The 113,861-nt window shown below is 72.0% G+C and carries 99 protein-coding genes and 1 rRNA gene (1 of these 100 running past the window's edge); 40 read left to right on the top strand and 60 right to left on the bottom strand.

Annotation, left to right across the window (positions count from 1 at the left end):
• From ACFY6U_RS39170 to ACFY6U_RS39140, 7 genes are all read right to left on the bottom strand, one after another.
• Positions 1-697: the 5' portion of an MFS transporter gene (locus ACFY6U_RS39170; RefSeq protein ID WP_390046095.1), read on the bottom strand. 548 nt of this gene lie to the left of the window's left edge; the window shows 697 of its 1,245 coding nt (coding positions 1-697); the start codon lies at positions 695-697; its stop codon lies beyond the left edge, outside the window.
• Between the two features lie 68 nt (positions 698-765).
• The gene (locus tag ACFY6U_RS39165; RefSeq protein WP_390046093.1) at positions 766-2,154 is read right to left on the bottom strand and encodes a CitMHS family transporter; all 1,389 of its coding nucleotides are present in this window, start codon (positions 2,152-2,154) and stop codon (positions 766-768) included.
• 122 nt (positions 2,155-2,276) lie between these two features.
• A complete protein-coding gene (locus ACFY6U_RS39160) occupies positions 2,277-4,508 on the bottom strand; it encodes a molybdopterin oxidoreductase family protein (RefSeq protein WP_390046091.1) in 2,232 nt (743 codons plus the stop codon).
• Between the two features lie 139 nt (positions 4,509-4,647).
• Entirely contained in the window at positions 4,648-10,077 is a 5,430-nt protein-coding gene (locus ACFY6U_RS39155; RefSeq protein ID WP_390046090.1) for a caspase family protein, read from the bottom strand.
• A gap of 24 nt (positions 10,078-10,101) precedes the next feature.
• A complete protein-coding gene (locus ACFY6U_RS39150) occupies positions 10,102-10,977 on the bottom strand; it encodes a hypothetical protein (protein ID WP_390046088.1) in 876 nt (291 codons plus the stop codon).
• Between the two features lie 65 nt (positions 10,978-11,042).
• Positions 11,043-11,660, bottom strand: coding sequence for a TetR family transcriptional regulator (locus ACFY6U_RS39145; RefSeq protein ID WP_390046086.1), 618 nt, complete (start codon positions 11,658-11,660; stop codon positions 11,043-11,045).
• Positions 11,661-11,724: 64 nt separating this feature from the next.
• Positions 11,725-12,273, bottom strand: a complete 549-nt coding sequence (locus tag ACFY6U_RS39140; RefSeq protein ID WP_390046084.1) for a hypothetical protein — start codon at positions 12,271-12,273, stop codon at positions 11,725-11,727.
• Positions 12,274-12,430: 157 nt separating this feature from the next.
• Between ACFY6U_RS39140 and hmgA the strand changes: the two genes are divergently transcribed.
• The 3 genes from hmgA to ACFY6U_RS39125 are packed head-to-tail and all read left to right on the top strand — an operon-like array spanning position 12,431 to position 15,744.
• Positions 12,431-13,801: a homogentisate 1,2-dioxygenase gene (gene hmgA, locus ACFY6U_RS39135; RefSeq protein WP_390046082.1), complete on the top strand. Its 1,371-nt coding sequence runs from the start codon at positions 12,431-12,433 to the stop codon at positions 13,799-13,801.
• 26 nt (positions 13,802-13,827) lie between these two features.
• Complete coding sequence (locus tag ACFY6U_RS39130; protein WP_390046080.1) at positions 13,828-14,577, top strand: GntR family transcriptional regulator; 750 nt, start codon at positions 13,828-13,830, stop codon at positions 14,575-14,577.
• A 12-nt stretch (positions 14,578-14,589) separates the two neighbouring features.
• Complete coding sequence (locus ACFY6U_RS39125) at positions 14,590-15,744, top strand: type ISP restriction/modification enzyme (protein ID WP_390046078.1); 1,155 nt, start codon at positions 14,590-14,592, stop codon at positions 15,742-15,744.
• A gap of 78 nt (positions 15,745-15,822) precedes the next feature.
• Here ACFY6U_RS39125 and ACFY6U_RS39120 read toward each other — a convergent pair whose 3' ends face one another.
• The gene (locus ACFY6U_RS39120) at positions 15,823-16,542 is read right to left on the bottom strand and encodes a TetR/AcrR family transcriptional regulator (protein WP_390046076.1); all 720 of its coding nucleotides are present in this window, start codon (positions 16,540-16,542) and stop codon (positions 15,823-15,825) included.
• A gap of 63 nt (positions 16,543-16,605) precedes the next feature.
• Between ACFY6U_RS39120 and ACFY6U_RS39115 the strand changes: the two genes are divergently transcribed.
• From ACFY6U_RS39115 to ACFY6U_RS39105, 3 genes are read left to right on the top strand one after another with little or no spacing between them, the layout of a single operon-like run.
• Positions 16,606-17,541 carry an ATP-binding cassette domain-containing protein gene (locus ACFY6U_RS39115; protein WP_390046074.1) on the top strand — a complete coding sequence of 312 codons (936 nt, stop codon included), beginning with the start codon at positions 16,606-16,608 and terminating at the stop codon, positions 17,539-17,541.
• The gene (locus tag ACFY6U_RS39110; RefSeq protein WP_390046072.1) at positions 17,538-18,314 is read left to right on the top strand and encodes an ABC transporter permease; all 777 of its coding nucleotides are present in this window, start codon (positions 17,538-17,540) and stop codon (positions 18,312-18,314) included. Before ACFY6U_RS39115 ends, ACFY6U_RS39110 begins: the two co-directional genes overlap by 4 nt.
• A gap of 33 nt (positions 18,315-18,347) precedes the next feature.
• Positions 18,348-19,556, top strand: a complete 1,209-nt coding sequence (locus tag ACFY6U_RS39105) for a CaiB/BaiF CoA transferase family protein (protein ID WP_390046070.1) — start codon at positions 18,348-18,350, stop codon at positions 19,554-19,556.
• 11 nt (positions 19,557-19,567) lie between these two features.
• Here the strand turns inward: ACFY6U_RS39105 and ACFY6U_RS39100 are convergent, their stop codons facing one another.
• The 3 genes from ACFY6U_RS39100 to ACFY6U_RS39090 form a co-directional block, all read right to left on the bottom strand.
• Positions 19,568-19,837: a hypothetical protein gene (locus ACFY6U_RS39100; RefSeq protein ID WP_361293154.1), complete on the bottom strand. Its 270-nt coding sequence runs from the start codon at positions 19,835-19,837 to the stop codon at positions 19,568-19,570.
• Between the two features lie 137 nt (positions 19,838-19,974).
• A complete protein-coding gene (locus ACFY6U_RS39095; protein WP_390046068.1) occupies positions 19,975-20,778 on the bottom strand; it encodes an anti-sigma factor domain-containing protein in 804 nt (267 codons plus the stop codon).
• Positions 20,775-21,317: a sigma-70 family RNA polymerase sigma factor gene (locus ACFY6U_RS39090; RefSeq protein ID WP_351488432.1), complete on the bottom strand. Its 543-nt coding sequence runs from the start codon at positions 21,315-21,317 to the stop codon at positions 20,775-20,777. Before ACFY6U_RS39090 ends, ACFY6U_RS39095 begins: the two co-directional genes overlap by 4 nt.
• 206 nt (positions 21,318-21,523) lie before the next feature.
• Between ACFY6U_RS39090 and ACFY6U_RS39085 the strand changes: the two genes are divergently transcribed.
• The 4 genes from ACFY6U_RS39085 to ACFY6U_RS39070 are packed head-to-tail and all read left to right on the top strand — an operon-like array spanning position 21,524 to position 28,057.
• The gene (locus ACFY6U_RS39085) at positions 21,524-23,050 is read left to right on the top strand and encodes a DUF4331 domain-containing protein (protein WP_390046067.1); all 1,527 of its coding nucleotides are present in this window, start codon (positions 21,524-21,526) and stop codon (positions 23,048-23,050) included.
• A 46-nt stretch (positions 23,051-23,096) separates the two neighbouring features.
• Complete coding sequence (locus ACFY6U_RS39080; protein WP_390046360.1) at positions 23,097-24,668, top strand: tetratricopeptide repeat protein; 1,572 nt, start codon at positions 23,097-23,099, stop codon at positions 24,666-24,668.
• On the top strand, positions 24,665-26,416 hold the full coding sequence (locus tag ACFY6U_RS39075; protein WP_390046065.1) for a nickel transporter: 1,752 nt from the start codon (positions 24,665-24,667) through the stop codon (positions 26,414-26,416). Before ACFY6U_RS39080 ends, ACFY6U_RS39075 begins: the two co-directional genes overlap by 4 nt.
• Positions 26,417-26,428: 12 nt before the next feature.
• Positions 26,429-28,057, top strand: a complete 1,629-nt coding sequence (locus ACFY6U_RS39070) for a serine/threonine-protein kinase (RefSeq protein ID WP_390046063.1) — start codon at positions 26,429-26,431, stop codon at positions 28,055-28,057.
• Between the two features lie 3 nt (positions 28,058-28,060).
• Here ACFY6U_RS39070 and ACFY6U_RS39065 read toward each other — a convergent pair whose 3' ends face one another.
• Complete coding sequence (locus ACFY6U_RS39065) at positions 28,061-28,864, bottom strand: SGNH/GDSL hydrolase family protein (RefSeq protein ID WP_390046061.1); 804 nt, start codon at positions 28,862-28,864, stop codon at positions 28,061-28,063.
• Between the two features lie 448 nt (positions 28,865-29,312).
• Between ACFY6U_RS39065 and ACFY6U_RS39060 the strand changes: the two genes are divergently transcribed.
• From ACFY6U_RS39060 to ACFY6U_RS39040, 5 genes are all read left to right on the top strand, one after another.
• Positions 29,313-29,606: a hypothetical protein gene (locus ACFY6U_RS39060; protein WP_390046059.1), complete on the top strand. Its 294-nt coding sequence runs from the start codon at positions 29,313-29,315 to the stop codon at positions 29,604-29,606.
• 521 nt (positions 29,607-30,127) lie between these two features.
• Positions 30,128-30,853: a glycosyltransferase family 2 protein gene (locus ACFY6U_RS39055; protein WP_390046358.1), complete on the top strand. Its 726-nt coding sequence runs from the start codon at positions 30,128-30,130 to the stop codon at positions 30,851-30,853.
• Positions 30,850-31,869: a glycosyltransferase family 2 protein gene (locus ACFY6U_RS39050; protein WP_390046057.1), complete on the top strand. Its 1,020-nt coding sequence runs from the start codon at positions 30,850-30,852 to the stop codon at positions 31,867-31,869. Before ACFY6U_RS39055 ends, ACFY6U_RS39050 begins: the two co-directional genes overlap by 4 nt.
• Positions 31,866-32,666, top strand: coding sequence for a polysaccharide deacetylase family protein (locus ACFY6U_RS39045; RefSeq protein ID WP_390046056.1), 801 nt, complete (start codon positions 31,866-31,868; stop codon positions 32,664-32,666). The genes ACFY6U_RS39050 and ACFY6U_RS39045 overlap by 4 nt, the downstream gene beginning before the upstream one ends.
• Positions 32,659-36,465, top strand: a complete 3,807-nt coding sequence (locus ACFY6U_RS39040; RefSeq protein WP_390046054.1) for a lipopolysaccharide biosynthesis protein — start codon at positions 32,659-32,661, stop codon at positions 36,463-36,465. The genes ACFY6U_RS39045 and ACFY6U_RS39040 overlap by 8 nt, the downstream gene beginning before the upstream one ends.
• Positions 36,466-36,526: 61 nt before the next feature.
• On the opposite strand, the gene ACFY6U_RS39035 is transcribed toward ACFY6U_RS39040, so the two are convergent.
• A complete protein-coding gene (locus ACFY6U_RS39035; RefSeq protein WP_390046052.1) occupies positions 36,527-37,951 on the bottom strand; it encodes a xylan 1,4-beta-xylosidase in 1,425 nt (474 codons plus the stop codon).
• Between the two features lie 196 nt (positions 37,952-38,147).
• On the opposite strand from ACFY6U_RS39035, the gene ACFY6U_RS39030 reads away from it, so the two are divergent.
• Positions 38,148-39,242, top strand: coding sequence for a DUF5925 domain-containing protein (locus ACFY6U_RS39030; RefSeq protein ID WP_390046050.1), 1,095 nt, complete (start codon positions 38,148-38,150; stop codon positions 39,240-39,242).
• Positions 39,243-39,257: 15 nt separating this feature from the next.
• Positions 39,258-40,028, top strand: a complete 771-nt coding sequence (locus ACFY6U_RS39025; protein WP_390046048.1) for a DUF72 domain-containing protein — start codon at positions 39,258-39,260, stop codon at positions 40,026-40,028.
• 276 nt (positions 40,029-40,304) lie between these two features.
• On the opposite strand, the gene ACFY6U_RS39020 is transcribed toward ACFY6U_RS39025, so the two are convergent.
• Positions 40,305-40,676 carry a GntR family transcriptional regulator gene (locus ACFY6U_RS39020; RefSeq protein ID WP_390046046.1) on the bottom strand — a complete coding sequence of 124 codons (372 nt, stop codon included), beginning with the start codon at positions 40,674-40,676 and terminating at the stop codon, positions 40,305-40,307.
• A 69-nt stretch (positions 40,677-40,745) separates the two neighbouring features.
• Here ACFY6U_RS39020 and ACFY6U_RS39015 point away from each other — a divergent pair, with 69 nt between their 5' ends.
• Together ACFY6U_RS39015 and ACFY6U_RS39010 are read left to right on the top strand one after the other, a co-directional pair.
• Entirely contained in the window at positions 40,746-41,675 is a 930-nt protein-coding gene (locus tag ACFY6U_RS39015; RefSeq protein WP_390046044.1) for a GNAT family N-acetyltransferase, read from the top strand.
• Positions 41,656-42,156, top strand: coding sequence for a DUF402 domain-containing protein (locus ACFY6U_RS39010; RefSeq protein ID WP_390046042.1), 501 nt, complete (start codon positions 41,656-41,658; stop codon positions 42,154-42,156). The genes ACFY6U_RS39015 and ACFY6U_RS39010 overlap by 20 nt, the downstream gene beginning before the upstream one ends.
• Positions 42,157-42,171: 15 nt before the next feature.
• Here the strand turns inward: ACFY6U_RS39010 and ACFY6U_RS39005 are convergent, their stop codons facing one another.
• Positions 42,172-42,786 (bottom strand): class I SAM-dependent methyltransferase, encoded by a 615-nt coding sequence (locus tag ACFY6U_RS39005; RefSeq protein ID WP_390046040.1) that lies wholly within the window; start codon positions 42,784-42,786, stop codon positions 42,172-42,174.
• A gap of 140 nt (positions 42,787-42,926) precedes the next feature.
• Here ACFY6U_RS39005 and ACFY6U_RS39000 point away from each other — a divergent pair, with 140 nt between their 5' ends.
• The gene (locus ACFY6U_RS39000) at positions 42,927-43,061 is read left to right on the top strand and encodes a hypothetical protein (protein WP_089102986.1); all 135 of its coding nucleotides are present in this window, start codon (positions 42,927-42,929) and stop codon (positions 43,059-43,061) included.
• Between the two features lie 18 nt (positions 43,062-43,079).
• On the opposite strand, the gene ACFY6U_RS38995 is transcribed toward ACFY6U_RS39000, so the two are convergent.
• Positions 43,080-43,529 carry a GNAT family N-acetyltransferase gene (locus tag ACFY6U_RS38995; protein ID WP_390046038.1) on the bottom strand — a complete coding sequence of 150 codons (450 nt, stop codon included), beginning with the start codon at positions 43,527-43,529 and terminating at the stop codon, positions 43,080-43,082.
• A gap of 182 nt (positions 43,530-43,711) precedes the next feature.
• Between ACFY6U_RS38995 and ACFY6U_RS38990 the strand changes: the two genes are divergently transcribed.
• Positions 43,712-44,662, top strand: a complete 951-nt coding sequence (locus tag ACFY6U_RS38990; RefSeq protein ID WP_390046036.1) for a lytic polysaccharide monooxygenase — start codon at positions 43,712-43,714, stop codon at positions 44,660-44,662.
• Positions 44,663-44,735: 73 nt separating this feature from the next.
• On the opposite strand, the gene ACFY6U_RS38985 is transcribed toward ACFY6U_RS38990, so the two are convergent.
• Complete coding sequence (locus ACFY6U_RS38985) at positions 44,736-45,596, bottom strand: esterase/lipase family protein (protein WP_390046034.1); 861 nt, start codon at positions 45,594-45,596, stop codon at positions 44,736-44,738.
• A gap of 170 nt (positions 45,597-45,766) precedes the next feature.
• On the bottom strand, positions 45,767-46,213 hold the full coding sequence (locus tag ACFY6U_RS38980) for a MarR family winged helix-turn-helix transcriptional regulator (protein WP_390046032.1): 447 nt from the start codon (positions 46,211-46,213) through the stop codon (positions 45,767-45,769).
• Positions 46,214-46,298: 85 nt separating this feature from the next.
• Here ACFY6U_RS38980 and ACFY6U_RS38975 point away from each other — a divergent pair, with 85 nt between their 5' ends.
• The 5 genes from ACFY6U_RS38975 to ACFY6U_RS38955 all read left to right on the top strand — a co-directional run bounded on the left by ACFY6U_RS38975 (position 46,299) and on the right by ACFY6U_RS38955 (position 52,146).
• Positions 46,299-46,673 carry a cupin domain-containing protein gene (locus tag ACFY6U_RS38975; protein WP_390046031.1) on the top strand — a complete coding sequence of 125 codons (375 nt, stop codon included), beginning with the start codon at positions 46,299-46,301 and terminating at the stop codon, positions 46,671-46,673.
• A gap of 420 nt (positions 46,674-47,093) precedes the next feature.
• The gene (locus tag ACFY6U_RS38970) at positions 47,094-50,546 is read left to right on the top strand and encodes a DNA polymerase III subunit alpha (protein ID WP_390046029.1); all 3,453 of its coding nucleotides are present in this window, start codon (positions 47,094-47,096) and stop codon (positions 50,544-50,546) included.
• A 14-nt stretch (positions 50,547-50,560) separates the two neighbouring features.
• Positions 50,561-51,541 (top strand): ImpB/MucB/SamB family protein, encoded by a 981-nt coding sequence (locus tag ACFY6U_RS38965; RefSeq protein ID WP_390046028.1) that lies wholly within the window; start codon positions 50,561-50,563, stop codon positions 51,539-51,541.
• A 243-nt stretch (positions 51,542-51,784) separates the two neighbouring features.
• Positions 51,785-51,931 carry a hypothetical protein gene (locus ACFY6U_RS38960; RefSeq protein ID WP_390046027.1) on the top strand — a complete coding sequence of 49 codons (147 nt, stop codon included), beginning with the start codon at positions 51,785-51,787 and terminating at the stop codon, positions 51,929-51,931.
• Between the two features lie 14 nt (positions 51,932-51,945).
• Positions 51,946-52,146 (top strand): hypothetical protein, encoded by a 201-nt coding sequence (locus ACFY6U_RS38955; protein WP_390046025.1) that lies wholly within the window; start codon positions 51,946-51,948, stop codon positions 52,144-52,146.
• A 115-nt stretch (positions 52,147-52,261) separates the two neighbouring features.
• Here ACFY6U_RS38955 and ACFY6U_RS38950 read toward each other — a convergent pair whose 3' ends face one another.
• From ACFY6U_RS38950 to ACFY6U_RS38905, 10 genes are all read right to left on the bottom strand, one after another.
• Positions 52,262-53,341, bottom strand: coding sequence for a S1 family peptidase (locus ACFY6U_RS38950; protein WP_390046023.1), 1,080 nt, complete (start codon positions 53,339-53,341; stop codon positions 52,262-52,264).
• Positions 53,342-53,615: 274 nt separating this feature from the next.
• Positions 53,616-54,443, bottom strand: a complete 828-nt coding sequence (locus tag ACFY6U_RS38945) for a slipin family protein (RefSeq protein ID WP_390046021.1) — start codon at positions 54,441-54,443, stop codon at positions 53,616-53,618.
• 134 nt (positions 54,444-54,577) lie between these two features.
• The gene (locus ACFY6U_RS38940) at positions 54,578-55,477 is read right to left on the bottom strand and encodes a S1 family peptidase (RefSeq protein ID WP_351488354.1); all 900 of its coding nucleotides are present in this window, start codon (positions 55,475-55,477) and stop codon (positions 54,578-54,580) included.
• A gap of 251 nt (positions 55,478-55,728) precedes the next feature.
• Positions 55,729-56,544, bottom strand: coding sequence for a DUF1684 domain-containing protein (locus ACFY6U_RS38935; RefSeq protein WP_390046019.1), 816 nt, complete (start codon positions 56,542-56,544; stop codon positions 55,729-55,731).
• Between the two features lie 28 nt (positions 56,545-56,572).
• Positions 56,573-57,388 (bottom strand): LLM class flavin-dependent oxidoreductase, encoded by an 816-nt coding sequence (locus ACFY6U_RS38930; protein WP_390046018.1) that lies wholly within the window; start codon positions 57,386-57,388, stop codon positions 56,573-56,575.
• Between the two features lie 61 nt (positions 57,389-57,449).
• Positions 57,450-59,204 carry an FAD/NAD(P)-binding protein gene (locus ACFY6U_RS38925; protein ID WP_390046017.1) on the bottom strand — a complete coding sequence of 585 codons (1,755 nt, stop codon included), beginning with the start codon at positions 59,202-59,204 and terminating at the stop codon, positions 57,450-57,452.
• 560 nt (positions 59,205-59,764) lie between these two features.
• On the bottom strand, positions 59,765-60,367 hold the full coding sequence (locus ACFY6U_RS38920) for an ATP/GTP-binding protein (RefSeq protein WP_390046016.1): 603 nt from the start codon (positions 60,365-60,367) through the stop codon (positions 59,765-59,767).
• On the bottom strand, positions 60,351-60,701 hold the full coding sequence (locus ACFY6U_RS38915) for a DUF742 domain-containing protein (protein WP_390046014.1): 351 nt from the start codon (positions 60,699-60,701) through the stop codon (positions 60,351-60,353). Before ACFY6U_RS38915 ends, ACFY6U_RS38920 begins: the two co-directional genes overlap by 17 nt.
• Complete coding sequence (locus ACFY6U_RS38910) at positions 60,698-61,126, bottom strand: roadblock/LC7 domain-containing protein (RefSeq protein WP_390046012.1); 429 nt, start codon at positions 61,124-61,126, stop codon at positions 60,698-60,700. Before ACFY6U_RS38910 ends, ACFY6U_RS38915 begins: the two co-directional genes overlap by 4 nt.
• The gene (locus ACFY6U_RS38905; RefSeq protein ID WP_390046010.1) at positions 61,123-63,411 is read right to left on the bottom strand and encodes a nitrate- and nitrite sensing domain-containing protein; all 2,289 of its coding nucleotides are present in this window, start codon (positions 63,409-63,411) and stop codon (positions 61,123-61,125) included. The genes ACFY6U_RS38910 and ACFY6U_RS38905 overlap by 4 nt, the downstream gene beginning before the upstream one ends.
• A gap of 560 nt (positions 63,412-63,971) precedes the next feature.
• Between ACFY6U_RS38905 and ACFY6U_RS38900 the strand changes: the two genes are divergently transcribed.
• Positions 63,972-64,412, top strand: coding sequence for a cell division protein SepF (locus ACFY6U_RS38900; RefSeq protein WP_293991899.1), 441 nt, complete (start codon positions 63,972-63,974; stop codon positions 64,410-64,412).
• Between the two features lie 37 nt (positions 64,413-64,449).
• Here ACFY6U_RS38900 and ACFY6U_RS38895 read toward each other — a convergent pair whose 3' ends face one another.
• A complete protein-coding gene (locus ACFY6U_RS38895) occupies positions 64,450-65,643 on the bottom strand; it encodes an acyl-CoA dehydrogenase family protein (protein ID WP_293991902.1) in 1,194 nt (397 codons plus the stop codon).
• Positions 65,644-65,945: 302 nt separating this feature from the next.
• A complete protein-coding gene (locus ACFY6U_RS38890) occupies positions 65,946-67,562 on the bottom strand; it encodes an MFS transporter (RefSeq protein WP_390046008.1) in 1,617 nt (538 codons plus the stop codon).
• 260 nt (positions 67,563-67,822) lie between these two features.
• Here ACFY6U_RS38890 and ACFY6U_RS38885 point away from each other — a divergent pair, with 260 nt between their 5' ends.
• Positions 67,823-69,124, top strand: a complete 1,302-nt coding sequence (locus ACFY6U_RS38885) for a mannosyltransferase family protein (protein ID WP_390046006.1) — start codon at positions 67,823-67,825, stop codon at positions 69,122-69,124.
• A 238-nt stretch (positions 69,125-69,362) separates the two neighbouring features.
• Positions 69,363-70,352 carry a phosphatase PAP2 family protein gene (locus ACFY6U_RS38880; RefSeq protein WP_390046004.1) on the top strand — a complete coding sequence of 330 codons (990 nt, stop codon included), beginning with the start codon at positions 69,363-69,365 and terminating at the stop codon, positions 70,350-70,352.
• Positions 70,353-70,459: 107 nt separating this feature from the next.
• Here the strand turns inward: ACFY6U_RS38880 and ACFY6U_RS38875 are convergent, their stop codons facing one another.
• Both ACFY6U_RS38875 and ACFY6U_RS38870 read right to left on the bottom strand, forming a co-directional pair.
• Positions 70,460-70,675: an I78 family peptidase inhibitor gene (locus tag ACFY6U_RS38875; protein WP_293991910.1), complete on the bottom strand. Its 216-nt coding sequence runs from the start codon at positions 70,673-70,675 to the stop codon at positions 70,460-70,462.
• A 501-nt stretch (positions 70,676-71,176) separates the two neighbouring features.
• Complete coding sequence (locus ACFY6U_RS38870) at positions 71,177-71,863, bottom strand: transglycosylase family protein (RefSeq protein ID WP_390046002.1); 687 nt, start codon at positions 71,861-71,863, stop codon at positions 71,177-71,179.
• A gap of 541 nt (positions 71,864-72,404) precedes the next feature.
• Here ACFY6U_RS38870 and ACFY6U_RS38865 point away from each other — a divergent pair.
• Both ACFY6U_RS38865 and ACFY6U_RS38860 read left to right on the top strand, forming a co-directional pair.
• Positions 72,405-73,190 (top strand): hypothetical protein, encoded by a 786-nt coding sequence (locus tag ACFY6U_RS38865; RefSeq protein ID WP_390046000.1) that lies wholly within the window; start codon positions 72,405-72,407, stop codon positions 73,188-73,190.
• Positions 73,191-73,326: 136 nt separating this feature from the next.
• Positions 73,327-73,734 (top strand): hypothetical protein, encoded by a 408-nt coding sequence (locus tag ACFY6U_RS38860; protein ID WP_390045999.1) that lies wholly within the window; start codon positions 73,327-73,329, stop codon positions 73,732-73,734.
• Between the two features lie 199 nt (positions 73,735-73,933).
• Here ACFY6U_RS38860 and der read toward each other — a convergent pair whose 3' ends face one another.
• From der to ACFY6U_RS38830, 6 genes are all read right to left on the bottom strand, one after another.
• Positions 73,934-75,418, bottom strand: coding sequence for a ribosome biogenesis GTPase Der (gene der / locus ACFY6U_RS38855; RefSeq protein WP_390045997.1), 1,485 nt, complete (start codon positions 75,416-75,418; stop codon positions 73,934-73,936).
• Between the two features lie 77 nt (positions 75,419-75,495).
• The gene (locus tag ACFY6U_RS38850; RefSeq protein ID WP_390045995.1) at positions 75,496-76,179 is read right to left on the bottom strand and encodes a lysophospholipid acyltransferase family protein; all 684 of its coding nucleotides are present in this window, start codon (positions 76,177-76,179) and stop codon (positions 75,496-75,498) included.
• Positions 76,137-76,823 carry a (d)CMP kinase gene (gene cmk / locus ACFY6U_RS38845; protein ID WP_390045993.1) on the bottom strand — a complete coding sequence of 229 codons (687 nt, stop codon included), beginning with the start codon at positions 76,821-76,823 and terminating at the stop codon, positions 76,137-76,139. Before cmk ends, ACFY6U_RS38850 begins: the two co-directional genes overlap by 43 nt.
• A 97-nt stretch (positions 76,824-76,920) precedes the next feature.
• Positions 76,921-78,006 (bottom strand): prephenate dehydrogenase, encoded by a 1,086-nt coding sequence (locus tag ACFY6U_RS38840; protein ID WP_390045992.1) that lies wholly within the window; start codon positions 78,004-78,006, stop codon positions 76,921-76,923.
• Positions 78,003-78,365, bottom strand: a complete 363-nt coding sequence (gene aroH / locus ACFY6U_RS38835; protein WP_390045990.1) for a chorismate mutase — start codon at positions 78,363-78,365, stop codon at positions 78,003-78,005. Before aroH ends, ACFY6U_RS38840 begins: the two co-directional genes overlap by 4 nt.
• Positions 78,366-78,663: 298 nt before the next feature.
• Positions 78,664-78,837 (bottom strand): hypothetical protein, encoded by a 174-nt coding sequence (locus tag ACFY6U_RS38830; RefSeq protein WP_390045988.1) that lies wholly within the window; start codon positions 78,835-78,837, stop codon positions 78,664-78,666.
• A 125-nt stretch (positions 78,838-78,962) separates the two neighbouring features.
• Between ACFY6U_RS38830 and ACFY6U_RS38825 the strand changes: the two genes are divergently transcribed.
• The 4 genes from ACFY6U_RS38825 to ACFY6U_RS38810 are packed head-to-tail and all read left to right on the top strand — an operon-like array spanning position 78,963 to position 81,498.
• A complete protein-coding gene (locus ACFY6U_RS38825; RefSeq protein ID WP_390045986.1) occupies positions 78,963-79,634 on the top strand; it encodes a hypothetical protein in 672 nt (223 codons plus the stop codon).
• A 28-nt stretch (positions 79,635-79,662) separates the two neighbouring features.
• Positions 79,663-80,247 carry a DUF6529 family protein gene (locus ACFY6U_RS38820; protein WP_390045984.1) on the top strand — a complete coding sequence of 195 codons (585 nt, stop codon included), beginning with the start codon at positions 79,663-79,665 and terminating at the stop codon, positions 80,245-80,247.
• Complete coding sequence (locus ACFY6U_RS38815; protein WP_390045982.1) at positions 80,244-80,732, top strand: Rieske (2Fe-2S) protein; 489 nt, start codon at positions 80,244-80,246, stop codon at positions 80,730-80,732. Before ACFY6U_RS38820 ends, ACFY6U_RS38815 begins: the two co-directional genes overlap by 4 nt.
• 22 nt (positions 80,733-80,754) lie before the next feature.
• The gene (locus tag ACFY6U_RS38810) at positions 80,755-81,498 is read left to right on the top strand and encodes a DNA polymerase beta superfamily protein (RefSeq protein WP_390045980.1); all 744 of its coding nucleotides are present in this window, start codon (positions 80,755-80,757) and stop codon (positions 81,496-81,498) included.
• A 111-nt stretch (positions 81,499-81,609) separates the two neighbouring features.
• Here ACFY6U_RS38810 and ACFY6U_RS38805 read toward each other — a convergent pair whose 3' ends face one another.
• From ACFY6U_RS38805 to ACFY6U_RS38755, 11 genes are all read right to left on the bottom strand, one after another.
• Positions 81,610-82,632: an ADP-ribosylglycohydrolase family protein gene (locus tag ACFY6U_RS38805; protein ID WP_390045978.1), complete on the bottom strand. Its 1,023-nt coding sequence runs from the start codon at positions 82,630-82,632 to the stop codon at positions 81,610-81,612.
• Positions 82,629-83,348 carry an NUDIX domain-containing protein gene (locus ACFY6U_RS38800; RefSeq protein ID WP_390046356.1) on the bottom strand — a complete coding sequence of 240 codons (720 nt, stop codon included), beginning with the start codon at positions 83,346-83,348 and terminating at the stop codon, positions 82,629-82,631. The genes ACFY6U_RS38805 and ACFY6U_RS38800 overlap by 4 nt, the downstream gene beginning before the upstream one ends.
• A gap of 190 nt (positions 83,349-83,538) precedes the next feature.
• The gene (locus ACFY6U_RS38795) at positions 83,539-84,663 is read right to left on the bottom strand and encodes a pseudouridine synthase (RefSeq protein WP_351497841.1); all 1,125 of its coding nucleotides are present in this window, start codon (positions 84,661-84,663) and stop codon (positions 83,539-83,541) included.
• Positions 84,663-85,316 (bottom strand): SMC-Scp complex subunit ScpB, encoded by a 654-nt coding sequence (gene scpB / locus ACFY6U_RS38790; RefSeq protein WP_351497839.1) that lies wholly within the window; start codon positions 85,314-85,316, stop codon positions 84,663-84,665. The genes ACFY6U_RS38795 and scpB overlap by 1 nt, the downstream gene beginning before the upstream one ends.
• Entirely contained in the window at positions 85,313-86,275 is a 963-nt protein-coding gene (locus ACFY6U_RS38785; RefSeq protein WP_390045976.1) for a segregation and condensation protein A, read from the bottom strand. Before ACFY6U_RS38785 ends, scpB begins: the two co-directional genes overlap by 4 nt.
• A gap of 338 nt (positions 86,276-86,613) precedes the next feature.
• Complete coding sequence (locus ACFY6U_RS38780; protein ID WP_390045975.1) at positions 86,614-87,216, bottom strand: hypothetical protein; 603 nt, start codon at positions 87,214-87,216, stop codon at positions 86,614-86,616.
• A complete protein-coding gene (locus ACFY6U_RS38775) occupies positions 87,201-88,328 on the bottom strand; it encodes a ParA family protein (RefSeq protein ID WP_351497833.1) in 1,128 nt (375 codons plus the stop codon). The genes ACFY6U_RS38780 and ACFY6U_RS38775 overlap by 16 nt, the downstream gene beginning before the upstream one ends.
• A 405-nt stretch (positions 88,329-88,733) precedes the next feature.
• Positions 88,734-89,858, bottom strand: coding sequence for an alanine dehydrogenase (ald, locus tag ACFY6U_RS38770; protein ID WP_351497831.1), 1,125 nt, complete (start codon positions 89,856-89,858; stop codon positions 88,734-88,736).
• 135 nt (positions 89,859-89,993) lie between these two features.
• The gene (locus tag ACFY6U_RS38765; RefSeq protein ID WP_390045974.1) at positions 89,994-92,069 is read right to left on the bottom strand and encodes a tetratricopeptide repeat protein; all 2,076 of its coding nucleotides are present in this window, start codon (positions 92,067-92,069) and stop codon (positions 89,994-89,996) included.
• 195 nt (positions 92,070-92,264) lie between these two features.
• A complete protein-coding gene (locus ACFY6U_RS38760) occupies positions 92,265-92,891 on the bottom strand; it encodes an NUDIX hydrolase (RefSeq protein WP_351497828.1) in 627 nt (208 codons plus the stop codon).
• An 86-nt stretch (positions 92,892-92,977) separates the two neighbouring features.
• The gene (locus ACFY6U_RS38755; RefSeq protein WP_390045972.1) at positions 92,978-94,648 is read right to left on the bottom strand and encodes a CTP synthase; all 1,671 of its coding nucleotides are present in this window, start codon (positions 94,646-94,648) and stop codon (positions 92,978-92,980) included.
• A 517-nt stretch (positions 94,649-95,165) separates the two neighbouring features.
• On the opposite strand from ACFY6U_RS38755, the gene ACFY6U_RS38750 reads away from it, so the two are divergent.
• From ACFY6U_RS38750 to ACFY6U_RS38740, 3 genes are all read left to right on the top strand, one after another.
• Positions 95,166-96,968, top strand: coding sequence for a glycoside hydrolase family 15 protein (locus ACFY6U_RS38750; RefSeq protein ID WP_390046354.1), 1,803 nt, complete (start codon positions 95,166-95,168; stop codon positions 96,966-96,968).
• A gap of 120 nt (positions 96,969-97,088) precedes the next feature.
• Positions 97,089-98,438, top strand: coding sequence for an FAD-binding oxidoreductase (locus ACFY6U_RS38745; RefSeq protein WP_390045970.1), 1,350 nt, complete (start codon positions 97,089-97,091; stop codon positions 98,436-98,438).
• Positions 98,439-98,605: 167 nt separating this feature from the next.
• The gene (locus ACFY6U_RS38740; protein WP_390045968.1) at positions 98,606-100,246 is read left to right on the top strand and encodes a PucR family transcriptional regulator; all 1,641 of its coding nucleotides are present in this window, start codon (positions 98,606-98,608) and stop codon (positions 100,244-100,246) included.
• A 22-nt stretch (positions 100,247-100,268) separates the two neighbouring features.
• On the opposite strand, the gene ACFY6U_RS38735 is transcribed toward ACFY6U_RS38740, so the two are convergent.
• The 5 genes from ACFY6U_RS38735 to ACFY6U_RS38715 form a co-directional block, all read right to left on the bottom strand.
• Entirely contained in the window at positions 100,269-101,405 is a 1,137-nt protein-coding gene (locus ACFY6U_RS38735; RefSeq protein WP_390045966.1) for a glycosyltransferase family 4 protein, read from the bottom strand.
• 332 nt (positions 101,406-101,737) lie between these two features.
• Complete coding sequence (gene recN / locus ACFY6U_RS38730; RefSeq protein WP_390046352.1) at positions 101,738-103,456, bottom strand: DNA repair protein RecN; 1,719 nt, start codon at positions 103,454-103,456, stop codon at positions 101,738-101,740.
• A 279-nt stretch (positions 103,457-103,735) separates the two neighbouring features.
• On the bottom strand, positions 103,736-104,641 hold the full coding sequence (locus tag ACFY6U_RS38725; protein WP_293991976.1) for an NAD kinase: 906 nt from the start codon (positions 104,639-104,641) through the stop codon (positions 103,736-103,738).
• Positions 104,638-105,453, bottom strand: coding sequence for a TlyA family RNA methyltransferase (locus ACFY6U_RS38720; RefSeq protein ID WP_390045964.1), 816 nt, complete (start codon positions 105,451-105,453; stop codon positions 104,638-104,640). The genes ACFY6U_RS38725 and ACFY6U_RS38720 overlap by 4 nt, the downstream gene beginning before the upstream one ends.
• 7 nt (positions 105,454-105,460) lie before the next feature.
• The gene (locus tag ACFY6U_RS38715) at positions 105,461-105,802 is read right to left on the bottom strand and encodes a hypothetical protein (protein ID WP_390045962.1); all 342 of its coding nucleotides are present in this window, start codon (positions 105,800-105,802) and stop codon (positions 105,461-105,463) included.
• A 42-nt stretch (positions 105,803-105,844) separates the two neighbouring features.
• Here ACFY6U_RS38715 and ACFY6U_RS38710 point away from each other — a divergent pair, with 42 nt between their 5' ends.
• A complete protein-coding gene (locus ACFY6U_RS38710; protein WP_390045960.1) occupies positions 105,845-106,192 on the top strand; it encodes an SCP2 sterol-binding domain-containing protein in 348 nt (115 codons plus the stop codon).
• On the opposite strand, the gene ACFY6U_RS38705 is transcribed toward ACFY6U_RS38710, so the two are convergent.
• The 4 genes from ACFY6U_RS38705 to ACFY6U_RS38690 form a co-directional block, all read right to left on the bottom strand.
• The gene (locus tag ACFY6U_RS38705; RefSeq protein WP_390045958.1) at positions 106,176-107,042 is read right to left on the bottom strand and encodes an ABC transporter ATP-binding protein; all 867 of its coding nucleotides are present in this window, start codon (positions 107,040-107,042) and stop codon (positions 106,176-106,178) included. The two genes, ACFY6U_RS38710 and ACFY6U_RS38705, sit on opposite strands and share 17 nt — an antisense overlap.
• Positions 107,039-108,088, bottom strand: coding sequence for a FecCD family ABC transporter permease (locus ACFY6U_RS38700; RefSeq protein WP_390045956.1), 1,050 nt, complete (start codon positions 108,086-108,088; stop codon positions 107,039-107,041). The genes ACFY6U_RS38705 and ACFY6U_RS38700 overlap by 4 nt, the downstream gene beginning before the upstream one ends.
• Positions 108,085-109,128 (bottom strand): FecCD family ABC transporter permease, encoded by a 1,044-nt coding sequence (locus ACFY6U_RS38695; RefSeq protein WP_390045954.1) that lies wholly within the window; start codon positions 109,126-109,128, stop codon positions 108,085-108,087. The genes ACFY6U_RS38700 and ACFY6U_RS38695 overlap by 4 nt, the downstream gene beginning before the upstream one ends.
• A gap of 95 nt (positions 109,129-109,223) precedes the next feature.
• On the bottom strand, positions 109,224-110,252 hold the full coding sequence (locus ACFY6U_RS38690) for an HAD-IIA family hydrolase (protein WP_390045952.1): 1,029 nt from the start codon (positions 110,250-110,252) through the stop codon (positions 109,224-109,226).
• A gap of 94 nt (positions 110,253-110,346) precedes the next feature.
• Here ACFY6U_RS38690 and ACFY6U_RS38685 point away from each other — a divergent pair, with 94 nt between their 5' ends.
• Entirely contained in the window at positions 110,347-111,630 is a 1,284-nt protein-coding gene (locus tag ACFY6U_RS38685) for a DUF1015 family protein (protein ID WP_390045950.1), read from the top strand.
• Positions 111,631-111,705: 75 nt separating this feature from the next.
• On the opposite strand, the gene ACFY6U_RS38680 is transcribed toward ACFY6U_RS38685, so the two are convergent.
• The gene (locus ACFY6U_RS38680; protein ID WP_390046350.1) at positions 111,706-112,476 is read right to left on the bottom strand and encodes a tetratricopeptide repeat protein; all 771 of its coding nucleotides are present in this window, start codon (positions 112,474-112,476) and stop codon (positions 111,706-111,708) included.
• A gap of 1,298 nt (positions 112,477-113,774) precedes the next feature.
• Positions 113,775-113,861: ribosomal RNA gene (gene rrf, locus ACFY6U_RS38675) — 5S ribosomal RNA — on the bottom strand; the annotation flags it as partial.

Raw genomic sequence — 113,861 nt, 5'->3', positions numbered from 1 at the left:
ACGCGGTCAGGATGTCGGTCGCGGACAGCACCGAGAGGCTGATCAGCATGCCGGCGGGAACGCCCCGGGCGCGCAGGATGCGGCCCACCGGCACCCGGTCCCCCGCCGCCGGACGGGACGTGACCGCGGTGCGGTCCTCGATGCGCCACAGCGACGTGAACGCGACCGCCGCCCCCGCACCCGCCACCACCAGCGCGAGCGCACTCGTCCCCGCCATGTCCGGGCCGCCGATGACCGCACCCGCGGCGATCGGCCCGACCAGCTGGCCCAGCGACGCGCCGATGGTGAAGTGGCCGAAGTTGCGGTCCTGTTCGTGCGGTGCCGACTGGCGGGCCACCAGCGACTGCGCGCCGATCACGAAGCAGAGGTGGCCGAGGCCCATCACCCCGCTCCACAGGGCCATCGCCCAGAGGGAGCCGGCGACTCCGCTGAGCGCGCAGCCGCCGGATATCAGGACGACGCCGACGGGCAGCAGGGGTGCGCAGCGGCCGTGGTCGGTGCGGCGGCCGAGCGGTACGGCGGCGAAGAGCGGGAGCAGGGCGTAGACACCCGCGAGGACGCCGACGGCCCGTTCGTCCGCGCCGAGGGCGAGTGCCCGGTAGGAGACGGCGGGGCGGGCCATCGACACCGCACCCTGCGCGAAGCCGAAGGCGATGACGAGGCGGAGCAGCCAGCGGCGGTTCCTGCCGGGCGCCATGGTGAACCTCCCAGTGGTATGTCACGTACTTCCCCGCGGTACCGTGTCATACAGCTCCCAGTGCTATGTCACATGGTCCCGAACAGGATTCCTGCCCCGAGCACCACCACCGATGTCAGCGCGGCCCACTTCACGACGAACCGCGTGTGGTCGCCGAACTCGACCTTGGCCATGCCGACCAGGACGTAGACGGCGGGCACGAGCGGGCTGGACATGTGCAGCGGCTGGCCGACGATCGAGGCGCGGGCGATCTCCACCGCCGGGACGCCGTGGGCCTGGCCGGCCTCGGCGAGCACCGGGAGGATGCCGAAGTAGAAGCCGTCGTTCGACATGAAGTACGTGAGCGGGATGCTCAGCACGCCGGTGACGAGGGCCATGTGCGGGCCCATGCCGTCCGGGATGTTGCCGACGAGCCAGTCGGCCATGTGGTCGACCATGCCGGTGCCCTGGAGGACGCCGGTGAAGACGGCGGCGGCGAAGACCATCCCGGAGACGTTGAGGACGTTCTCGGCGTGCGCGGCGATCCGGGCCTTCTGGGCGGGCATCTGGGGGTAGTTGACGGTCAGGGCCAGGGCCGCGCCGAGCAGGAACAGCACCGGGATCGGCAGCCACTCCATGATCATGGCGGTGAGCAGGGCGACCGTGAGCAGCACGTTGAACCAGTAGAGCCTGGGCCGCAGGGTCTCGCGGTGCGGGTCGAGGCCCTGGAAGCCGTCGTCCGCTGGCTCGCCGGGAAGGTCCGCGCCGGTGCCCGAGCCCGGACCGCCGGTGCGGGAAGGGGCCTTGCCCACGCCCACGAGAACCGTCTCCGGCTCCTCGACCAGCACCTCGTCCAGCGTCAGCACGCCGAGCCGGGTGCGCTCGCGGCGGCCGAGGACGTAGGCGAGGGCGAAGACGAACAGCAGGCCCGTGGCCAGTGCCGGGATCATCGGCACGAAGATGTCGCTCGCGTCCAGCTTGAGCGCGGTGGCGGCACGCGCGGTGGGGCCGCCCCAGGGCAGCGTGTTCATCACGCCGTTGGCCATCGCGGCGACCCCGGTCATCACGACCAGGCTCATCTTCAGGCGCTTGTACAGCGGGTACATCGCCGAGACGGTGATCATGAAGGTGGTGGAACCGTCGCCGTCCAGCGAGACGATCGCGGCGAGTACGGCCGTGCCGACGACGATCCGCAGCGGGTCGGCCTTGCAGAACCTCAGGATCCCCTTGACGACCGGGTCGAAGAGGCCGACGTCGATCATCACGCCGAAGTAGACGATCGCGAACATCAGCATCGCCGCGGTGGGCGCGAGGCTGGTGACGCCGTCGATGACGTAGTCGCCGAGGTGGGCGCCCTTGCCGACGGCCGCGCAGAACAGCGCGGGGATCAGCACGAGCGCCGCGATCGGCGACATCTTCTTCAGCATGATCAGGACCAGGAAGGTCGCGATCATGGCGAAGCCGAGGATGGTCAGCATGAGTGGATCACCTAACGTTCGCCCTTGAACTCCCACCAGGGCCGGCGGTGCGACGACGTTAGGTCGCGTCAAACGTCCTTAACAAGACGTTGACACGCGAGCAATAAGCGCAAAACTCCAGGTCACAGGGTTGCGGTCACCTCGATGGGGATGCCGTTGAGCACGGCGTTGCCGGACAGCGGGTCGAGCAGGCTGCCGTCGAGGAGCTGGTTGACGTTGACGCCGGGGGCGGTGGCGGCGTGGCTGAGGCGGGTTCCGGGGCGGTCGTGGCCCCAGCCGTGCGGCAGGCTGACGACTCCCGGCCGGACGCCCTCGGTGACCTCGGCGGGGGTGACCACCTCGCCGCCAGCGCCCTTGACGCGGACGTCGGCCCCGTCGCGCACGCCGAGCCGTTCTGCGTCCTCGGGGTGGATGTGCAGGGTGCAGCGGTTGGAGCCGCCGGTGAGGGCGGGCACGTTGTGCATCCAGCTGTTGTTGGAGCGCAGGTGCCGGCGGCCGACGAGGACGAGCGCCGCGGGGCTGGTGCCGAGGGCCGCGCGCAGCCGGGGCAGGTCGTCGGCGATCGGCCGCGGCAGGAGTTCGACCTTGCCGCTCCTGGTCTTCAGCGGCTGCGGGAGGCGTGACGTGAGGGGGCCGAGGTCGATGCCGTGCGGGTGGGCGAGCAGGTGCTCCAGGGTGAGCCCGCCGGGCCGTACGCCGAAGCCGTCGCCGTAGGGGCCGAGGCGCAGCATCAGGTCGATCCGGCGCTCGGGCCCGCTCTCCCCGGTGAGCAGCCCGGCGAGCTCCTGCGGGTCCCGGCCGTGCACGGGCGAGTGGGGCTCCTTGACCGCTTTCCCCAGGGTCTGGCCGATGACCATCTCGTCCACGGCGGACGGTTCGGCGCCGTGCATGCCGCCGGCCGCGAGGACCAGCCGGGCCAGGATCTCGGTCTCCGCCATCCTGCCGGGCTCCAGCGGGACGGCGGGGCGGGAGTAGCGGACCTGGTTGCGCACGGCGAGGGTGTTGAAGGCGAAGTCGTGGTGCGGGCTCTGCGAGGGCGGCGGCGGGGGCAGCACGACGTCGGCGTGGCGGGCGGTCTCGTTGAGGTAGGGGTCGACGCTGACCATGAAGTCGAGGGAGTCCAGGGCCTTGTCGAGGCGGTCGCCGTCCGGGGCGGAGAGGACGGGGTTGGTGGCGACGGCGATCAGCGCCCGGATGGGCTCGCCCTCCGCCGTCGCGGTGTCGATCTCCTCGGCGAGCGCGGAGAGCGGCAACTCGCCCTTCGCCTCGGGGTGCCGGCTGACCCGGGAGTGCCAGCGCCCGAGCGCGAAGCCCCGGCCGGGACCGGCCGGTCGCGGGGTCCGGTCGGTGGCGGCCTGCGGGAAGAGCGCGCCGCCGGGCCGGTCGAGGTTGCCGGTGAGGATGTTGAGGACGTCGACGAGCCAGCTGGCGAGGGTGCCGTGCGGGACGGTGCAGCTGCCGATCCGGCCGTACACGGCGGCCGTCGGCGCGGCGGCGAGTTCGCGGGCGAGGACGCGGATGGTCCCGGCGTCGACGTCACAGGCGTCGGCGACCGCATCCGGGGTGAAGTCGTCGAGTTCGGCGCGGAGTTCGGCGAGTCCCTCGACGTGCGGGGCGAGGCGGCCGAGGTCCACCAGGCCCTCCTCGAAGAGCACTTGGGCCATCGCGGCGAGCAACAGGGCGTCGGCACCGGGCCGGATGGCGATGTGCCGGTCGGCGAGCTTGGCGGTGCGGGTGCGGCGCGGGTCGATGACGGTGAGGGTGCCGCCGCGGGCCCTGAGCGCCTTGAGTCTGCCGGGGAAGTCGGGGGCGGTGCACAGACTCCCGTTGGACTCCAGGGGGTTGGCGCCGATGAGGAGGAGGTGGTCGGTGCGGTCGAGGTCGGGCACCGGTATGGCGTTGGCGTCGCCGAAGAGCAGTCCGCTGGAGACGTGCTTGGGCATCTGGTCGACCGTGGACGCGGTGAAGACGCTGCGGGTGCCGAGGGCGCCGACCAGGACCTGCGGGTAGAGGCCGCCGGCCACGGTGTGGACGTTGGGGTTGCCGAGGACGACCCCGACGGAGTGCGGGCCGTACCGTTCGACGACGCCGCGGATCCCGGCGGCGACGGCGTCGAAGGCCTCCGTCCAGGTGGCCTCGCGCAGCTCGCCGTCCCTGCGGACGAGGGGGGTGCGCAACCGGTCGGGGTCGCCGTCGACGGCGCCGAAGGAGGCGCCCTTCGGGCAGATGAACCCCTTGCTGAAGACGTCCTCGCGGTCACCGCGGGCTCCGGTGACGCGGGTGCCCTCGATGGTGAGGGTCAGACCGCAGGTGGCCTCGCAGAGGGGGCAGATGCGGAGGGCGGTGCGCGGCATGGTTCCTCCCGGGGGCGGCGGTGCCTTGGACGGTGAGCATACCGGGCGGTATGTCGAGTGGGGAGTCCACGGTGGGGGTGAGGTGGGAAGCGTGCGCGCAGACGGCAGGGTCGCGGCGCCGGCACCCAGCGGGGGCACCTCAGTCGAAGAGGATGATTCCGTTGCGGGTGCCGACGACGAGTTCGCCCCGGGGGCCGGCGGCGAGGGCGGTGCAGGGGGAGGGGAGGTCCACTTCGCGGTGGACGACGCCGGTGCGGGTGCCCATGACGACCACCGCATCCCTGCTCGCCACGGCGTAGCACTCGCCGTCCGGCAGCAGGGCGGCGTAGTCGACGTCCACTCGTGTGACGTGCTCGTGGGCCACGGGCGGCGACGGCCGGCGGCGGTAGAGGCGGCGTCCGCCCGTGGCGGGACGATGCCGGGGCGGGCGCTCGCCCGGACCGGTGAAACGGGGCAGCAGGGACTCCCACGCGATGATACGGGTGTGGTGCCCGCCGGTCAGCAGGAGTTCGTCGCCGCCCGGCCCCGTCAGGGTGAACGCCTCGGTCATGTCCAGCCCGTGCAGGACCGCCCAGCGCCGGGTCGACGTGTCCAGCACCCGTACGCCCACCCCTGCGACGTGGACCAGGACCAGCAGCCGGCCCGCGCAGCGCACCGCGCGCACCGCGCCGACCTCGGTCTCCTCCGCCTCGGCCAGACACGGTTGGTCGTGCCGGGGTCCGTGGGCGATGTCGTGGACGGCGACATGGAGGTCGGGCTCGGTGCCATAGAGCAGCGGATTGGGCCGCGCGTCCCAGACCGCCAGCGAGAGCAGCGCCTGGGCATCCGGGCCGTCCGGGAGCACGGCCAGCCGCACCCGTTCCCGGCGCTGGTGCGGTACGGGCGTGACCAGGGGCCGTCCCGCGGAGGCGACGGCTCCGCGGGTCCCGAAGTCCCAGTACTCCAGCAGGCCGTCGGTACCCCGGGCGAACAGCAGCGGGCGGACCGGCCGGCGGGGCGACCGCCAGGCGACGGTGGCGAGTTGCTCCACCCCGCCGCCGCTGACCGGGCGCAGCCGCCGCAGCAACGCCCCGGTCTCGCCGTCCCGTACCTGGAGCGACCCGTCGGCGCTGCCCGCGACGACCGCCAGGCCCCCGTCCAGCGCCACCGCCGCCACCGCCGCCACGGGCCGTACGGCGTCCAGCAGTTCCACCACGCGCCGGCCCTCGGGGGTCTCCCGCACCTGCCAGACCTGTCCCTGCTCGTCACCGCACAGCAGGCCGTCGCGGGTGGCGTACAGGGAACCGACGGGCTGCGGCATCCGCCGCTCCCAGCCGTCGTCCAGGCACACCAGCCGGGAGTCCGTGCCGCAGCCGAAGAGCCGGCCGCCGGCGTGGGCGAGGGCGAGGACCGTGCCCCGGTGTGCGGCGCGGGCCGGTCCGAGCGGCCGGTACCCCGGCAGCGACCACTCCCGGACGGATCCGTCGGATGCGCCCGCCGCCAGCCGCCCTGTGCCGTCGGGGGCGAGGGCGAGCGCCGTGAGCCACACCGGCTCGGCCGGGGCCGGTCCCGACGCGTACATCCGCCCCGCACCCACGTCCCAGCAGAACATCCTGCCGGATCCGGTGCCGACGACCACCACGTCCCGGTCCCGGACCCGGCCCGCCGTGACGGCGGTGACGATCTCGGGAAGCGTGAACTCCTGCTCGGCCACCGGGAGTCCGTCCTGCAGCACGAGTACCGCGACCCGGCCACCATGCTCTCCGGTGACCACGTGGGACCGGCCGTCCGCCGTGCGTCCCACTGCGGCGCAGCCGATCAGCGGGACCTCCCAGGAGCCCGGGTCGAGGACCCTGCGGCGCCACAGCTCGTGCGGCCGGTCCAGGTCCCAGCAGCGGATCCGGGCGTCCACACCGACCGTGAGCAGCGCGGGCGCACCGCCCGGTCCGCGGATCTCGCCCGCCGCCAGCAACGAGCCTTCGTGCGCGGTGATCTGCACCGAGTCGGCGGCGTGGACGGAGGGCCAGAACCGTACGACACCGTCGGAACCCCCCGCGCAGACCGTGCCACCGGCCGCACAGACGGCCGCGGCGGCGTGTCTGCGGACCTGGCCGCCCACGCGCTCCCCCGAGACCAGGTCGTAGAGCTGGAGACCACTGTTGTTCCCCTGCACGGAGACACAGGCGGTGGGTCCGAGGTCGAAGGCGGCCACCCGGCTCGCGGTGCCGGCGTCGACCCGCAGGGGCAGACCGATCGGACGGCCGCTGTCCAGGTCGATCCGGTGCAACTGGCCGTCGGCGGTGACCACGGCGACGATCCACTGCCGACCGACCCGGTGCACCGCGAAGGAGGCGACGGCGAAGGTGCTCCTCAACAGGGTCCGCAGCGGCCCGCGGGTGGCGACGGCGGACAGCCGGACCGTGTGGTCGTCGCCCGCGGTGACGAAGAGGCTGCCCTGCGGGTGGCCGGCCACCCACTCGATCCGGGTGACCGGCCCCTCGTGCCCGGTGTTCACCTCGACGCCCGATGTGCCGCTCTCCGCATCGAACGGCACCACCCGCCCGTCCTCGTACCCCAGCAGCAGCGTCAGGTCCGGCAGGCCCTCGGGCGCCGCGCACACGGTGATCCGGGTGCCCGGTCCCTCGGGCGTGAGGGCGAGGAGGAACTCGGCCGACAGTTCCTCCGCACGCTCCTCCCAGTTGCTGATCTGGAAGTCCCACAGTGCCCGGCGTTGTGCGCGCGTCAGCGGGGGGTGGGCGCGGGCAGCGCCGAGCCGGTAGACGAGCAGCCCGCCGTCGAGCCGCAGCGCCGCCATGCCGGCCCGGCCGTCGGCCCCCGCGAGTACGGCCACTTCCGACGGCGGCTCCGGCAGGCGCCGCTCGGGTTCCGTGTCCGTCGGGCCGGGCGGAAGCAGCCAGGTCTGCCGCCCGGAGGTGCCCCACAGGTGGAGCAGGCGCGTGTAGTTCTTCGTGACGATCTTCTCGTCCTCGATCGCCAGGCGTGTGGTCCAGGTCAGGCCGGCCGCCGTGCCCTTCACCTGGGGTGTCGCCGTGATCGTCCACGCGTACGGGTCGCCCCGCTGCGGGTGCACCGCTTGCCAGGTGCCACTGTCAAGGTCGCACCACATCGCACCGTCCCAGGGCGACAGGTCCAGGAACCGGGCACCGTACCGCTCGGGCACCACCACCCCGTTCCCGACCCCGAACATCATCGCCGCGTACCGCCGGTTCCCTTCGTGCGGGTTCCACGCCGCCCAGCGTGCGCGCCAGGGCAGCTCGCCCTCCCCGGTGTCGCAGGAGTCCGCCAGGGGCTGCGCCCTGCGGCACACCGCCGCCAGCCGCAGTTCGGCCCTGATCTGCGGGTCCGCGGCCGCGCCCGCCCGGTCCCGCAGCCGCTCCTCCAGGTCGCGTATCGCCTGCCCGGCGCGGCGGCCCTCCCGGCTGCGGAGACCGGGCAGGGCGGCGAGCAGCGGGCCCGGCTCGGCGCCCAGCACGAAGGCCGCGTCCTGGACCAGGGGGTCGAGGACCCCGCCCGCGCCGGCGTGCAGGGCCAGGTACCGCCGGACGTAGGGGTGCTGGACGTCCCGCAGCACCTCGGTCACCGTACGCTGGATCGCCGCCGGGTCCCGCCCCTCGCGCAGGTACTCGATGAGCGCCCGGTGGTAGACGCGGTAGACCGACCCTCCGCTCTCGACGCTTTCCACCACGTACGACCCGGCCGCCTGCCGCAGCCAGACGATGTGCTCGTCGCTGTACTGCGTGCCGGTGAGCGCCGTGGCCAGCCGGGGCCAGATGCCGGCCCAGGGCAGGCCGGCGCCCTGGGCGTAGGCGAGCGGGAGGAGGAGGTCGCGGGCCCGGGCGGCCAACGGGCCGAGGCGCTGCACCAGATCGCGTTCCATCGCCTCGCCGGGCAGCCGGGGGAGGCCGTCACGCCAGCGCGGGTCGTGCGGGTCCGGCGGCCGGGGTTCGCGGGCGATGGTGCGGGCGGTGATCCGGGCGACCAGGAAGGACCGGCCGGCGGCCGCCGCGACCGCCTCCGCGATCTCGTCCACCAACCGGGGTACGGCGGCCTTGAGAACCGAGCCGTCGGCGCACAGCAGCTTGCGGGTGTAGGCGCGGACGGCATCCGGGTCGCCGTACCGCTCGGAGTCGAGGTCGATGCGCGGGCCGACGGCGGCCAGACGTGCGGCGACGTGCGGGCGGGCGCCGATCAACAGGCGCAGCTGGAGGCGGCGTTCGGGGTCGGTGAGCGGGAGGAACAACTCGTCGACGGCCTCGTGCGGGGTCAACGCCTCGTCCAGCGAGTCGACGAGGACGACGAGCGGGCGGGTCCTGGTCTGGAGGTGCGCGGTGAGCGCCCCCAACGAGTCGGCGGCGCACCCCGCGGCCGCCGACAGGGCGTCCAGGAGCTGGCGCGTGGAGAGATGGCTCGCGTTGATGCGGACGTCCACGTCGCCGGGACGGGGCAGCAGCGCGGGCAGCCCGGTGCGGGGTACGGACTCGTGGCGGTGGTCGTCGGTGAGGACGGCCACCATGCCCAGCAGCGAGGACTTCCCGGACCCTGGGTCCCCGGTGACCACGCACAGGCGTTCCCCGACCCGGCGCGGGTCGAGCCAGGTGGTGATGTCGCCCAGTGCCGCATGGCGGCCGGTGAAGTCCCAGACGTCCTCGGTGGGCACGTCGGTACCGCGGGCGCGGGGTACGAAGAACTCCCGCATGTCCTGGTCGCGGGCGCCACGTTCGCGGGCGCCGAGATCGACGATGCGGTCGATCTCCTCCAGCTTGAGCCCGGCGGAGCCGGGTACGTGCCGGGGGTTGGGGAGGAAGGCCGGGATGTCCCCGGTGGCGTGGGTGAGGGACCAGACGGGGCGCTGGGCGGCGGGAACCTCGGGGTCGCTGCGGATGGCCGCCATGACGTGTTCGAGACTGATGTGGGCGGGCGCGTGCCCGGCGGTGGCCGTACGGCGCACTGCCCGGTCGAAGGCCGCCGAAAGGGCCCCGGTGTACGTCTCCTCCTTGCGGCGCGAGGAGGAGACGAGGACCAGGCCGGTGGTCCCGTGCTCGGTGACCGGCTCCCGGAAGCGGCGGGCCTCCAGCGCACCGCGCAGCGCACGGTCGGCCCCCTCCTCGGAGTAGCAGGCGTCGATCAGCACCAGGAGCCGCTCGACGGGAGTGTCCTCCCAGAGCTGGGCGACCAGGTCCTCGGTGGGCAGGGCGGTGCCGCGCAGATCCCGTGCGTCGCTGTCGTGCAGCAGCAGATAATGGCGTCCGCTGTGCTCGGCGGTGACCCCGTGCGTGGCGAGGTAGAGGACCACGTAGTCCTCGGGACTGCGGTCCGGGGCGGTGGCGAACGCCCGTAGTGCGTCCTGGAGTTGGCGGCAGGTCGGGTCGAGGGCGAGATCCGTGCCCCGGCGGTAGCCGAGCGGTCCGAGGAAGAGTTCCTCGATCCGGTGCACGTCGTCGGCGAGTTCCGCTCGCTCCGCCTCGGGATGCGCGGCGACGGAGGTGACGGCGGCGGCGATGAGGAAGCGGCGCGAGGTGCCCGCCACCGGGCCGTCCGTCGCCTCAGCGGGGCGCGGTGCCGCGTCCATGGCCCACCCACCGGCGTCTGTCGCTCATACCCCGGCCTCCCCCGTCTCCCGGCACCCCTCCTCCACCGCGCGTCCCGCCTCCGCCGTGTTGAGATACCGCGTCGCGTCATGGGCCCGTGCCCCGTTGTGGACCACCTGACACCTGACCCGCTCGCCGAACAGCGGCCGCAGGTCCTTCACCAGGGCGACGACGTCACCGGCGTCCGCGAGATTGGTCCACTGCCGTACGGAACCCGGCCAGTCACCAGGCGATCCGGCGGGGCCGGTGCGCAACCGGTCGAAGACCAGGTTGCGCACACCCAGCGGCGAGCCCAGCGTCAGCAGGGCGCGCACCGGCCAGTCCGGACGGGCGCACAGCGCCTCGTAGGCGACGACGCTGCCGAGCGAGTGGCCCACCACGACCCGGGTGCGCTCGGTCACCGCGTCGGCGACCCGCTGCTGGACGGCGTCCCGCAGCGCCGGATCGCACAAGTACCCGCGCACCTGCCTGAGGTCGAGTACGAGACCGCGCAGGGCGACGCCGGCGAAGAAGCGGGAGCGGCTGAGGGCGTTCAGGGCTCGCTGCACGGCCTGGGGGGTGCGGGCCAGGGTACGGGCGTCGGGCGGCAGTACCGTGCCGTCCGTCCGGGCCGCCTCCGCCCACCATGCCAGCAGGAGTTCGGTCTCGAAGCCGTCCGCGACGTCGGAGGCGTCGAGGGGCGGATCGGTGAGTGCGAGTGTGCGTCCGGGCGGCCGGAACAGGTCGCCGTAGAAGACGCAGCGCACATCGTCCGCAGCGAGGTCGGTCACGGCTCCGGCACGGATCAGGCCGTCGCAGAGGGCGGGGTGCCATGCCCCGTGCAGCTCCCGCTCCCCCGTGTGCTGCCGGCCGATTCCATGGATGCAGACCACCCGAGCCATACGTCCCCCCGTGCGCGACCCCAGCGTGCACTCAGACTAGCAACGGGAGTTCCTCCGGGACCTGTTCAGTCCAGCACCCGCCCCAGATACGCCCGCAGCAGCTCCCGCATCTCCCTGATGATCTCCTCGTCGCCCTCCGGGTCCACCCGGAAGGACAGGTGGACCAGGGTGTCGGCGGTTTCCACGGCCACCAGGAAGGTGCGGCGCAGGGCCTCGTCGGGGGTGCGGCCGAGGTAGCCGGAGAGGAGGTCGGTCAGGCGGTCGGCGACTCTGCGGTTGGGTTCGGAGTGGCGGGCGCCGACCGGGATCTGGTTGCCGAAGTCGACGAGGGAGAAGCCCGGGGCGGTGCGCTTCATGGCCAGGTACTCGTCGAGCACCGCGTCCATCGCGGTCCGCCAGCCACCCTTCGGCGCCTCCTTCAGCCGCTCGGTGACACGCTCGGTGAAGCGCTCCAGGTTGCGCTGGGCGAGGGCGTCGGCCATCTGCCGCTTGTTGCCGAAGAAGCGGTAGACCGAGCCGATGGGCACCCCGGCGCGCACCGCGACGGCCCGGGTGCTCAGCTCGTCGTAGCCGACCTCGTCGAGGAGGTCGGCGCAGGCGTCGAGAATCCTGGTCAGTCGTTCGGCGCTGCGGCGCTGTACGGGCGCTTTGCGGAGCGAGGTCGCTGGGGGCACGGGCTTCATGATGCCTTTCCGTAGGGATCAGATGAACCTCGCCCCCCAGTACGTGGACGGATGGCCCATGCACTCATCCGGTGGCCGCCCCGGTCGTACCGGTAGCGGTCGGTTTCGCCGTCTCCGCACCGGAGGCCGTGACATCCGCCGTGCTCTCCACCGGCTTGCCGTGCACGGCCCAGACCGTGCCGTCGTCCGCGTAGAGCCGGGCGGTGATGTGGTGGGTGCCGTGCGGGACGAGGCCGGCGGACAGGTGGTAGACGGGGGTGCGCAGCCGCGTCACCAGGCCGCCGTCCACGAAGAGGTAGGCGAGCCCCCGGCCGGCGACCGCCTTCGCCGCGGTGCCCGCCCGGGAGAACCGGAAACGGTGCACGTCGAGCCGTACGTCCCAGCCACCGGACGCGTCCGGGGTGACCACCGTGCCCACCTCGGGCGCCTGCCTCTTGTCCACCTCGCGGTAGTGGCGTCCGCTCTCGTCGGTGTCGTCGAGGATCTTGCCCACCGGTGAGGGCGACCCCGTCCCCCGCTGCCCGTGCGCCGTCCCGGTCCCGCACCCCGCCGCGGCGACCAGCAGCAGCACGCAGACCGCGAGCGCACCCGGCAGTCCACGCGTCCACGACATGCCCGGGAGCGTAGAACAGCACGCCGCGGACCGGATCCCCCTGAAGTCGGGTTCTCGCCATACACCGCCGGGATGATCCCGGCCCTCTTGCACCCGCCTCCACGCAATCCTACGGTGATGCATAGGAATCGATGGCACGCAGGTTCAGGGAGCGATCATGGGCGATGGGGGCACCTCCCGCGCGAGCGCGTTCGAGCGGGAGCGCGGGGAAGCGCGGAAGACCGCCGAGGGGCTGGCGTACCTCTCCGGGTTCGGCAACGAGCACTCCTCGGAGGCGGTGCCCGGCGCCCTGCCCGAGGGCCGCAACTCCCCGCAGCGCGCCCCCCTCGGCCTGTACGCCGAGCAGCTCAGCGGTACGGCCTTCACCGAGCCGCGGGCCCACAACCGCCGCTCCTGGCTGTACCGGATCCGCCCCTCGGCCGCCCACCCGGCCTTCACCCGCGCCGCCGGCAACGGCGGGCTGCGCACCGCCCCCTTCACGGACACCACCCCGGACCCGAACCGGCTGCGCTGGAACCCCCTCCCGCAGCCCTCGCCCGGCACGGACTTCCTCGCCGGCCTGTGGACCCTGGGCGGCAACGGCGACGCCACCCAGCGCACCGGCATGGCCGTGCACCTCTACCACGCCGACGTCTCCATGGAGCGGGTCTTCTCCGACGCGGACGGCGAGCTGCTGATCGTCCCGGAGCACGGCGGACTGCTGCTGCGTACGGAGTTCGGCCTGCTGCATGTGGAGCCGGGACATGTGGCGCTGATCCCCCGCGGGGTCCGCTTCCGTGTGGAGCTGCTGGATGACACGGCCCGGGGTTATGTGTGCGAGAACTACGGCGCGCCCTTCCGCCTCCCCGACCTCGGCCCTATCGGCGCCAACGGCCTCGCCGCAGCGCGGGATTTCCTGGCCCCCGTTGCCGCCTACGAGGACGTCGAGGGCCCGGTGGAGGTGGTCAACAAGTTCTGCGGCAACCTGTGGACCGCCACATATGACCACTCCCCACTGGACGTGGTCGCCTGGCATGGCACACATGTGCCGTACGCCTATGATCTGCGCCGTTTCAATGTGATCGGCAGCATCTCCTACGACCACCCCGATCCGTCGATCTTCACGGTGCTGACGTCCCCGTCCGACACTCCGGGACTGGCGGGTGTCGACTTCGTGGTCTTCGCGCCGCGCTGGCTGGTGGGCGAGAACACCTTCCGGCCGCCGTACTTCCACCGGAACGTGATGACCGAGTACATGGGGCTCGTCGAGGGCGCCTACGACGCGAAGACCGCCGGAAAGGGGGGCTTCGTGCCGGGCGGCGGGTCGCTGCACAACATGATGTCGGCGCACGGTCCGGACCGGGAGACGTTCGACCGGGCGAGCGCGGCCGAGCTGAAGCCCCAGAGGGTGGACGACGGCCTGGCCTTCATGTTCGAGACCCGCTGGCCGGTGACGCTCACCCCGCAGGCGGCGACCGCCGGACACCTCCAGCAGCGGTACGACGACGTGTGGCAGGGCCTGGAACGGCACTTCCGCCCCTTGCACTGAAGATCCCTCACCGGTACGGATGGCCCGTGACCTCCTTCGCCCCGGACTCCATCGTCCTCAACCGCAAGCTGCCGCTCTGGTACCAGGTGTCGCAGTCGCTGCGCGCCTCGATACTCGGCCGCTCGCCCCGGGACCCGCTCCGGCTGCCCACCGAGGAACAGCTCGCGGAGCACTACGGAGTCAGCGTGCTGACCATGCGGCAGGCGCTGAAGGAGCTGGAGGACGAGGGCCTGATCAGCCGGCACCGCCGCCGGGGTACCTTCATCGAGCCGGACGCCCGGCGCGGCACCCCGGTACGGCTGCTGGGCTCGGTGGACGCGATCGTGGCCCAGCAGTCGGGGATGACGGCGGAGCTGCTGGAGCACGGCACGGTGCCCGTCACCGGCGAACTCATCGAGTACTTCCCGGATCTCGCCGAGGTGGCGACGTACCACCGCCTGCGCAGTGACGAACAGACGGGCGAGCCCACCAACCACGCCCGCAACCACGTCCGCCCGGAACTGGCCGACCGCATCGATCCGGAGGACCTGTCCCGCTGGCCGATGACCAAGGTGCTCCGGGACGTCGTCGGCGCGGACATCAGCCGCATCACGGACACGGTGGCGGCCCGGCTGGCCGACCCGGAGACCGCCCGGCTGCTCCAAGTCCCGCTCCTCAGCCCGATCCTGCACTACACGGGTGTCACCTACGACACCGCAGGCCGGGTCCTGGACCTGGCGGTCATCCACTACCGCGGCGACCGTTTCTCCTTCACGGTCACGCTCGACGCCACCTGAAGTCGTCGTACGATGCCGGGCGTGACGCACGACGACGCTCCGCTGCTGGCGGACCTCATGCCGTGGTCCGTCGCACCACTGCGGCTCGGCCGGGGGTGGCCGACGGCGCCCGACCCGGCGACCCTGAAGACCCGCTGGGACGCCCTCCTCAAGGCCGCGGGCCCCGACCGGGAGACGTTGTTCGAGCCGACGCGGGCCCGGACCGTCCACTCCGCGGTCGCCCAGCTCCCCGGCCAGCCCAGCGGCACCGGACCGCTCGCCGACGCGTCGGGACCCTGCCCGGCCCCGGTCCGCGTCCTGGCCGCCCCGTTCGACGAACAGTGGCTGATCCCGGACCACCGCCTGATCGACACCGCCCGCCCGGAGTTGTGGCGGGTGGCGGACGACCACCAGGTCTTCGCGGTGGAGTCGGCGGAGGACGTGCCCCTGCTCGCGACTTCCCTGCTCCCCACCCTGCGTGCGGGCCGTATCCGCCCGCTGTACCGCCGCCCGGGCGGCGCCGAGCCGAACCTGGCGCCGGGACTGCCGGAACACCTGGCCGACCGGCTGGGCCGGGGCGTCGCCCCGCTGGACGTACTCGCCTGGGCCCTGACCGCGATCCGCCCGGACCGCACCCTCCCGCTCACCGACGACACGGAACTCTGGGAACAGGGCGTGGAACTCGGCCACCGGGCACTGTGGCTGCTGCGCCGCGACGGCGACCGTCCCAAACTCCCGGGCGGCCGCCGCCCGTACGTCCGGGCCCCGCTTCCGGGCCGCCCCCTCACGATCCTCTACGACCCGGAGGAGGAAGCCCTCCACCTCGACGAGGGCCGCATCTCCCCGGTCCCGCCGGAGGCGTGGGACTTCAGGACGGGCGAGGTACGGGTCCTGGAGGCATGGTTCGCGGCACGAACGACGGAGCCGACGGAACCGGGAACCCTGGCGGCGATCACCCCGCCGGCCTGGTCCCAGTCATGGACCTCGGAACTGCTGGAACTGATCACGGTCCTGGCCCTGCTGGCCGACGTCCGCGCCCAGCAGGCCACCCTGGAGATCAAGACGCGGATCACGGCTGCAGACCTCATGACAGCGGGCGTACTCCCACCTCCGGGGACAGCCCGCAAACCAGCCTCGATCCTGGAACACACGGAAGAAGGCCCGGCGGGTCAACTAACGCTGCTGTGACGTACCCAGGGGCGCTGGGGTACCCCCGGCCGAAGGCTGGGGGAGGAACTGCGCGACAAGCCCCCACCGACCCGCAGGCTACGACGTCGCGAACCCGTCCAATACCCTCTCCACCGCCCGCCGGAAAACCCCCTCCATGTCAACCGGCCCCGCGTCCCCCGCATCCCCCGCAAACGCCGCCGCCATCCGCGGATACGCCCCCGAGGCGATCTGCCCTCCGAGATAGGCGAGCCGCGCCGCGTTCTCCCGCTCCTCGGACCAGGGCAGGTTCCGCACCCGTTCGGCCGTGTCGATCTCGTTCCGTACATAGGTCGTGACCACACCGTTCACCATGGCGATCAGCTCGAACTTGGTGCCGTACGACACGTCCAGCGGATCCAGGCAGGCCAGACAGTGCTCCAGATAGCGCAGGGCATGTGGGCTGAACCCGTAGACGGGTGACATCAGACGCGGCACCCAGGGATGCCGGCGCATCAGATCCCGCGTCTGCTCGGCGACCCGCATCATGTCGGCCCGCCAGTCCCCCGTCGGCTCCCACAGCTCGTGCTCCGAGCTGGCCGCGTCAAACATCAGCTCGTACAGGTCCTCCTTCCGGGGGACGTGGTTGTACAGGGACATCGTCCCGCACCCCACCCCGGCCGCCACATGTCGCATCGACACGGCGTCCAGCCCCTCCGCGTCGGCGATCCGCACCGCGACGGCAGCGATGTCGGCGCGCGTGAACGTCGGCTTCGGCCCTCGCCCCGTGCGCTCCGGGCGGGCCCAGATCACCCCGGGTTCGGCCCCTCGGACTGCCATCGATCATCACCTCGCCCACCATGCTAGTTACGTACACCGTACGTAGTGCGCTATGGTCGGCCCATGACTACTACGTACGCTGTACTTAGTGAAGGTCTGGAGAAGCGCTTCGGCACGGTGTCCGCGCTGCACGGTCTCGATCTGGCCGTCCGGCAGGGCACGGTCTGCGGACTGCTCGGACCGAACGGGGCCGGGAAGACCACGGTCGTACGACTGCTGGCCACCCTCCTCCGGCCCGACGCGGGCTCCGCCCGCGTCGCGGGGCACGACGTGGTCCGGGACCCGGCGGCCGTGCGCCGCAGCATCGGCGTCACCGGCCAGTACGCCTCGGTCGACGGCGATCTCACCGGCCGTGAGAACCTGCGCCTCTTCGCCCGGCTGCTCCGGGTACGGAGGCCGGACGACCGCGCGGCCGAACTCCTCGGCCGCTTCGGCCTCACCGAGGCGGCCGACCGCAAGGCAGCCACCTACTCCGGCGGTATGCGCCGCCGCCTCGACCTCGCCGCGAGCCTGGTCCGCCGTCCCGCCGTGCTCTTCCTCGACGAGCCCACCACCGGCCTCGACCCGGCCGGCCGCAACGGCATCTGGGAAGCGGTGCGCGACGTGACGGCCGAGGGCACGACGGTGCTGCTCACCACGCAGTACCTGGAGGAGGCCGACCGGCTCGCCGACGACATCGTGCTGATCGACCGGGGCGGGGTGGCCCACACCGGCTCTCCCGCCGAACTGAAGGCACTCATCGGCTGGTACGCGCAGGCCGTGGTCGCCGACCGGGACGCGCTGCCGCACGCGGCCGCGGTTCTCGACCGGCTCACCGGCAGGGAGCCGCAGTTCGACCACGACCGGCACACCGTCGGCGCCGTCACCACGGACCCCACCCTCACCCTCCCCCGCCTGGTGCGCGAACTCGACGCGGCGGGTGTCCCGTTGCTGGACGCGAGCCTCAGACCACCGACCCTCGACGACGTTTTCCTCCGACTGACGGGAAGTCCCGCATGAGTGCGCTCGTGTACGAAGGTGTTGCGATGACGGGCCGGCAGCTGCGCCGGGTCCGCAACAGCCCCGGCCTCGCGGTCCTCACCCAGCTGATGCCGGTCAACATGCTGCTGTTCTTCGGCTACGTCTTCGGCAGCGCACTGAAAATGCCGGGCCCGGAGTACCGCTCGTTCCTCGTCCCGGGGCTGTTGGTCGCGACCGCGGCCGGCGGGGTCATGACCGGGATGTTCCAGGCCGCTCAGGACACCCACCGAGGAGTGACGGACCGCTTCAGGACCATGCCGGTGAGCCGGGCCGCGGCACCGCTCGGGCAGGCGGTGGCCGACCTCGTCGTCACCACGGCGGGTACCGTGCCCCTGCTGCTGGTGGGGCTCGCCGTGGGCTGGCGCGTCGAGGGATCGGCGGCCGCGGCGGCCGGCGCGGTGGGCCTCCTGCTCCTGTTCCGGTTCGCCTGCACGACCGTCGGCATCCACCTCGGCCTGCTCACCCGCAGCGAGGAGGCCGCCGGTCAGCTCGGCGCGTCCACCTTCGTGCTGCCGCTGCTGTCCAACGCCTACATCCCCACCGGCAACCTCCCGGGCTGGCTGCGCACGCTCGCCGAGTGGAACCCGATCAGCGCGGTGACGACCGCCCTGCGCGACCTCTTCGGCAACGCTCCCGTACCCGCCGGCGCGGCCTGGCCGGTGGCGCACCCCGTCGCGGGGTCGCTCGCCTGGAGCCTGGTCCTCATCGCCGTCTTCCTGCCCCTCGCCGTCCGCCGGTACGGGCGCTACTGACAAACCCGCCGGTCACCGGACATGATCCAGCGCATGGACCGTCTCCCGCTGCCCCTTGAAGGCATCACCGTCGTCGCCGTCGAGCAGGCCGTCGCCGCCCCCTTCGCCACCCGGCAGCTCGCCGATCTCGGCGCCCGGGTCATCAAGGTCGAACGCACCGACGGCGGGGACTTCGCCCGCGGCTACGACACCGCCGCCCGCGGTCTCGCCTCGCACTTCGTGTGGTGCAACCGGGGCAAGGAGTCCATCGCGCTGGACCTGAAGGACCCGCGCGGCCTGGACGTCGTGCGGCGGCTGGTCGCGGACGCCGACGTCTTCGTGCAGAACCTGGCCCACGGTGCCGCGTCCCGGCTCGGGCTCGACGCGGCCACGCTGTGCGCCGCGCACCCCCGGCTGGTCGCCGTGGACATCTCCGGTTACGGGGCGTCCGGGCCGTACGCCGGCAAACGCGCGTACGACATGCTCGTGCAGTGCGAGGCGGGCCTGGTGTCGGTCACCGGGACGCCGGAGCAGCCCGTGAAGGCGGGGATCCCGGCGGCGGACATCGCGGCGGCCATGTACGCCTTCTCGGGCGTCCTCGCGGCGCTGGTGCGGCGCGGCACGACCGGGCGGGGCGGGCCGGTGGAGGTGTCGATGCTGGAGGCGCTGGCCGAGTGGCTGGGGCATCCGCTGCATCACACCGTCCACGGCGGGACACCGCCCGAGCGGACCGCTCTGGCGCACGCCGTGATCGCGCCGTACGACGCCTACCCGACCGCGGACGGGGGGCGGGTGTTGCTGTCGGTGCAGAACGACCGGGAGTGGCGGCGGCTTGCCGAACAGGTGATCGGACGGCCGGAGTTGGGCACGGATGCGGCGTTCGCGACGAACGCAGCACGGGTGGCGAACCGCGCGCGGACCGACGAACTGGTCGGGACGGCTCTCCGGGCACTCGGCGCCGACGAGGCGCTGGCACGGCTGGAGGCCGCGGGCATCGCGTGCGCGCGGCTGCGGGATCTGCACGAGCTGGCCGGGCATCCGCAGCTGGCGGCCCGGGAGCGGTGGCGGGAAGTGGGTTCGCCGGTCGGGCCGCTGCGTGCGTTGCTGCCGCCCATCACGCTGCCGGGCGGGGACGAGGCGCGGATGGGGGATGTGCCCGCGCTCGGACAGCACACCGAGGCGCTGCTGCGTGCCGTGGGGATGACGGACGCGGAGATCGCAGCGCTGCGCCGGGACGGTGTGGCGGCCTGGGCGCGGGCCTGACGGTCAGGCGGTCAGTGCTTGTTGCCGCCGAACAGCGAACGGCGCAGGCGGCGCAGTGGCGCGAACAGGGAGACGCGGCTGACCCGCGTGACCCGGTCGCTGCGCTGCGCGGGTTCACGCGCGGTCAGCTCACGCATCAGCGACGTCGCCTCGACCGCCTGCTGCTGCGGTATGGCGGGACCCGCCAGCACCGACAGATGGCGGTCGAGGCGCGAACTGGTCGCACCGCTCCCGCAGGTGATCGCAGGAACCCTCGCCCTGCTGCGTGTTATCTGATCCATGTCACTCCCCACCCGTACGAGTCCACCCGGCCCGGGCAGGGTAACCCTATCGCCCCGATGGGGCACTCGTGTATCGCGGTCACAGGATTCACCTTCCCCGCAAGGGTGTTGACGACCCCTCGTGAACTACACTTCGACTACTCTCCGAATCCAACCGATTTCAGGGCGAGTTGGACAACTGGCTGGCTGGTGGGCTGCGCTGACCCGCCGGCGGGCTCCACGGTCACCGCGAGTGACGTCGCCGACTTGCCCAGACCCGTGGCGACCAGGGGCGTGTCGCCCTCGAAGAGCCCGAGGGAGCGCGGTTGCACACGGGGGCGCATGAGCCAGAGCTGGTGCACGCGGCCGTTGGACGGGGTGCCGTATCCGCTGAGCGTGACGACGGCCTGCCCCTCCGATACGGAGGCGACCGCTCCGATACTTCGGCCCTGGGCGTCCTTGTAGCTGGTCGCGCGGGCGTCGGTCGCGGCCAGAACGTGGGCGATCTCACTCGACTGGGCCCGCTCGGCGTCGAGCTGGTTCTGCGTCCGGTCGGCCTGTACCGCGAACAGCGAGGCGACGACCAGCGCGGCGGCCGCGGTGGCGGTGGCGAACGGCACGAACAGGGGGCGCGGACGGCGGCGCGGCGGCGGGGGCTGTGCGCCCCACACGTGCGGCGGCAGGTTGGGCACGCGCTCCTGGCCGGGGGCCGGCTCCTGCGGGGTGGCGCGGACGGCGGCCAGCACCCGGCCGCGCATCGCGAGGGGCGGCGGGGCCGCCGCGGAGAAGGCGAGCCGTACCGCGTCCTCGGTCAGCGCCCGGACCTCCTCGGCACACCTGTCGCAGCCCTTCAGGTGCTTCTCGAAGCGGCGCCGCTCACCGGGCTCCAGGGCGTCCAGGGCGTAGGGCGCGGCCAGCGAGTGCAGGTCCTCGCGGTGCAGCAGGCGGCCGACCAGGCTCACGCCACACCTCCCAGGCAGTCGCGCAGCCGGGTGAGCCCGTCGCGCATCCGTGTCTTGACCGTGCCCAGCGGCAGCTTGAGCCGCTCGGCGACCTCACGGTACGTGTAGCCGTCGTAGTAGGCGAGGGTGACGGACTGGCGCTGCAGGGCGGTGAGCCGGTCCAGGCAGCGGCGTACCCACTCGCGCTCCAAACCGGCTTCCACCGTCTCGGCGACCTGGTCGAAGGCGGGTTCGCCGGCCCGCAGCGCCTCGCGCTGTTCGCGTTCGCCGGCCGCGCGGGCGCTGCGCACCCGGTCGACGGCGCGGCGGTGGGCGAGGGTGAGGATCCAGGAGAGGGCGCTGCCCCGGCCGGGGTCGAACCTGGCGGCGGAGCGCCAGAGTTCGAGGAGCACCTCCTGGGCCACCTCCTCGGACTGGGCGGGGTCGCGGACCACGCGGCGTACGAGACCGAACACCGGCCCGGACACCAGTCCGTAGAGGTCCTCGAACGCCTTCTGGTCGCCACCGGCGACGAGCACCAGCAGTTCGTCCGCGTCCACCCCGTTCCCCCTTCTGTGGCCGCACCCGGCCCGTCCTCCCACTCCGGACATTCGCAACTGACGCACCTCCGGCAGAAGTACGTATGCGGGAGGCAAAAACGCGGGTCGAGCAGGAAGAAAAGATTTTTTTCTTCCGACCAATCCAAACGGCCCTCCGGCTCCGTATACCCGTCCGTCAAGCAAGTTGGGACCGAGGGACGGACGGCATGACACCTCTAAACTCCAGGGGCGGCGCGGGGCGCAAGGGCCTTGTCACGCTCATCTGTGGGGCACTGGCCACCGGCGGGATCACAGCCGCCAGCGTCGCCGCGCTGGAACCGGGGGCGGCCTCCGCCTCCTCCCACCGGGAGGCCCCGCTCATCTCGGGCACCCCGCAGTACGACAACACCGACCTGTACGCGTTCGTCAGCCCGGACAAGCCCGACACCACGACGATCGTGTCGGACTACATCCCCTTCGAGGAGCCGGCCGGCGGCCCGAACTTCTACCAGTTCGCCGAGGACGCCCAGTACGACATCCACATCGACAACAACGGTGACGCGAAGGACGACCTGATCTTCCGTTACACCTTCAAGACCCAGATCAAGAACAAGAAGACGTTCCTTTACAACACGGGCGTGGTCGACAGCCTGAACGACCCCGACCTGAACGTGACGCAGTCGTACGACCTCGACCTCATCAAGCTCAAGAACGGCAGGCAGCAGTACAAGACGAGGATCGCCGACAACGTCCCGGCGGCTCCCTCGGACGTCGGCAAGGCGTCGATGCCCGACTACGCGAAGCTGCGCTCCCAGGCCATCTACAAGACCTCGAACGGCGGCGCGACCTTCGCCGGCCAGGCCGACGACCCGTTCTTCGCCGACCTGCGCGTCTTCGACCTGCTGTACGGCGGCAACCTGAGCGAGGTCGGCAACGACACCCTCAAGGGCTACAACGTCAACACGATCGCCCTCCAGGTGCCGAACTCCCTGATCCGGCAGTCGGCGTCGCGTCCGACCGTCGGCATCTACGCGACGACCCAGCGCAGGAACGCGCAGGGCTACTACACGCAGGTCTCACGCCTCGGCAACCCGCTGGTCAACGAGGTCGTCAACCCGCAGAAGGACAAGGACAAGTTCAACGCGTCCGAGCCCAAGGACGACGCGCAGTTCCTGAAGAACGTCACCAACCCGGAACTGCCGAAGCTCATCGAGGCGATCTACCACATCAAGGCGCCCTCGGAGCCCCGCAACGACCTCGTCAGCGTGTTCCTGACGGGCGTCAAGGGCCTCAACACGCTGCAGCCGCAGGCGAAGCCGTCGGAGATGCTCCGCCTCAACACGTCCATCAAGCCCACCGCCAAGCCCAAGCGGCTCGGTGTGCTGGACGGTGACAACCAGGGCTTCCCGAACGGACGCCGGCTCACCGACGACGTGATCGACGAGGCGCTCCAGGTCATGGAGGGCGAACTGGTCGGTTCGAAGAACGACCTGGGCGACGCGGTCGACAAGAACGACAAGAGCTTCGAGAAGTACTTCCCGTACGTGGCCGAGCCGACGGCGGGCTCGCGCGGCAAGATCGCCAAGGCGGCGGCCGGCAGCAGCACGAAGAGCGCGCTGGGTGACGCCCTGACCGGTTCCGGTGACAACAACATGACGCTGATCGCGGGCTCGGCGGCCGCGGGTGCGGCGGGCGTGCTGCTGATCGGCACCGGGTTCGGCTGGTGGCGGCGGCGGATGCGGCGGCCTTACTGATCGCCTTTCCTGCCGGGGCAATCGGGCGGCTGCGGGTCGGCGGTGGCTGACCGCGCAGTTCCTCCCCCAGCCTTCGGCCGGGGGTGCCCCCAGCGCCCCTCACGGGGCGCTCGATGCACGCCCCTCATGTACTGGCGCGGCCCGCACCCACCCAATCCCCCACGGCGCGGGCCGCGCCGCCCCGCGCGAACAGTTACTAGGAGAGGGCATGGCCCCGGGTACGAACGAGAAGCAGCCCGTCGAGACGAAGGACGACGAGCGCGTCACCGCCCTGCGCCGGTTCGCCGCCGCGGGGCGGAACTGGCGGCGGGCCCAACTCGCCGGTTCCGCCCTGCTGATGGCGATCGCGCTGACCGGCGGGGCGATCGCCTTCGGGTCCTCGCGGGACGGCGGGACGGCGCCGGTGGCCACGTCGAGCGCGGTGGACCCGGCGCTGCTGGCGAGCGGGGACCTCGACACGACGATCGCCTCCCTGCAGGCCCATCTCCGTTCCCAGCCGAAGGACTCCGACAGCTGGGCCACCCTCGGCCTCGCCTACGTCGAGCAGGCCCGCACCAAGGGCGACCCGTCGCGTTACCCGCAGGCCGAGAAGTCCCTCGAGCGCGCGCTCCAGATCACCCCGGACAACGACCAGGCGCTGGCCGGCGAGGCCGCGCTGGCCGCCGCCCGGCACGAGTTCGCGCGGGCGCTCACCTACGCGGACCAGGCCCTCAAGCAGAACCCGTACAGCGCGAACGCCTTGTCCTCCCGTATCGACGCCCTGGTCGAACTCGGCCGCTACGACGAGGCGAGCAAGGCGGCCGACCTCGCGGACCAGCGCAAGCCCGGCGTCCCGGTGTTCACCCGGTACGCGTACGTACGAGAGCTGCGCGGTGACGTGAAGGGCGCCCAGCGGGTGCTGGAGCAGGCCCTGTCCACGGCCACGTCCAAGGGCGACATCTCCTACGTGGCCGCCCAGCTCGGCCTGCTCGCCTGGAACCAGGGTGACTACAAGAGCGCGCTGGACTACTACGCGCGCGCCCTGACCGCCGACGAGAACTACCTCCCCGCGCTGGAGGGCCGGGCCCGCGCCCAGGCGGCGACCGGTGACCGGGCCGACGCCATCAAGGGCATGGAACTGGTCGTCTCCCGCTACCCGCTCCCCCAGCCGCTGGTCGAACTCGGCGAGCTGTACGAGGACCGGAACGCCAAGGGCGACAAGGAGAAGGCCCAGGACCAGTACGCGCTGGTCGAGGCGTGGATCGCGCTCGCCCGCGCCAACGGCGTCAACGCCGACCTCGACACCGCCCTCGCCGCCGCCGACCACGGCAACAAGGCCGAGGCCCTGAAGGCCGCCCGGGCCGAGTGGGCCCGCCGCCACACCGTGCACACGGCGGACGCGCTGGCCTGGGCGCTGCACGTCAACGGCAAGGACAAGGAAGCACTGCCGTACACCCGCCGGGCCACCGCCACCGGCTACCGCAACGCCTCCTTCCTCTACCACCAGGGCACGATCGAGCTGGCCAACGGCGAGAAGGCGGCCGGCCGGGCCGCCCTCACCAAGGCTCTCAAGCTCAACCCGGGCTTCTCCCCGCTGGGCGCCCGTGCGGCCCGCGAGGCGCTGGAGGCCACGAAGTGAACCTCCGCCGGATCGCCGCCCTCTTCACCACGGCCTGCGCCCTGGCCCTCCTCCCCGCCACGGCCGCGAGCGCCCACCCGCTCGGCAACTTCACCGTCAACAAGTACGACGGCCTCGTCGCCGCCCCCGGGCAGCTCCGCGTCGACCACGTCGAGGACCTCGCCGAGATCCCGGCGACCCAGGCCAAGCCCGACCTGAAGCGGCTGGGCACAACGAAGTGGGCCGAGCAGCGCTGCACGACCGCGGCCGACGGCAGCAAGCTCACCGTCGACGGCCGTACCACCCCGCTGACCGTGCGGACCAGCCACGCCGAACTCCGCCCCGGCCAGGCGGGCCTGAACACCCTCCGGGTGGAGTGCCGCTTCACCGCGCCCCTCACCGAGGGCACCACCGCCACCCTCACCTTCCACAGCGAGGGCGCCGACACCGGGCCCGGCTGGCGGGAGATCACGGCGCGCGGCGACCGGATGACCCTGACGAAGACGGACGTACCGAAGACGTCCGTCTCCCACGAACTCACCAGCTACCCCAAGGACCTGCTCTCCTCCCCGGCCGACATCACGACCGCCGCCGTCCACGTGCGGCCCGGCGGCCCTGCCCTCGCTCAGGAACGGCAGGACACCCCGGGCGCCGAGATCCTCCCCCGGGGCATCGACCGCTGGACCCAGGCCCTGACCGACCTGGTCGCCCGCAACCACCTCACCGTCGGCTTCGCGGTGCTCGCGCTCCTCATCTCGATCGGCCTCGGCGCGATGCACGCCCTCGCACCGGGCCACGGCAAGACCCTGATGGCGGCGACGGCAGCGGCCCGCGGCGGCCGCGCCCGCCTCCGCGACGTCCTCCCGCTGGCCGCGTCGGTCACGGTCACCCACACCCTGGGCGTGGTCGCCCTCGGCGTCCTGGTGACGGCGGGCTCGGCGGCCACACCCTCCGTGATCGCCTGGCTGGGCATCGCGAGCGGCCTCATGGTCCTGGCGGCGGGCGCGAACCTGACCCGCAGGGCATGGCGGAACCGGAGCCACGAGCAGGCACACGCGCACGGCCACCATCACCATCACGACCACGAGCACGAGCACGAGCACGAGCACGAGGCGACCGGGAACCAGGAGCTGGCCCTCGTGGGGGCACACGAGCACGCCCGTGCCCACACCCACGACCACGGCCACGGCCACGGCCACACGCACGACCACGGGCACGACCACTCTCACGGCAACGAACACCCTCATGACCACCACCACGCTCATGGCCATGACCACGGCGCCCAGCCACATTCTTCAGCCCGTCCGGCGTTTGAGGACGAGGCCGTTCAGGCCGAAGGGGGGTCCGGGGGCGCAGCCCCCGATCACGGCCGCACCGACATGCCGCACAGTCACGGCGGGTTCACCCACACCCACCCCACGGCCCCCACCCTCCGCGGCACCATCCTCCTCGGCTTCGCCGGCGGCCTCGTCCCCAGCCCCTCCGCCGTGGTCGTGCTCGTCGGCGCCGCCGCCCTCGGCCAGGCCTGGTTCGGGCTGCTTCTCGTGGTCGCCTACGGCGTCGGTCTCGCACTGACGCTGACCGCCGCCGGGTTCGCCGTCGTCAAGCTGGGTACGGGAATGACTCGGGTGATGGACAAACGCCCTAGCTGGACCACCCACCCCATGGCGGCGCTGGTCCGCAGGACCATTCCGCTCGTCTCGGCACTCGTGGTCGTGGCCCTGGGCGCCGGACTGGTGCTCAAGGGGGCCGCATCCGCACTTCTCTGAGTTACGTTTGTGATGAATTCGCGCGAGCTGCCGTGGGGGGCACCCGTGACCGAAGAGCCCGGCCGTGAGCGAGTGATCGCGGGCCGCTACCGACTGCTGTCCCCGCTGGGCGAGGGTGGCATGGGCACCGTGTGGCGGGCCCGCGACGAGGTGCTGGGCCGTGACGTCGCCGTCAAGGAGGTGCGGGCGCCCGCCGGGCTGCCCGGCTCCGACGTCGAGCGGATGTACGCCCGGCTGGAACGCGAGGCCTGGGCCGCGGCCCGGGTCGCGAACCGCAATGTGGTGACGGTGTACGACGTGGCGATGGAGGGCGGACGGCCCTGGATCGTCATGGAGTTGATCCCGGGCGTGTCCCTCGCCGACGTGCTGGAGGCGGAGGGGCCGATGTCCCCGCAGCGGGCGGCCGGCGTCGGCGCCGAGGTGCTGTCCGCACTGCGGGCCGCGCATGCCGCCGGGGTGCTGCACCGGGACGTGAAACCCGGCAACGTGCTGCTGTCGAACGACGGCCGGGTGGTGCTCACCGACTTCGGGATCGCCACCGTCGAGGGCAGCTCGGCGCTGACGATGACCGGCGAGGTGATCGGCTCACCGGAGTTCCTCGCCCCGGAGCGGGCGCTCGGGCGGGCGTTCGGCCCCGAGTCCGACCTGTGGTCGCTGGGCGTCCTGCTGTACGCGGCGGTCGAGGGCGCCTCGCCGTTCCGGCAGGACACCCCGCTGAGCACCCTGCGGGCCGTGGTCGACGAGGAGTTGCCGCCGCCGTACCGGGCCGGACCGCTCACCCCCGTCATCGAGGGGCTGCTCCGCAAGGACCCGGCCGCGCGGATCTCCGCCGAACAGGCCGAGCACGACCTGCGACTGGTCGCGGCCGGGGGCACCCCGGGCACGGCCGCCACCGTCCCGGTCCCGGCGCAGTACGAGGCCCCGACCCTCTACGCCCGGCAGACCCGGCCGTTCTCCCCCACGCCCCCGTTGCCCACCCCGACGGACTCCCCGCCGCCCGCCTCCGACCGCGACGGCAACCGCAGGGCGGGCACCGTGCTGCTCGTCGGCCTGGTGCTGGTCGCCCTGGCGCTCGGCGGACTGACGTACGCCCTCCTCAACCACGACAACGGCGACGGCGGCGGCGGCGGTGACAACGCCGGGGCGAGCCAGTCGGCCAGCAACCTCAGCTCCCCGGCGCCCAGCCAGAGCAGCCGGGCCGCCTCCAAGTCCCCGTCGGCGTCCGCGAGCAGCAGTGCGCCCGAGCAGAGTGTGAAGGTCAGTGTGACCGGGTCCCGGACGGACTATTCGGGGTCCTGTCCGCCGTCGACGGCGCAGGCGCCCACGTTCACGGCGACGATCACCGTCGGGAGCGTGCCCGAGGACGTGCAGTACCGGTGGGTGCTGAAGAACGGGAAGCTCGACGACCAGGGCTGGAAGACGCTGTCCTTCCCGGACGGCGGCGGGAAGAGCCGGCAGACGGGGGTGACCGTGACGACCTGGTCCGACAGCGGGACGCTGAGCGACGCGATCGCCGTCGAGGTGCGCAGCCCGGTGGAGACGACGTCCAACTCGGTGCCGTTCTCGGTCACCTGCACCAAGACGACGGAGACCCCGACCGACGGGGCCTCCGCTTCGCCTTCGCCCTCTGGTTCGTACTAGAACTCAGGACGCGTTGCTGGTCAGGACCGGCAGATAGCCGCCGGACTGGCCGGACGCGGTGGGGTGGTAGGACTCGGTGATGTCCAGCCAGTTGACGCTGTGCAGCCAGGAGCTGCTGGAGCAGATCTCGTGGCTCGAGAACGGCGTGCGGACGTCGCCGAAGGTGAACCCGTGGTCGGCGGCGCGCTTGGCGATCGCGGTGTCGATGTAGTCGGCGGCGTTGTTGATGGCGGTGCGCTTGGTCGAGGAGAGGCCGAGGCAGGTGGTACCCAGCAGGTAGAAGCGGGGGTAGCCGAGGACGACGACCTTGGCGTTGGGGGCCTTGGCGCTGATCGCGTCGTACACGTTGTCGAGCTTGCCGGGGAGGGTGGAGTCGACGTACGCCTCGGCGGTGCTGATGCGGGACAGGCAGGTGCTGTCCGAGCTGAGCACACAGGTCGTCATGACGTCGGCGAAGCCCGCGTCGTTGCCGCCGATGGTGATGGAGACCAGGGCGGTGGAGGAGCTGAGCGTGCCGAGCTGACCGGAGAGCACGTCGTCGGTGGTGGCGCCCGAGCAGGCGAGGAACGAGAACGAGGACGGGCTGTGGGCGGCGTTCCACAGGTAGGGGTAGGCGTTGGTGCTGCGGTCGCAGCTGCCGCTTGAGCTGATGTAGCTGCCTGCGCCGACGCCGGACGCGTACGAGTCGCCGAGCGCCACATAGCCCCCGGTCGCGGCCTGCGCGTCCGCCGCGGCCGCTCCGGTGAGAGCGAGGCCGGTGGCGAGGAGGAGTGAAGTCACGTATGCCGTAATTCGGGAACGTCTCATGGAACCTCCCTTTAGCAGGATCTCTGCCACAACCGTCGTAGCAACTACGCGTGTTGACGGGAAGTGTCCATGCCAAAACTGTTCAGGACCTCAACCTGACAGCCCTTCAGGAGAAACGAGCCCCCTGAAGCCCGGGTCGTAATCGATCACCGAAACGCACCGGAATCGAGCGACTTGTTCCCCGGAGGCATCAGGTGTCTCCGGGGAACGGTCATGTCCGGAGACCCGCTTGACGCCTCCAGTTCGGCTGCGCGACATTGAAGTCCGGCATCCGACGCCTTGGGGGGCAAAGTCGGCCATGCAGGCCATACGTCTCAAGACATCATCAACAGCGGACGAACGGGCACGGCCAGGACCAGGGAGGGACCTGAGGCCCCTGCTCGCAGGGGCCGCGACAGCCGTAGCCGGTACGGGTGCGCTGCTCGCACTCACCGACTCCGGCTCGTCGTTGCGCGGGCCGTTCGCGCTGTTCTTCCTGCTCGCCGCGCCGGCCGCGGCGATCGGCGCGGCACTGCGCGGATTCGATCCGTTCGCCCGCGCACTCACCGCACTGGCGGGCGCCGTCGCTCTGGACATGCTTGTCGCCCAGGGAATGCTCGCCTTTCACCGCTGGTCCTGGCGCGGCGGCATCGTCGCCGTGACCGCGATCAGCCTTCTGCTGCTTCTGCTGGTACTCCTGCGACCGGTGGAACGCATTCTCGAACGGATGCCCCGACGAACCGGGAAAATCCGTTCGAGTTGAAGAACGAGGTCGGCCAAAGTTTCGTAACGGCCAAACCAATAAAAACGTGAGAACCAGTTCCGGGACTTGCCATACTGGTTCAATCGTCAATACCGTCATACATCTCACCCGCATCGGATCGTCATCAAGCGGCTCCAGGGGAGGGCTCAAGGACCGCGATGTTCCGGGGCGGGGCGCGGTAGGGGGGTGCCGTGCTCGGTGACCGCAATGACCACTGTCGTTTCTCGTGTGACCACTGTCGTTTCCGAGTCGTGCCGCGCGACCGGCTGCCGTTTGCCGGCAGACCGGGCAGCTTTACCAGCTCACCTGCGAGTACGGAGATCCTTTCTCCGTGCCACGGGTGAGAAGAACCCCCCTTTCGAACCGGACACCAATGCGGGCTGCCCAAGGGGCGGGCGGTCCACCGGACGAGAGGGACAAGACTCGTGAGTTCTGTTCTGCGTCAGCCGACTTCGGGCCAAGATCCGTTCATGGCCGCCGAATACCGGCCGATCTCCTCCCACTTGGCGATCACACCGCCGGTGAGTGTGGTGATTCCCGCCATGAATGAGGCGGAGAATCTCCCCTACGTCTTCAAGACACTTCCCGGCTGGATACACGAAGTGGTCCTTGTGGACGGTAATTCCACCGACAACACCGTGGCAGTAGCGCGGGAGTTGTGGCCCGAAGTGAAAGTCGTCGAACAGAGTGGCAAGGGCAAGGGAGATGCCCTCATCACCGGGTTCGAGGCGTGCACCGGCGACATCATCGTCATGGTGGACGCGGACGGCTCGGCCGACGGCCACGAGATCGTGTCGTACGTCTCCGCCCTGGTCTCGGGCGCCGACTTCGCCAAGGGCTCGCGCTTCGCCAACGGCGGCGGCACGGACGACATGACCTTCATCCGCAAGCTCGGCAACTGGGCGCTGTGCACCGTCGTCAACCGCAAGTTCGGCGCCCGGTACACCGACCTCTGCTACGGATACAACGCGTTCTGGCGGCACTGCCTCGACAAGATCGACCTCGACTGCACCGGCTTCGAGATCGAGACCCTGATCAACATCCGGGTGGTCAAGGCGGGCCTGAAGGTGCAGGAGATCCCGAGCTACGAGTACCTCCGCATCCACGGCACCAGCAACCTGCGGGCCGTACGCGACGGGCTGCGGGTGCTCAAGGTGATCCTGAAGGAGCGCTCCAACCGGCGTGACCTGCGACGGCAGGTGCGGCACTCCCCGATGCTCACCACGGGCCAGGGAGAGTCGTCTTGAGCGATCCCGACATCTCCGTCGTGATCTGCGTGTACACGGAGGACCGCTGGGAGGACATCCTCGCGGCGGTCTCCTCGGTGCGCGCCCAGTCGTATCCGGCGCTGGAGACCCTGCTGGTCGTCGACCACAACGCGGCGCTCCTGGAACGGCTCACGAAGGAGTACAAGGAGGCCACGGGGGTGCGGGTGCTCGCCAACGCGGGTCCCCGCGGCCTGTCCGCGGGCCGCAACACGGGCATCGCCGCCTCCTACGGCGAGGTGATCGCCTTCCTGGACGACGACGCCGTGGCCGAGCGGGACTGGCTGCGCCGCTTCGCCGAGGGGTACGCCGACCCGAAGGTGATGGCCGTCGGCGGCCGGACCATGCCGATCTGGGCCTCGGGCCGCCGCCCGGACTGGTTCCCGGAGGAGTTCGACTGGGTCGTCGGCTGCACCTACCGGGGGCTGCCGGCGGGCCGCGTCCGGGTCCGGAACGTCCTCGGCGGAAACGCTTCTTTCCGGCGTACCGCCTTCGACGCGGCGGGCGGCTTCGCCACCGGCATCGGCCGCGACGGCGACAGACGCCCGCTGGGCTGCGAGGAGACGGAGCTGTGCATCCGGCTCACCCGGGCCCGCCCGGACGCCGTGCTGCTCATCGACGACCGCGCGGTGATCCACCACCGGGTCCCGGAAGTCCGTGAGCACTTCGGGTACTTCCGCACCCGGGCCTACGCCGAGGGCCTCTCCAAGGCCCTGGTCGCCCGCAGTGTGGGCGCCGGCAAGGGCCTGGAGTCCGAACGCCGGTACACCACGCGTGTGCTGCCCGCCGGGGTCGCTCGTGGCCTGCGGGACGCACTGCTGGCCCGGCCGGGCGGCGCGGGCCGGGCGGGCGCGATCGTCGCCGGGGTGCTGACGGCGGCGGGCGGCTACGTGGTGGGGAGCGTGCGGGCGCGGCGGGGCGGGGCGGCCTTCGCCGTCGCCGGGATCGAGGGCGGACCGGGCTGCACGTCCGCCCCTGCCGACGGGGGTGGCTCATGAGAGACGCCCCGGTCCCGATCCTCATGTACCACTCGGTCGCGACCGCGCCCAACGACGCCACCCGCGCGCTGTCGGTGGCGCCGGAGGCGTTCGCCGAGCAGATGGCGCTCGTCGGCGACCTGGGCCTCACGCCCGTCAGCACGGCCGACCTGGCCGCGGGTTGGCGTTCGGGCGGCTCGCTCCCCGACCGTCCGGTCCTGATCACCTTCGACGACGGCTACGAGGGCGTGCACCGGCACGCCCTGTCCGTGCTCGCCAAGCACGGCTTCGCCTCCACGCTGTTCGTCTCGACGGGCTGGATCAGGGGCGCGTACGACACCGGAGGCGGCCTGGACGCCATGCTCGACTGGGACCAGGTACGCGAACTCGCGGGCGCCGGCTGCGAGATCGGCGGGCACAGCCACACCCACCCGCAGCTCGACCAGCTGGACGACGACCGGCTGCGCACCGAACTGGTGCGCAGCCGGGAGATCGTCACCGACGAACTCGGCGCGCCGCCCGCCTCGTTCGCCTACCCGTACGGCTACTCCAGCCGCCGGGTCCGGCAGGCCGTGCGGGCGGCCGGGTACACCCAGGCGCTCGCCGTCGGCAACGATCTCGCCCGCCGTCGTCAGGGTCCGTTCGCGCTGCAGCGCGTCACCGTGCGCCGCAGTACGGACGCCGCGGAGTTCGCGCGGCTGCTCGAAGGCCGTTCGATCGCCCGCAACTTCGCCAGGGACCGTGCCCTCACCAAGGGGTACGCCGTTCTCCGCAGAGCACGCCAGGTCCGCCGGAAGGCCATCCGTTCCCGTGTCTGACACGACGACCACAACCGAGACCGCGACAACCGAGACGCCGGCGCCCGAGCAGTCGGGGCGCCGTCTTCGCCTGCCCGGACGGGGCGGCTCGTCCGGCGGCAGTCCGCTCTTCCGGAACGCCTATGCGCTGATGCTGAACACCGGCATCTCCGCCGTCCTGGGGCTCGGCTTCTGGCTGGCCGCCGCCCGTTACTACTCCGAATCGGCCGTCGGCCAGGGCTCCGCCGCCATCGCCGCCATGAAGCTCCTCGCGGGACTCACCGCCGTGACCCTGACCGGCGCGCTGGCCCGCTTCATCCCGGTCGCCGGACGCCAGACCGGCAAGCTCATCTTCCGGACCTACGCCGGCAGTTCGCTGGTCGTGGCGCTGGCGGCCGGGGTCTTCCTGATGACGCTCGGCGTGTGGGGGCCGTCGTACCGCTTCCTGCACGGGCCGCTGCCCGGGCTCGGGTTCGTCGTGGCGGTGATCGCCTGGAACCTGCTCACGCTCCAGGACGGGGTGCTGACCGGGCTGCGCAACGCGCCCTGGGTGCCGGTGGGCAACACCGTGTTCTCGGCCGTCAAGCTGGCGCTGCTCGTCGCCTTCGCGGCGGCGGTCCCGATGGCCGGTGTCTTCGTCTCCTGGGTCGCCGCGATCGCCACCTCCTTCGTCCCGCTGGGCTGGCTGGTGTTCCGGCGCCTGGTGCCGCGGCACGTCAAGGCGACCGCGGACCACGCCAAGCCGCCCACGCTGAAGGAGATCGGCAGGTTCCTGGCCGGCGACTACACCGGCTCGCTGTTCTCCCTCGCCGTGGTCTACCTGGTCCCGGTCATCATCGCCTCGCAGGTCAGCTCCGAGGACAACGCGTACTTCTACATCACCACCACCATCGGCGGCACCACCAACCTGCTCGCCATCAACATGGGCGCCTCGCTCACCGTCGAGGGCTCGCACGACCCGGCCCGGCTGGCCGGCAACGCCCGGGCCGCGCTGCGGCGGATGGCCCGGATCATGATCCCCATCTGCGCGCTGCTGTTCTTCGGGGCGCCCTGGATCCTCGGCGTGTTCGGCCCCGGCTACGCGGACGCGGCGACCCCGCTGCTGCGCTGGTTCGCGGTCGGCGCCCTGCTCCGGGTCGTGATGGAGACGTACTTCGCGGTGCTGCGCGCGCAGAGCCGTACCGGCGGCCTCGCCTGGCTGCAGGGCCTGTTGTGCGTGCTGGTGCTCGGGCTGACCCTGCTCCTGCTGCCCCGGATGGGGCTGACCGGCGCGGGCGTGGCCGAGATCTCCAGCCTCGCGGTGATCGTGACGATCGCGGCGCCCCGGCTCTGGCGGACCCTGCGGGCCGCCCCGGCCGAGGTCCCCGCGGACACCGCTCCGGACGGGGACCTCGCCGACCTGGGGACGCGCGAGGTCCCGCCCGCCACCGCCCCGCGCAGGCGGGGCCCGGCGTGGGCGCTGGACACCGACACCCTCGCCCTCGGCATCCATGTGGACTTCGACCATGTGGAGCGGCGGCCGGACGTCCGGCCCGGTCCGGGAACCCCGCCCACGGGTACGCCCGTTGTCCGACCGGGCGACCGGCCGACGCGGGCACTGCGGCCGCCGCGGAATCCGGGGCTGCCGGTGGAGGAGAGGGAGCCGCACTCGGAGGCCTCGCTCGGGCCTGCCGAGGCCTCGCTGCTGAGGGAGGCGGAGGTCGACGCACCGTTCGGGAAGGCGGTCGTACCCGAGGAGCCGGACGTACCGGCCGAGGCTCCGGAGGAGTCCGCGCCCGCGTCCGCGCGCTCGCTGCGGGAGCGGCTGACGCCGACCCGCCCGGGGGTCGTCCTCGGCTGCCTGCTGATCGCCGCTCTGCTGCTCTACTGGGTGCCGGCGGCCCGGCTCGACGACGCCGACCTGGACCGGATGGGCGGGCTCGGGCTGGTCTCGGTGCTGCCGCTGCCGACGCTGGTCGGGGCGGCGCTGCTGGTCACGGTGTTCGCCGCGCTGCTGTGGCTGCGCCGGGAGCACAAGGCGCTGCTCCTCGTCACCCTGCTGGCGACGGTCGTGTCGCTCCATGCCCTGCCCGCCGTGATCGAGACGGAGCCGCGTTTCCCGACCGCCTGGCAGCACCTCGGGTTCATCGACTACATCGACCGCACCGGCTCGGCCGTACCGGACCTGGACGCCCGCTGGAGCTGGCCGGGCTTCTTCGCGGCGGCCGCGTTCATCGGCCGGGCGTGCGGGGTCACGGACTTCACCGAGGTCATCCGCTGGTGGCCGACGTTCATCCAGCTCGCCTACCTGGCCCCGATGTTCCTGCTCGTGCGGTCGCTGCGGGCGAGCTGGCGGGCGAAGTGGACCGGCATCTGGTTCTTCGTGCTGTGCGGCTGGGTCGGCCAGGACTACTTCTCCCCGCAGGGCTTCACGTACCTGCTCTATCTGCTGTTCGTGGCGATCCTGCTCGTGTGGTTCCGCGCCCCGCACGTCGTCTGGGCGAAGTTCCGGCCGGGCGAGGCGGAGGTCGAGCCGGCCGACCGCCGTCAGCAGGCCGTGCTGCTCATGGTGCTGATCGGCCTCTACGCGGCGACGGTCCCGGCGCACCAGCTCACCCCGTTCGTGATGCTGGGCGTGCTGGCGGTCCTGGTACTGGTCGGCCGGTCCGAACTGCGGGGCCTGCCCATCCTGTTCGGGGTGGTCGCGGCCGTCTGGCTGGGCTTCATGGCCGAGCCGTACTGGTCGGGGCACTTCAACGACCTGTTCGGCGGGGTCGGCGGGGTCGGCAGCAATGTCACCACCTCGGTCTCCGGCCGTATCCAGGGCGGCAGTTCCACCCACAAGCTGGTGCTGTACGTCCGGGTCCTGCTGGCCGGGAGCATGATGGCGTTCGCCGTCTGGGGCTGGTGGCGTCGCCGCTTCCACAGGTACCGCGAGCGTTCCCTGCTGGTCCTGACCTTCGTCCCGTTCCTGGGCTTCGGCATGCAGTCGTACGGCGGCGAGATGGCGCTGCGCGTCTTCATGTTCGCGGTGCCGGGCGCGGCCCTGCTGGCCGGGCTGGCCCTGTTCCCGCGCACCGGGGTCACGGCGAAGGAGCGCGAGAAGGACCGGGCCGGCCTGGCGCCGGTGGCCGCGCTCATGGCCGGGTTGCTGCTCGTGGGCGGTTTCCTGGTGGCCCGTTGGGGCAACGAGTCCTTCGAGCGGGTCCGGCCCGGCGAGGTCGCCGCCATGGACTACGTCTACGCCCACGACAAGCCGACGGTACGGCTGCTGTGGCTGAGCAACGACACCGTCAACGACGTGACCCCGGCGATACCGTGGGGCGCGAAGGACATGGAGCGGGTCGACTACGTGCCGACGCTCGCCCCGGCCGACCCGGTACTGGTGTCGAGCCTGGTCAAGGCGCTGAAGGACGCGGGCCCGCACTCGTATCTGATGGTCAACAGCAGTCAGGTCACCTATCTTCGGCTGGACGCCGGCTACTCGGCGACCTGGGAGAGCCGGCTGATCCGGAACCTGGACAACCGGCAGGACCTGACGAAGGTCCTGGTCAACGACGACGTCACCATGTACGCGCTGCGCAGGCAGCCCGCGGGCGCGGTGGAGAAGCCGGATCCGGGGCCGATCGGGCCGCGCATCACCTGGACGCCGTGGTCGGTGATCGGCGGTCTCGCCGCCGTCGCGCTGGTCCTGCTGCTGACGGCGCGTGAGGTGGTCCGGGTCGCGGTCCGGCCCGGAGTGCGTCAACTGCGGTTGCTGCAGGGCAGCTTCTGGTTCTCGCTGCCGCTGCTGGCGGTGCTGCTGGCCTCGTTGGCGCAGCGGTTCCTGACCATCAAGTGACCTCAGGCGACGGGGTCGAAGTGGCTCACCCGGTTCAGCCGGTTCACCCGGCTCAACCGGTTCACCTGGTGAGCCACTTCACCTCGTAGGCCTTCATCCCGAACCGCTTCCCGTCCACCTGCGCGCTGATCGCCCGGTCGAGGGTGTTGACCACCAGGACCGTCCTGTCACTGGCGAGGACGCGGACGTTGGGCACGTCGTCCTGGGCGACGGAGACCGTCTCGTACCTGGTCCCCGGCGGGAACGCCTTCCCGAACCGTGCCACCAGGTCGTACAGGGGCAGTGCCCGCCCGCCGTTCGCGCTGTCGGTCGTCGTCCACAGGCAGCCGGCGCAGTCGCCGCCCTTCTCGTCCTCCGGGTTCCAGTAGAAGCCGGAGTCGGCGCCGCCCCTGACCAGGGCGATCATGCCGGCGGCCTGGACGGCGACCCGGTGGTCCTCGGTCCAGCCGTCGCGCCGGTCCTGGCCGTCGGCGGGCTCGACGTAGTACTCGGCCCACCACAGCGGCAGGTCGTGCGTCTGCTTGCGCACCCACTCGCTGACGTAGGTCAGTTTCTCCGTGGCGGCGAACTCGTCCGGCAGCATGTCGTCGTCGTTGGTGTAGCTGGACCCGTCGACGACCACGAAGTCGGCGCCCGCCTTGTGGGTGTTCCAGTAGTCGAAGGCGTCGACGACCCGCTGGTCCATGACGCCCCACGAGCCCTTGAGGGTGGCGGAGGCGTTCTCGGTCTGACGCGGGTCGAAGCTGTCCATGACGAGGTAGGGCCCGCCGACCATGATGTCCTTGTTCACCGCCTTCAACGCCTTGTAGACGAGGTTGTAGAGCTCGGTGTAGCCCTCGTAGTCCCAGCGGCCCTTCGCGTTGTTCCAGAAACCCTTGAACTCGTTCCAGACGATGAAGTGCCGTACGTCCGGATAGCGCCTCGCGACGGTCGCGGCGAGATCGGCGTAGTCCTGGTAGTGGTCGGGGGTGGGCGCGGTCTCCAGGGCGGCCTGGCTCCAGTCGGTGTTGTCCACCCCGGCCCTGCCGCCCTTCATCCAGTCCGGGGAGCAGCACAGGGTGATCACGGGGGTGCCGCCCGACCTGCGCATGAAGTCGACGCGCCGGTCCAGTGCGCCGAAGTCGTAACGCCCCTTCACCGGCTCGGGGTTGTCGGCGCCCCAGCCCATGATGGCCTGGTCCTGCGGCATGCCGGCGTCCTGGGAGAGCCGGTCCTCGACCCGCTCGGTGGCGGTCGTGCTGCCCTCGTCGGCGCTGTACTGGGTGTGGGTGAAGCCCCAGCCCACGGACGGCCCGGTGGTCTCCGGCGGGGTGGCGGGGGTGCCGTGCACCTTGTCGCCGTCGCGGGTCGTCCCCGCGGTGCCGGCGCCGCCCCCGGGAAGTGTGTTGACCAGTGTCACGATCAGGGCGAGCACGGCCACACCCACCCCGAGCAGGGCGGTGAGCCGCCACCGCCGAGCCCCCGAATTCCACCCATGACGTCCCATCAAGGACAACTTTAACGGCGGAAATCGCCCCGGGGGCAGGTATCGGGGATCGACAGCCGTGTAACAGGGCGCGAGCACCCGGGGGCTGCGTGCGTGACCATTTCGGAATACTCCGGAAGCTCGGTGCACACCCGACACTCCCCTCCCACTTCGGAAAACGGGTGCGCTGCGGGCCCCGGTGACGGATCATGGCGGCATGTCTGCCAAGCCGCACGAGACGCTGCCGATCCGGCTCAACGTCGACGACTCCGACTCCCCGTCCGATGTCGTCGACGCGCTGTTCCTCGGCCGCTTCGCGACGGGCGAGCAGCCGTACTCGCACGCGGCCAACATCGACCGGGTGCGTTCCGGGGCGACCCTGCTGCCGAAGGAGGCGCGGGTGCTGCGGGTGGCCCGCGACGACGACCGCAGCGCGACCCTCGCGGAGGGCGACGGCTGGACCCTCCTCGTCTCCCGCTGGAACCGGGGTGCCGACGTCACCGTCACCGCCACCACCGCCGAGCTGGCCGCCAAGGTGCTCAACGAGGCGACGGACGGCGCGGCCGACGAACCGGAACCGCAGCCGGAGAACGTGACCATGGGCTTCTGGTACGTCTCCCCGCGCCGTGGCCCGCACCGCACCACCCGGCAGATCTCCGCGGGCACCTGGGACGAGGTCCGCGCCAACTACACGGCGCCGGTCGCGGATGCGATGGACCACCTGATGAAGACGACGCCCGAGGACATCGCGGGCCGTCTGCTCCTCCTGCACGGACCGCCCGGCACCGGCAAGACCTCCGCGCTGCGCACCCTCGCCCGTTCCTGGCGGGACTGGTGCCAGGTGGACTGCGTCCTCGACCCGGAGCGGCTCTTCTCCGACGTCGGCTATCTGATGGACATCGCGATCGGCGAGGAGGACGGCGCCGGCAAGGGCCGCTGGCGGCTCCTGCTGCTCGAGGACTGCGACGAACTGATCCGCGGCGAGGCCAAGCACACGGCCGGGCAGGCGCTGTCCCGGCTGCTGAACCTCACCGACGGTCTGCTCGGCCAGGGCCGCAACGTCCTGGTCGGCGTCACCACCAACGAGGACCTGGAGCGGCTGCACCCCGCGGTGGTCCGCCCCGGCCGCTGCCTGGCCCGGATCGAGGTGGGCCCGCTGACCCACCGCGAGGCGGTGAACTGGCTGGGCGCGGAGGAGGGTGTGGGCCGGGACGGGGCGACCCTGGCGGAGCTGTACGCACTGCGCCGGGGCACGGCGCCGACGTCGGTGCCGGGGGCGCGGGAGGGCACGGACGCGGGGCTGTACCTGTAGTGCTTTGATGGGGGTATGCCCCTGTTCATCGGAACCTCGGGCTGGCAGTACAAGGACTGGCGGAACGTCCTGTACCCGGCCGACGTGCCCCTGCGCTCGTGGCTGGAGGAGTACGCACGGCACTTCACGACGGTCGAGCTGAACAACGCGTTCTACCGCCTCCCGAGCCGCGAGAACTTCGAGTCCTGGCGGGACCGGGTCCCGCCGGACTTCGTGATCGCGGTCAAGGCGAGCCGCTACCTCTCGCACATCAAACGGCTCAAGGACCCCGAGGAGCCGGTCGACCGCCTGATGACCCACGCGGCGGGCCTCGGCGACCGGCTGGGCCCGGTCCTGCTCCAGCTCCCGCCGACGCTCAGGGCGGACCCGCCCCTGCTGGACGCCTGTCTGTCGTGCTTCCCGCGCGGTACGAGGGTGGCGGTGGAACCCCGCCACGACTCCTGGTGGACGCGGGAGACCCGGGAGGTCCTGGAGTCCCGGGGCGCGGCCCTGTGCTGGGCCGACATCCAGGCCCGCCCCATGACCCCGCTCTGGCGCACCGCCGACTGGGCCTACGTCCGCTTCCACGAGGGCCGGGCCCAGCCCTGGCCCCGCTACGGCCGCCGCTCCCTGGAGACGTGGGTCGACCGCATCGCCACGGCGTACCCCAGGAAGGCCGACGTCTACACGTACTTCAACAACGACCCGGGCGGGGCGGCGGTGCGGGACGCGGTGGCGTTCGGGAGGGCGGCGGAACGGGCGGGGCTGACGGCGACCAGGACGCCGGAGCTGAGCACGAGCGGCTGACGCCGCGCTTGCCACTTCGGGGCCGAGCAAAGTACGGCACCGCCGGATCTCACCGCCGTGGCTGATCGCCGTTGCGGCGGAGAAAGAGAGCCGACGGAGGAGAAGGACCACAGGCAACCATCATCGGACTTCCCCACCACCTCAGGGTTTCCCGCCGCCTCGGTCCCTTCCGCCGACTCACCCCACCCCACCAACCCGGCCCCTCCCTCCGCTCTTTTTCTTCCGCCGCGGCGGTGATCAGCCGCGACGGCGGATTTCGGCGGTGCCGAGCCGGCCTCAGCTCGCCCCGTACGCCGCCCGCACCGCATCCCGCACCGCGGACAGCGCCTCCTCCTCGGCCAGCCCGAGTCGCCGGACCCGGTCGGCATAGGCCTGCGCGGCGACCGCCGCTTCCCGCTCCGCCGCCGACCCCGCCGCCGCGACGAACGTGCCGTTGCGCCCCCGCGTCTCGATCACCCCGTCGGTCTCCAGGGCCCGGTACGCCTTGGCCACGGTGTTCACCGCCAGGCCCAGCGACTCGGCCAGCCCCCGCACCGTCGGCAGCCGGTATCCCACCGGCAGCACCCCGCCCCGCGCCTGCTCGGAGATCTGCGCCCGCACCTGCTCGTACGGCGGCGCGCTGTCATCGATGTGGATCTTCAAGGTCACGGCCCGATTCTCCCGTACCCGCCGGAAAATGAGAGGCATCCCGCACACGTCCCGCATAGCGTGCGCCCCATGACAGTGATCGTGCGCGACCTGCGCCCGGACGTCCGGTCCGACGCCGAGGGCTTCGCCCGGGTCCGGCAGCTCGCCCTCCCCTTCATGCTGCACACCCCGGAGTCGCTGGTCCACGACCTCACGCACGCCCACCCCGACGCCCGCTTCCGCCAGCTGGTCGCGGAGGAGGACGGCGAGGTGATCGGCACCGCCCAGGTCGGCCTCGCTCACGAGAGCACGGAGCCGGGCCAGGGCTTCGCCAACGTGTACGTGCATCCGGAGCGCACCGGCCGGGGCGCCGGCGCCCTCCTGGTCCGTACGGCGGAGGCGCACCTGTCGGCGGTGGGCGCGAGCACGTCGTACGCCTGGGTGCTGGACGCCCCGGCCAACCGTGCCTTCGCCGAGCGCCGCGGCTACACCGCGAGCCGCTCGGCCCACTTCCTCCGTCTCGACCTCGCGCACGGCGAGCTGCCCCCGCTGCGGACTCCCCCGCCCGGTGTGGAGCTGCGCACCGCCGCCGACTTCGCCGACGACCCCCGTCCGCTCTTCGACCTCGACGCGGAGACGCTGCTGGACGAACCGAGCGACATCGGCTTCGAGTTCGCCGACTACGAGGCCTGGCTGGACGAGACCTGGCGGCACCCGCTGCTCAGCCATGAGCTGTCGTCGGTCGTCCTGGTCGACGGCCGCCCCGCGGCCTTCAGCGCGGCCCGCACCGACGGCGGCACCCGGTACGGCACCGTCATGACCGGCACCGCCCGCGCCTTCCGCGGCCGGGGGCTGGCCAAGCTCGCCAAGAACGACTCACTGCACCGTGCCCGCGCCGCCGGCTTCACCCAGGCGTTGACGGGCAACGACAGCGGCAACGGCCCGATGCTGGCGATCAACAAGTGGTTCGGGTACGAAATCTGCGCGACGGAGGTCAGGTATGTCCGTGAACTCGGCTGAGCCGACCGGCACGGTGGACGTCGAGCTGGTCAAGGCGGGCCGTACGAAGATCCGTTACCCCGCCGAGCTGCTGCACGACGACGGTACCCGGATCGCCGTGCGTGCCCCCTGGGCCGGCGACACGCCGCGCGACTTCGGCTTCGTCCGCTTCGAACAGGGCGACGTCTTCACCGAGTTCTACTGGCGGGACCGCTGGTACGCGGTGAAGGAGGTCCGCGCCGCCGACGGCACGCTGAAGGGCTGGTACTGCGACGTCACCCGTCCGGCGACGCTCAGCGGCGGCCGGCTGGTCGTCGAGGACCTCGACCTGGACCTGTGGCGTTCCGCCGACGGCACGGACGTACGCCGCCTGGACGAGGACGAGTTCGCCGAGAGCGGGCTGGCGGAGCGGGACCCGGAGGCCGCGGCGGCGGCCGAGGCCGCGCTGGACACGCTGGAGAACCTGGCCCGGAAGCCGGATTTCACCGCCCTGCTGTCCTGAAGCCCCCGACACCCCTCACACCGTCGCCACCACCGCGTACCGCTCGTCGTCCACCTCCTTGCCCCACAGCACCGCCTGCGCCGACAGCGGCTCCACGCGCACGTCCGCGGCGAGCGGCGCGAGGAGGGCGGCGAGCCGGTCGGCGGGTATGCCGACCGGGGTCACGGTCCCCCACACCCCCTCCACCAGCACGAACCGCCCTCCGGGCCGCAGCAGGGCCCGCCAGTGCCGCAGCACGCGCGCGGGGTCGGGCAGCGCCCACAGCACATGCCGTACGAGAAGGACGTCGAAGAGCCGCTCGCCCACCGGCGGCGCCGCCGCGTCGCCGGGCAGGAACACCGCGTCACGGCCGGCCAGCTTGGCGCGGGCCCGCTCCACCATCGCCGGGGAGCTGTCGACCCCGGTGACGCGATGGCCCTGCTCGGCGGCGAGGAGGGCCAGGCTGCCGGTGCCGCAGCCGAGGTCGAGGAGGTCGGCGGGGCGCTCGGGCAGCCACGCCCTCAGCCGCGCCGCCCAGGCCGCCCGGACCTCGGGGGCGCCGAGGCCGTGATCCGGCTCCTCGTCGAACCGGGCCGCCTCGGCATCCCAGTCGACACTCACCGCAACCGTCCGATCACTTTCATTCCTCATGCCCCCAGCGTGACACCCACCACTGACACTCGATCCGTGTGACAGCGACCACTGACAGACCGGCATCGATGAGGAACTCTCACCGAAAGCGTCTACCTCCGTGACAACGCGGAACTCGGTAGACACTGAAGGAGGCAGCCATGCGCCGCACAACTGTGCAGAAGCCCCTGAAGAGGACGGACAGCCGCCGGATCCGCGAGGAGGCCGACGAGCGCCCCGCCGGCCGCCCCGAGGTGCGCAAGGACATCGCACGCACCTGGTGGCCGGACGGCTGACATGCGCCCCCACGCCCTTCAGTCCAGCCGCTTGCGGTAGTGGATACGGTCGTAGGGCCCGTCCGCACGCCGCTCGCCGACTTCGTACCCGTACTTCGGGCAGATCTTCTGGTTCTCCCACATCGACGCGTTCGTGTAGAGCCTGACCTCGGGCAGGCCGAGCGCACGCGCGCGTGCGTCCACGAACTCCAGCAGCCGCCGTCCCACCCCCGTGCCGTGCGCGTCGGGGTGGACGGCGATGCTGTCGAGGAACAGGTGGTCGTCGTGGGCCTCGATGACGACGAGCCCGGTCACCGGCTCTCCGACGACGACCACCCGGCCCGCTGCCACGTTCGCCATGTGGTCCGCCTCCATGGGCTGCGGCACCACCCCGATCCGCGCGATGTAGTGGTGGTACGCCATGTCGGTCACGGCCTTCACGGCCGGTACGTCGGCGGGCCGGGCGGGCCGGATCTCGTCGTTCGTCATGGCGTGAACGCTGGCTACCTCAGCGCAGTCCGAACACTCCCTTAAGGCGACCATAAGGATCTCCGTCGCCCGCTCCCAGCAGGCGATTTCACGGTTTCTTGGGGCTAGCTTTCTGATCGCCCCCACGGGATCCGGCAGGCGGGACCGAGCCCGCCCCGAGGACCGTTCCGAGGAGTCTCCGCATGCTCGCAACACGCCGTCAGATCGCCGTCGCCGTCGCGCTCGGCGTGGGTGCGGTCACGCTCGCCGCCGCGCCGGCGTCCGCGCACGGCACGATGGGCGACCCGGTCAGCCGGGTCGCCCAGTGTTACGCGGAGAACCCGGAGAGCCCGACGTCGGACGCGTGCAAGGCGGCGGTCGCGGCCGGCGGCACGCAGGCCCTCTACGACTGGAACGGCATCCGCATCGGCGACGCGAACGGCCGGCACCAGGCGCTGATCCCGGACGGGAAGCTGTGCAGCGCGGGCAACGACGAGTTCAAGGGTCTCGACCTGGCCCGCGCCGACTGGCCGGCGACCAACGTGAGCAGCGGGTCGTACACCTTCAGGTACCGGGTGACCGCGCCGCACAAGGGCACCTTCAAGGTGTACCTCACCAAGGCCGGTTACGACCCGGCCAAGCCGCCGGCCTGGGCGGACCTGGACCTCGACCACCCGGTGGCGACGGCCACCGACCCGGTTGCCGCCGGCGGCTTCTACACGTTCTCCGGCACCCTCCCCGAGCGCACCGGCCGCCAGCTGCTGTACGCGATCTGGCAGCGCTCGGACAGCCCGGAGGCCTTCTACTCCTGCTCGGACGTCGACTTCGGGGGCGGTGACAAAGCCCACACAGGTACGGCCACGACCGCCTCCCCGGCCCCGACCGCCTCCACCCCCACCGACGAGCAGATCGCGGCCGGTGCCGGCAGGTCGACGATCGGGCACGGCGGTCACGGCGACGACGACGCGAGCACCTCGGCGGCACCGGCCACGGAGGCCAACGCGCCCGAGCCCGCCGGAAGTACGGAGACGACACTCGCCGCGACCGGCGGCGACGGCTCCGCGCCGTACCTCGCGATCGGCGGGGCGGCCGCTCTGGCGCTGGGCTCCAGCGCGCTCCTCCTGTCGGTTCGGCGGCGGGCGCCGCGGCGCTGATCCCTCATGGCTCCGGGGCCTGACCGGCGGCTCAGGCCGGACAGGCCCCGGCGGCGTTCAGTTGGGCGAAGGCTCAGCTGAACGCCGACGCACAGGTGGTGGCGGTGGCGTGGGCCGGGTCGAGCGCGTTGGCCACCTCGTGGAACGCGATCCGGTCGAAGAGCCCGATCGCCACGTGCTCGGAGAGGTCGAGCGAGCAGAGGTCCTGGAGCAGGACGTTGTGGACGTCGGAGCCGCTCAGGTACTGGCTCTGCCAGGGCGTGGCCACCTCGTCGTACTTGGTGGCGATGACCGTGTAGTGCACCCCGGGGACGGTGTCGCCGCCCGCGTTGAGCTTGGTGAGGAAGTCGGAGCCCGGGATCTGGTCGGCGAGGCCTGGGGTGGTGGCCTTGATCAGGTCCGAGGCGCCGGGGAAGTACGGCAGCAGGTTGGTGAGGCCGCTGAGGGTGGCGCCGTGGTTGTCGGGGGCGAGGCCGACGAGGGCGTTCACCTTGGCGGAGCCGCCGAGGAACTTCAGGTAGTAGCGGGGCATCATGCCGCCCTGGGAGTGGCCGACGAGGTCGGCCTTGGCGGCGCCGGTCGCGGCGAGCACTTTGTCTACGAAGGCGGAGAGTTGCTCTGCCGACTTGTCGATGGGGCCGAGTCCGTAGAACACGGGGACGCCGGACAGCTGGCCGTAGTCGAGGGAGAAGACGCAGTAGCCGCGGTCCTCCAAATACGGGGCGAGGGAGAGCCAGTTGTCGACGGAGTTGCCGAGGGTGCCGTGGACCAGGATCACCGGGCGGGGGTGGGCGGCGGAGGGGCGGCAGGAGTAGTCGTTCCAGCCGGTGGTGGGGGCGCTGGAGGCGTGGGCGGTGGCGGCGGGAACGGTGGCGACGGCGGCGGCGAGGAGCAGCGCGGTGAGGGGTCTGAGCACTCGTTTCCAGGGCAGCATCGGGTGATCTCCTTGCGGCTCAAGGGAGGTACGACGGCCTTACGCCCTGTGATCCGGATCACGAAGGATGCTGTTCACCCATCAAGTTACGGGCGAGTAGTGAAAGCGTGAAGTTACGCGTCGGTAAAACTTCCGAGTAACCGGTCGCGCGCAACTCACCTGACGGGGTGTCACCAGATGGGCCTGAGGGGACCATAGGGGGCGATACGGGCCAAAGAGTGCCACAACACGCGCACCCCCTCCTCCCCCAGCACATCACCCCAGCCCCGCACGACCTCCGCGGCCGCCTCCTCCGCGGCCCGCGTGCACGCCCACCCCCGCCCGGTGAGCACGATCAGCCGCGCCCGCGCGTCCCCGGGGTGCGGCCGGCGCTCGGCATACCCCTTGCGCACGATTTCATCGACGAGCTGGCTCGCCGCCTGCTTGGTCACCCCGAGATGCGCGGCGAGTTCGGTGACGGTGGCCCCGTCCGGGGCGAGCCGCGAGAAGGCGAAGCCGTGGGCGGGCCTCATCCCGTCGAAGCCGCGGGCGACGACCCCGTCGTTGATGCGCTGGGTCAGCTCACCGGCTGCGGCGAGCAGGGCTGCGGACAGGGCCATGGCCTCGGAGTTCTGCACGGAGGCATTGAAACACCCTTGACGGATCGGTCAAGCCGCTTGACCATATAGTCAAGCTACTTGACCACTTCGCCAGGAGGTACCCATGCCCGTCGTCCGCTCCGCCGAGGCCACCACCCACGAGATCCACGGCGCCCGCTTCGTCTCCTACGCCACTCCCCGCACCGGCAGCAAGGAACTCTGCGCCTGGCGAGGGGAGATACCGGCCGGGACCAGGGCGCCCGCCCACACCGTCAACCGGGAGGAGATCTTCCACCTGCTCGTCGGCGAGCTCCTGATCACCGTCGACGGCCGCACCGAGCGCGTCCGGGCCGGCGACACCGTCATCGTCAACCCCGGCGCCACCCTCACCGTCGAGAACCCGACCGACCACACCGCGCTCTCCTGGGTCACCACGTCCGTCGGCCTGGAGGCCGAGCTGGCCGACGGCAGCAGGATCGTGCCGCCGTGGGCCAACTGACGTACCGGGGCCGACGATCCCACCCGTGGGCCCGTCCTGCCGGGCCGGCGCGCAGTTCATGGCGGCGACACCCGCGGCACGAACCCCGCCGGAACGGCCGCCAGGCGGCCGGCACACCCCCTGAGAGCCACGATCCCCCCGAGCGCCGCGCTCACGCGTGGGCCCTGTCCACCCATCTCGAATCGCCGAATCCCTGCAGCGCGAGACACGCCGCGGAGGCGATTCCCTCCAACTGCATCGCCCGGTCAGGGAACTGACCGGGCGATGCCTGTTTCGGGCGTCACCCGCCCCTCGAGGAATCGTTCGCATGTTCGATTAAGAGTCGCTGACCGGGGTTGATGGGGTTAGAGTAATCGAACGAGAGTACGATGAACATATCGGGCGTATGGCTGAAAAGGGGTGGAGTGATGGAGGTGCGGCATGACGGGCTTCGCCCATCTGCACGTCGCGTCCGGTTACTCCGCCCGCTACGGCGCCTCCCACCCCGAGCAGCTCGTCCAGCGGGCGGCCGAGCGCGGCATGACGACCCTCGCACTCACCGACCGGGACACGGTCACCGGGACTGTTCGATTCGCGCAGGCCTGCCTGAAGGGCGGGGTCAAACCGGTCTTCGGTATCGACCTCGCGGTGGCGGCCCTGGCACCCCCGCCGCCGGTCCAGCGGCGCCGCACCCCGGCGCGCGGCGGCGCGCACGTGATCGAGCCGCCGTTGCGGTTCGCGCTGCTCGCCCAGGACCGGGAGGGCTGGGCCCGGCTGTGCCGGATCACGTCGGCCGCCCACGTCGGCGCCGTGTCCGGCACACCCCCGGTGGTGCCATGGGAGGCGCTGCGCGAGCACGGCGGCCCCGGCCTGACCGTGCTGCTCGGGCCGCTCTCGGAGCCGGTACGGGCGCTGTCGGTGGGCCGGGAGGACGTCGCGGTGAAGCTGCTCGCACCCTGGCAGGAGATCTTCGGAAGGGATGTTCGATTGGAAGCCGTCGCGCAGAAACGTTCCGGCACCGGCCCGGGATCCCTGCGCCTGGCCGCCCGCACCCTCGCCCTGGCCGACCGCACCGGCACCACCGCCGTGCTCTCCAACGCCGTCCGCTACGCCGACCCCGACCAGCACCGCCTCGCCGACGTCCTGGACGCCGCCCGGCTGCTGCGGCCGATCGACCGGCGCCGGCTGGACAGCGGGCAGCGTTGGCTCAGGGACGAAAGGGGGATGGCGGCCGTCGCCCGCATGATCACTGACTGCGCCGGAACAGGCCCCCACCGGGCCCACCGGCTGATGGCCGACACCGCGGGCACCGCGGCCGCCTGCACCGTGGATCCGGCGGCCGACCTCGGCCTCGGCACCCCGCACCTCCCCGAACCGGCACTCTTCGGCGCCGAGCCCGGGGCCGACGGCGCGGCCCGGCTGCTCCGCCTGCGCAGTGAGGCCGGCCTGGTCCGGCGCGGCCTCGACCGCGACCGCGAGGCGCTCGCCCGGCTGGACGAGGAACTCGCCGTCATCTCCCACTGGAACTACGACGCGTACTTCCTCGCCGTCGCGCAGGTCGTCGCCGACATCCGGGCCAAGGGCATCCGGGTCGCGGCCCGCGGCTCCGGCGCCGGCTCCCTGGTCTGCCACGCCCTGGACATCGCCACCGCCAACCCGCTCGACCACAGCCTGCTGTTCGAACGCTTCCTCAGCGTGCGCAGGGCCTCGCTGCCCGACATCGACATCGACGTGGAGTCCGCCCGCCGCCTGGAGTGCTACGACACGATCTTCGAACGCTTCGGGAAGGAGCGGGTGGCCGTCACCGCCATGCCCGAGACCTACCGCGCCCGCCGCGCCCTGCGCGACACCGGCCTCGCCCTCGGCATCCCGCCCGCCGACGTGGACCGGATCGCCAAGAGCTTCCCGCACCTGCGCGCCTGCGACATCACCGGTGCCCTCGCCGAACTGCCCGAGCTACGGCAGCTGGCCGCCGAGGCACACCGCTACGGCCCGCTGTGGGAGCTCGCCGAGGGCCTCGACTCCCTGGTCCACGGCATGGCCATGCACCCCTGCGGAGTGGTCATCAGCGACGCCACCCTCCTGGACCGGCTGCCGGTGCAGCCCACCCCGCAGGGCGACTACCCCATGGCCATGGCCGCGAAGGAGGAGATCGAGGCGCTGGGCAACATCAAACTCGACGTCCTGGGCGTCCGGATGCAGTCCGCGATGGCCCACGCCGTCACCGAAATCGAACGGACCACCGGCAACCACATCGATCTCGACAACCCCCGGCAGGTGCCGCTCGACGACGCCTTCGCCTTCAAGCTCATCCAGGCCAGCCAGACCCTGGGCCTGTTCCAGCTGGAGTCGCCCGGCCAGCAGGACCTCCTGTCCCGGCTCCAGCCGCGCGACGTCCAGGACGTCATCGCCGACATCAGCCTCTTCCGTCCCGGCCCGGTCGCCGGTGGCATGCCCGAGCGGTACATCGCCGCCCGCCACGGCGGCGCACCCGCCTACGCCCACCCGGACCTGGAGCCGGTGCTCGCCGACACCTACGGCGTGACCATCTGGCACGAGCAGATCATCGAGACGCTGCGGGTGCTGACCGGCTGCGACCGGGCCTTCGGGGAGATCACCCGGCGGGCGCTCGGCGACAAGGAACGACTGCCCAGGATCAGGAACTGGTTCCACGAGCGGGCCGGTGCGCGCGGCTACAGCGCGGCCGTACGGGACGAGGTGTGGAAGACCGTCGAGGCCTTCGGCGCGTACGGCTTCTGCCGCGCCCACGCGGTCGCCTTCGCCGTACCCGCCCTGCAGAGCGCCTGGCTCAAGGCGCACTACCCGGCGTTCCTGCTGGCCGGCCTGCTCGAACACGACCCCGGGATGTGGCCCAAGCGGGTCCTGGTCGCCGACGCCCGCCGGGGCGGGGTTCCCGTTCTGCCCGTCGACGTCAACAACTCCCGCGTGCGGCACACCGTGGAGAAGACCGACGGCGACCAGTGGGGCGTACGCCTCGCTCTCTCCGCGGTGCACGGCATCAGCGAGGCGGAGTGTGCGCGGATCGAGGAAGGGCAACCGTACGGATCGCTGTCGGACTTCTGGCAGCGGGCACACCCCAGCAGACCGATCGCCGAACACCTCGCCGAGATCGGTGCGCTGAGCTCTCTGCACGACGGCCGGCTCACCCGGCGTGATCTGCTGCTCCAGATCGCCGAGTTGCACCGGCAGTCCCGCACCCGGTCCGCGGGTGCGGGACAACTGCCCATCGAAGCGGGCGCCGTCGGCGGGACGGAGCCGAGCGGCCTGCCGGAGATGACCGGCCGCGAGGCCCTGAGCGCCGAGCTGAGCACCCTCGGCATCGACGTCTCCCGGCACCTGATGGAACACCACCACCGGTTGCTGCGCGAGATCGGCGCGACCGACGCGGCGCACCTGGCCGGACTGCGGGCGGGTCAGCAGGTCCTCGTGGCCGGGGTCCGGGCCTCGACCCAGACGCCGCCGATCGCGAGCGGCAAGCGGATCATCTTCGTCACGCTGGAGGACGGGGCGGGCCTGGTCGACCTGGCCTTCTTCGAGGACTCCCATCCGGCGTGCGCGTACACGGTCTTCCACAGCGGGCTGCTCTTGGTCCGGGGCACGGTCCAGGTGCGCGGTACCCGTCGTACCGTCGTCGGCTCCATGGCCTGGGACCTGGACGAGATCGCCGCGGCCCGCCGGGACAGCGGCCCCGAGGCCGCCCTCGCTCTGCTCGGCCGAAGCCGCGCGCACCCGACGCCCGCCCAGCCGCAGCGCACCCTGGTCGACGGCACCGCGGGCGCACGGCTGCATCCGTACGCCGACCTCCAGCCCGCCGGCACCCGCTCGGCCGACCTGAAGAAGTTCGGCCACCGAAGCCCCGGGAGCGCGGGATGAGCGGGATGAGCGGGATGAGTACACGGCAGCGGCACATCGCCCACCTGCACCTGCACGCGGCACTGACCGAGGCTCAGTACGCCGACATAATCGAACTGATGTCCGATATCACGCCTCATGTGCAGGCCATCCCGCCCAACGCCGTCCAACTGGATCTGACGTCGGCGCTTCGGTACTTCGACCTGTCCCCCTACGACGTGGTCCAGCTGGCGAAGCTCAAACTGAAGGCCCTCTACGGCGTCGACAGCAGCGCCGGGCTCGCGGGCAACCGCATGCTGGCGGCGATGGCCGCCGACGCCGCCGCGCCCGGCGCGACCACCTGGGTCCCCGCCGAGCGGGTCGCCGAATGGCTGTACCCCCGCCCGGTCACCGCGCTGCCGGGGATCGGACGTGCCATGGCAGACACACTTCGCCGATACGGTCTGCACACCATCGGCCAGATCGCCGACCTGCCCTCGGCGACCCTGCAACGGCTCCTCGGCGCAGGCCAGGCCCGGCTATTGACCGAACGCGCCCGCGGCCACGACCCCCGTCCGGTCGTCCCCACGGAACCCGCGGCGCACCAGATCGCCGACCTCGTCCTGGAACGGGACTGCCTCGACCCCGCCCAACACCACCGCGCGGTACTGGGACTTGCCGACCAGGTCGGTCAACGGCTGCGCGGCGAAGGTCAGATCGCGAGCCGGCTCACCCTCACGGTGCGGTACGCCGACCGCAGCTCGACCACCCGCACGCGCACACTGCCGGAACCCAGCAACCACTCACCCTCCCTCGCCGCGACCGCACTGGGTCTGCTGACCGGTCTCGGCCTGCAGCGAGCGAGGGTGCGCGCCTTCGTGATCCGCGCGGACGACCTGCTGCCAGCCGACCGGGCCTACCGCCAGCTTTCCCTGGACCCCGGCGACGCCCGCGCCCGCGCCGCCGAAGCCGCCGCGGACCGTGCCCGACGACGCTTCGGACCGGAAGCCGTACGTCCGGCCACCATGGCGAACTGACCGCCTGCGCCGACAGACCGGCGTAGTGTCCCAGGCCAGGAGGCGGCGCCTCTCCCCATGCCTCGGGGTGATGTGGACTGACGAGGCACGGGTGACGTTCTTCGTGACGACTTCGGCGCCGCCGTGCACCACTGCGCATTCGAGGAGGAGAGACCGATCAACGCTGTGACAGGTCGGGGCTCCCTCCTCTGCATGGTCCAGGGAGCGCCCGCACAGGGCACTTCCGAAAGCCTTGAAACGCCGATGCGGTTCACTTCCCAGGCGTCGTCGGACGGCGTCACCGAACAGTTCTTCACCCTCGACGAGATCACCGGCGTGCTGTGGACGCCGGAGGGAACCTGCGGTACTCGCCCCCTGATTCTGCTGGGCCACGGCGGCGGGCAGCACTAGACGCCCCCCACACCGTGTCCCGCGCACGCCACTACGCCGCCGAGGGTTCCGCGGTCGTCGCGATCGACGCGCCCCACCGCGGCGACCGGCCCAAGGACGTTACGTTCGGCCGCATCGCCGCCGAGATGCGGGCAGGCACGGCCGCCGGCACCGACCCGGGCGAGCTGGTCGCCGCGATGCACAGCTACCTCGCCTCTCAGGCCGTTGCCGGCTGACACCAGGTCACCCTGCGAGCCAGCGACGACGTGCACGACGAAGGGCCTGCCCTCTCGAAGGGGGCAGGCCCTCGCCGGGATACGGCGCAGGTCGCCGAACCGGATACCGGAACCGTCAGCCGATCTGCGCCCCCGTCGCCGACAACGCCTCCGTCACCGGCTGGAAGAACGTCTCCCCGCCGGAGGTGCAGTCGCCGCTGCCGCCGGAGGTCAGGCCGATCGCGTTGCTGCCGGAGAAGAGCGAGCCGCCGCTGTCGCCGGGCTCGGCGCACACGTCGGTCCGGATGAGTCCGCCGACCGTGCCCTCGGAGTAGTTCACGGTGGCGTTGAGGCCGGTGACCGTGCCGTCGTGGACCTGGGTGGTGGAGCCGCTGCGGGTCACCTTCATGCCGACGGTGGCCTCGGCCGCGCCGGTGATCTGCCGGGCGGAGCCGTTGTAGAGGTCGACCTCGCTCGGGTGGTCCACGTCCGAGGTGTACTTGACCAGGCCGAAGTCGTTGCCGGGGAAGCTGGACCGGGCGTTCTGGCCGATCACGTTCCCGGAGGAGTCCGACCAGGTGGAGATGGCCTGGGTGCAGTGCCCGGCGGTCAGGAAGTACGGCTCGCCGTCCTTGACCACGTTGAAGCCGAGCGAGCAGCGGCCGCCCGACCCGCTGATGGCGTCGCCGCCGGCGATGAAGGGTTTGTACTCCCCCTTCGAGTGCCGGAGTTCGGCCTTGCCGCCGAGTGCGTCGACGACCTTGGTGAGTTTGGCCAGTTCGGCCCCGGTGACCGTCCTGTCGGCGGTGACGACGACCTTGTTGCCGACCGGGTCGGTCGCCCACGAGGTGCCGGGGATGGTCGCGTCCTGCTTCAGGGTGGTGCGTGCGCCGTCGAGTTCGGCGAGGGAGTTGGCGACGAGTCTCGCCTTCGCCCCGGCCGCCTCGACGGCCTTGGCCGCGGTGTCGTCGAGCACGTTGACGACGAGGTTCTTCGACCGGGCGTCGTAGTAGGTGCCCGCCGTGTCGGTGCCGAGGTCGGCGGTGAGCGTCGAGGCGAGCTTTCCGGCCGCCGGGGCGGACAGGATCTGGGGCAGGGCGGTCCTGGCGGGCTCGCTCGCGTTCGCACTCTGGAAGGTCACTCCGGCGGCGGCCAGCGCTGCGACACCCGCGCCGGCGAGCGCCGCCCGGCGCCTGGGTATGCGTCGGTGCTTCAACTCATGTCCTCCTGTGGGGGGTCGGCCCGTAAGGTTGTGGGGACCTCAGGAGCCGGAAGGCTGGTTGACGGCCGCCCACTATTCCGACCCCCACAGGGAGCACACAAGGTCGACTGCAGGTCTCGTGTGCGCGGATGTTGTGCGCCCCCCGTGTGCGGACCGTTCACAGTCGCCCCCGGGTCGCCCGGGGTCGCCCGCGGAGAATTCGCACTGCAAACAACACGTGTGAGCAACGCACGGCGGACAGTGACGTCCGCGCCCAGCAGTCCCCCCGCTACCCCTGGCCGGAATCCGCCCCCGTCGACCCGACGGAACCGTCGGCCCCTCCCCCCGGGGGCAGTTGCTGCTGGGCCCGCTCCAGGAACCTCAGCAGCTCCACCGGGAACGGCAGCACCAGCGTCGAGTTCTTCTCGGCGGCGACCGCCACCACCGTCTGCAGCAAGCGCAGTTGGAGCGCGGCGGGCTGCTCCGACATCTCCTTCGCCGCCTCCGCGAGCTTCTTGGATGCCTGCAGTTCGGCGTCGGCGTTGATGACGCGGGCCCGGCGCTCCCGGTCCGCCTCGGCCTGCCGGGCCATGGACCGTTTCATGGTCTCGGGCAGCGAGACGTCCTTGATCTCGACGCGGTCGATGGTGACGCCCCACTCCACGGCCGGGCTGTCGATCATCAGCTCCAGGCCCTGGTTGAGCTTCTCGCGATTCGACAGCAGGTCGTCCAGTTCGCTCTTGCCGATGATGGACCTGAGCGAGGTCTGCGCCATCTGCGAGACCGCGAACCGGTAGTCCTCGACCCGGACCACCGCCTCGGCGGGCGCGGTCACCTTGAAGTAGACGACCGCGTCGACGCGCACGGTCACGTTGTCGCGGGTGATGCCCTCCTGCGCGGGCACCGGCATCGTGACGATCTGCATGTTGACCTTCTGGAGCCGGTCCACGAACGGGACGATCATGGTGAACCCGGGCTCGCGCACCTCCGGTCGCAGCCGTCCGAGGCGGAACACCACGCCTCGCTCGTACTGTCTGACGACCCGTGCCGCGGCCAGCGCGTAGACCGCTCCGACGGACACGAGAGCGGCTCCGGCCGCCACCAACGCCTCGACCATGCCGGCCCCCAGAGGGTGACTGACTTCAACGGTCCTTCGACGGTAACTCCGGGGTCGTACAAGGGCGAGCCCCCGTACGCCGGTTGCGTACGGGGGCTCGCCGGAAGCCGGCCGGAAGCCGATCCGAGGGGTCGTCAGCCGACGCTCACGCCGTAGTAGCTCAGCGCCTCGGTGACCGGCTGGAAGAAGGTCGTACCGCCGGAGGTGCAGTCGCCGCTGCCGCCGGAGGTCAGACCGTAGGCGACGGAACCGCCGTAGAGCGGGCCGCCGCTGTCGCCGCCCTCGGCGCAGACCGTGGTCTGGATCATGCCGTAGACGATGTCACCACTGCCGTAGTTGACGGTGGCGTTGAGCGCGGTGACCCGGCCGCTGTGCGTGCCGGTGGTCGAACCGCGGCGGTACACCGTCGTCCCGACGCTGGGCGTGGCCGCGCTGGAGATGGTCTGGCTGCCGACCGCGCTCGGGTGCGCGATCGAGGTGTTGGTGTACTTCACCAGCGCGAAGTCGTTCGTCGGGAAGCTGTAGCCGACGTTCGTGCCCAGGACCGTGGTGTGACCGGAGTTGCTGTACCAGGTCGAGGCCACCTCGCCGCAGTGCCCGGCGGTCAGGAAGTAGTACGTGCTGCCGCTGTGCACGTTGAAGCCGAGCGAGCAGCGGTAGGCGCCGCCGTAGATGGCGTCGCCGCCGGTGATCAGCTTCTTGAAGGTGCCGGGGGTGTGCTTGATGGTGAGCGCGCCGGAGTTGACGCCCGCCTGCCGCTTGATCTTGGCGATCTCGGCCTTGGAGACCGTGGAGTCGACGGTGACGACGACACGGTTGGTCTTGCTGTCCACGGCCCAGGCGGTGCCGGGGACGTCCGCCTTCAGGACGGAGCTGTTCACGGCCTTCAGCTCGGTGGTGCTGAAGGTGTGGGTGTCACTCGCGCTCGCGGTGGGGACGGCGAGCGCCGCCGCGGCCAGGAAGCCGGTGCCCACGGCGATCAGCCGGGTCCGTCTCGTGATACCGCTGCGGGGGGTCGTGCGCTTGATCCTCACTTTTCGTTCCCTCCCAGGGGAAGTCGGGGGCCCGCGTGGGGTCGGGGCCCGTGAGGCGCAGCCAGTGGGCGGCGCCCGGATTTCGGACACGCAATGCCCCTGACAAGCGCTGAGGGGGAGTATTCGGGCGAACGACCGGTACCCGCAAGGGTGCCTTTCGGCCGTGCGACCGTGTTCGAACCATGCCGACTTTGTGTGATCCTGTCGTGGTCCGGGCGAGTTGACGCCCTGTCGAATGTCCGTCGAATGCCTCAGGCGAGCTTCCGCTCGCCCGCCTCGACCGCGAGGTCCAGCGTGTTGCCCGGCGGCGGGAACGGGCAGATGAAGTGGTCCGCGAAGGCGCACTGCGGCAGCTGCGCCCGATTGAAGTCGACGGTGGTGGAGCCGTCGGCGGCCGGTGCGGCCGAATAGAGGAACCTGAACCGGAAGCTGCCGGCCCCGCTGGTGGTGTCGGCGAACACCGCCCACAGCCGGCCGTCGGCCTGCTCGGCGACCTGGAGCGTCAGGTCTTGGCCGGCCACGGCGAAGCCGAGCTCCCCGGCGAGCACGAGCGCGCGCTCCACTCCGTCCGCGGTGCCGACGCGGACCGTGCGCGGGTCGTCGTCGTACGGCGTGAAGCGCCCCGGCACCGACCAGCGCGGGTCGTACGGGGTGGCGTCGATGCCCCGGAAGGCGTGGCGGGTCCCGGCGGCCGGGTCGTACTCCCGTATGCCCCAGACGCCCTCGCGGACCAGGACGACCAGCCGGCGTGCGCCGAGCGTGACCCGGGCCGACGGTTCGGGGTCGGCGGCGAGCCGGACCTCGCCGGCGAAGGGCTCGCCGTCCAGGGCGAGGCCGTCGGCCGCCGTCGCGGTGAGCACGACGCCGTCCCCGTCGGCCGCCCAGCTGCCGGGGACGGCCGGGAGCCTGCCGTCCGGGTGGTCCTCGATCCAGTGGCTGCCGACCAGGGCGAGCGGCCCGTACGGCGCCGACACCGTCTCCTCGCGGTGTTCGTGCCAGCGCTTCCAGTCCCCGGCCGCGTCCGCGTTCATACGATCAGCCCTTCCGTGGCCCTCGTGGTCACTCATGTCGTGTCTCTCCTATGCGCAAGGTATTTCACGGAGCCGCGAGTTGCCCGGCGGGCCGGGCGAGGCCCAGGTGCTCGCGCAGGGTGCTGCCCGGGTAGAAGGTGCGGAACAGACCGCGGTGCTGGAGGAGCGCCACGGTGCCGTTGACCAGCCGCTCCAGGTCGCGGCGCGGTTCGGCGGGGACCAGGTGGAAGCCGTCGGTGGCGCCCTCACCGTGCCAGCCGGCGACCAGCTCCGCCAGATCCACCGGGCCGCCCCGGTACAGCGGCCCCTGCACGGTCTGCCGGGGCCCGCCGCCACCGTGCCCCGGCTCGGCGGCGCGCTCCCCGTCGCCCAGATCCACCACGAGACTCACCAGCACCCGCAAGGCCTCCGGCTCCCGCCCGAACTCCGCCGCCTGCTGCCGCAGTTCCTCCCGTACGGCAGCGGCCTGCGCGGCGCTCGCGGCCCGCACCAGGGCGACGTCCGCGTACCGGGCGGCGGCCTGCCGGGCGGCGGGCTCGGTGGCGTCGGCCACCCGGACCGGCTGCTCCGGTGCGGGTCCGGGAGCCTCGCTCCACCGGCCGGCCCGGCCCCGGCTGACCCGGTCGAGGTGGGCGACGGCGGACTCGGGACCGGTCGTCACCGGCACCAGCCCGATCCGCCGGGTGGCAGGGGCGACCTGGGCCAGCACGGTGAGCGCGTCGGTCTCCGGCCACCCGAACCGGTCGTCGAGCGTCACGAAGTCCAGTCCCCCGCTCTCGGCCAGCCGCACCAGCTCGACATAGCGCTCCGCGTCGAACACGCCGACCTGATCCACGGCGGCGGCCAGATGCAGCAGCCCCCGGCCGTACGAGCCGGTCATCACCACGAACCTCCCTGTAAGACAGCCTGTGAGACAGCCGGGCGCCGACCGTGACGCCCGCTCATGACACGACTCCCGCCAGGTCGGCCAGGAAGGCGAGGGCGGCGCGGGCCGTGGCGTCGTTCTGCCGGAACGCGGGCCCTCCGGTGCGCGGACGGGTGAAAGCGCCGGGCGTACGGCCGTTCGTGAACGGCCCGAGCGCGAACCGCCGCGGATGCGGCCGCCCGCCCCCGTCGAGGATCCGCCCGTCGGCGGGGTCCACCCTGAGCAGCCCGTCGGCCGTCTCGGCGGCCTCGTCGGCGGGCAGCCCGCGCAGCAAGGTGTCCCGGGCCCGCCCCACGGTGGGTTCGGGCAGCCGCGCCTCGACCAGGGCCCGCGCCTCGACGGAGAACCCGGGCACGGTGTCGGCGGACGCCCGGAACACCCCGTCCTCGGCCGTCACCGTCATCCCGGCGCCGACGAACCGCAGCACCCCGGCCCGGGACAGCGCGAGCATCTGCCGCAGCCGGGGGCCGGGCGGCCCGGAGGCGAGGTAGCTGAAGAACCCGTGCCACCAGGACCCGATGTCGCCGAGCCGCACCAATTGCCCGTACACGGAGAGCAGTCCGAGGAACACCGCCAGGTCGGCGCTGTACTCGGGATCGTGCCGGCGGCCCAGGTCCGCCTCGATGTAGCCGCGCAGCCCCTCCTGGAGCTCCTCGTGCGAGCCGTACCGCACCCCGTCCAGCGGGTGGTCGAGCGCCGCGAGATCGAGCCGGTCGGCCGGGTCGGGTACGGCGGCCGCCACCAGCGCCCGCACTTCCGCCTCGCCCTCTGCGGCGGCGTACTTCTCCTCGAAGTCCCGCCAGGCGACGGCCGTCCGCTCGGGATGGACGGTGAACAGCCGGTGGTAGTGGGCGAAGCCCAGCTCCTTCGCCACCAGCGGCCACACGTCCCGCCGGAAGTCGAAGCCCCCGGGCCGGGCGAGCAGTCCGTCGATCTCGCCGGGGCCGAGGAAACGGGGCAGCGGCGGGCGTTCGCCGGTCCAGTCGTACCCGATCTTCGAGTGGTACGGCACGCCACGCCGCGACCCGACGTACAGCACCGGCTCCTGCCCGGACGGCACGTAGGTGTCGCCGTCGTGGCGGCCGCCCCGCCCCTCCGTGAGCAGCACCATCAGGTCGACGAAGGCGAGCCCGAAGCCCCGCACGAGCACCGGTTCGCCGGGCCGCAGCCCGGACAGGTCGCTGTCGGCGGTGAAGTCGGGCGGCAGGTGGACCAGACCGTGCTCGTCGGCGTACGCGGCCAACGCAGCCTGTTCCGGATCGAGTTCGGCATCCAGGTGGCCGAGGGCGAGGACGACGAGGTCGGCGAGGAGCGGGCGCGGCCGGCCCTCCAGCCAGACCTGCTGGCGTCCTTCGCGCGGTCCGCTGACCCGCAGGGCCCGGCGCGGGTGGTGGTGGACGGTGATGCCGTCCGGGAGGTCGGCGACGGCGCGGTCGTGGACGTGGCGCAGATAGCGGCCCTGGATCTGCCGGTCGGCGAAGGTACGGCCGTCCAGGCCCGCCCACTCGTGCAGGGTGGGCCCCTCCCGCACCGGCCCGACCATCCGCACCGACTCGTCCGTGAACATGGTGACGTCCTCGGCGTGCGAGTTCATCCACAGCAGCGGCGACTGTGCGGCCCGCCAGATGCGCCCGGCGCCTGGCGGATGCGGGTCGACCATGTGGATGTCGAGACCCGAACCGGCGTACAGCTCGGGTGCGTTGGCGGCGATGCGCTCCAGGAGTCCGGTCCCCCGCGGCCCGGCTCCCACGATCACCAGCTGGGGCCTCATCGGACGGCCTCGGGCCCGGGTATGCCGGGGACGGAAGCGGAAACGGTTCTGGCAAGGGTTTCGGAAGACATGCGAAGGCTCCGTGGCGGATCAATCGAACACGGTGGACGCGCACACGGGGGTGCGGGTGCCTTCACACGGAACGCCGGTGTACGGCGTTCTTACGGCCGAGCCCCTCAGCAGGGCCGTCCGTCGACTCTACGGTGCCGTTTCCCCTCGTTGTCAAGGGTGTCCAGAGTGTGAGCGGCGCGTCTCAGGTCAGTTGACGGAAAACCGGAGACCTGTTCCACTTGGCCCATGCATCCGCAGCAGTGGCTGGTCAAGCGCTCCCACATCGACTTCGGTCGAGTGTGGTCCTGTTCCTGTTGAGCTGACCCCCTGCGCGCCCCGCGACCCGCGGGGACTCTTCGCGTTCTCCCTCCGCCTTCACACGCACCCCCTCCCTCGTACTCTGCACGCAGAAACAGACGCCGGATTCACGCGCCCCAAAGGGGCGCGGGGAACTGCGCGATCAGCCACGGCGAATTCCGCGGCCGCCACACACCCCCGCGCCCCACCCCCTACCGCGACATCACCGCCACCCTCCTCTTCGCGGGCCCGACCCGCTGCCCGATCACCCGGTCCATCAACGCCCCCAGTACATCCCGCACCGCCCCCCGCTCCCGCGCATCGCACTCCAGCACCGGCACATCGGCCCCCAGGCCCAGCGCCTCCCGCACCTCCTCCAGCTCGAACCGCTCGGCTCCGTCGAAGCGGTTCACGGCGAGGACGAAGGGCGCCCCATGGGCCTCGAAGTAGTCGACGGCGGGAAAGCAGTCCTCGATCCGGCGGGTGTCCGCGAGGACCACCGTGCCCAGCGCCCCCTCCACCAGGTCGTCCCACAGGAACGAGAACCGGTCCTGGCCGGGCGTCCCGAACAGGTACAGCGCGACGGCCGGATCCAGCGTGATCCGGCCGAAGTCGAGCGCCACGGTCGTCGTGGTCTTGGACTCGACCCCGGCGAGCGAGTCGACGCCGACCGACACCTGGGTGATCGCCGCCTCCGTGTCCAGCGGCTCGATCTCCGAGATCGCCCCGATGAACGTCGTCTTGCCGACCCCCAGCCCTCCACTCACCACGATCTTCACGGCGAGCGGCACGACCTTCTCAGAGCGCCCGGACATGGTCCCTGATCCTTTCCAGCATCTGGAGCGGCAGCTCCGCGGGTTGCCGGCAGGCGAGCTGCCCGGCGACGACGAGATCGGAGATCAGCACCTTGGCGACTCCGAGGGGTACGCCGACCCGGTGCGCCACCTCGGCGACCGTGGTCGGCTGCGCGCACACCGCCACGATGTGCCGGCGTTCGAACGTGAGCGACTCGTCCGGCGCGCCCACGGCCACGACCAGCGTCTCCAGCCGCAGATCGGTCTGGAGCGGCTCGGCCCGCCCGCCGGTGATGATGAACGGCCGTACGAAGGACGTCTCCTCGGCTGGTTCGGCAGGCTCCCGCTCGCTCATCGTGGCAACGCCTGCCGCAGATCGGCGATGAGCGTCGGGGTCAGCAGGTCACCGGCCCGTTCCGCGAGCACCGCCATCTCGTAGCCGACGAGGCCCAGCTCGCCGCTGGAGTCGGCGAGGACGCCGAGACAGCTGCCGTCCCGGATCGCGGAGACCAGCAGGAAGCCGCGTCCCATCTCGATCATGATGAGCTTGACCCCGTCGAAGCTGTACCGCTTGGACGCGCTGCGCGCGAGCGACGAGAGTCCCGACACGATCGCCGCCAGATGGTCGGCCTCGGTGCGCCCGAGCCCGTCCGAGACGGCGATCAGCAGCCCGTCGGAGGAGACGGCGACCGCGTCCCGTACCCCGTCCGTGGACCTGACGAAGTTCGCGAGCAGCCAGTTGAAGGTCCGCGAGTCGTTGGGGGTGCCGACGGTGGTCACTCGCCGTCCTCCTCGGTACGCGCCTCGGACGCCTGGGCCTGCGCCTGCCCCTGTTCTTCTTCTTTCTGCTTCTGCTTCTGCTTCTCCTTCTGCTTCTCCTTCTCGACGCTGATCCCGCCCCGCATGTGCGCGCTGCGCAGGGTGGCGAGCATTCCGGAGACCTCCTCGGGGCTGCGGTCGGGGGTGCGCTCGGCGGGCGCGGGGCGGCTGGGCCGGTCCGTCTCGCTGACGGCCTCCGAGATCGCGCTGCGCTGGGGCCGCTTCACGAGCCCGTTGCGGGTCCGGGCGGCCGAGGCGCCCCTCTTCTGCGGCTGTTCGGGCCCGGCCTCGGCGGCGACGGAGACGAGCTGCGTCTCGTCGGGCTCCTTGCGCGGGGCCGGTACGGCGGCGGCCGCCTGCTGCGTCGGGGCTGCCGCGGCCTCGGTGAGCAGGCTGGCCGGGACGAGCACCCTGGCCACCACTCCGGCGGCCGGCGCCTCCCCCAGCCGTACCTCGATCCCGCACTTGCGGGCGAGCGCGCCGACCACGAAGTGGCCGAGGAACCGGGTGGGTTCGGCCATGAAGCTGGCGGTGCCGGAGAGCCGTACGTTGGCCTCGGCGATCGCCTGGGCGTCCATGCCGAGGCCGTGGTCGACGATGGCGACCAGGTAGCCGGCGCTGGTGCGGCGGCCCTCGATCTCGACGTCCGAGTCCGGCGGGGAGAAGCTGAGCGCGTTCTCGATCAGCTCGGCGAGGAGGTGGGCGATCTCGGCGACGACCGCGCCGGTGAGATGGGCCGGCTCGACCCGGCGCAGGGTGACCCGGCGGTACTCCTCGACCTCCGCGAGGGAGGCGCGCAGGACGTCCGTGACGGACAGCGGGGTGGACCAGGGGCGGGGGCTGGACTCCCCGGCGAGGACGAGCAGGCTCTCCGCGTTGCGGCGCATCCGGGTGGCGAGGTGGTCCAGTTCGAAGAGGTTGGCGAGGGTGGCGGGGTCGGCGTCCTCGTGCTCCAGCCGGTTGATGAAGCTGATCTGGCGGCGCACCAGGTTCTGGTTGCGGCGGCCCAGGCTGACCAGCGAGTCGGTGGCGTTGCGGCGCAGCACGGCCTGCTCGGTGGCCAGGTCGTAGGCGGCCCGCTGCACCCGGTCGAAGGCCTCGGCGACCTCCTTGACCTCGGCGCCGGCCCGGCCGGAGACGGCGAGCGGGGCGGGCGGCTCGGGGTGCTCGCCGTAGGAGCCGTCCTGGACGGCGGCGACGGCCTTCGGCAGCCTCTCCCCGGCGACCTCGCGAGCCTGCTGGGCGAGTTCGGCGAGCGGCGCGGAGACGGACCGTACGCAGTCGAGGGCGAGCGCGCCGAGCGCGGCGACGGTGCCGAGGGCGAGCAGCAGGAAGAGCAGCAGGTCGCGCTGGGCGGTGCCCTCCAGGGCCGAGGCCCGGTTCTCGACGTCGGTGCCGAGCGAGACCTGGACGTCCCGCAGCCCGTTGATGGTGGCGGTCATCGCGTCCCACCACTGCATGGGCGGGATGTCGTTCCACTTCAGCTTCCCGCCGCCCTTGACGGCGGTGTCCTCGTACGCCAGCGCGCGCTCGGCGTCCGGGGTGGTCATGGCCGCGTCCAGGCGGCGCTGCTGGGCGTCGGTGGCCGAGCGCGGGAAGGCGTCGAGGGCGGCGAGGCGGCCGGCCCGGATCTCCATGAACCGGCTGTAGTCGTCGCCCTGGAACTGCCCGGCGCGCACCGAGCCGAGCACGATGGCGCGCTCCTCGCCGGTGAACTCCTTGGCGTTGCCGAGGATCTGCAGCGCCTGGTAGGCGTCGCGCAGGGTGGCGTCGTGGACGTCGCCGATGCCGAGGTCGAGCCGGTCGAGGACGGTGATGGTGGTGGTGAAGTAGTCGAAGGTGTCCTTCACCACGCCGGTGTGGTCGTCCGCGTGCTTGCGGATGCCGGCGAGGCCGTCAAGCCGTCCCAGGGACTCGCGCACCGAGCCGGCGGCGTTGTCGCCACGGCCGCGGAGCGCCTGGTCGAGCCGGTCCCGGGCGGTGTCGGTGGCCTTGCGCTGCGCGGGCAGCTTGGCCGCGAACTCCTTGATGCCGCCGACGTATCCGGTGGTGAGGCCGCGTTCCTTCTGGAGTTCGTGGATCAGGCCCTGCAGCGTGATCTCCAGCCGGGCGTTGTCCGCGGTCGCGGAGGCGTTGCGGTAGGCGGAGATCTGCTCGGCCGCCGCGACGCCGAGCAGCGTCAGCAGGACGGCGAGGGCCAGGACCAGGATCCTCAGGAGCCTGGTGCGAATGGTGGCTGCTTGCACGGAAGTGCCTTAATCATGAGGCGAGTTGATGGATGTGCAGAACCTGGGCAGAAATGGTTCTGCGTTCCGGCCAACGAACCTCTCCGGGCAGCGGTCACCCGATCATGTTTTTGTTTTACGTCACGGAAACAGGATCAAGGTGAATCCCGAGGCGAGCGTCCCGGCGCCGCGCACCCGTATACGGTGACGGGCGCTCACCCCGGTTGACGCCGCCCGTCGCCGCACCCGGGCCGGCCGAGGACCCCTGAGTGTGCGTCAGACCGCCCCGAAGGCGGCCCGACGAGGGCCGGAGGACGCTCCGAAGCCACCCCGGACCGCCCCGCACCGTTCACCCGGACGCACCGTTCATCACCCGGACGCCAGGAACAATCATATTTCACTCTCAGTCAGCAGCTGTGTGAGCTACCGCCCTTGGGGTACCTGGGCTCTCGACGTTTTGGCTCTGCACCAGTACCGTCACAAACCCCCCGTGCGGCGTCTATCCACTTGGCGCGACATCCGCATCATGGACGACCATAGGGATGCGGAAGCAAGAAAGACCGCTGTGAGAGGAGGCGTCCATGGGATCGGTACGCAAGGCGAGTGCCTGGCTTGGCCTCGTCGACGACAACGATGACGAGCGCTACTACGACGACGACTACTCCGAAGGGACCGAGCAGCCCGGGGATGCCTGGGTCACCGACCCCCGGGTCAAGGTGGCCACGGACACCGCCGAGGAGAAGGGCCGCCGGATCGGCACGGTCACCCCGGACAGCTTCCGGGACGCCCGCGCGATCGGCGAGCTGTTCCGCGAGGGCGTGCCGGTCATCGTGAACCTCACGGCCATGGAGCCGGGCGACGCCAAGCGCGTGGTCGACTTCGCGGCCGGGCTGACCTTCGGCCTGCGCGGCACGATCGAGCGGGTCGCCAACCGGGTCTTCCTGCTGACCCCCGCGAACACCGAGATCGTCAGCGGTGAGCCGGCCAGGCGCCGCGAGGACGGCTTCTTCAACCAGAGCTGAGGCAGGGCCGCTCACCGGCCCTGCCCCCGCGCGGGGTTCACCGGAAGGCGTCGAGCCCGGTGAGTGCCTTGCCCAGCACCAGCTGGTGCATCTCGACGGTGCCCTCGTAGGTGAGCACCGACTCGAGGTTGGTCGCGTGCCGCATGACGGGATATTCCAGGGAGATCCCGTTGGCGCCCAGGATCGTCCGCGCCGTACGGCAGATCTCGATCGCCTCCCGTACGTTGTTGAGTTTGCCGAAGCTGACCTGCTCGGGACGCAGGCGGCCGGCATCCATCCGCCGCCCCAGGTGATGGGCGAGCAGGATTCCCTTGTGCAGTTCGACCGCCATGTCGGCGAGTTTGGCCTGGGTGAGCTGGAAGCCGCCGATGGGCCGACCGAACTGCTCGCGCGACTTCGCGTAGTCGACGGCGGTCTCGAAGCAGGTGCGGGCCGCGCCCATGGCGCCCCACACGATCCCGTACCGGGCGTGCGACAGACAGCTGAGCGGCCCCTTGAGCCCGGTGACCTCCGGCAGCACGGCATCGGCGGGCAGCCGTACGTCGTCCATCACCAGCTCGCTGGTGACACTCGCCCGCAGCGACCACTTGTGCCTGATCTCCGGCGCCGAGAACCCCGGCGTGTCGGTGGGCACGACGAACCCGCGGATCCCGTTCTCCGTCTGCGCCCACACGACGGCGACGCCCGCCACCGACCCGTTGGTGATCCACATCTTCCGCCCGCTGAGCACCCAGTCGCCGCCGGCGTCGCGCCGGGCGTACGTCCGCATGGCGGCGGGGTCGGACCCGTGGTCCGGCTCGGTGAGCCCGAAGCACCCGATGACGTCACCGGCGGCCATGCCCGGCAGCCATCGCGACTTCTGTTCCTCACTCCCGAACCGGTGGATCGCGTACATGGCGAGCGACCCCTGCACGGACACGAGCGACCGGATGCCCGAGTCGGCGGCCTCCAGCTCCAGGCAGGCGAGCCCGTACTGCACGGCGGACGCCCCGGCGCACCCGTACCCGCTGAGCGACATCCCGAGCGCCCCGATCGACCCGAGCTCCTTCGCGAGCTCCCTGATGCCGGGCAGCTCCCCGCTCTCGTACCACTCGGCGACGAACGGCAGCACCCGGTCCGCCGCCCAGCTCCGCACGGTCTCCCGTACGGCGAGATCCTCCGGCTCCAGAAGATCGTCGATCCCGAGCGGGTCACCGGCATCGAACGGAGGCAACTTCACGGACGCGGACATCAGAACCCTCCCAAAACTAGCACCGCTAGTTACACCAGCTTAGGCACAGTCTCCCTGCTCCCCCGCCCACGCACCACCCGTGCGGGTCACCTGAGAAGCAGACCCCTCCCGTGGACCACACCCACCATCGGCGACCGCGGGCAGCCGTCTACCGGTCTCCACCACAGACACGGAACCCCCGCACCCGCCAACGACGAACCACCCCCACAGGTCGGCAAGCCCCTCCCCCGACCCGCACGGGCGGTGCGCGGGTGGGAGAAGGCCCTGACCCGCACCCGCAGTCGGCCCCCTCCCCGGAGGGGCTACGCCGACACGCGGGAGCGTTCGGCTTCGCGCGGGGCAGGGAGGTCCACCGCGGCGGCCGTGTCCTCGCAGTGCATTGCGCGCGGCAGGCGCAGCGCCATCACCGCCCCCAGCAACAACAGCCCCGCACTCACCAGCAACGTCACATGCAACCCGTGCACATAGGAATCCCGCGCCGCCCGCCGCAACGCCGCCCCGGCCGCCCCGCCCAGCCGCCCGGCGACCTCGTACGCCTCCCCCAGCGAATGCCCCGCCGCGGCCGACGCCGACGCCGGCACCCCCGGCACCCCGGCCAGCCCCGGCGCGTACGCCGCGTTCATCACGCTGCCGAGGAGCGCGATCCCGATCCCGGCGCCCAGCTGGTACGACGTCTCACCGATCGCCGCCGCCCCGCCGGCCTGCGCCGCCGGCGCCTCGCTCAGCATCGACTCGTACGCCCCGAAAAGCGTGGTCTCCAGACCGAAGCCGAGCAGCAGGAAGCCGACGAGCAGCAGGACCGCGTTGTCGGCCCCGCCCATCGCCGTCAGCGTGAGCACCGCCGCCGCGGTCAGGCAGAAGCCGAAGCACACCATCCGGCGCGGCCCGAAGCGCCGGAGCATCCGCGCCCCGGCCAGCCCCGCCGCCATCGCGGCGAGCGTCAGCGGCAGCAGTCGTAGCCCCGTCTGCAACGGCGAGAGGCCCAGGACGAGTTGCAGGTACTGCGCGGCGATCAGCTCGAGACCCACCAGCGCCAGCATCGCCAGCACGATGCAGCCCACCGCCGTGGAGAACGCCGGCCGCGCGAACATCTTCAGGTCCACCAGCGGGAACGCCCGCCGCCGTTGCCGTCGTACGAAGAACACCAGCAGCAGCGCGCCGAGCACGAGCGGTGCCACCGTCAGCGCACTGCCCGCCGGCTCGCCGCCGCCCAGGCGCTTCACCGCGAACACCACGCCGAACAGCCCGACCGCCGCCATCAGCGCGCCGACCACGTCCCAGGGGCCGTCGCGGTCACCGCGGGACTCGGGGAGGAGCAGACGCCCCACCGGAAGGCTGACCAGCATCAGCGGGATGTTCACCAGGAAGACGGAGCCCCACCAGAAGTGTTCGAGGAGGAAGCCGCCGAGGAGGGGGCCGACGGCCGCGCCGACCGCGGCGACCGCGCTCCAGATGCCGATGGCGAGGGCCCGCTCACGACGGTCGGGGAAGACCTGGCGAAGGATGGAGAGGGTCGCCGGCATGATCATCGCACCGCCGACGCCGAGCAGCGCCCGGGCCCCGATCAGCGCCGCCGCGCTCGGCGCGAGGGCGGCCGCCGCGGAGGCGATGCCGAACAGGGTGTAGCCGAGGAGGAGGACCCGCCGCCGGCCCACCCGGTCGCCGAGCGTGCCGAACAGGATCAGCAGCGAGGCGCAGACCAGCGGGTAGACGTCGACGATCCAGAGCAGCTCCATGGCCCCGGGCTTGAGGTCCTCGGTGACAGCGGGTACCGCGACGTGCAGCACGGTGCCGTCGAGGGCGACCAGCAGCAGGCTGACGCAGAGGACGACGAGGACGACCCAGCGGTTGGCACCGGCACCGGCCCCGGACACCGCACGACGGCGGGGTCGTACGGCGGCCGTGGTCGTCCCGGACATGTACGTACCTCCCAGATGGTCCCTCGCGTGCGGCGGACAGGCGGGGTGGGGACTCCCCGTCGTACGGCCGGAGAGGAGCGGGGTCTCCGGCCCGCGCATACGAACGCGAGTGACACGTCAGCGTACGCGAGTTCGTTACGGGGGCACGTGGCGGACCTCTCACACGCTCCGGAGAACTCGTGTGGCGTACGCCACTGCCCTCGCCCCGCACCACGCCCGCGCGCACCTCGCGGTTCCGCGCCCCGTCGATAATCGAGCCCGTGACCGATCTTGAGACTTCCCCGGCGGCACCGCGCGCCCCCGCCCTGCGCCGGGCGGCGCCGGCCCTGCTCGGGTACGCGGCCGTACGCGCCCTCGGACTGGTCGTGCTGGCCGGGTGGAGCGCGGCCCGCGGCAGGAGCGCCTACACCTTGTTGACGGCGCGCTGGGACTCGCTGTGGTACACGCGGGTCGCCGAACTGGGGTACGGCTACGAGGTGCGGCTGCCGAACGGCGACGTCCACTCGAACCTGGCCTTCTTCCCGCTGCTGCCCTGGCTGGAGCGTCTGCTGCACTCGTTCGCGCCCCTGTCGTACGCCGACGCCGGCTTCACGGTGAGCCTGCTCGCCTCGCTCGCCGCGGCCTGGGGGGTCTTCGCGGTCACGGATCTCGTGCACGGCCGGCGGGTGGGGGTCTGCGCCGTGTTGCTGTGGGCCGTGCTGCCCGTCGGGATCGTGCAGTCGATGGCGTACAGCGAGTCGCTGTTCACGGCGCTGGCCGCGTGGTCGCTGTACGCCGTGCTGACCGGCCGCTGGGTGGGCGCCGGGGTGCTGGCCGCGCTGGCGGGGCTGACCCGGCCGGTGGGGCTCGCCGTGGTGGCGGCGGTGTGGGCCGCGGGCGTGGTCTCGTTCGTGCGGGATCGTGGCAGGGGCGCGCGGGACGGTGGTACGGATCAGCCGGGCGGCGCGCATCTCGACGAACGCGCCCCCGAAGCGCCCAGCGCCGCCCGCGCCCGGCGTGCCCCGCAGGCAACCAGCGCACCGCACGCAACACGCGCTCCCCATGTCACCACCCCCAGCGCCCCCGCCTGGCGCCGCGCCCTCGGCATGCTCCTCGCCCCCCTCGGCACCGCCGCCTATGTCCTGTGGGTCGGCCACCGCACCGGCCGGGGCCCGCTCGGCTACCTGGACGTCCAGGCGGGCTGGCGTAACGGCTTCGACGGCGGCTATGCGTTCGCACGCTTCGCCGCCGACAAGTTCACGTCATTTCCGTCCGCTGCGGCCGGAGCGGGTTTGATCCTCGGCGTCGGCCTGCTGCTGTGGCTCTACGTGACCGGCGTCCGCCAGCGGCAGCCGCTTCCCCTGCTGGTCTACACAGGTGTCGTCCTCGCCCTCGCGCTCTGCGCGTCGAGCTACTTCGGATCCAAGCCGCGGCTGCTGATGCCGGCCTTCCCGGTGCTGCTGCCGCTCGCCCGGGCCCTCGCCCGGCTGCGCACCAGCAGATCGGTGCTGGTCACGGCGGGTGTGGCGGTGGCCTCGGCGGTCTATGGCGCGTTCTGGCTGAACGGCTCCGGGCCCCCATGATCATTTCGGTGACCTCGATGAGCAGCGGGAGAATTCCACCCCATGCTTTGGTTAACGAATTCATAAGTGCCATAAAACGGCGACCCGGCATGATCAAAGGAATTGAAGGGCGCACCCGCCGAGGATTACGGAATCCTTAGAATTCGGAGGCCTCCTGAGAGGTTTCCCACATCACATCGTCATCACAAAGCCGCTGTTTCGACCGGGAACAGAGCTCACTCGCTGTAACGTCGATTGGGTGCGTACCGAACGAAACCTCACCCGTCTGGACCGGGTGTTCGCCAGGCTGGACCGTGAGCCGGAACGGCCGGCCCACATTGATGTGCCGAAGATGAGCCGGCACCGGGTCGTGTTGTTCACCGCGACCCTCGCCTTCTACCTGGCGATCGTGTGGGCCGTCGTGATCACGTCCTGGCTGGTCCGGCTCGACTGGCAGGTCATGTTCTTCCGGCCGTACCAGCAGTGGTCGGGAATCCACTGGTTCGTCGACTACTACGTGGTCCTCGGCCAGCGCGGCCCGACCGCCGTGATGGTCGCGGCCTGGCTGGGCTGGCGCTCATGGCGGCAGCACACCCTGCGCCCGCTGCTCACGCTCGGTGCCTCGCTGCTGCTGCTCAACATCACGGTCGGCGCCGCCAAGCTCGGCATGGGGCGCCTCGGACCGCACTACGCAACCGTCATCGGCTCGAACGAGATGGGCCTGGGCGGCGATATATTCCCCAGCGGACACACCGCCAACGCGGTGGTGACCTGGGGAATTCTGGCATATCTGGCCTCCACCCCGAGAGCCCGCCGCTGGCTCTCCGCCGCCTCGGCGGTCACCTCCCTCGGCGTCGGCATGTCCACCGTCTACCTCGGTACGCACTGGCTGAGCGACGTGTTGCTGGGCTGGGCGGCGGGGCTGCTGATCCTGCTGGCGCTGCCGTGGTGCGAGCCGTTCATCGCCCGCGCCGAGACCTGGCTCTTCGACCTGCGCGACCGCTGGCGCGCCCGCCGCGGCAGCACGGTGCCCGCGCCGGTCCCGGTGCCCGTGGTCCTCAAGCCGGAGCCCGAGCCGGTCTCCCTGGCCCGCCCGCCCAGGGCCCCGATCCACCTGGCACCCGGTCCGCACACGGCCCGCTCGGAGCGCACCCCGGTGACCCCGGCGGGCAGCCGGCGCCCGCAGCACCCCGAGCGGCAGCCGCGCGGCACCGCCGCCCAGGCGGCCCGCCCGCTGACGGGCGGCTGACGGCCGTACGGACGCGACAGCGGGGTCCCGGTACGCACCACCGGCCCCGGCACGGCGAAGGCCCCGGTTCCCGCAGTGCGGGAACCGGGGCCTTCGCCGTCGTACGGTCAGCCCTTCCAGGCGCGTGCCACGACGCCGTCCCGTACCTCGAAGTTGAGCCGCCCCATCCGGTACTCCATGGTGATGATCGCGCCCGGCGGCAGCGAGCGCACCGTGGTCCATCCCCGCTGGCGGGCGAGCCGTTCCGCGTCGCCCGCGTCGCGGCCTACGTACCCTTGCGGGCTGTCCTGGGGCTCCGTCGGCGGAGCGGTGTCCGGTGCCATGCGGCCCACGCTAGGCCGCTTCCGGCACAGACGGAAGCCGAAGTCCCGCGTCCGTACCCGGTCACGCTTCTGTCACAGAATCACGACACGCGTTTCGATCGAACTCCGTCACACGTTCGAGCGGTTCCATGCGTCTTCCCGGCGCATTCGAGCGCAATTCCCCGATGCCGGTAGGGTCTTCCGAAAAACCGCCGGAAAGAACCGGACACCGGGATCCGGGGCACTCCGGCACGCGCATTCCATTCCGATTCCGGCGGCCCGCACCGAAGCTGACACCGCATAAGAGATTCACCGGTTCGGCACAGAACCCCCGTACCGCGCGGGCAGGACCGGGGTTGCGGCAACGTGAACTCGGAGCGTGCCGTCCGCACGTGAATCGCCCTCGCATACGGGCACGCGCCCCCATTCGGATCATGTACATGCCCCTGCAAAACGCACCGTGCCCCGCCCGGTCGGACCGGGCGGGGCAGGGCGGTGCGGGGTGCGGGGCAGGGTTCCGCGTCAGAGCGCGAGGCGCTGCCCGGGCACGATGAGGTTCGGGTCGTCGCCGATGACGGCCTCGTTGGCGGCGTAGAGGCGCTGCCAGGTGGTGCCGTGCCGCTCCGCGATCTGGCTCAGGGTGTCCCCCTCGCGGACGGTGTAGTCGCCCTTGGCCGAGGTGCGGCCGGTGCCGGCCGTCGAGCGCTGCGGCGCCTTCGCCGCGGGGGCCGACTTCCGGGTGGTCGACGTGGTCGACGACTTCGTCGCCGACTCCGTGCTGCTCTTCGTGGTCACCGAGGCGCTCTCGGGCGCCGAACCGGTAGCCCCGGCCCGCGCCGAGCAGACCGGCCACGCGCCCCAGCCCTGGGCGTGCTGGACCTTGGTGGCGACGGCTATCTGCGCTTCCCTGGAGGCCTGGTCGGCCGTCGCCGCGTAGGCGGAGCCGCCGTACGCGCGCCAGGTGGAGGCGGAGAACTGGAGTCCGCCGTAGTAGCCGTTGCCGGTGTTGATGTGCCAGTTGCCGCCGCTCTCGCACTGGGCGATGCGGTCCCACACTCCGTTGTCCGCCGCCGCGGCGTTGCCGGCGGCTGCCAGCAGGCCCAGCGGGGCGAGCAGCGCCGCTCCGGCCAGGGCGGCCGTCGTACGGCCCTTGCGGGAGCCGTTCTTGTTCGCGGCGGTCTCACGGGTGGTATCGGCACACTCGGACATGTATTTCCCTCTCCACATACCCGGGGTCCCCCAGGCGGGACGCGGTCCCCGCGCAATGGACGCGGTTCCTCGCGCTCGCCCCGTCCGCCGCGGCCGGTACTGCGGTGGTGCTCTGCCTGGTGCCGGCCGGCGGACGTACCCGAGCGGTGCTCGCTGCACACGGCGGAGGAATCTAGAGATCGGGAACGCCCGAAATCAACCAACTCCCCGTCAGGCCAGGCCAGTTCAGTGTTACCTTGGGTAGCGGCGATTTTCGGCCACCCACTACATTCCAGGATTTCATGATTTGTCGACCACGGGTTCGACGGATCTGTGATTCACTTCACCGCGTCAAACTCCTTTGGCTTGCGAAGAGTTGACGGGGAGTGCCGGATTCCGCACGAGGAGTGACCCTGTGCAGTGGATGGTTCGATCCCGATCCCCCCAATGCGTGACCCCCACCACAGATCGCCCGTTGTCTTCTTCATGAGCCCACGACCGCGGGGGCTCACGGACCGGGAGCCACCCGGGCCTTCACGTACCGCATCCCGAGGGAGCCACCGTGCCGCGCATGCTCGACGTCAGCGACGAGGTACGCGCCGAGATCGGCGACGAAGAAGCCGACCGGCTGCTCGCCGGAGACAACGCCCCTGGCAGTTACGACTGCACGTCCTGCCGTACCCCGGGCGACTCCGAACAGGAGCGCACCAGCACCGTCCTGTTCATCGGCGACGAGACCGCCGTCCTCGCCTTCGCCCACGCCACCTGCCTGCCCTCGCAGGTCGTCCAGGTCACCGAGGAGCAGCTGCAGGGCGCGGTCCGCTCCATCAGCGGCGACGGCGCGCCCGGCGGCGGGTCGCAGAAGGCCGTGCCCGAGCAGGCGGTGCTCGGGGTGACCAGCGGACTCGTGCTGATCGCCGGGGAGTTGCACCCCGCGCTGGTGGTGGAGCCGACCTCGCCGATCGTGCGGCCCGGCACGGACGGGGTGGGCGACGACTTCCTGCCGCTCCTCATCGAGCAGGGCTTCATGCCGGTGCCGGAGCTGACGGCCGTGCCGCCGGTGCTGCACGGGTGGTCGGTGCTGCTGGCGGTGGGTCAGCTGCACGCGGTGCTGCAGCCGGGGCCGGCGGGCGGGCAGCCGGTGGCCTGGTGGCAGGCGCATCAGCCGCTGCAGGTGACCGACGGGTGGCGGGCGGCCGCCAACAAGCACCAGCAGGTGCTGATGTTCGCGGCGCCGGTGGGGTCGATCGGGCGGCAGCCCCGGGAGGACCTGCTGCGCGACGCGATCGACAAGGCGGCGGCGAACGGGAAGCTGGTGGCGGCGGCGTTGCCGCTTGCGGGGGTTTGAGGGGCGCCCACGGGGGGTGGGAGCTGCGGTGCGTGAGCGGCTGCGGGTAGTCCGTGGCTGGTCGCGCAGTTCCCCGTGCCTCTAAAGGGGCGCCTCAGGGCCGCATCTCTTTGAAGACCTGGTCGTTTGGACATACGTGCACGCATACGACCTTCCTCACCATCGGCCGTCCTTCTCCGCCGTTCCCGCTGCTCGGGTGTCTCAGGAGGCCCAGGGCGGGCTCTCGGCCACGCCGATCTACGACTCGCTGTACACGGAGTGGGTCAAGGCCTTCCGTACGCTGCCGGGTGATCGCAGCGGGGAGGAGTCCCTGGGGTTCGTCGCCTTCGGGAACGCCCCGTTCAGTACCGGCACCCACGGTCTGGGCTCGTACGGAGGGAACTCGTACAGCGCGTACAGCGCGGGTGCCTACAGCGCCCGGAGCGGCGGCGGGCAGCCGCAGCCGCCGCAGTGGCAGCGGATCGGGACGCTCGGGAGGGCCCAGGAGGCCGGGATGGCGCCCGTCCCGGTGGCGCTGCCGCCGGCTCCGCGCCGGGGGATGTGACACAGGGGAGAGGGGGGGGGGCCCCCCCCCGGGGGGGGCCCCCCCCCCCCGGGCCCCCCCCCAACAACCCCCCCCCCCCCCCCGCCCCCCCCCCCCCCCAGAGGGGTGGGGGGGCGCCCGGGGCGGCGGGGGGGGGGGGGGGGCCCGGGGGGGGGGGGGGGCCCCGGGGGGGGGGGCCCCCCCCCTCTCCCCTGTGTCCCTACTTCTTCTTCGCGCCGCGCTTCTCGCGCACCCGCACGGAGATATGGATCGGCGTGCCCTCGAAGCCGAACTCCTCGCGCAGCCGGCGTTCGATGAAGCGGCGGTAGCCCGCCTCGATGAAGCCGGAGGCGAACAGAACGAACCGCGGCGGCTTGGTGCCGGCCTGGGTGCCGAACAGGATGCGCGGCTGCTTGCCGCCCCGGACCGGGTGCGGGTGGGCCGAGACCAGCTCGCCGAGGAAGGCGTTGAGGCGGCCGGTGGGGACGCGGGTCTCCCAGCCGGCGAGGGCGGTCTCGATCGCGGGGACCAGCTTCTCCATGTGCCGACCGGTGCGGGCCGAGACGTTGACCCGGGGTGCCCAGGCGACCTGGCCGAGCTCGGTCTCGATCTCGCGCTCCAGGTAGTAGCGACGCTCCTCGTCGAGGGTGTCCCACTTGTTGAAGGCGAGGACGACCGCGCGGCCCGCCTCGACGGCCATGGTGACGATCCGCTGGTCCTGCACCGAGATGTTCTCTGAGGCGTCGAGCAGGATGACCGCGAGCTCGGCCTTCTCGACGGCGGCCGCGGTGCGCAGCGAGGCGTAGTAGTCGGCGCCCTGCTGGAGGTGGACGCGCTTGCGGATGCCGGCGGTGTCGACGAACTTCCAGGTCACCCCGCCGAGTTCGATCAGCTCGTCGACCGGGTCGCGGGTGGTGCCGGCGATCTCGTTGACGACGACGCGCTCCTCGCCCGCCACCTTGTTGAGGAGGGAGGACTTGCCGACGTTCGGGCGGCCGATGAGGGCGATCCGGCGGGGGCCGCCGACGCCGGGGCCGCCGAAGGTCTGCTCGGGCGCCTCGGGCAGCGCCTCCAGGACGGCGTCCAGCATGTCGCCGGTGCCGCGGCCGTGCAGGGCGGAGACCGGGTGCGGCTCGCCGAGGCCGAGGGACCAGAGGTAGGCCGCGTCGGCCTCGCCGCTCGGGCCGTCGACCTTGTTGGCGGCCAGCACGACCGGCTTGCCGGCCTTGCGCAGCAGGCGTACGACCGCCTCGTCGGTGTCGGTCGCGCCGACCTTGGCGTCGACGACGAAGACGACCGCGTCGGCCGCCTCGATCGCGTACTCGGCCTGGGCGGCCACGGAGGCGTCGATGCCGAGGACGTCCTGCTCCCAGCCGCCGGTGTCGACGACCTTGAAGCGGCGGCCGGCCCACTCGGCCTCGTACGTCACGCGGTCCCGGGTGACACCGGGCTTGTCCTCGACGACGGCCTCGCGGCGGCCGATGATGCGGTTGACCAGAGTCGACTTGCCGACGTTGGGGCGGCCCACGACGGCGAGGACGGGCAGCGGGCCGTGACCGGCCGCCTCGATGGCGCCCTCGACGTCCTCGATGTCGAAGCCCTCTTCGGCGGCGAGCTCCATGAACTCCGCGTACTCGGTGTCACCGAGCGCCCCGTGGTCGTACTCGTGCTCAGCCGAGTCGCCGGGCTGGATGTGGTCGTTCATGAAGTCCGTACCTCGTCGTTCATCGTGGTGATCGGTGGACCAGCCGTAAAAAGGGCTGATCCACTACTCAGTGTCGCTTAGCGTCCGGTCAGACGCCTGGCGTTTTCCAGGTGGCCGGCGAGCTGCTTCTGGATGCGCTCGGTGGCCTCGTCCAGGGCCTTGCGGGTGCGCCGGCCTGTGCCGTCGCCCGCCTCGAAGGGGTCGCCGAAGACGACGTCGACGCGGGAGCGCAGCGGGGGCAGCCCCTTGACCAACCGTCCGCGCCGCTCGGAACTTCCCAGCACGGCCACCGGGACGATCGGCGCACCGGAGCGCACCGCGAAGTAGGCGAGGCCCGCGCGGAGCGCGGCGAAGTCGCCGTCGCCGCGGCTGCCCTCGGGGAATATGCCGAGCACTCCCCCGGCCTCCAGGACGCCGAGCGCCCGGGTGACCGCCGTGCGGTCGGTGGACCGGCGGTCCACCTTCAGCTGCCCGATCCGGGTCAGGAACGGGTCGAGCGGGCCGACGAACGCCTCCTTCTTGATGAGGAAGTGCGTCGGCCGGGGCGCCACGCCCATGACCATGGGGCCGTCGATGTTGTGGGAGTGGTTCACGGCGAGGATCGCCGGGCCCTGCGCCGGTACCTTCCAGGCGCCGAGCACGCGTGGCTTCCACAGCCCGTACATCAGGCCGACCCCGATGCGGCGCCCGGTCTCGGCGCCGCGCTGCGACGGAAGGCTCACTTCCCGGCCCGCTTCTCCTCGACGAGGGTGACGACGCACTCGATGACCTGGGCCAGCGTCAGCTCGGTGGTGTCCACCTCGACCGCGTCGCCGGCCTTGGCGAGCGGCGAGGTCTTGCGGGTGGAGTCGGCGGCGTCCCGCTTGACCAGGGCCTCGCGCGTGGCGTTGACGTCGGCGCCCTTCAGCTCGCCGCTGCGGCGGGCCGCGCGGGCCTCCGGGGAGGCGGTGAGGAAGACTTTCAGGTCGGCGTCGGGCAGCACGGTCGTACCGATGTCGCGGCCCTCGACGACGATGCCGTGCGCGGCGGCACGGGCCAGCGACCGCTGCAGCTCGCTGATCCTGGTCCGCACCTCCGGTACCGCGCTGACCGCGCTGACCTTGGAGGTGACCTCCTCGGTGCGGATCGGGCCGGAGACGTCCACGCCGTCGACGGTGATCGTCGGCTTGACCGGGTCGGTCCCCGAGACGATCTCCGGCTTGCCGGCGACCGCGGCGATCGCGGTCGGGTCGGTGAGGTCGATGCCGCTGTTCACCATCCACCAGGTGATGGCCCGGTACTGGGCGCCGGTGTCCAGGTAGCTCAGGCCGAGCTGCTCGGCCACGGCCTTGGACGTGCTCGACTTGCCGGTGCCCGAGGGGCCGTCGATCGCGACAATCACGGGCTTTACGGCGCCGTTTTCCACGGGTGGACACCTTCCGGGTGCAGGGTGGTGGGTGGGGTGCGGGCGGCGGTGCGCCCCCGCACAAGGTTACCGGCCCCCGGGACCGCCGTTTTCAGCGCTACTGGCGCAGCGCCCAGCCCCGGTCCCGCAGCGCCGACGTGAGCACGGGCACCGCCTTCGGCTCCACCCAGAGCTGGACGTGACCGGCCTGCTGACCGGTCGCGTGCTCGATCCGCACGTCCTCGATGTTGACCCCGGCCGCCCCGGCGTCCGCGAAGATCCGGGCCAGCTGACCGGGCTGGTCGTCGATGAGCACCGCCACGACCTCGTACACCCGCGGCGCCGAGCCGTGCTTGCCGGGTACCCGCACCTGGCCGGCGTTGCCGCGGCGCAGCACGTCCTCGATGCCGGCCCCGCCCGCCCGCCGCTTGGCCTCGTCCGAGGACTGCAGGGCGCGCAGGGCGCCGACCGTCTCGTCGAGGTCGGCGGAGACGTCGGCGAGCAGGTCGGCGACCGGGCCGGGGTTCGCGGAGAGGATGTCGATCCACATCCGGGGGTCGGAGGCGGCGATCCGGGTGACGTCCCGGATGCCCTGTCCGCACAGCCGTACGGCCGACTCGTCGGCGTGCTCCAGGCGGGCGGCGACCATGCTGGAGACCAGGTGGGGCATGTGGGAGACCAGGGCGACGGCGCGGTCGTGGGCGTCGGCGTCCATGACGACCGGCAGGGCCCGGCAGTGCGAGACCAGTTCCAGGGCGAGGTTGAGCACCTCGGTGTCGGTGTCCCGGGTCGGGGTGAGCACCCAGGGCCGGCCCTCGAAGAGGTCGGCGGTGGCCGCCAGCGGTCCGGACTTCTCCCGGCCCGACATGGGATGCGTCCCGATGTACGACGACAGGTCCAGGCCCTTCGCCTCCAGTTCCCGGCGCGGGCCGCCCTTGACGCTGGCCACGTCGGCGTAGCCGCGGGCCAGGCCCCTGCTCATCGCGTCCGCGAGGACGGCGGCGACATGGGCGGGCGGGGCGGCGACGATGGCCAGGTCGACCGGGCCCTCGGGCGCCTCGTCGGTGCCGGCGCCGAGCGCGGCCGCGGTACGGGCCTGCTCGGGATCGTGGTCGGCGAGGTGCACGACGACGCCCCGCTGGGCGAGGGCGAGCGCGGCGGACGTACCGATGAGACCGGTACCGATGACGAGCGCGGTTCTCACTGGGCGATGTCCTTGCGCAGGGCGGCCGCGGCGCCGAGGTAGACGTGGTTGATGTCGGCGCGGGGCCGGTCGGACTCGATGTGCGCGAGTATCCGTACGACGCGGGGCATGGCGCCCGCGATGTCCAGCTCCTGGGCGCAGATCAGCGGCACGTCGACGATGCCGAGCTTGCGCGCGGCGGCGGCCGGGAAGTCGCTGTGCAGGTCCGGGGTGGCCGTGAACCAGATGCTGATCAGGTCGTCCGCGGTCAGGCCGTTCCGCTCCAGGATGGCCGTGAGCAGCGCTCCGACCTGCTGGTCCATGTGACCGGCATCGTCCCGCTCCAGCTGGACGGCCCCCCGGACCGCTCGTACCGCCACGGCACCGCTCCTGTTCTGACGTCGGTCTCTTGGTCCGTCCAGCCTAGTCAGGCCGCCGCCGGTCCCGTGCGTCGTGCCCGCCCGCTGAGACGCCGCCCAGGGGCTGTCCGGCGGATCAGGTCGCAGGAACGCAGCGGTGACTGATCAGCCGAGGTGAGCGGGCTCGTGGGGGTACCTCCCGGCCGGAGGCCGGGGGACGTCGGCGGGCGGCGACAACGCCGCTGGGGATACCCCCTCCGGGGGAGGGCGTGCCAGACCCCGCGTCTGCGGCATGACCCGCCGGACAGCCCCTGGTCCTTTAGTCCTTGCGGACGGCCGGAGCCGACTTCGCGAGGGTCTCCAGGAGCCCGCCGAGCGAGCTGCCGCCCTGGCCGTGGCTCATCGCGCCGATCAGCGTGGTCAGCCTCCCGGCGGCCTCGTCGTCGTCACCGAGGAGGCTGCCGAGTATGTTTTCAAGGTCATTGCCTGCCATGGCCCCAATGTCACGCGTATGACCCAATTCCGCTACTTGGGGTGAAACACCCCTGTGCGCCTCTTTACGTCGGGCCTGCGGGTCCGTTCTGATGGCAGCCAGACCCGCCTCGGGGGAGGTCCGCCATGAAACGTCCCGGTCCGTTGCTGACCCTGCTCGCGGGTCTGCTGCTCGGCCTGCTCACGCTGGCGCTCGACGCGACGGCGGGGACGAGGAACGCCTCGTCGTCGTACCAGGAGAAGCCACCGGCTCCGACGCCGACGAGCAGCACGGCGTCCCCAGCCCCGGCCCCGTCGCCGTCACCGTCGCCGTCGCCGTCGCCGTCGAAGATCGCCGACGCCTCCTACGCCGGCCGCAGCGACGACGACTCGTCCTCCGTCGCCGTCTCGGTCCGCGACGGGAGGGCGATCGCGTACTTCTGCGACGGGCGCAGCAAGGAGTCCTGGCTCAAGGGCCGGGTGCGGCCCGACGGCGGCATGCGGCTGACCGGCGGCCACGGCGCCGCGCTGACCGGGACGCTGCGGGACGGCAGCCGCATCCGCGGGGCCGTCGACCTGGACGGCGGCCACTACGCCTTCACCGCCCGGAAGGCCGTCAAGGGGTCGGGGCTGTACCGGGCCACGGCGACCGTGCGCGGAGCGAAGGTCGACGGCGGCTGGATCGTACTCGCCGACGGCCGCCAGGTCGGCATCGTCGACCGTGAAGGCACACCGTCGTCCGCACCCCGCATCGACCCGGAGACCGGCGCCGTGACGGTCGACGGACAGCCGCTGACGGCGAACCCGGTCCTCCCCTGACATCCGGCCGTGACCCGAGGGAGCCGACATGAGCGTCGACCCGAACGCCGCCACCCAGAGCTGGCCGCCGCCCGAGCCGAACCGCCGAAGCCCGAACCCCGCCCGCTATCTCGTCCCCGTCCTGGTGGCCGGCGCGGTCGCGGTCGCCCTCGGCGTGTACGGCAGGGTCCACCACCCGACCGGGGCCGTCTTCGGCCTCGGCGCCTTCAGCAGCACATTCGCCGGGAAGACGTGGCTGGCCTCGATCGCGCTCTTCTTCGCGCTCGTCCAGCTGGTCTCCGCGCTGATGCTGTACGGGAAGCTGCCGGGACCACGCTGGGCCTCGGGCCTGCACCGCTGGTCGGGGCGGATCGCCTTCCTGGTCGCCGTCCCCGTGGCGGTGCACTGCCTGTACGCGTTGGGCTATCAGACGTACGAAACACGCGTTTTGTGGCACTCCATCCTGGGTTGCTTCTTCTTCGGCGTTTTCAGTGCCAAGATGCTGCTGCTCCGTTGGGAGCGACTCCCTGGCTGGCTGCTGCCGATCGTCGGTGGGCTGGTGTTCGCCGTGCTCACGCTCGTCTGGCTGACGTCCGCATTCTGGTTCTTCCGCACGTTCGGGGTGACGACATGACCGAGGGCTCCACTCGGCGCACCATGCTCGCGACGGGTACCGCGGCGCTCGCCGCGACCTGCGTGGGCTGCGGCAACAACAACGGCAACGGCTCCTCCAGCTCGACCGCGACGCCCACCTCGTCCGAGACGCCCACCGCCTCCGCGGCGTCGCCCACCGCCGGTTCGTCCGCCTCCGGGTCCGCGAGCGCGGCCGCCGGGAGTGCGCTGGCGCAGACGAGTGAGATCCCGGAGGGCGGCGGCACGATCTTCAAGGACCAGAAGATCGTGGTGACCCAGCCGGCGAAGGGCGAGTTCAAGGCCTTCTCGGCGATCTGCACCCACATGGGCTGCACCGTGGCCAAGGTGGCGGACGGCACCATCGACTGCCCCTGCCACGGCAGCAAGTTCCACATCGCCGACGGCTCGGTCGCTCACGGCCCGGCGACGAGGCCGCTGCCGGCCGAGTCGATCACGGTGAGCGGAAATTCGATCACCCTGGGCTGACCGGCCACGTACGCTCCCGGGCATGCAGCCCGAGGACCTGGTACGCGACCACACCATCTACGCCTGTGTCATGGGGTCGCGGGCCTTCGGCCTGGCCACCGAGGGCAGCGACACCGACCGCCGGGGTGTGTTCCTCGCCCCCACTCCGCTGTTCTGGGGTTTCGAGAAGCCGCCCACGCATGCCGAGGGGCCGGGCGAGGAGCGGTTCTCCTGGGAGCTGGAGCGGTTCTGCGAGCTGGCGCTGCGGGCCAATCCGAACATCCTGGAGTGCCTGCACTCGCCCCTGGTCGAGCACATCGACGAGACGGGCCGCGAACTCCTCGCGCTGCGCGACGCCTTCCTCTCCCGGCGCGCCTACGACACGTTCACCCGCTACGCCCTCGGCCAGCGCCGGAAGCTCGACGCGGACGTCCGGACGCACGGCGCCCCGCGCTGGAAGCACGCGATGCACCTGCTGCGGCTCCTGACGAGCGCCCGCGACCTGCTGCGCACCGGCGAGCTGACGATCGACGTCGGCGACCGGCGCGCGGAGTTCCTGGCGGTGAAGCGGGGCGAGGTCTCCTGGCCGGAGGTCGAGTCCCGGATGGCCCGGCTCGCCGCGGAGACCGAGCGGGCCCTGCACGGCACCCCGCTCCCGGCGGAACCGGACCACGCGCGCGTGGCCGACTTCCTCTTCCGGACCCGCCGGGACTCAGCCCTCCGGACGCACGCGGATCACCAGGTCGTGCAGGGCGTCGTGCGCACCGGCCGCGTCGGGCAGCGCTGAACCGTTCCACGCCTCGTCGAGCAGCACGTGCAGCCGCTCGACGTCGGCCTCCACGCGCGCGTGCCCGACAACGGGTGAGGAGGTCCGTCCGGACGCCGTGGCGCACCGCACTCAGGCGTCCCAGAGCGCGCCCAGGGTGAGCAGGTCGCCGCCGTACTCGATCCGGTCGGCCCACTGCGTCGGCCAGGCGTCCGCGCCCTGCGACGCGCCCGCGAAGGCGCCGGTGAGGCAGGCGATCGAGTCCGAGTCGCCGGAGGAACAGGCGGCCCGGCGCAGGGCGAGCAGCGGCTCGCCGGGGAAGAGCAGGAAGCAGAGCAGACCGGTGGCCAGGGCCTCCTCGGCGATCCAGCCGGCACCGGTGGCCAGGCACGGGTCGGCCTCCGGCGAGGCGGTCCGCACGGCCTCCTGGAGCCGGTCGAGGATCTCCAGGCACTCGTCCCAGCCGCGCGCCGTGAACTCCTCGGGGGTCGCGTCCTGGCTGCGCGTCCACAGGTCGCCGAGCCAGGTGTGGTGGTAGCGGGTGCGGTTCTCGTGGGCGTACGACCGCAACTGCCCGACGAGCCCGTCCGGTTCGGCTCCCTGCGCGAGCAGGTGCACGGCGCGCGCGGTGAGGTCGGAGGCGGCCAGGGCGGTGGGGTGGCCGTGGGTGAGCGCGGCCTGCAACTGGGCGGCCCCCGCGCGCTGTTCGTCGCTCAGGCCGGGCGCGAGTCCGAGGGGCGCGACCCGCATGTTGGCGCCGCAGCCCTTGGAGTCGATCTGGCTGGCGTCCTGCCAGGCGCGGTCCTCGTCCTTCAGGAGCGCGCACGCACGCAGACAGGTGTTGCCCGGCGCCCGGTTGTTGTCCGGCGACTCGTACCAGGCCACGAACTCGTCGCGCAGCGGCCGTTCCAGGTGCTCGGGCGCGAGTACTCCGCGGTCCATCGCGGTGCGCATCGCGTGTCCCACGGCGAGGGTCATCTGGGTGTCGTCGGAGACGACGGCCGGGCTCGGCAGCGCCATCTCCCGCCACGGTCCGGACTTGGCGAGGATGGAGGGCACGTCGTTGAACTCGGTGGGGAAGCCGAGCGCGTCCCCGAGGGCGAGGCCGATCAGGGAGCCGGTGGCGGCGCGCTTGTCGCCGATGTTCGTGGTCATGCGGGGCGTCCTTCCCGGGACGGGCGGAGCAGGGGCGGGTGCAGCGCGGTGGCGGTGCCCGCGCGGTAGAGGGCGGCCGGTTTGCCGCGGCCGCCGGTCAGCCGGGCGGCGCCGGGGACGGGTTCGACGAAGTTGGGGGTGGCGAGCACCTTGCGGCGGAAGTTGGGGCGGTCCAGCGCGACGCCCCACACGGTCTCGTAGACGTGCTGCAGCTCGCCGAGCGTGAACTCGGGCGGGCAGAAGGCGGTGGCAAGACAGCTGTACTCCAGCTTGGCGCCGACCCGTTCGTGGGCGTCGGCCAGGATCCGGTCGTGGTCGAAGGCGAGCGGCCGGCCCGGGTCGTACGGCAGCCAGCGCGCCTGGGCCGCGTCCCCGCCACCGTGCGGCTCGGGGGCGTCGGGCAGCAGCGCCGTGAAGGCGACAGAGACGACCCGCATCCTCGGGTCCCGGTCGGGCCCGCTGTAGGTGCGCAGTTGCTCCAGATGCAGTCCGGACACGTCCGACAGTCCGGTCTCCTCGGCGAGTTCCCGCCGGGCCGCCGTCTCGGCCGACTCCCGCGGCAGCAGGAAGCCGCCGGGCAGCGCCCACTGTCCGGCGTACGGCTCCTGCCCGCGCTCGACGAGCAGCACGTGCAGGGCTCCGGCGCGGAGGGTGAGGACGGCGAGGTCGACGGTGACGGCGAAGGGTTCGAAGGCGTACTTGTCGTAGCCCTGCATGCGCCCGTCCACCCCCCTCGATGATCGGTGCGAGTAATAGTCTCCGCGACTATAAAGAAATCCGCCGGGACCGCGCAATCCCTCAGGGACCACCGGAGCCCCGCTGACGGATACGGCGGCGGCCGGTCCCGGGATGCCCGGAACCGGCCGCCAGAAAGCCGCACACACCCCTGTACGGGGTTCGTAGGGTCTAGAGGTCGACTTCCTTCATGAGCATCCCGACCTCGGTGTTGGACAGACGGCGCAGCCAGCCCGATTTCTGGTCGCCGAGGGTGATGGGCCCGAAGGCGACCCGCACCAGCTTGTCGACCGGGAACCCGGCCTCCGCCAGCATGCGCCGCACGATGTGCTTGCGCCCCTCGTGCAGGGTGACCTCGACGAGGTAGTTCTTGCCGGTCTGCTCGACGACCCGGAAGTGGTCCGCGCGCGCGTACCCGTCCTCCAGCTGGATGCCGTCCTTGAGCTTCTTGCCGAGGTCGCGCGGGATGGGGCCCACGATGTGCGCGAGGTAGGTCTTCTTCACGCCGTACTTGGGGTGGGTCAGCCGGTGCGCCAGCTCGCCGTGGTTGGTGAGCAGGATGACGCCCTCGGTCTCGGTGTCCAGGCGCCCCACGTGGAAGAGCCGGGTCTCCCGGTTGGTGACGTAGTCGCCGAGGCACTGCCGGCCGTCCGGGTCCTCCATGGTCGAGACGACACCGGCCGGCTTGTTCAGCGAGAAGAACTGGTACGACTGCGTGGCGACGGTCAGCCCGTCGACGCGGACCTCGTCCTTCTCCGGGTCGACGCGCTTGCCCTGCTCCAGGACGATCTCGCCGTTCACCTCGACGCGAGCCTGCTCGATCAGCTCCTCGCAGGCGCGCCGGGAGCCGTAGCCCGCGCGGGCGAGGACCTTCTGGAGCCGCTCGCCCTCCTGCTCGGCGCCCGGGAAGGTCTTGGGGAGCTTCACGTCCTTCTTGCCGGCGTACCGCTCCCGGTTGCGCTCCTCGGCGCGGGCGTCGTACTCACGGGAGCTCGCCGGAGCCGTCCGGCCGCGGCCCGTGCCCTGGCTCTGCCGGGGCCCGCCCTTGGCGCCGCCGCGCGCCGAGGCGCCACGGCCCGACTTCGGGCCGTCCTGGGTGGCGCCCGGGCCTACGTCGTAGCGCCGCTCCTCCGGGCGCGGCTTCTTCGGCCGGCCGGCCCCCTGCTTGTCGTCGCGGGCGTTTCCGGCGCCGCGGTAGTTACCGCGGCCACCGCTGCTCCCGCCGCGGCCGCCGCTGTTGCCACCACGGCTCCCGCCGTTGTTTCCGCTGCTGTTCCTGCCGCTGCTGCTTCGCATCAAAGTTCCGTCTTGTCGTCTGCGTCCTCGGAATCCGGAGCGTCCGGATCGAACGACGGCACGCCCTCCTGGGTCTCGGCCTCGATCGCCTCGGCCTCCGGGAGGAAGGGCGCGAGCTCCGGGAGCTCGTCCAGGCCGCGCAGGCCCATCCGCTCCAGGAAGTAGTTCGTCGTCCTGTACAGGATCGCACCTGTTTCGGGTTCCGCGCCCGCCTCCTCGACCAGACCGCGCTGGAGCAGGGTGCGCATCACACCGTCGCAGTTGACCCCGCGTACGACGGAGACCCGGCTGCGGCTCACCGGCTGGCGGTACGCGACGACCGCGAGGGTCTCCAGGGCGGCCTGGGTCAGCCGGGCGGTCTGCCCCTCCAGGACCAGCCGCTCGACGGCGGGCGCGTACTCGCCGCGCGTGTAGAAGCGCCAGCCTCCCGCGACGAACCGCAGCTCGAAGCCGCGGCCCTGCGCGGTGTACTCCTCGGCCAGCGCCCGCAGCGCCTTCGTGATCGTCTGCTTCGGCCGCTCCAGGAGCTTGGACAGGTGCTCGGCGGTGGCCGGCTCGTCCACGACCATGAGCACCGCCTCCAGGGCCGGCTTGAGGTCGAGCTCGGCGACGGGCCGCAGCCCCGCCGGCAGCTCCGTGGTCTCCTCACTCACGCCTTCTCCTCCTTGGGCGGCTCGGGCGGCCGGTCGAATTCGTCGGTCACCGTCGGCTGGGTCCCCCCGTCCCCGCCGGTCCACCGCACGATCAGGTCCCCGAGGGCGGTCTCCTGGTCGAGGGCGACGGCCTTCTCCCGGTACAGCTCCAGGAGCGCCAGGAAACGGGCGACGACGGTGAGCGTGCTGTCGGTGTCCTCGACGAGCACCCGGAAGCTGGCCTCCCCCAGCTCGCGCAGCCGCGCCACCACGATCCCGGCCTGCTCCTGCACACTGACCAGCGGGGCGTGGATGTGGTCGACGTACACCTGCGGCTTGGGCTTTGGCTGCATCGCCTTGACCGCGAGCTTGGCGAACCCCTCAGGACCGATGCTGATGACGACCTCGGGCAGCAGCTCGGCGAGGTGCGGCTCCAGGCCTACCGTACGGGGCCAGCGGCGGGCCTCGTCGTCCAGGCGCCGGTTGAAGATGTCGGCGATCTGTTTGTACGCCCGGTACTGCAGCAGTCGCGCGAACAGCAGGTCCCGGGCTTCCAGCAACGCGAGGTCGGCCTCGTCCTCGACCTCGGCGGCGGGCAGCAGCCGGGCGGCCTTCAGGTCGAGCAGCGTGGCGGCGACGACGAGGAACTCGGTCGTCTGGTCCAGGTCCCAGTCCGGCCCCATGGCCCGGATGTGCGCCATGAACTCGTCGGTCACCTTGGAGAGCGCGACCTCGGTGACGTCCAGCTTGTGCTTGGAGATCAGCTGGAGGAGCAGGTCGAAGGGCCCCTCGAAGTTGGCGAGCCGGACCTTGAAGACGCCGTCGGGGGCAAAGCGCGGGTCCGTAGGTGGTGCGAGGGCCACCTCGGGCTCGGGCAGCTCAGGCTCCGGAGCCGGTACGGCCCCCGGCCCCCGCCCCAGCGCACGCCGACGACCGGCAGTCGCGCTGGAGGGGGCGGCGGGAACATCAGACGAGGTCATAGCCCCCGCAGGCTACCGTCCCTATGGACCGAGTAGGTGTACTCAGCCGCACGCCCCGAACGGTCTTGGGCGCACTGGTCCCCGGCGTACTCAACCCCAGTACGGCGACACGCATCCCGTGCGTGGTCCGATCCCGGGAGGCCAGTTCCCTCACGACCTGGCCATATGAGCACGGCCAGAGGCGACGGGGAGGCCCCGAACCATCACACCGGTGGAACGGGGGCCCCGCACGCTGGCGCCATACTCGGCGTCCCAGATCGCACGATCACCGTAGCCCGAACAGCCCAGACCACCGCAAGCCCACAAGCCGACCATCACACGATCGAGCTAACTGCCCCCTACCGCCCGCGCAGCCGTCGTACGAGGATGCTCGCGTCCCCGCGGGACTCCAGGTCAGCGAGGACCACGGCGACCGCCTCGCGGACGATCCTGCCCCGGTCCACGGCCAGTCCGTGCTCGCCCCGGAGCACGAGACGGGCGTGCTCCAGGTCCATCAGCTCCTCGGCGGAGACGTACACGGTGATCTTCTCGTCGTGCCGCTCCCGCCCGCTGGGCCGCCGGGCGGGCGCCCTGCCCCCGCGCTTGCGCGGCTGGGCCTGGGCGTCGGCGCCAGAACCTTCCTGCGGCCCCGGCCGGCGCGGCCCGGACGGCGCCACCGTGGCCGACGCCACGCGGTTGCGGGACTCCCCGGCGTCCGCCGGCTCGGCCTCCGCCGCCACGTGCTCCGCGCCCTCGCCGTCGCCGCCCTGCACGGGCACCGCGTGCGGCGCGTCGTCCGCGGCCTCGGCCGCCGTGTCGTCGTTCTCCCCCACGGGAGTCGCGGGAGCCGGCACCCGGGCCTCGCCGTTGGCCGGGCGCCTGGGGGTGGACGGCTGCAGCGCCATCCCCCCGGTCGTACGGAACAGTTCGTCGGCCCCGGGCAGACTCACTCGGCGTGACACCGGGCGAGCACCTCCCTGGCGAGCTGGCGATAGGCGGCGGCACCGACGGAGTTGGAGGCGTACGTGGTGATCGGCTCGCCGGCGACCGTGGTCTCCGGGAAGCGGACCGTGCGGCCGATGACCGTGTGGTAGACGTGGTCGTCGAACGCCTCGACCACACGGGCCAGCACCTCACGGCTGTGGACCGTGCGCGAGTCGTACATCGTGGCGAGGATGCCGTCGAGCTCCAGCTCCGGGTTGAGCCGCTCCTGGACCTTCTCGATGGTCTCGGTCAGCAGGGCCACACCACGCAGGGCGAAGAACTCGCACTCCAGCGGCACGATCACCTTGTGAGCGGCCGTCAGCGCGTTGACCGTGAGCAGGCCGAGCGAGGGCTGACAGTCGATCACGATGTAGTCGTAGTCGGGCATCAGCGGCTTCAGGGCGCGCTGCAGCGTCGACTCGCGGGCGACCTCGGAGACCAGCTGGACCTCGGCGGCCGACAGGTCGATGTTGGAGGGCAGCAGGTCCATGTTGGGGACCGCGGTCTTCAGGAGGACCTCGTCGGCCGCCATGCCCCGCTCCATGAGCAGGTTGTAGACGGTGAGGTCGAGCTCCATCGGGTTGACGCCGAGACCGACCGACAGCGCGCCCTGCGGGTCGAAGTCCACGAGCAGCACCCGCCGGCCGTACTCCGCGAGCGCGGCACCCAGGTTGATGGTCGACGTGGTCTTGCCGACGCCGCCCTTCTGGTTGCACATCGCGATGATCGTCGCGGGGCCGTGACTGGTCACCGGGCCCGGGATCGGGAAGTACGGCAGCGGGCGGCCGGTCGGGCCGACGCGCTCGCGGCGCTGGCGGGCCGCGTCGGGCGCGAGCGTGGCCGCGTACTCCGGATCGGGCTCGTACTCGGCGTCGGGGTCGTAGAAGTGCCCGTCGGGCAGTTCGTCGTAGTCGGCGAATTGGTTGTGGGGCGCGCCACTTCCGTCGCCGGCCATGGCGTTCACGTGATGGCCATCCATGCTCTGGTGTGCTGTCCTCGTGGTCAGCGGAGTCCGGGCTGCTGCGAAGGTACGCACCGCGACGGAGCCGACAGCCTCGAACCCCGCGGGACCCTGGTCCCGTACCGGCATTCCTGGTTGACCACCCCCGGGAGAAAATGTCGACTCATTCACAAGTCGTCTTACCTCCTTGGTGACCAGGAAACTTCTAGACAGGTCAGCGTGGCACTATGCCGACGGTTGGCGACTCTATGGCGTGTCGGGCGTTCGCAGCAACACAATCCGCCGGACCCGGCAGGATGTGTCGGCAATGAAACATCCCGCTGTCAAGGGCGTACGGCCGTCGCACAGCAGGTTTCACCGGTGTGCGAATCGGTCGAAGGGTTACGTTCGAGGCGAGTTGACCGCAAGTCGCAAAGTGACCATACACACATCCGGCCGGACCTTGTCGGGCAAGGTCCGGCCGGATGTGCGCGATTGACGCGGCTTGTTGACGTATCGCCTTTACGAAAAGGTGACTTGCCCGTCCGGGCCGGCTCAGCCGATGAGCGTGTCGAGGTCCACGTGTTCCAGGCCGTGCGCCTCGGCGACCTCCTTGTAGACGACCTTGCCGTCATGGGTGTTGAGGCCCTTGGCGAGCGCGGCGTCGCGGCGCAGCGCCTCGACCCAGCCGTTGTCCGCGAGCGAGACGATGTACGGGAGCGTGGCGTTGGTGAGCGCGTAGGTGGAGGTGTTGGGCACCGCGCCGGGCATGTTGGCGACGCAGTAGAAGACCGACTCGTGGACCTTGAAGGTCGGCTCGGCGTGCGTGGTGGGGCGGGAGTCCTCGAAGCAGCCGCCCTGGTCGATCGCGATGTCGACAAGGACACTTCCCGGCTTCATGCGGGAGACCAGCTCGTTGGTGACGAGCTTCGGGGCCTTGGCGCCCGGGATGAGCACCGCGCCGACCACGAGGTCGGCCTCCAGGCAGGCCTTCTCCAGCTCGAAGGCGTTGGACATGACGGCCTTGACCTTGGTGCCGAAGATCCGGTCGGCCTCGCGCAGCTTGTTGATGTCGCGGTCGAGCAGGGTCACGTCGAAGCCCATGCCGATGGCGATCTGCACGGCGTTCCAGCCGGAGACGCCGCCGCCGATGACGACGGCCTTCGCGGGCAGCACACCCGGGACACCGCCGGGCAGGACGCCACGGCCGCCGGCGGCGCGCATCAGGTGGTAGGCGCCGACCTGCGGGGCGAGCCGGCCCGCGACCTCGGACATGGGCGCGAGCAGCGGGAGCGCGCGGCTGGGCAGCTCGACGGTCTCGTAGGCGATCGCCGTGGTGCCGGACTCCAGGAGGGCGTCCGTGCACTCCTTGGACGCGGCCAGGTGCAGGTAGGTGAAGAGGGTCTGGTCCTTGCGGAGGCGGTGGTACTCCTCCGCGATCGGCTCCTTGACCTTCAGCAGCAGGTCGGCGGTGGCCCACACCTCGTCGGCGGTGTCCAGGATCGCGGCGCCGGCGGCGACGTACTCGTCGTCCGGGATCGAGGAGCCGAGACCTGCGCCGCGCTCGATGACGACCTGGTGGCCGTGGCGCACGAGCTCGTGCACGCCGGCCGGGGTGATGGCCACCCGGAACTCGTTGTTCTTGACCTCGCGGGGGATGCCGACCTTCACGTCGATCACGGTCCTTGGCTCAGAGGGTGTGGGGGCATAGACACGCATACCCGGCATGCGGCGGCATACCAGGAGACACCGCGGAAGAACCGGCGGCAGAGCCAGTTTAATGAAGGCGTTCCGACTGTCTAGCCTTTCATTGCATCAATCTTCGCCGGATGCACTACGGATTTCGTAGGCGTTAGGGCCGTGTTCCGGCTCGGAGTCGGGGTCCGAGGGGCCGAAGAGGTCCGGTGGCTCCTCCCCCAGCATGCGCTCGGCGGCCGAGCGGTGCAGGCTCGCGGCGGTGGAGTCGCCGAGGCGCTCCAGCGTGTCGGCGAGTCGCAGCTGGAGCGCGGCCTGGAGCCGGGTGTCCTCGGCGCGGCGCGCCCACTCCACCGCCTCCTGGCAGGTGCGCAGCGACTCCTCGGGCCGTCCCGCGTACTCCTGGACCCGGGCCAGCTCGCTCAACGCCCTTGCCTGCGCGGGCACATCACCGTTCTTGCGGTGGCCGGAAACGGCCGCCCGCCACGCCCGCAGCGCCTCGCCGTAGCGGCCCGCGTAGGTGTGCGCGCCGGCGATACGGCCGTAGAGCCGGGCGGCCTCGGCACGCTCGCCCCGGGCCAGGCGCTCGGCGAGGGCCCGGCCGAACCAGTCGGCGGCCCGGTCGTAGTCCCCCATCTCCTGGTAGGTGCCGCCTACGGATTCCATTGCGCGACCGGTCGCGTACGGGTCATTTGCCCTGCGTCCGGCGTCCAAAGCAGACCGATACCGCACCAGCGCATCCGCCGTCCGCCCGGTCTGCGCGTCCAGGTCGCCGAGGTTCAGCAGCGCCGCGGCCTGCTCCCGGGGCAGGTCCCGGCGCCGGGCGACATCGAGGACGAGCCCGTGGATGCCGTACAGGTCGGGGGCCGCGGCCTGGGTGCCGAGGTGCGCCACCATGGCCTTGACCAGCTGCGCCATCAGGCGGCGGGCCAGCGTGTCGAGCTCGCCGTCGGCGACCGCCGCGCGGGCGGCGGCCAGCAGGGCCGGGCGCCGGACGCGCAGCCACTGCGCGGCGGCCCTGGGGGTCGGGAAGCGCAGCTCGCGCGGCAGGGCCTGGAGCTTCTCGCGGGCCTGCGGGTTGTCGGTCTCGGTGATCGCCCTGCAGGACTGCAGCAGCCGTACCGTGCGCTCCAGCATCCGGGCGCGGGCCAGCTGGAGCTCGCCGGCCCGCTCGTGGCTCTCGGCGAGCAGCAGGAGCAGCGGGTGCAGGCAGCCGGGGACCTCGTACTGGGGCAGCGGGGAGCCCACGGTGTGCAGCAGGCCGAGGCGGACCAGCTCGTCCAGGGTGGTGCGGGCGGTGTCGACCGAGCAGCCGGCCAGGGCCGAGGCGGTGTGCGGGTCGGCCAGGCCGGCCGGGGCCAGGCTGAGGAGGCGCAGTATCCGCGCGGACCGGTCCGGCAGCTGTTCGTGCACGAACCGGAAGACCCGGGCCAGCGCCGTACCGTCGTCCGGCTCCGCGTGCAGCCGTTTGGCGAGGTCGGAGACGGCGGCCTGGGGGCGGGCGGCGAGCCAGCCGCCGGCCAGGGCCAGCGCGGCGGGTTGGGCCTGGCACACCTCGACCAGCGACTCGGCGGACCGGGGGTCGACGGTGATGCGGACCGACCCGGTGTACCGGCTGAGCAGTTCCACGGCCGACTTGGTGTCGAGGCCGCCCAGGGTGCACGGGCGGACGTCCGCGATCCCGGTGAGCGGGCCGCCGGAGACGGCGACGGCCAGGCAGTCCGGGCTGTCGGGGAGCAGGACGTCGACCTCCTCGGCGCCGGGCGCGTCGTCGAGGAGGAGCAGCATCCGGCGCCCCGCGAGGGCCGTGCGCAGGGCGTGGGTGAGGTCGTCCGCGGCGGCGCCGGGCGGGGTGGGCAGCCGCAGGGCGGTGAGGAGGTCGCGGGCGGTGCGCTCGACGGGGACCGGGGTGCCGTCGGGCTCGGCGAGGCGGGCGCGCAACACGCCGTCGGGGTAGCCGGCGGCGACCTGCCGGACGAGTTCCGCGGCGAGGGCGGTGCGGCCGGAGCCGGGCCTGCCGGCGATCAGCAGCACCCGGGCACGGGGGGCCTTGCGGCCGGCGATGGTGTCCAGGCCCGCGCGCTCGATGTCGGCGCGCAGCTCCTTCAACTCCCTTGTACGGCCCAGGAACCGGTCGTCCGTGGCCGCGGGCGCCGACCGCCGTACGCCGCCTGTGTCCACCGCCTGATCCGTCACGGGCCACACTCCCGTCCCACCGCACACGCAGGCCCGCCGGGGCTCCGGTTCGGGCGTTTCGGCTCAATCGCATCGAGCCTAGTTCACGTGCGCGGACCTTCCCGGCGGAGCACGGCGGGCACATCGCCCGATCGGATCAGGCGATGGTCACACCGGTACACCCGGAGGGTGGGTTCAGGACTCGGACGGGAGGGTTCAGGACTCGAAGGGCCGGGCCGGCCAGGGCGCGTCGGCCGGGCGCAGCGCGTCGAGGCCGTCGCCGGTGCGGGCGGCGACCAGCGAGAGGACGCCTGTCACGAGGCAGTTGTTGTGCAGGTCGCCGGCGAGCACAAGACGCACCAACTCGTCGACCGGCACGCGCGCGTACTCCAGGTCGATCTCCTCGTGCTCCGTCTCGAAGCGCTCCCCCTCGGCCTCCGAGAGATCACGGGCGAGGAAGATCCGTACCGCCTCGTCGCAGCCGCCGGGGGTGGTGTACAGGTCGGTCAGCACCCGCCAGTCCTCGGCCTTGACGTGCGCCTCCTCGTACAGCTCGCGCTGGGCGGCGTGCAGCGGGTTCTCGCCGGGGACGTCGAGCAGGCCGGCCGGGATCTCCCAGAGCTTCTGCCGGACCGGGTGCCGGTACTGGCGGATGAGCAGCACCCGGTCCTCCTCGTCGAGGGCCAGGATCGCGACCGAGCCGGGGTGGACCTGGTAGTCGCGGCGGACCACCGAGCCGTCGGGCATGACGACCTCGTCCGTGCGGACGGAGGTCTTGTTGCCCACGAAGGGGGTCTCCGTCGCGCGGATCTCCCACTCCTCGGGGGTGTCCTTGATCGTCATGCCCTGCCGCCCTTCGAAGTGCACAGATGAAACCGGGGTGCCCACCCTTTGAAGGTATGCACCCCGGCCACCGTACAACTGGTGTGTTACTTCGAATTCGCCTGCTCGCCCTCGGCCTGCTGACGCGCGACGGCCGCCTTCACCAGGCCCGCGAAGAGCGGGTGCGGGCGGGTCGGGCGGGAGCGCAGCTCCGGGTGGGCCTGGGTGGCGACCAGGTAGGGGTGGACGTCGCGCGGGTACTCGACGTACTCGACGAGCTTGCCGTCCGGGGAGGTGCCGGAGAACTGGATGCCGGCCTTCTTCTCCAGCTCCGCGCGGTAGGCGTTGTTGACCTCGTAGCGGTGCCGGTGGCGCTCCTCGACGTACTCCTTGCCGTCGTAGACCTCGCGCACGATGGAACCCTCGGCCAGCTTGGCCGGGTACATGCCCAGGCGCATGGTGCCGCCCATGTCGCCCTCGCCGGCGACGATGTCCAGCTGCTCGGCCATGGTGGAGATGACCGGGTGGCCGGTGGCCGAGTCGAACTCGGTGGAGTTGGCGTCCGGGATGCCGGCCAGGTTGCGCGCGGCCTCGATCACGATGCACTGCAGGCCCAGGCAGAGGCCGAGCAGCGGGATCCGGTTCTCGCGGGCGTAGCGGATGGCGCCGACCTTGCCGAGCACACCGCGGTCGCCGAAGCCGCCCGGGATGCAGATGCCGTCGACGTCGGCGAGCTGGGCCGCCGCGCCGGCCGGGGTCCGGCAGTCGTCCGACGTCACCCACTTGATCTTCACACGGGCCTTGTTGGCGAAGCCGCCGGCGCGCAGCGCCTCGGTGACCGAGAGGTAGGCGTCGGGCAGGTCGATGTACTTGCCGACCAGCGCGAGGGTGATCTCGTGGTCGGGGTTGTGGACGCGGTCGAGCAGGTCGTCCCAGGTCCGCCAGTCCACGTCCCGGAACGGCAGGTCCAGCTTGCGGACGACGTAGGCGTCCAGGCCCTCGCCGTGCACGGTCTTCGGGATGTCGTAGATCGAGCGGGCGTCCGGGCAGGCCACGACGGCGGCCTCGTCGACGTCGCACATGAGCGAGATCTTGCGCTTGATGGCGGTGGGGACCTCGCGGTCGCAGCGCAGCACGATCGCGTCCGGCTGGATGCCGATGTTCCGCAGGGCGGCCACGGAGTGCTGGGTGGGCTTGGTCTTCAGCTCGCCGGAGGGACCGATGTACGGCAGGAGCGAGATGTGCACCACGAAGACGTTGTCACGGCCGACCTCGTGCCGGACCTGGCGGACGGTCTCCAGGAAGGGCAGCGACTCGATGTCGCCGACCGTGCCGCCCACCTCGGTGATGACGACGTCGACCTCGTCGGTGGCCATGCGGCGGATGCGGTGCTTGATCTCGTTGGTGATGTGCGGGATGACCTGGACGGTGTCGCCCAGGTACTCGCCACGCCGTTCCTTGGCGATCACCGTGGAGTAGACCTGACCCGTGGTGACGTTGGCGGAGCCGTCCAGGTCGCGGTCAAGGAAACGCTCGTAGTGGCCGATGTCCAGGTCTGTCTCGGCACCGTCGTTGGTGACGAACACCTCACCGTGCTGGAAGGGGTTCATCGTGCCCGGGTCGACGTTCAGGTACGGGTCGAGCTTCTGCATCACGACGCGCAGGCCCCGGGCCTTGAGCAGCATGCCCAGGCTGGAGGCCGTCAGGCCCTTGCCGAGCGAGGAGGCGACACCCCCGGTGACGAAGATGTGCTTGGTCGTCGTAGATTTCGGCGGCATGGCCAAGAGGGGGCTCCCGTGGTCGCGGTCTGTCGTGCGGTACGGCTGCCGTCCTGGAGTTTCCGGGGTGGTGCCGTCGCTGCGGTTCGGGGGATTCACGCCCACCGGTCCACGGGCTACCAGGGTATCAGCGCCGCGGAGAGATGGCTTCCGGCCACGTTCCGTACACAGGTCGGCACGGACATGGAGCCTCCCTTACCGGCTTTTCACCCAGGGCTCACCCGTTCGGCCCACACAGGTTGCCCGGAGCGGCACGCAGATCATCTACGTGCGTCGTATCCTGCTCGGACACTCGCTGCCGAGCCCGGCCGGAGAAGACGGCACACCCCCGCCCGTAACTCCCGGAACAACGAGAGCTTGGCAGTTCGTTGAGCTATGACTGTCGTTTTGCCTCCGGGCAGGGCGGGCTGCTTTGCTTCACCGCTCAACGACGCACAACAACAACCCCCCTTGACCGCACTAGCGACAGCCCCCCGTTTGCCTGGGGGGTGACGTGGCCGTTCGACTGGAGTTGCACGTGGCCGGGCGCATCGAAGACTACGCACTCATCGGAGACATGCAGACCGCTGCCCTGGTCTGCCGGGACGGCACAGTCGACTGGCTGTGCCTGCCCCGCTTCGACTCGCATGCCATCTTCGCCGGTCTGCTGGGCACCGAGGAACACGGCTTCTGGCGGCTCGGCCCGGCGCACGCGGCCGACTCCCAGCCGCCGACCGCGGCGCGCCGCACCTACCGGGGCGACTCACTGATCCTGGAGTCCGAGTGGGACACCCCGCGCGGCACGGTCCGGGTCACCGACTTCATGCCCCCGCGTGACGGCGCGCCCCAGCTGATCCGCATCGTCGAGGGCGTCACCGGCCGGGTGCCGATGCGCTCGGTGCTGCGGATGCGGTTCTCCTACGGCCGTGTCGTCCCCTGGGTGCACAAGCACGACGGCCGTACGGTCGCCGTCGCGGGCCCCGACTCGGTGTGGTTCGACACCTCGGCGGAGACCTACGGCAAGGCGCTGACCACGTACGCGGACTTCACGGTGGCCCCGGGTGACCGGATCGCGTTCACGATCTCCTGGGAGCCCTCGCACAAGGAGCCGCCCGCGCTGCCGGAGCCGGAGCAGTCGCTGCAGGCGACCGAGGACTTCTGGCGGGAGTGGGTCGAGCACTGCACCTACCACGGCCCGTACCGCGAGGCGGTGGTCCGCTCGCTGATCACGCTGAAGGCCCTGACCTACGCCCCCACCGGCGGCATCGTCGCGGCCCCCACCACCTCCCTGCCCGAGGACATCGGCGGCGTCCGCAACTGGGACTACCGCTACACCTGGCTCCGCGACGCGGCGATCACCCTGTCCTCCCTGCTGCGCACCGGCTACCGCGAGGAGGCCCGCGCCTGGCGCGAGTGGCTGCTGCGCGCGGTCGCCGGCGACCCCGAGAACCTGCAGATCATGTACGGCATCGCGGGCGAGCGGGAGCTGGGCGAGGCCGAGCTGGACTGGCTGCCCGGCTACGAGAACTCTGCGCCGGTCCGGGTCGGCAACGGCGCGGCGCACCAGCTCCAGCTCGACGTCTACGGCGAGGTCACCGAGGCCCTGCACCTGGCCCACATGACCGGCCTCGCCCGCAACGACTACGCCTCCCTCCTCCAGCTGAAGCTGATCCGCTACCTGGAGGACCACTGGGACGAGCCGGACGAGGGCATCTGGGAGGTGCGCGGGCCGCGCCGACACTTCGTGCACTCCAAGGTGATGGCCTGGGTCGCCGTGGACCGGACCATCAAGCTGATCGAGTCCGGGGACGCGGACGGCCCGCTGGAGCGCTGGAAGGAGCTGCGCGACGACATCCACCGGGACGTCTGCGAGCGGGGCTACGACAAGGAGCGCAACACCTTCACGCAGTCGTACGGCTCGCAGGAGCTGGACGCGTCGCTGCTGCTGATCCCCCAGATGGGTTTCCTGCCGCCGGACGACAAGCGGGTCATCGGCACCATCGAGGCGATCCAGCGGGAGCTGTCCACCTCGGACGGCTTCATCCTGCGCTACCCGACCTCGGGCGGCGACGAGGGCGTGGACGGCCTTCCCGGTGACGAGGGGGCGTTCCTGGCCTGCTCGTTCTGGATGGCCGACGACCTCGCGATGATCGGCCGCGTCGACGAGGCCCGCAAGCTGTTCGAGAAGCTGCTCGCGCTGCGCAACGACCTCGGGCTGCTGGCGGAGGAGTGGGATCCGCGGCTGAAGCGGCAGGTGGGGAACTTTCCGCAGGCGTTCAGTCATGTGCCGTTGATCGACACGGCGCTGCGGCTGACTGCGTCGGGCGCGTACGGGGGGTAGCGCCGCCGGTCGGCGGTTGTCCGCGGGTGCGTGGGGGCTGGTCGCGCAGTTCCTCCCCCCAGCCTTCGGCCGGGGGTACCCCCAGCGCCCCTGACGGGGCACTCCTGCTTAGGCTGGTATATGGCTCCCGGGTCGAAGGCACGCGCGGCACTCGTTGAGTTGCGTGAGGATCTGGTCGGCGGCGTGTTCGCCCCCGGGGACCCGGGGTACGACGAGGCCCGCACCGTTTTCAACGGCATGGTCGACCGGCGGCCGGCCGTGATCGCCCAGTGTGTGGACGACGCCGACGTGGTCCGTGCCGTGCGGTTCGGGCGGGAGCTGGATCTGCACATCGCGGTGCGCGGTGGCGGGCACAGCGTGGCGGGCTCGGCGGTTGCCGACGCCGCGCTGGTGGTGGATCTGCGCCGGATGAACGGGGTGACCGTCGACCCGGTGGCGGAGGCCGTACGGGTGCAGGGCGGGGCCGTGACGAGCCGTCTGGACCGGGCGGCCCAGGCCTACGGTCTCGCCACCACCGGTTCCCGGGGTTCCACCACCGGAGTCGGCGGTTTCGTGCTGGGCGGTGGGTCGGGGTGGCTGGACCGTGCCTTTGGCCTGGCCGCAGACAATCTGCTGGGCGTCGAGCTGGTGACCGCCGACGGTGAGCGCGTCCGCGCGGACGCCGACGAGAACCCGGAGCTGTTCTGGGCGCTGCACGGTGGCGGCGGGAACTTCGGCGTCGTCACCGCCCTCACGCTCCGGCTGCACGAACTGACGGTGTTCTCGGTCGCGCTGCTGCGGTACCCGCCGTCGTCCGGTCCGGACGTCGTCCGCGCCTTCCGCGAGGCCATCGGCACCGGTCCCCGGGAGGCGGGCGGCGCGGTGGCGTACCTCTCCGGCGCCGAGCCGGTGTGTACCGCGCTCGTGACCTACGCGGGCGGCGAGGAAGGGCTGCGCAAGGTCGCCGGCCCCCTGCTCACGCTGCCGCACGCGGCGGAGGCCGTCGGCCCGATGCCGTACAGCGAGGCGCAGTGTCTGCTCGACCTTCCGTCCGGGCTGAGGAACCACTGGTCGGCCGAGTGTCTGGCCGCTCTGCCCGACGAGGCGGTGGACGCCTGGTGCGGCTGTGCGGAGGGCATGCCGGTGTCGAGCGGCTCGCAGCATCTGTTGTTCCCGCTGGGCGGCGCGATCGCCTCGGGGCCGGCGGGGTATCCGGTGGCGTATCAGGACGCGGCCTGGGTGGTGCACCCCGTCGGGATCTGGGCGGACCCGGCCGACGACGAGCGGGCGATCGCCTGGGTGCGGGGCGTCCGTGCCGGGGTGCGGCCGTGGGCCACCGGCGCGGTCCCCCTGAACCTCGTCGGGGACGAGGGCCCGGAGCGGGTGCGGGCCGGTCTGGGCGTGGGGAACGCACTACGGCTCGGCAAGGTGAAGCGGCGGTGGGACCCCGACAACGTCTTCCGCTTCAACCACACCGTCAGGCCGCTCTGAGCAGCGCCCCAAAGGGGCGCTGGGTCCCCCGGCCGAAGGCTGGGGGAGGAACTGCGCGACCAGCCACGACGGCGCCGCGGTCGACAGACGGCATTGTCGCGGCACTTCCAGCGGAGCGCTCCCCCGCAAGGTGCCCTGAAGGCGTTCACCCGGGTAGCGTCCGCTCCATGGACAGCGGTAGGGGCAGCGGACCCGACGACCAGGGCGCCGGGATCACCGTGCAGCGGGCACTGGAGCTGCCCGGGCTGCGCAGCGGGCTGCCGGAGATCCTGGCGGGTGCCGACCGGCTGAGCCGCACCGTGCGCTGGGTGCACGCGGGCGAGGTGCCGAACATCGCCTCACTGCTGAAGGGCGGCGAACTGCTGCTGACCACCGGCTACGGCCTGGGCACCCGCCCCGCCGAGCAGCGGGCGTTCGTGCGCACGCTCGCCGAGCGGGGCATCGCCGCCCTGGTGGTGGAGCTGGGCGCGCGTTTCTCCCGGCTGCCCGCCACCCTCGTCGACACCGCCCGGGCGACCGGGCTGCCGCTGGTCGTGCTGCACCGCGAGGTGCCGTTCGTGACGGTGACGGAGGAGATCCACACCGAGATCGTCAACCACCACTACGCCCTCCTGCAGCGCGCCGAGGAGGTGCACCGCCGCTGCACCGAGGCCCTGCTGGGCGGCGGCGGGGTCCCCCAGGTGCTGGCCATCCTGGCCGACTTCGGCGGCAACCCGGTCTTCCTGGAGACCGCCGACGGCCAGCTCCTGTACGCCGCCGGTTCGGGGCCCGAGGGAGCCGACCCGCTCCAGGTGTGGGAGGGGCTGCGCGGCCAGCACAAGGACGCGCCGCCGACCGGGGTGGTCCTGGTGGACGTGCCCGGCGGGGGGCCGGGGGCGGGGTCGGTGCGCGCCCGGCTGGTCCTCCTGCCCGTCCGCGGGCCGCTCGCGCCCGTGCACCGGATCGCCGCGGAACGCGCCGCCGGCATCCTGGCCGTCGTGCTGATGCAGGCCCGTCAGGAGGAGGAGCTGGCGGCGCGCGGGCGCGGCGACTTCCTGACCGACCTCGCCGAGGGCCGCATCTCCGCCGAGGACGCCCCGGCGCAGGCAAGGGTCCTCGGTTTCAAGCCCGGCAGCAGCCCGCTGCTGCCGGTGGTCATGCGGGTCGGCGACTCCCTGCCCCCCGGCGGCGGCTGGGCGGTGCTGGCCCGCGCGGTGGGTGAGGAACTCGCCACCGTGGGCGTGCCCGTCCTGCTCGGCGTACGACCGGTCGAGGGCCGCGTCCCGCTGCTCCTGGGCCTGCGCTCGGAGGCGGAGCGGACCACGGTCGCGGACCGGGTCGCGGCGGTGCTCAGGGCAGGGGTGGAACGCGCCGGGATGCAGCGCCCCGGAGCCGCTCCGCCGGTCGTGGTGGTCGGCGCGGCCGGCGGCTGGGCGGCGGTGTCCGCGGGCCTGCGGCACGCGGCGGAGACGGCGACCGCGGCCCAGGGCCTCTCCGACCGGCCCTGGTTCGACGCCCGCCGTCTCGACATCGACCTCCTCCTGTGGCGGCTGCGCGACCATCCCGACCTGGCGGCGTTCGTCGACCGCGCGATCGGCCCGCTGCGCGACCACGACCACCGCTCCAAGCCGCCGCTGCTGCCGACCCTGGAGACCTACCTGGCGCACGCGGGCCGCAAGGCGGAGACGGCCCGTGAACTCCACCTCAACCGGCAGACCCTCTACAACCGGCTCGCCCGCATCGGGGAGTTGCTGGGCACGGACCTCGACGACCCGCAGGTGGTCATGGCGTTGAGCCTGGCGCTGCGGGCCCGCCGGCACGTCCCCTAGGGCCCGAGGCGCCCGGCAGGTCCTACGGAAGAGGCCGGGGCTGCGTCAACTCGTCGTACACGCTCAGCACTTGGGCCACGGTCTCGTCCTCCGTGGGCCAGCTCGCCGCCTGCCGGGAACCCCGCTCGCGCAGCTCCGCACAGCGCTCGGGGTCGTCGAGCAGCCGTACGACGGCGTCGGCGAGGGCCCGTGCGTCGCCGTACGCGACCAGCTCGGCCGCGTCCCCCACCAGGTCGGGGATACCGCCGACGGAGGTCGCGACGAGCGGCACGCGCGCGTGCAGGGCCTCCTGGGCGAGGACGGAGCGGGACTCCCAACTGCTGGGCAGCAGCGCCAGATCGGCGGCGGCGAGTAGTTCCGTGACGTCGTCGCGGCGTCCGATCAGCCGCACGGGCAGCTCCTCGTCCTCGATCCGACGCTGCAACGCCGGGCGCAGCGGCCCCTCGCCGGCGACGACGAGGAGCGGTACGGGATCGAGGCGGCACCAGGCACGCGCCGCGTCCAGCAGGACGTCGTAGCCGCGGTGCCGGTCGAGGGAGCCGACGGCGATGAGCAACGGCCGCCCCATGGCGCCGAGTTCGGCACGGACCTTGGGCCGCAGCAGCTCCGCCTCGTCCTGGTCCGCGGGCCGCCGCAGGCCGGGCAGCGCCACGGCGGCCAGCCGGGCGTCCCGGGCGCCGGTGCGGCGGGCCCGGTCCACCAGGTCGGAGGTGGTCCCGAGCACCACGGTGGCCGCCCGTACCACCCGCCGCTCCAGCATCCGCAGCAGATGCGCCCGGGCGCCTTCGGCATGCGCCCGGTTGTGCCAGGTGACGACGAGCGGGGTGCTGCGGCCGCTCAGCGCCAGCGCCGCGCGGAAGGAGGCGTGCAGGCCGTGGGCGTGCACCAGGTCGGCGTCCGTGCAGGCCGCGCGGAGCGCCGCCACCGACCCCGGGTCACTGCTGCGCGGCACGTGCACGTGATCGGCGCCGACGCCCGAGAAGCCGTAGGTGTGATCGGCCTCGGCGGGGGCGCACACCGTGACCCGCACGCCCCGCGCGACGAGGCCGGCGGCCAGCGAACGCACGTGCACACTGCTGCCGGCGTTGCCACCGCCCAGCACCTGCACGGTGCGCAGCGGCGACTGACCGTGCGGTGCGTTGCTGCTCACGGGGCTCACGCGGCCGGGGCTCCTGGTTCGGCGTGGGGCGGTCACGAGGGAACGTACAGAAGGTATCGGGGCCGAGGGCATCACCGCGCGCGCCTCCCCCGGACACCGCGTTCCCCTCAAGGATGCCAGCACACAGGGGTGTTCCGGGCACTCGGGGAAGGCACATACCGAGGCGGGCCGGGGCAATGCGCCGGACTGTGTCACCCGGGAGGGTGACGAAAGCGCCGCCGCGGAGGAAGCGGCCGGCAGCTTCCGGCCGGCTGAGGGAAAGGCGGGGCGGCCGGGGAACGGCCGGGGGGACGGGTGACGCACCGCCGCCCGCCCCCTCGGTCAGCGGTGCGTCAGCGGTCCGCCCGTGCCGTCGCCAGCAGTTCCTCGGCGTGCGCCCGTGCCGTCTCCGAGTCCTCCTGGCCCGCCAGCATGCGGGACAGCTCCCGTACCCGCTCCTCGCCCTCGAGGACCTTCACGCCCGACCGGGTGACCGAGCCGTCGTTGGTCTTCTCGACCAGCAACTGGCGGTCGGCGAAGGCGGCGACCTGGGGAAGGTGCGTGACGACGACCACCTGCGCGGACCTGGCGAGCTTGGCCAGGCGCCGGCCGATCTCCACCGCCGCCTTGCCGCCCACGCCCGCGTCGACCTCGTCGAAGAGGTAGGTCGGGACCGGGTCGGTGCCCGCGAAGACGACCTCCACGGCGAGCATCACGCGGGACAGCTCACCGCCGGACGCACCCTTGGCGATGGGGCGGGGCGGGGCGCCGGGGTGCGGGGCGAGGAGCAGCTCGACCTCGTCGGCGCCCGCCGGGCCGTAGGCCACCGCCCGGCCGCCGACCTCCACGCCCTCCGGGTCCTCGGTCTGCCGGATGGCGAAGGACACGCGCGCGTGCGGCATCGCCAGGGAGCCCAGCTCGGCGGTGACGGCGGCCGCGAACCGTTCGGCGGCCTCGGTGCGCGCATCGGTCAAGGCCTGCGCGAGACCGCCCAGTTCGACCCGCAGGGCATCCCGCTCGGCGGTCAGCTCGTCGATCCGCTCGTCGTCGCCGTCGAGTTCGGTGAGCCGCGCGGCGCCCTGCTCGGCCCACGCCAGCACCGCATCGATGTTCTCACCGTACTTGCGGGTGAGCGCCGTGAGCGCGGCGCGCCGCTCCTCCACGGCCGCGAGCCGCAGCGGATCGGCGTCCAGGTCGTCGGCGTACCCGGCCAACTCGCCCGCCACGTCGCCCAGCAGGATCCCGACCTCGCCGATCCGGTCGGCGAGCGCGGCGAGCGCCGGGTCGTGCGACCGTACGGCCTCCAGGGCCCGGTGGGCGCCCGCGACGAGGGTGGCCGCGTCGATGCCCTCGGGATCCTCGGGGTTGCCCGCGAGCGCGGAGTGCGCGGCGGTCGCGGCGGACGACAGCGCCTCGGCGTGTCCGAGCCGCTCGGCCTCCTCGGCGAGCTCGGCGTCCTCGCCGGCCCGCGGCTCCACACCCGCGATCTCGTCCAGCCCGTAGCGCAGCATGTCGGCCTCCTGGGCCCGCTCACGCGCGCGCGTGACGATCTCCTCCAGCTCGACCGCCACGGCCCGCAGCCGCCGGTAGGCCTCGCCGTACTTGGCCAGCGGCACGGCGACCCCGTCGCCCGCGTACCGGTCGAGGGCCTGCCGCTGCCGGGACAGCTTCAGCAGCCCCTGCTGGTCGGTCTGCCCGTGCACGGCCACCAGGTCGTCGGCGAGGTCCGCGAGCAGCCCCACGGGCACGCTCCGCCCGCCCAGGTGCGCCCGCGAGCGCCCCTCGGCGGAAACGGTACGGCTGATCAGCAGCGCCCCGTCGTCCAGCTCGGCACCGGCCTCCTCGGCCCGTACGGCCGCCGAGGCTCCGGCGGGCACGGTGACCCGGCCCTCGACGACCGCCTTCTCGGACCCGATCCGCACGAGCGCGGGATCGGCCCGCCCACCGAGCAGCAGCCCCAGGCTGGTGACCACCATGGTCTTGCCCGCACCGGTCTCACCGGTGACGGCGGTGAACCCCGGCGACAACTCGACGACGGCATCGTCGATGACCCCGAGTGACCGTATCCGCATTTCTTCCAGCACGGGGAAGACCTTACGAGGTCGAGATGGCGAAGTGCGAGGCCCCCTGTCACCCGGGCGAGTGGAGAAACCGCGAGGGCTGGCCACCGGGGAGCGGAGGCGCCCCCGAAGGGGCGCGGGGCCGTACCAAGTCGCGGCTGCCGCCGCGCGGGCGCGACCGGCCACCTCCACACCCCGGCGACCGGACCTGCCCAGGGGCGCGGGGAACTGCGCGACCAGCCCCCACGCACCCGCAGCCGCCGACGCACCGAGACCGGCCCCCACGAACCGCTACTGCGGCGCCCCCCGCCACCCGGACACCGGCAAGGCGAACTTCGCCACCAGGCGGTCCGTGAACGACGCATGATGCAGCCGCGCCAGCCGCACCGGCACGGCCCCCCGCCGCACCTCGACCCGGGCCCCCGGCGGAAGCTCGACGGTCCGGCGCCCGTCGCACCACAGCACCCCCGGCTGGATGTGCGGCAGCACCTCCACCGCCAGCACCGAGTCCGGCGACGTCACCAACGGCTTCGCGAACAGCGCGTGCGCGGAGATCGGCACCATCAGCAGCGCCTCCACCTCCGGCCACACCACCGGCCCACCGGCGGAGAACGCATAGGCGGTGGACCCGGTCGGCGTCGACAGGACGATCCCGTCACAGCCGAACCCCGTCACCGGCCGCCCGTCGATCTCCAGCACCACTTCGAGGAGCTTCTCGGCGCCCGCCTTCTGCACGGCCGCCTCGTTCAGCGCCCAGTCGGTGTGCACGATGTCCCCGTTGCGGTGCACGACGACGTCGACGGTCATCCGCTCCTCGACCTCGTACGCCCGGCTCACCACCCGGTCCACGACCTTGTCGAGGTCGTCCCGCTCGGCCTCCGCGAGGAACCCGACGCTCCCGAGGTTGACGCCGAGCATCGGCACCCCGGACGCCCGCGCGAACTCGGCGCCGCGCAGCAGCGTCCCGTCACCGCCGAGCACGATCAGCAGCTCGCAGCCGTCGAGGCTGTGCGGCGAGGCCTCCTCGACGAGTTCGACCTCGTCGGGCAGCGGCAGGTCGCGGGCCTCGAAATCCAGGACCCGTACACCGACTCCGGCCGCCAGCAACCCCTTCACCACAAGCTCCGCGCTGCGGATCGCCGCGGGCCGCCCGGTGTGGGCCAGCAGAAAAACAGTACGAGCTCGGTTCTGTGTCAACGCGGCCCCTCCGCCACTGCACGGTCAACATCGGCCGGATCCAACTGGGGTGCGCCGGCCCGCAGCCACAGAAAGTACTCGACGTTGCCGGACGGCCCGGGCAGCGGACTGGCGGTGACACCGTTCACCCCGAGCCCCAGCTCCCACGCCTTCTCGGCAACCCCCCGCACGGCCTCCGCCCGCAGCTGCGGACTCCGCACGACTCCCCCGCTGCCCAGCCTCTCCTTGCCCACCTCGAACTGCGGCTTGACCATCATCACCAGGTCGGCGTCCGGCTTCACGCACCGCGCCAGGGCCGGCAGCACCAGCCCGAGCGGGATGAAGGACAGATCACCCACGACAAGATCCACAGGCTCCCCATCGATCGCTTCAAGCGTCAACTCGCGTACGTTCGTACGGTCCTTGACGGTGACGCGTTCATCGCTCTGCAGAGACCACGCGAGTTGGCCGTATCCGACGTCGACGGCGACGACGTGCGCGGCCCCCGCGCGCAGCAGCACATCGGTGAAGCCCCCGGTCGACGCCCCGGCGTCCAGCGCCCGCCGTCCCTCGACCACGAGGCCCTGCGGGACGAACACCGCCAGCGCGCCGGCGAGCTTGTGGCCGCCCCGCGACACGTACTCGGGATCGCTGTCGTCGGACTGGACGACGATGGCGGCGGCGGTCTCCACCTGGGTGGCCGGCTTGGTCGCGAGGGTCTTGCCGACGGTGACCCGCCCGGCGGCGATCAGCTGGCTGGCGTGCTCGCGCGAGCGCGCCAGCTTCCGGCGGACCAGCTCCGCGTCCAGACGGCGACGTGCGACTCCTGCCACGGTGGGTTCAGCTCCTGCTCTGGTGGTACGACGGTGCGGGCGCCCGGTGGCCGTGCGGCGGCGCGGGCGCCGGGGGGCCCGGAGGTCCCGGGCGGGTGTCGAGCGCGGTCAGCGCGTCGCGCAGCCCCCGGTGTACATCCTCGTACACCTCCAGATGCCCGTCCGTAGCGAGGTGGTCGGCGTCGGCCAGCCGGTCGAGCTGTGCGTCGACCTCGGCGTCGCCGGTGGGGGTGCGGGGGACGTTCAGCGGGGCGGGCGCGGCGGGGTCGTAATCGGGTTCGACGACGGCCGTTTCCTCGGCCTCCGTCACCGGGGCCGCCACCAGGCCTTCGGGCGCAGAGTCGGTCATGCCCCGACGCTACATCGAAGGCCTGGGGTACCGTCGATCGCGATGGCCACGATCGAGGAGTGCCGCGCCGCACTCGACAAGCTCTCGCACAGCATGGGCGGCGCCGAGGGCGACGTCCGCGCGGCCGCCGCGATGGACCGCACGGTCAGCTGCCACATCACCGACCTGGACGTCACCTTCGCGGGCCGGCTCACCGGCGGACGGATCGAGGTCGAGGAGACGTTCCCCGGCCCGCCGCGGGAGAAAGCGCAGATCAGACTCGCCATGGCCGGCGACGACCTGCTGGCCCTGGTCGACGGCGAGCTCAACTTCGCCGGCGCCTGGGGTTCGGGCCGGGTGAAGCTGGAGGCGAACCTGCTGGACCTGTTCCGGCTCAGGAAGCTGTTGTGACCCTGGCCTTGCGCGCCGCCGGCACCACCAGCGGGGTCCCCGTCTCCGGGTCGTCGATGACCTGGCAGCGCAGTCCGAAGACCTCCTCGACCAGTTCGGCGGTGACGACGTCGTTCGGGGCGCCCTCGGCGACGACCCGGCCGCTCTTCAGCGCGATGAGGTGGGTGGCGTACCGAGCCGCGTGGTTGAGGTCGTGCAGCACGGCGACCAGCGTCCGCCCCTGCTCCTCGTGGAGTTCGGCGCACAGGTCGAGGACGTCGATCTGGTGCTGGATGTCCAGGTAGGTGGTCGGCTCGTCGAGGAGCAGCAGCGGGGTCTGCTGGGCGAGCGCCATGGCGATCCAGACGCGCTGCCGCTGACCGCCGGAGAGTTCGTCGACGTAACGGTCGGCGAGTTCGGCGACGCCCGTCTGCTCCATCGACTCCTGGACGACCCGTTCGTCCTCGGCGGACCACTGGCGCAGGATGCCCTGGTGCGGGTAGCGGCCGCGGCCGACCAGGTCGCCGACGGTGATGCCGTCGGGCGCGAGGGACGACTGCGGGAGCAGGCCGAGCGTGCGGGCGACCTTCTTCGCGGGCATCGACTGGATGACCTGGCCGTCGAGCAGCACCCGGCCCTGGCTGGGCCTGAGCATCCGGGACAGCGCGCGCAGCAGCGTCGACTTGCCGCAGGCGTTGGGTCCGACGATCACCGTGAAGGAGTTGTCGGGGATCTCCACCGACAGCTGCTCGGCGATGACACGCTGGTCGTAGGCGAGGGTGACGTTCTCTGCGGACAGGCGGTTCACGGTGCTCCTCTTGCTGTCTGGCTCGCTGTCTGACGCGCGGTGCGGCTGGGGGGTCGCGCTCATATCCGGCCCGCCCGGCGCTCGGTGACGAGGAGCCAGAGCAGGTAGACCCCGCCGAGGACGCCGGTGACCACGCCCACGGGCAGCTGGTCGGCGCCGAAGGCGCGCTGGGAGGCCCAGTCGGCGGTGACCAGGAGGGTGGCGCCCATGCAGAGGGAGGGCACCAGGTTGGGGCCGGGCGAGCGGGTGAGGCGGCGGGCGAGCTGGGGGGCGGTGAGGGCCACGAAACTGACGGGACCGGCCGCGGCGGTGGCGGCCGCGGTCAGCAGGACGGCGGCCACCATCAGCAGCAGCCGCACCCGTTCGACCCGTACCCCGAGGGCGTTCGACACGTCGTCGCCCATCTCCATCATCCGCAGGCCCCGTGCATTGGCGAGGACCAGCGGCACGAGGACCGCGCACAGCGCGAGCAGCGGCCAGACCTGGCTCCAGTCCCGGCCGTCGAGGGAGCCGGTCATCCAGACGACCGCGCGGGTCGCGTCGACCAGGTCGGCCTTGGTGAGCAGATAGCCGTTGACCGCGGTGACGACCGCGGAGACGCCGATGCCGACCAGGACCAGCCGGTAGCCGTGCACGCCCTGCTTCCAGGCCAGGAGGTAGATGGCGAGGCCGGTCACCAGACCGCCGAGCAGCGCGCCGACGGTGACCTGGGCGGCGGTCCCGGACAGCAGCACGATGACGACGAGCGCGCCGGAGGTGGCGCCCTGCGAGAGGCCGAGCACGTCCGGGCTGCCCAGCGGGTTGCGGGAGATCGACTGGAACAGCGCGCCGCCGAGCCCGAGCGAGGCGCCGACCAGCAGACCGACCAGAACCCGCGGCAGCCGAAGCTCGTTGACGATGAAGTCCTGCCCGGCGGTGCCGTGCCCGGCCAGCGTCTTCAGAACGTCACCGAAGGAGATCGGGAAGTCTCCGGTGCCGATCAGTACGACACTCGCGGCGCACGCGGCCAGCAGCAGCGCGACGACAACGACCAGTGCGCGCACGCCGGTCCGCAGGGAGAGTCCGCCGGGGGTGCGTAGTGTAAGGGTGGTCTTCGCAGCGGTCCTCACAGTTGGGCCGTCCTCCGCCGTCGTACGAGAAGAATGAAGACCGGCCCGCCGATGATCGCGGTGACGACGCCGACCTGGAGCTCCGCGGGACGGGCCACGACCCGGCCGACGACATCGGCGCCGAGCAGCAGCACGGGCGACAGGACCGTCGCGTACGGCAGGATCCAGCGCAGGTCGGGGCCGGTGAACGAGCGCACGACGTGCGGGACCATCAGGCCGACGAAGGCGATCGGGCCGCAGGCGGCGGTGGCCGCGCCGCACAGCACGGTGGCGGCGAGCATGGCGAGGGCCCGGGTACGGCCCAGGTTGGCGCCGAGGGCGCGCGCGGTGTCGTCGCCCATCGCCACCGCGTTCAGCGGCCGGGCGAGGCCGAGGGCGAGCAGAGTGCCGGCCGCGAGGAACGGCAGCACCTGCAGGATCGTCGGGTTGCTCGCCGAGGCGAGCGAACCCACCGTCCAGAAGCGCAGCTTGTTGAGTGCCGCGTCGTCCGTGATCATCACGGCCTGGAGGTAGCCGTAGAGCGCGGCGCTGATCGCCGTACCGGCGAGCGCCAGCCGGACCGGTGTGGCGCCGCGGCTGCCGCCCAGGAACCACACCAGCGCGCCCACCGCGGCCGCCCCGAAGAAGGCGAACCACACATAGCCGCTGAGGGTGCTGACGCCGAAGTAGGTGATGGCGGTGACCACCGCGGCCGACGCGCCCGCGTTGATGCCGAGCAGGCCGGGGTCGGCGAGCGGGTTGCGGGTGAGCGCCTGGAGCACCGCCCCGGACAGGCCGAGGGCGGCTCCGGCCAGCAGGCCGAGGACGGTCCGCGACAGCCGCGCGTCGACGACGACGTCACCGTACGTCCCCGTGTCGTGGAACAGGCCGTGCCAGACCTGGTCCAGCGGCAGTTCCTTCGCCCCGATCGCGATGCTCGCCAAGGCGACGAGCAGCAGGATCACGACGGAGACGAGGAGCCCGAGGGCCCGGATCGCCCGACGGGTCGGGGGCGCGGCTGCGGTGGCCGCGCGCTGTTCGGGGGGACTGTCGACCAACACGAGGTTAGGTTAGCCTACCCTCGCCACATGCCTCGATGCCGTGTCCCGTGGGCCCCGGCGCCGACGCCGACAAGTCCCCGTCGAGTGCGGGGGTCTCAGAGCCCCAGCCGCGCCAGTGACTTGCCTCCGTCCAGCTCACAGGCGCCCTCCCCGGCCGCCGTCCAGGCCGCCGCGCACAGCGCCCGCAGCCCGTCCAGCGCCTCGCCGTCGCCCTCCAGCTCCAGCCGGTCGGCACCCGCCGTCGCCGTCCAGCCACCGCACCGGAAGCCGTCGCCGTCCGCCGTGACCTCCGGCTGCCCGGTGAGCAGCCCGCGCAGGTCGGCGTCGACATAGGTCGGCCGGTGCTGCGGCGGCGCGGCGAGCAACTGGCGCCCGTCGGTGACCCCGGTCAGTACGAGCAGCGAGTCGACCCCGCCGTTGAACGCGCCCTCGATGTCGGTGTCCAGCCGGTCCCCGACCACCAACGGCCGCTCCGCACCCGTGCGCAGGATCGTCTCCCGGTGCATCGGCGGCAGCGGCTTGCCCGCCACCTGCGGCTCGGCACCCGTAGCGATCCGGACCACCGCCACCGCCGCGCCGTTGCCCGGCGCGATCCCGCGCCCGCTCGGGATCGTCAGATCGGTGTTGGACGCGAACCACGGCACCCCGCGCGCGACGGCGTACGACGCCTCGGCGAACCGCCCCCAGGGCAGGTCGGGGCCGCCGTACCCCTGCACCACGGCCGCCGGATCGTCGTCGGCGGACTCCACCGGCTCAAGACCCCGCTCCCGCAGCGCGGCCCGCAGCCCCTCCCCGCCGATCACCAGCACCCGCGCCCCGGCCGGCACCTGCTCACTGATCAGCCGCGCGACCGCCTGCGCCGAGGTGATGACATCACCGGCCCCCGTCGGGATGCCCAGCTCGGTGAGGTGCTCGGCCACCGCGTCCGGCGTCCGCAGCGCGTTGTTGGTGACGTACGCCAGACGCATGCCGCCCGCGCGGGCGACCTCCAGCGACTCCACAGCGTGCGCGATCGCACTGCCGCCCGCGTACACCACACCGTCCAGATCGAGCAGCGCCGTGTCATACGCCGTGCTCAGGGCCTGTCCGCTGCCCTCGGGACCAGTCCTGACGCCCTGGCTCATCCCCATCGCTCCTCGTCACTCCTCGTCACTTTTCGTCCGCCCGCCTTTCACCGTCGATCATCCCGCACGCCACTGACACACGTACGATGCCGGGATGAACACTGCAGGTCACTCGGAAGCAACGGAGCGCCGAGGCCTGGAACTCACCCCGTTCCGAGGCCTTCGCTACGACCCGGACCGGGTCGGCAGTTTGGCCGCCGTCACCTCCCCGCCGTACGACGTCGTCGTGCGCCCCGACGGCGTACACCATCTCCAGTCCGCCGACCCGCACAACATCGTCCGCCTCATCCTCCCCCAGGCCGGTACCCCCAGCGCCGGTACCGAACAGGCGGCCGACACCCTCCGCCGCTGGCAGGACGAGGGCATCCTCGCCACGGATCCCGAACCGGGCCTGTACGTCTACGAACAGCACGACGGAAACGGCCTGCTCCAGCGCGGGGTGATCGGCGCCCTGCGGGTCTCGGAGCCGTCCGAGGGCGTGGTGCTCCCGCACGAGGAGGTCATGCCCCCGGTCGTCGCCGACCGCGCGGCCCTGATGCGCGCCACCTCGGCGAACCTCGAACCCCTCCTGCTCACCTACCGGGGCAACGGCGCGGCCGCCGAGGTCGTCGAAGCGGTGGCCGAGCGCCCCCCGCTCCTCGCCACCACCACGGAGGACGGTTTCCACCACCGCCTCTGGTCGATCACCGACCCCGCCGAGCTGGCCCTCGTCCAGTCGGACCTGGCCCACCGCCAGGCTCTGATCGCCGACGGCCACCATCGCTGGGCCACCTACTTGCGTCTACGCGCGGAGCATCCCTCTCCGAGCCCCTGGGACTACGGCCTGGTCCTCCTCGTCGACACCGCCCGCTACCCGCTGCGCGTCCGCGCCATCCACCGCCTGCTGCACGGCCTGCCGGTGGCGGAGGCGCTGGAGCACGTCAAGGGCCTGTTCCGGGTACGACGGCTCGACGTCTCCCTGCCGGCGGCCCAGGAGGCGCTGGCGGACGCGGCCTGCGCCGGCAACGCGTTCCTGCTGGCAGGCGACGGTGCGTTCCATCTCATCGACCGCCCGGACCCGGACCTCCTGGCCCGTACGATCCCCGACGACCGCCCGGCCGCCTGGCGCACCCTGGACGCCACCGTCCTGCACGCCACGCTCCTCGACCACGTCTGGCGCATCCCCGAGGACTCGCCCGCGCACATCGCGTACATCCACGACACGGCGGCGACGGTCGCCAAGGCCGAACGCGACGGCGGTACGGCCGTCCTCATGCACCCGGTCCGCGAGGAGGTCGTCCGCGACCTGGCCCGCCAGGGTGTGACGATGCCCCGCAAGTCGACGTCGTTCGGCCCGAAGCCGGCATCCGGGCTGGTACTGCGGGCGCTCGACGTCTGACACAGAGAGGGCGGACCCCGGTCGGGGTCCGCCCTCTCTGTGTCAGTGACGTGTCAGTGACTCAAGACGCCGAGCTCAGTCCTTCTCGCCCTCGGACTCGACGCCGGTCTCGGTCTCGGTCTGCGTCTCGGTCCCCGTCCCGTCGGAGGCCTCCTCGGACTCCTCCTCGTCCAGAGCGTCGACGAACTCGACCCCGTCCAGCTCGGCCAGCCGGTCGGAGGCGTCCGTGCTGCCGTCCCGGTCGGCCTCCACGGCCTTGGCGAACCACTCCCGCGCCTCGTCGGCACGCCCGGCGGCGAGCAGGGCGTCGGCGTAGGCGTACCGCAGCCGCGCGGTCCACGGCTGTACGGAGTTGGAGGCCAGCTCGGGGCTCTGCAGCGTCACGATCGCCGCGTCCAGCTGCCCCATGTCACGCCGGGCACCGGCGGCGACGAGCCGCATCTCGACCTGGCCGGCCTTGTCGAGCTTGTGCACCTCGGGGGCGCCGGCCATGTCCAGCGCCTTCTCCGGCCGCCCGAGCCCACGCTCGCAGTCGGCCATCACCGGCCACAGGTCGACGCTGCCGGTCATGCGCCGGGCGGCCCGGAACTCGGCCAGCGCCTCGGAGTACTTCTGGTTCGCGTACGCGGCGAACCCGGCGGCCTCGCGTACGGCGGCGACACGGGAGGCCAGCCGCAGGGCCACCTTGGAGTAGCCGTAAGCGCCCTCGGGGTCGTCGTCGATGAGCCGGGCGACCATCACCAGGTTCCTGGCGACATCGTCCGCGAGCGTCTTGGGCAGGCTCTGCAGCTCCTGCCGTACGTCCTTGTCGATCTCCTCGCCGGTGACGTCCTCGGGGATGGGCAGGCGCTTGATCGGCTCACGGTCCCGGTCCCGGTCGTCACGGAAGCGGCCGCCGCCGCGGCGGTCGTCACGCCGGTCATCACGCCGGTCGTCACGCCGGTCGTCACGGCCGCGGTAGCCGCCACCGCGGCTGTCGTCCCGACGGCCGTACCCGCCGCCACCGCGATTGTCGTCGCGGCGGGGGCCACGGTCCCGGTCATCGCGCCGCCCGTAGCCACCCCGGTCGCCGCCGCGGTCGTCGCGCTGGAACCCCGGGCGGGAGCCGCGGTTGTCGTCACGCCGGCCGTACCCGCTGCCACCGCGGTTGTCATCGCGCCGGTCGTCACGACGGGGGTAACCGCCGCGGTCGCCGCGGTCGTCGCGGTCGTCACGCCGGAAAGCGGGACGGTCACCACGGTCGTCACGCCGGTCATCACGGCGATCGTCGCGACGGTCATCACGACGGAAAGCAGGACGGTCCCCACGGTCGTCACGACGAGGACCACGGTCCCGGTCGTCACGCCGCCCGTAGCCACCCCGGTCGCCGCCGCGGTCGTCGCGCTGGAACCCCGGGCGGGAGCCGCGGTTGTCGTCACGCCGGCCGTACCCGCTGCCACCGCGGTTGTCATCGCGCCGGTCGTCACGACGGGGGTAACCGCCGCGGTCGCCGCGGTCGTCGCGGTCGTCACGCCGGAAAGCGGGACGGTCACCACGGTCGTCACGCCGGTCATCACGGCGATCGTCGCGACGGTCATCACGACGGAAAGCAGGACGGTCCCCACGGTCGTCACGACGAGGACCACGGTCCCGGTCGTCACGCCGCCCGTAGCCACCCCGGTCGCCGCCGCGGTCGTCGCGCTGGAACCCCGGGCGGGAGCCGCGGTTGTCGTCACGCCGGCCGTACCCGGCACCGCCCCGGTTGTCATCGCGCCGGTCGTCACGACGGGGGTAACCGCCGCGGTCGTCACGGCGGTCGTCTCGGCGGTCGTCTCGGCGCTCGTCACTGCGACGATCGTCCCGACGGCCGTACCCCGCACCGCGGTTGTCGTCGCGGCGGCCGTACCCGGCACCGCCCCGGTTGTCGTCACGACGGTCGTCGCGACGGGGGTAACCGCCGCGGTCCCCACGGTCGTTGCGGTCTCCGCGGTACCCGCCACGCTCGCCGCGGTCACCACTGTCCCGTCGCCGCTGGTCGCGCTCCGGTCGGTCGTCGGGAGAGTTGGTGGACATGGTGACTCCTGTCTTCGGTACCGCAAGCATTGTAAAAACAAAAGGACCCCTGGTCCCAGCTGAACGCTGGGACCAGGGGTCCTCCAAAGATTGTTCGGCGGTGTCCTACTCTCCCACAGGGTCCCCCCTGCAGTACCATCGGCGCTGTGAGGCTTAGCTTCCGGGTTCGGAATGTAACC

This window comes from Streptomyces sp. NPDC013157 (genome assembly GCF_042899865.1).
In the GTDB taxonomy this organism is placed as follows: Bacteria; Actinomycetota; Actinomycetes; order Streptomycetales; family Streptomycetaceae; genus Streptomyces.
The sequence above is the reverse complement of the archived record's forward strand: the minus strand, read 5'-3'. Positions and strand labels throughout refer to the sequence as shown.

Excerpts from the sequence above, each read along its gene's own strand:
- ACFY6U_RS39165 (WP_390046093.1), bottom strand. The coding sequence starts at position 2,154 with ATGCTGACCATCCTCGGCTTCGCCATGATCGCGACCTTCCTGGTCCTG.
- ACFY6U_RS39160 (WP_390046091.1), bottom strand. The coding sequence starts at position 4,508 with ATGCCGCGCACCGCCCTCCGCATCTGCCCCCTCTGCGAGGCCACCTGC.
- ACFY6U_RS39155 (WP_390046090.1), bottom strand. The coding sequence starts at position 10,077 with ATGGACGCGGCACCGCGCCCCGCTGAGGCGACGGACGGCCCGGTGGCG.
- ACFY6U_RS39150 (WP_390046088.1), bottom strand. The coding sequence starts at position 10,977 with ATGGCTCGGGTGGTCTGCATCCATGGAATCGGCCGGCAGCACACGGGG.
- ACFY6U_RS39145 (WP_390046086.1), bottom strand. The coding sequence starts at position 11,660 with ATGAAGCCCGTGCCCCCAGCGACCTCGCTCCGCAAAGCGCCCGTACAG.
- ACFY6U_RS39140 (WP_390046084.1), bottom strand. The coding sequence starts at position 12,273 with ATGTCGTGGACGCGTGGACTGCCGGGTGCGCTCGCGGTCTGCGTGCTG.
- hmgA (WP_390046082.1), top strand. The coding sequence starts at position 12,431 with ATGGGCGATGGGGGCACCTCCCGCGCGAGCGCGTTCGAGCGGGAGCGC.
- ACFY6U_RS39125 (WP_390046078.1), top strand. The coding sequence starts at position 14,590 with ATGCCGGGCGTGACGCACGACGACGCTCCGCTGCTGGCGGACCTCATG.
- ACFY6U_RS39120 (WP_390046076.1), bottom strand. The coding sequence starts at position 16,542 with ATGGCAGTCCGAGGGGCCGAACCCGGGGTGATCTGGGCCCGCCCGGAG.
- ACFY6U_RS39115 (WP_390046074.1), top strand. The coding sequence starts at position 16,606 with ATGACTACTACGTACGCTGTACTTAGTGAAGGTCTGGAGAAGCGCTTC.
- ACFY6U_RS39110 (WP_390046072.1), top strand. The coding sequence starts at position 17,538 with ATGAGTGCGCTCGTGTACGAAGGTGTTGCGATGACGGGCCGGCAGCTG.
- ACFY6U_RS39105 (WP_390046070.1), top strand. The coding sequence starts at position 18,348 with ATGGACCGTCTCCCGCTGCCCCTTGAAGGCATCACCGTCGTCGCCGTC.
- ACFY6U_RS39100 (WP_361293154.1), bottom strand. The coding sequence starts at position 19,837 with ATGGATCAGATAACACGCAGCAGGGCGAGGGTTCCTGCGATCACCTGC.
- ACFY6U_RS39085 (WP_390046067.1), top strand. The coding sequence starts at position 21,524 with ATGACACCTCTAAACTCCAGGGGCGGCGCGGGGCGCAAGGGCCTTGTC.
- ACFY6U_RS39070 (WP_390046063.1), top strand. The coding sequence starts at position 26,429 with ATGAATTCGCGCGAGCTGCCGTGGGGGGCACCCGTGACCGAAGAGCCC.
- ACFY6U_RS39065 (WP_390046061.1), bottom strand. The coding sequence starts at position 28,864 with ATGAGACGTTCCCGAATTACGGCATACGTGACTTCACTCCTCCTCGCC.
- ACFY6U_RS39045 (WP_390046056.1), top strand. The coding sequence starts at position 31,866 with ATGAGAGACGCCCCGGTCCCGATCCTCATGTACCACTCGGTCGCGACC.
- ACFY6U_RS39035 (WP_390046052.1), bottom strand. The coding sequence starts at position 37,951 with ATGGGACGTCATGGGTGGAATTCGGGGGCTCGGCGGTGGCGGCTCACC.
- ACFY6U_RS39030 (WP_390046050.1), top strand. The coding sequence starts at position 38,148 with ATGTCTGCCAAGCCGCACGAGACGCTGCCGATCCGGCTCAACGTCGAC.
- ACFY6U_RS39025 (WP_390046048.1), top strand. The coding sequence starts at position 39,258 with ATGCCCCTGTTCATCGGAACCTCGGGCTGGCAGTACAAGGACTGGCGG.
- ACFY6U_RS39015 (WP_390046044.1), top strand. The coding sequence starts at position 40,746 with ATGACAGTGATCGTGCGCGACCTGCGCCCGGACGTCCGGTCCGACGCC.
- ACFY6U_RS39010 (WP_390046042.1), top strand. The coding sequence starts at position 41,656 with ATGTCCGTGAACTCGGCTGAGCCGACCGGCACGGTGGACGTCGAGCTG.
- ACFY6U_RS39005 (WP_390046040.1), bottom strand. The coding sequence starts at position 42,786 with ATGAGGAATGAAAGTGATCGGACGGTTGCGGTGAGTGTCGACTGGGAT.
- ACFY6U_RS39000 (WP_089102986.1), top strand. The coding sequence starts at position 42,927 with ATGCGCCGCACAACTGTGCAGAAGCCCCTGAAGAGGACGGACAGCCGC.
- ACFY6U_RS38995 (WP_390046038.1), bottom strand. The coding sequence starts at position 43,529 with ATGACGAACGACGAGATCCGGCCCGCCCGGCCCGCCGACGTACCGGCC.
- ACFY6U_RS38990 (WP_390046036.1), top strand. The coding sequence starts at position 43,712 with ATGCTCGCAACACGCCGTCAGATCGCCGTCGCCGTCGCGCTCGGCGTG.
- ACFY6U_RS38985 (WP_390046034.1), bottom strand. The coding sequence starts at position 45,596 with ATGCTGCCCTGGAAACGAGTGCTCAGACCCCTCACCGCGCTGCTCCTC.
- ACFY6U_RS38975 (WP_390046031.1), top strand. The coding sequence starts at position 46,299 with ATGCCCGTCGTCCGCTCCGCCGAGGCCACCACCCACGAGATCCACGGC.
- ACFY6U_RS38970 (WP_390046029.1), top strand. The coding sequence starts at position 47,094 with ATGACGGGCTTCGCCCATCTGCACGTCGCGTCCGGTTACTCCGCCCGC.
- ACFY6U_RS38965 (WP_390046028.1), top strand. The coding sequence starts at position 50,561 with ATGAGTACACGGCAGCGGCACATCGCCCACCTGCACCTGCACGCGGCA.
- ACFY6U_RS38960 (WP_390046027.1), top strand. The coding sequence starts at position 51,785 with ATGCGGTTCACTTCCCAGGCGTCGTCGGACGGCGTCACCGAACAGTTC.
- ACFY6U_RS38945 (WP_390046021.1), bottom strand. The coding sequence starts at position 54,443 with ATGGTCGAGGCGTTGGTGGCGGCCGGAGCCGCTCTCGTGTCCGTCGGA.
- ACFY6U_RS38935 (WP_390046019.1), bottom strand. The coding sequence starts at position 56,544 with ATGAGTGACCACGAGGGCCACGGAAGGGCTGATCGTATGAACGCGGAC.
- ACFY6U_RS38930 (WP_390046018.1), bottom strand. The coding sequence starts at position 57,388 with ATGACCGGCTCGTACGGCCGGGGGCTGCTGCATCTGGCCGCCGCCGTG.
- ACFY6U_RS38925 (WP_390046017.1), bottom strand. The coding sequence starts at position 59,204 with ATGAGGCCCCAGCTGGTGATCGTGGGAGCCGGGCCGCGGGGGACCGGA.
- ACFY6U_RS38920 (WP_390046016.1), bottom strand. The coding sequence starts at position 60,367 with ATGTCCGGGCGCTCTGAGAAGGTCGTGCCGCTCGCCGTGAAGATCGTG.
- ACFY6U_RS38915 (WP_390046014.1), bottom strand. The coding sequence starts at position 60,701 with ATGAGCGAGCGGGAGCCTGCCGAACCAGCCGAGGAGACGTCCTTCGTA.
- ACFY6U_RS38900 (WP_293991899.1), top strand. The coding sequence starts at position 63,972 with ATGGGATCGGTACGCAAGGCGAGTGCCTGGCTTGGCCTCGTCGACGAC.
- ACFY6U_RS38895 (WP_293991902.1), bottom strand. The coding sequence starts at position 65,643 with ATGTCCGCGTCCGTGAAGTTGCCTCCGTTCGATGCCGGTGACCCGCTC.
- ACFY6U_RS38890 (WP_390046008.1), bottom strand. The coding sequence starts at position 67,562 with ATGTCCGGGACGACCACGGCCGCCGTACGACCCCGCCGTCGTGCGGTG.
- ACFY6U_RS38875 (WP_293991910.1), bottom strand. The coding sequence starts at position 70,675 with ATGGCACCGGACACCGCTCCGCCGACGGAGCCCCAGGACAGCCCGCAA.
- ACFY6U_RS38870 (WP_390046002.1), bottom strand. The coding sequence starts at position 71,863 with ATGTCCGAGTGTGCCGATACCACCCGTGAGACCGCCGCGAACAAGAAC.
- der (WP_390045997.1), bottom strand. The coding sequence starts at position 75,418 with ATGAACGACCACATCCAGCCCGGCGACTCGGCTGAGCACGAGTACGAC.
- ACFY6U_RS38830 (WP_390045988.1), bottom strand. The coding sequence starts at position 78,837 with ATGGCAGGCAATGACCTTGAAAACATACTCGGCAGCCTCCTCGGTGAC.
- ACFY6U_RS38825 (WP_390045986.1), top strand. The coding sequence starts at position 78,963 with ATGAAACGTCCCGGTCCGTTGCTGACCCTGCTCGCGGGTCTGCTGCTC.
- ACFY6U_RS38820 (WP_390045984.1), top strand. The coding sequence starts at position 79,663 with ATGAGCGTCGACCCGAACGCCGCCACCCAGAGCTGGCCGCCGCCCGAG.
- ACFY6U_RS38815 (WP_390045982.1), top strand. The coding sequence starts at position 80,244 with ATGACCGAGGGCTCCACTCGGCGCACCATGCTCGCGACGGGTACCGCG.
- ACFY6U_RS38810 (WP_390045980.1), top strand. The coding sequence starts at position 80,755 with ATGCAGCCCGAGGACCTGGTACGCGACCACACCATCTACGCCTGTGTC.
- ACFY6U_RS38805 (WP_390045978.1), bottom strand. The coding sequence starts at position 82,632 with ATGACCACGAACATCGGCGACAAGCGCGCCGCCACCGGCTCCCTGATC.
- ACFY6U_RS38800 (WP_390046356.1), bottom strand. The coding sequence starts at position 83,348 with ATGCAGGGCTACGACAAGTACGCCTTCGAACCCTTCGCCGTCACCGTC.
- ACFY6U_RS38795 (WP_351497841.1), bottom strand. The coding sequence starts at position 84,663 with ATGCGAAGCAGCAGCGGCAGGAACAGCAGCGGAAACAACGGCGGGAGC.
- ACFY6U_RS38785 (WP_390045976.1), bottom strand. The coding sequence starts at position 86,275 with ATGACCTCGTCTGATGTTCCCGCCGCCCCCTCCAGCGCGACTGCCGGT.
- ACFY6U_RS38775 (WP_351497833.1), bottom strand. The coding sequence starts at position 88,328 with ATGCCGGTACGGGACCAGGGTCCCGCGGGGTTCGAGGCTGTCGGCTCC.
- ACFY6U_RS38760 (WP_351497828.1), bottom strand. The coding sequence starts at position 92,891 with ATGACGATCAAGGACACCCCCGAGGAGTGGGAGATCCGCGCGACGGAG.
- ACFY6U_RS38755 (WP_390045972.1), bottom strand. The coding sequence starts at position 94,648 with ATGCCGCCGAAATCTACGACGACCAAGCACATCTTCGTCACCGGGGGT.
- ACFY6U_RS38745 (WP_390045970.1), top strand. The coding sequence starts at position 97,089 with ATGGCTCCCGGGTCGAAGGCACGCGCGGCACTCGTTGAGTTGCGTGAG.
- ACFY6U_RS38740 (WP_390045968.1), top strand. The coding sequence starts at position 98,606 with ATGGACAGCGGTAGGGGCAGCGGACCCGACGACCAGGGCGCCGGGATC.
- recN (WP_390046352.1), bottom strand. The coding sequence starts at position 103,456 with ATGCGGATACGGTCACTCGGGGTCATCGACGATGCCGTCGTCGAGTTG.
- ACFY6U_RS38715 (WP_390045962.1), bottom strand. The coding sequence starts at position 105,802 with ATGACCGACTCTGCGCCCGAAGGCCTGGTGGCGGCCCCGGTGACGGAG.
- ACFY6U_RS38710 (WP_390045960.1), top strand. The coding sequence starts at position 105,845 with ATGGCCACGATCGAGGAGTGCCGCGCCGCACTCGACAAGCTCTCGCAC.
- ACFY6U_RS38705 (WP_390045958.1), bottom strand. The coding sequence starts at position 107,042 with ATGAGCGCGACCCCCCAGCCGCACCGCGCGTCAGACAGCGAGCCAGAC.
- ACFY6U_RS38690 (WP_390045952.1), bottom strand. The coding sequence starts at position 110,252 with ATGAGCCAGGGCGTCAGGACTGGTCCCGAGGGCAGCGGACAGGCCCTG.
- ACFY6U_RS38685 (WP_390045950.1), top strand. The coding sequence starts at position 110,347 with ATGAACACTGCAGGTCACTCGGAAGCAACGGAGCGCCGAGGCCTGGAA.